We start from the raw sequence: 115,343 nt of genomic DNA on the forward strand, positions 1-115,343 counted from the left end.
GTCGCCCGAGCACTTCGCGTCCTACTTCGTCGAGCACTACGGGCCGACGCTGAAAGCGGCGCAGCGGCTGACCGAGGACGGCAGGCGCACCTTCCACGACGACCTGGCGGCCGTCGCCGAGGCGTCCGGGCGCACGGACGGCGGCGCGCTCGTTTCGGACTGGGAGTACCTGATCGCCGTCGCCACTCGGGCCTGAGCCGACCCGGCTCCAACGCAGGGGTGCCTCCGCCGATCCGCTCGGCGGAGGCACCCCGGGGCGGAGGTCACGCGTCCGTGGCGCCGACCAGCCAGGCGACCTTGCGCGCTGTCAGCTCCAGGCTGTGGCTGCTGCCGAGATGGACGCCGAACGACGCGATGAACGCGTGGTCGTGGGTCCGGGGCTCGCAGAACACGTCCTCGACGGCGTAGGCGGACTCGGGGTTGCTCACCCGCAGGTACGGCGGCGCCGCGTCGTCGATGACGCGCGCCCACACGCCGTAGCGCGTCACCGCCGTGGCCAGCTCACTGAGCTGGGCGCGTCCTGCCGAATGGGTCAGGTTCGCGGGAGCGGGCGGGGAGTGGCGGGTGGAAGGGCTGTCGACCACGGCGGCCTCCTTAGCTCATGCGGCACTCGTCCGACCATTGTCGCTCTCCGCATCGAATTGATCGCGTATCGTTACACCGACACGCCGGGCCCACCGATCACGGGCACCGCCGTGCGCCGTGCACCGGTATCCGGCTACGTCCTGTTCAAGAAGCCGGACACCACAGCGGCTGCGGCAACGGGACTGTGATGCGCGAAGCGCACCCATGGCCGCGACCCCGATGCCGACATCCCCAGGCGGTACCCGGTGGGTTCCCGGGAAGCGGCGCCCCCGCCGTTCTTGAACAGGACCTAGCCGCTGCGCCGCGAACCGTCGGCGAGTGCCCGCTTCTCGCGGGCCGGCGTGCCCGCCCCGGATCCGACGCCGGCGCCGACCCGCGGGGCCGTCCGCACGGGAGGCGCCTCCACGGTCCGTTCCGCCGCGGTGCTCGGGACCGGCGCGCCGGACGATGCGGCGGCTGTGGCGGCCGCGGGCTCGGGAGCGCTCCGCCCCCGGCCCGCTGTGCGCAGCGCCTGCTTGACTCCCACGTAGGCGCGGCGCACCGGCCGGGGCATCCGGCGGGCCGTGCGCCGGGCCTTTCTGACACACGCGCGGGCGCAGCGCCGCGCCAGCGGACCCTCGGGGCGGCCGATGCGCCAGCCCAGCGGGGTGCGGTACAGGTCCAGCCCCAGCCGCGTGTGCGCGTCGCCCTCTCCCACCCCGATATGCAGCACACCACCGTGTCCCGAAGGCATCGGCAGGGTGGCGCTGAGCACCGCGGTGGGCAGCGCCGTGCCGTCGGGGCGGCGCGGTGCGGCGTAGACCCGGGCGGAGGCGCTCAGCGGTTCCCGGCCCTCGCCGGTGCACACCAGCATGAGCGTTCCCGGGGCCGCGGCATGCACCGCCAGCGGGATCTCCACGCGCAGTCCCGCGGCGGTGCGCGAGACGGTCGGCGCCAGCCCCGTGCGCACGGCACGGCGCAGCGGGCGCCAACTGCCCACCGTGGACAGGGTGAGCAGGCCGTCGGCGTTCCAGTAGGGGTTGGCGAACCGCGGCGCGTCCGCGGTCCCGACGAAGGCGGGCGTGCGGGTGCGTTCGGCCTCCCGAGTGCGGTCGGGGCCGAGCATGGTGTTGTGGCCGATACCGCCGATGACCACCCGGGTGCTGAACCACCAGGTTCCGGTGAGGGGGTGCCCGTGGTCGCCGCCGTCGGCGTCGACGCGCATCCGGCCCGACAGCCGCAGCCGGAACCGGCCGGGGGTCTCGGCGGGCTCCTGGTGCGCCTCGACGTCCAGGGGGAGCCTGACCACCGCCGGGTCCCCCGAGCGGGAGGCGAAGGCGCGGCAGACGACCTTGTCCACCTCGCCGCTGATCTCGGCGGCCTCCTTGATCGCGGGCACCGCCAGCAGTTCGTCGGGCAGGTCCCAGTAGACGGAGTCTCCCTCGCGCCGGAACTCCAGGGGCGCGCCCGTCGAGGCGTGCTCCAGCGTGGTCTCGGTGTCCACGACGAGCGCGGCGCCCTCCCAGGAGAAACCGGTGATGCGGGTGCGGTGCGCGATGTCCTCCTCGAACTCGGCGACCGGACGCAGCAGCCGGGGATCGTCGGCGGTGAGCGCCGCCGCGCGCAGCCGGGAGAACGCGTTCAGCCGCGCCACGGCCTGCTCGGGGACGCGCCGCCGCACGAGGTCGCCCGCCAGTTCGTGCATCATCGCCGTCCGCTCGTGGTCCTGGCGCAGGAACTTGCCGCCTTGGAACAGGCCCAGCAGCTTGGAGCGCAGCCAGTGGGCGATCAGCCGGTCGCGGAAGGCGCCGGGCTCGACGTGCTCGTCGATGATGTCGAAGATCTGCTCGATGCTGCCGAGGAACTCGGCGGGCTCCTTGCGGCTGTAGGAGATGTTGCCGAAGCCCTTGTTGCGCACCCAGTAGTAGCAGGTGTAGTCGTGCACGACCGACACGCGGTCGGTGGCCAGATAGGCGCGCAGCATGAACATGTGGTCCTCGAGGCGCACCTTGCCGTCGGGGAAGGAGATGCCGTTTTCGAGCAGGAACGCCCGGCGGAACAGCTTCTGCACCGTCAGGGTGCTCAGCAGCACCGGGCGGGTGCGCAGCGAGCCGTTCGACATGGGCCGCTGGAAGACCTCCCGGGGGGCGTTGCGGCCCACGCCGGCCATGCGGCCGATGACGATGTCGGCCTCGTCCTGCACCGCCTTGGCGTAGAGGCGTTCGAGCGCCTCGGGGCCGAGGCGGTCGTCGTCGTCCATGAAGAACACGTACTGTCCGCGCGCCCGCTCGACGCCGATGTTGCGCGGGCGGCCCGGCCAGCCGGAGTTCTCGATGTGCACCACGGAGAAGTTCGGTTCCCCGGCGAGCTCGGAATCCAGCAGTTCGCCGGTGCCGTCGGTGGAACCGTCGTCGACGTAGATCACCTCGAAGCGCTCGCGGGGCATCGTCTGGCGGCGGAGCGAGTCCAGGCCGCGCAGGATCCCCCGTGATGTGTTGTAGGCCGGTACGACCACCGACACGGCGATCTCCATCGAATCTCCCCCTAGGTGCATGACGGCAGGCTGCGTGCTGGGACGCGCTACCCGCCGGACGGTGCAGTACCACATGGCTATCGCCGTCGGCCTGGCGCCGCAGGCGAACACACCGGAACGCCGCCACCTGGTGGCCAGGTGCCCCGAGGCGGTTCCGGGGGCGCAGCCTAGGTCACGCACCGAAGGGGTGTGCGCAGATCCGGGCGGGGAAGGTGCGCGGATCCGCGGTGAACGGGCCGTCGCCGGACCGGAGCCTCGTCCCGCCCCGGCCGGCGGCGCCGGCGGCTCAGGGGCGGGTGACCCATTCGCCGTGGTGCATGACGGCGGCCACGGAAAGGTCGTCGTCCAGCAGCAGCAGGTCGGCCCTGCCGCCCGCGGTCAGCGACCCCACGCCCGCCAGCCCCAGGGCACGCGCCGGAACGGCCGTGGCGGCGTGCACCGCGGTCTCCAGCGGGACCCCCATCGTGTGCACGGCGCGCCGGACCGCGTCGGGGAGCACGATCGTGCTGCTGGCGATCTGCCCGGTCTCGGCGATCCGGGCCCGTCCGCCCTCCACACGCACCCGCAGCTTGCCCAGCGTGTACTCGCCGTCGCCCAGGCCGGTGGCCGACATCGCGTCGGTGATCAGCGCGACCCGGTCGCCGCCGGCGTTGTCGAACACCAGCCGGGCCGCGCCGGGGTGGACGTGCACGCCGTCGTTGATCAGTTCGACGGTGACGCGCTCGTCGTTCAGGGCGGCGGCGATCGGCCCGGGCTCGCGGTGGTGCAGCGGCCGCATCTGGTTGTAGACGTGGGTGGCCACCGTCGCGCCGGCGTCGAACGCGGCGCGCGCTTGGTCGTAGGTGGCGTCGGTGTGGCCGACGGCGGCGATCACGCCCTCGGAGACGGCCGCGCGGATCAGCTCCAGGGAGCCCGGCAGCTCGGGCGCGACGGTGATCATCCGCACGTGGCCGCGTCCCGCCTTGAGCATGCGGGCGAACTCGGCGAGGTCGGGGGCGCGCAGCAGGGCGGGATCGTGCGCTCCGCACTTGCTCTCGGCGATGTAGGGGCCCTCCAGGTAGACGCCGGCGATCCCGTCGGCGTCGGCGACCTCGGCCAGTGCCGCGATCTGGTCCAGGGTGTCCTCAGGCGCGGCGGTGACCAGCCCGCCGACGAGCGTCGTGACCCCCTGGGAGCGGTTGAACTCCACGATGCGCATGGCGCGCTCGGGGTCGGCGTCGCTGAACGCCGCGCCCGCACCGCCGTGGACGTGGATGTCGACGGCACCCGGCAGCACCCACCGGCCGCCGGCGTCGACCGCCTCGGTCTCGCTCTGCGGAGCCTCGCCCGTGCCCAGAGCCGTGATGCGCTGGTTCTCCGCCCGCAGCCAGCCGGCCCGGATCCCGTGGGGGGTGAGCAGCCGTGCGTTCGTCAGCGTCGTCCCGGTCGGCCCCTGGCCCATGCGGCGTCCTCCTGTGCCCGATAACACACTGTTCGTCCTTTGTCTGCGGGCACACGCCAGCGCCCCCGCATCACCCCCGGTACCCGGGAGCGGCGGCGCGGACCGGTGCCGGCTCCGGCTGGGCGGAGGGCGGGCGGTCGCATCCGCCACGCATTGACGATAGCCGGGACCCCGATCATGATGGTGGACATGTCCGGTGAGCTGCTCGTCCAGCGCCTGCACGTCGATCTGCGCCGGCAGGCCAGCGCGCTCTGTCGCCGATAGCGCCGCCGGGGAGCGCCTCCCCGTCCGCTTCCGGCAGCCGAGGCCGGCACGGCGCCTCCCGCGTGCGCCCGCACCGGGACCGCCCGCACCGCGGTCGCGGCGCCGCCGCCCGGTGATCCGATGCCCTGACGCACCCGCCCGCAGCGAACAAGTCAGCCGACGTCCCCGCCCGGCCCGCGGCGTGCTCCGCCCGCGTCCGCCCGGCCCCCGGCGCCGCCGCCGAGGTCCCCCCCCCCCCCCCGCGCCGGGCCGGTCCGACCAGCCGCACTCACCAGGAGTTCCACCATGACCCGTTCGACCGTTCTCGTCGCCGACCCCGAGCCGCGATCGGCCATCCGAGCCGCGGCCCAGCACGCCTCCGGTGCGCTGGCCGGACTCGTCGGACCACTGGGGCCCGGCGGCGCCCGGAGTGCCGGAGGCCGCGGCGGCACCGGCCCCGCCGACGTCGTCGACCTCGCCGAACTCGGCCCCGCGCTGCTGGCCGCGCGGCCCGGCCGCGACGTGGTCGACGCGGTCGAGACCGTGCGCCGCAGCGATGTGCTGCTGGTGGCGTCGCCGCAGGCCCACGGCAGCTACACCGGCCTGCTCAAGGTCTTCTTGGACCGGCTGCCGGAGCTGGGCCTGGGCCACGGAGTGGCCGTTCCGATGGCCGTCGTCGACGACCTGCGCAACGGGCGCACCATCGAGGACGATCTGCGGGTGCTCCTGGCCGACCTCGGCGCCTGGGTCGTCGAGCCGGGCCTGCTGCTGGGCCGCAGCGAGCTCGCCGACCCGCGCGGAGTCGTCGGTGCCTGGGCCGAGGTCGCGGCGCCGGCACTGGGTCGGGCCCTGGCGGTGCGCGTCTGACCCGTTCCGGGCACGGCGGCCGGACCGGGCGGCGTCCCGCGCTCGGTGCTGCGGCCGCGGGCCCTCACCGGCCCGTACTCCCGGCGATCTCGCCGCAACCGCCGCGGCCGCCGGCGACAGGTTGGCGCGTTCGGGGAAGGCACGGAGCCCCGAAAGGCCGCCGGCCGGGTCGCTAGGCCCGCGGCCCAGCGCCGGGCTGCCGGGATGCACCCTCGCGGGCGGCTCGGGTGCGTGCGGTGTCGGCCTCGGCGCGGGCCACGTTGCCGCGGATCAGCACCACGACGGCCAGGGTCAGCCCGAAACCGGCGACGCGCAGCGCGAGGCGCAGGGGGTCGCCGGGCAGGTCCTCGGCGAAGACGGCGGTGCCCGCCACCACCATGAAGACGTTGCCCGTCACGTTGGCCACGGGCGCCGTGACGGCGGCGCGGGAGCGCTGCATCGACGTCTGGAACAGCACGATGCCCACCGCCCAACCGGCGGCGTAGAGGTAGGGATAGGGGGAAGCGAGGACGGCGGGAACCGCCGCGACCAGCCCCTCCTCGACGAGCAACCCACCCACGGCCTTGCCCTGCAGCCCCGCGGCGCCCTGGGCCAGCCCGGCGGCCGCCCCCATCGCCGCCGCCGAAACGTAGCGCCCGGCCCGCCCGGCGGCGGCCATGGCCAGCGTGCACCCCACGACCGTCGCCGCGCTGACGCCGAGCAGCAGCGGCAGGTGCGGGGTGGTCCCGGTCCGACCGCCCGACCCCAGCGAGAGGCTGAGCAGCAGCAGCGCCACCGGCATCAGCCCCAGGGCCAGGCGCTCCCCGCGCGTGATCGGCTCGCCGAGGACCACCGCCACGATCAGCAGCATGGTCGAGATCCCGCCGGCGAAGGCCGGCTGCACCACCGACACCGGCGCCAGCCCCAGCGAGATGATCAGCCCGACGCTACCCAGGGCCGCCAGCACGCATCCGCCCACCCAGCGGGGATTGCCCAGCAGGACGCGGGCCAGGTGCAGCGGGCGGTGCACGCTGACAGCGGGGGAGCGGTGCAGCGCCCGCTGCTCGACGGTCAGGCCAAGCGAGTAGACCGCGGCGGAGACCAGCGCGGCGATCAGACCTGTCACGGGCGCCGCCTTTCCGGACGGGGCCGCGCCGCGGCCGGACGGACCGGGGGCCGGGACGGGGGTCCGGCCGGGCCGCGGCACTGGCGCGGACGTTAGCGGAGTGGGGAACGACGGGAGCGGAGCGGGGAACGACGGGAGCGGACTGGGGGAGAAGGTATCGGACGAGGCGACGGGCCGGCGGGGGAGGTGCGAGGGCGGCACGCGGCGCCCGCGGCCATGAGGTGCGGTCCGATCCTAAGCCCGAGGTCGTTCGGATTACCCCGGGTGGGGCGGGCAAGTGCGGCTCGTTGTGAGAAGCGGGTGGCGGGTCGCCCGGCGGGGTCGGTGAGGACGGCGGAGGGTTGGGCCCGCGGGGATCGGTTCGGGTGCCCGCCGGTTGGGCGTGCGACGAGGGGCGGCGAGGGCGGTGGATGGCTGGGCCGGGCGGTCACCGGTTGCTGGCGGCGGATGGCGGGTCGCTCGACGGGGCGGCGAGGTGGGCGGAGGGCTAAGCCCGCGCGGGTCGGTTCAGGTGCCTGCTGGTTGGGCGTGCGACGAGGGGCGGCGAGGTGGGCGGAGGGCTGAGCCCGCGCGGGTCGGTTCGGGTGCCCGCCGGTTGCGGTGGGAGACGGGGGCGGCGAGGGCGGCGGAGGGCTGAGCCCACGTGGATCGGTTCGGGTGCCCGCCGGTTGCGGTGGGAGACGGGGGCGGCGAGGGCGGCGGAGGGCTGAGCCCGCGCGGGTCGGTTCGGGTGCCCGCCGGTCGCGCACCCGAGGAAGGCGGCGATGGCCGGCTGGGGCGGGCTGGGCGATCACCGGTTGCGGAAGGTGGGTGGTGGGCCGCCCGACGGGGCGGCGGTGGGGGCGCCTACGTCGTGTTCAAGGAGTCGGTCACCACAGGAGGTTGCGGCAATGGGGCTGTGATGCGCGAAGCGCTGTGCGCCAGCTTGCCGCCGAGCGCGCGCTGCACCTGTCAGACGGAGCCGTACCACCGATGGCGGGCCTCCGGCGCAACGGTGCAGCGTGCGCTCGGCGGCAAGCTGTGATCGCGCTTCGCGAGGCGCACCCATTGCCGCAACCCCGATGGTGACCGCCCCGGGTGGTGCCCGGTGGGTTCCTGGAAAGCGGCGCCCCCGCCGTTCTGAGACACGGCCTGGGCGGGCTGTTCCGGGCATATCGCCTCGCGTTGGGTCGACGATGCCCGCCGATGGCGCGCGGTGGGGCTGCGCGGCGCACCGGAACCCCAGGGTTTCCGGGATGCGGAAGGAAACCGGGGTGGTTTGCCCGCAATGCCCGGCTGTGGCGGGAGGTGGCGGCGGCCGGGCGCCACGAGGTGCGCGTTTGGATCGCTTCGGGTGCGGATCCCCGGTCCAAACGCCATGATCATCGCCGATCCCGGCCGCGCGGGCCGTCCCGGCGCCCCCGCATACCGGACATCGCGGGAGGATTCGACGCCGCGGGCGGCCCTCCGCGCGGCCCGAGCCCGCCCGGGCGGGCTCGGGCCGCGCCTCGTCGCCCCGCCGCCGCCCCAAAGGTGCCGAATGTCCGGCTTCTGCGTCCGGGGTCCGCGTCGAGGGTGTCGCCAGGGTCACTTTCGGCGCCGAGCGTGGCCCCACCGACACCCTCGACGCGACCGGGGCCGGAGCGAGTTAAATTAAATCGGGCATTGGGGGTTCCGGTCCGGCTGCGCGAATGGACGAGGCGCCCCGGAACGCGCCCCGGGCGCGCCGTCCCCGACGCCCACCGGAACCGATCCACGCGGGTCCGGCCCTCCGTCGCCGTCGCCGCCGCGTCGGGTGATCGGCCATCCGCTTGCACCAGCCGGTGGTCGCTGTCCCGTACCCCCGCCGCCCTCGCTGCCTCGTCGCCCACCGGTACCGGCGAGCACCGGGCCCGATCCGCGCGGGCCGAGCCCTCCGCCGACCTCGCCGCCCCGTCGAGCGACCCGCCACCCGCCCCGGCAACCGGTGACCGCCCGGCCCAGCCATCCACCGCCCTCGCCGCCCCCGTCGCCCACCGCAACCGGCGGGCACCGGACCCGATCCGCGCGGGCTTAACCCCGCACCGCCCTCGCCGTCTCGTCGCTGACCGCAACCGGCGGGCACCGGACCCGATCCGCGCGGGCGTAACCCCGCGCCGCCCTCGCCACCTCTCGTCGGGCGCCCAACCGGCGGGCACCGGACGCGATTCGTGCGGGCCGCACTCTCCGCTGCCGTCGCCGCCTCGTCGGGTGGTCGGCCGCGCGCCGACCTCAGCCGGTGGTCGCCGGCCCGTCCCCACATCGGCCTCGCCGCTCCGTCGCAGGGGCCACCGGCGCCCGTCCTCACCGATCCGGGCCGGCGGAACCCCGCGCCGTCCTCGTCGACCTCCTCGCCGTCGCGTGAGCCACCGGCGGACACCGGGACCGGCGGCCGCCCGGCCGAACCCCGCGCCGTCCTCGCCGCTCTCGCTGCTCACCAGTACCGATCAAATGCGTGGACCGCGCAGGTCAACCGGGATCGGCGCAGTGGGCGCGGCCGCCGGAGCGCGCGGTGGACGGCGTCGGCGCCGCCTGGCGAGCGTCGGTAGTACATGTTCTACTGGCCTGCGGGGCCGCACCCGTTCCTGCGGCCTTCGAGGCGACCGGGCGGATTTCCACAGGCCCCCGGCCCGGGATGCGGACGCCGGACTCCGTGGAGTTCAATCGGAGAGTGCGGCGCCGGATCCACCCCTTCCGCAGCCCGGCGCCGCCGAAGATCCCCGCACGCCATCCCAGCCAGCCACGGAGGTCGTTCCCAGTGCCACCCCACACCCGGATCGCGCCACCGGCCGGTTCGGCGCCGGCGAGGCCCGCGACCCGCACACGCGGGGGGTGATCCCAGAGTGGCCAGCGAGCACGATCCCCCCGGCCGCATCCGCACACGGCTGCTCCGCCTCGCCCGCCGACTCATGCCCGGCGCATCGCCCGCGGGCCGCGATCGCGGCGGCGACGGCGCCGCCGAATCAGGCGGCACCGCCCGCGGGCCCGCCGACCCCCCGCTCGGGGACGGCGACCACGGCGACCACGGCGACCCCGCCGGTTCCGCAGCCCGCGCGGGCGCATCCGAGGCCGCTTCCGCCGACCCCGTCCGCGTCGGCGACGGGACCGCGGCGGCCGCCGACACCGGCGCCGAGGACGGCGCCGAGGACGGCGCCGACTCCGCCTCCCAGAACGGCGCCGGCGCCGCTGAGCCCCGGAACGGCGCGGGCGAGGCGGAGCACGCAGGGCGGGCAGGGCGCCTGTGGCGGCGGCTGGTGCGCAGCGGGTCCGCCGACACCCCGGCACGCCTGCGGCCCACACCGCTCGGCCTGTTCGGGATCACCGTGGCCGCCATGTTCATCACGCTGCTGCTGATCCAGAGCGCCATGGGCACCTTCCGCACCGACGGGCCCGGCGACCCGGGCGGTCCCGGGACGGCGCCGTCCGTTTCCGCCCCGCCGCCCGCGGGCACCGCCCGCATCATGATCGCGGGCGACTCCCTGGCCCAGGGCAGCAGCGGCGACTTCACCTGGCGCTACCGTCTCTGGCGGCACCTGAGCGCGCGGTCCGGCCTCGACGTCGACTTCGTCGGCCCCTACGACACCATGCTCGACGTCGTCTCCGGAGGGCAGGGCGCCACCAGCTACGCCGCCCCCGACTTCGACACCGACCACGCCGGCCGGTGGGGAGCCACCGCGGCCGACCTCGCCCACGACGTCGGCGAGCAGGTCGCCGAACACGACCCCCACTACCTGCTGTTCATGGCCGGCGTGAACGACTTCGCCCACGGCGCGTCGGTGGACGACACGCTGTCGGCGGTGCGCGACGCCGTCACCACCGCCAGGGTCGCCCACGGCGGCATCCGGGTGGTGCTGGGGGAGGTCACGCCGGTGTGGGGGAACGACTCCAGCCAAGCCCTGAACACCCGCATCGCCCGGTTCAACGCGGCGCTGCCCGATCTGGCCCGGGAGCTGACCGGCGGACGCTCACCGGTGGTCGTCGCCCGCACCACCGCCGGATTCGCGCCGGCCGAGGACACCTGGGACGGCACCCACCCCAACGCCCGCGGCGAACTGAAGGTCGCCGCGGCGTTCGCCGACGCCCTCGCCGCCGACCTCGGTCTGGGCGAGCCCTACCCGCGCCCGCTGCCCGATGTGCGCGTCGGACCGCGCACCGCCCCCGAGGTCACAGCCGCCGAGACCGACCGCGGCGTGCGGCTGAGCTGGGACCGGGTACCCGGCGCCACCCGCTACCAGGTGCTGCAGCAGCGGCTGCGGCCCGACCCCGACGACCGCGTCCGGCTGCCCGTGGAGGTATCGGCCTCCGAGGGCCGCGAACCGTCGGTGGTCGTCGACCGGCTGCTGGCCGGCGCCACCTACGAGTTCGCCGTGCAGCCGTTCAAGGGCGACGACGGGGGAGCAATGTCCGACCCGGTGAAGATCGTCCCGTCAGACGACCCGCCCGCGGCGCCCGAATGGGTCCGCGCGGAGTCGGACGGCACCATCCTCACCTGGGCCGAGGTCTCCTCGGCCACCCACTACGAAGTGTGGCGTCGCCCGCTGCGCTGCACCGCGCCGACACCGCCGTCCCCCTCGCCGCCTGCGGGAGGGGGCACGCCATCGCCCGCACCGTCGGCCCCGCAGGACCCGCCGGACGCCGGCGAGGAGCCCTCGCCCGGCGCCGCTGCCCCCGCCTGCGAACCGCGCGACGGCCGCGGCCCCGGACGCGGCGAGGGCTGGCGCAGCGTCGCGGTCGTCAACGGCGCGACCCGCTGGTCGATCGGCGACTCCGGCGCGGCGGGCTGGGAGTTCGCCGTCCGGTCGCACCGCGACTACGTGCGCGGCGGCTACTCCGCACCGGTGACCGTCCGGGCGCCGGAATGAGCGGTGCCGGCCGCACCCGGCCGCCCGACCGTCCCGCGGACCCGGGCGCCGCCGGCGCCGCACCGCGCACCCGGACTGCCGCCCGGATCGCGCGCCTGCTGCCCTGGGCGGTGGGGGCCGCCACCGGGGCGCTGGCCCTGGGTCCGGCCCTGGGCCCCGGTTTCGTGCTGCGCTACGACATGGTGGCCGTGCCGACCCCTCCGCTGTCGGCGGTGACTCTGGGCGGCGGTGGCGGATTCCCGCGGGCCGTGCCCAGCGACGCCGTGCTCGGCGCGCTGGGTCTGCTGCTGCCGGGCGACGCCGCCCAAGCCCTGCTGCTGATGGCGGTGTTCGTCCTCGGGGGCGCGGGCGCGGGACGGCTCGTTCCCGCCGGCCGCGCCGGAGCGGCCGGCGAGGCCGCGGCGCGCGCCGCGGCGGCCGTGTTCTACGTGTGGAACCCCTTCGTCGCCGAACGGCTGCTGCTGGGGCAGTGGGCGATGCTCCTGGGCTACGCGGGACTGCCCTGGGTGGCGGCCGCGGCCGCCCGGCTGGCCGCGGCGCACCGCCCGGCGGGGCCGCGGGACGTGGCGCGGCTGGTGCCGGCGCTGCTGCCGGCGGCCATCGGCGGGTTCTCCGGGATGGTGCTGTCGGCCTTGGTGGGTCTGCCCGCGGCCGTACTGGGCGGACGGAGCGCCGCTCGTGCGCTGCGCGCCGGCGGGGCCGTCGCCGCGGCCGTCCTCCTGCTGTCCCTGCCCTGGCTGGTGCCGGCGCTGGGCAGCGGAGCGCGCACGGACCCCGCGGCCGTCGGCCTGTTCGCCGCGCGCGCCGATACCCCCTTCGGCGCGGCCGGTTCGCTGCTGTCGCTGGGCGGGATCTGGAACGCCCACGCGGTGCCGGCCTGGTACGGCCTGCCGGTTCCGGCCGCCTGCCGGCTGACCCTGTCGGCGGCCGCGGTGGTCGGCTGGGTGTGGCTGGTGCGTCGCGGCGGGGCCGCGGGGTACGGAGCGGGCGTCTCGGTTGCGGCCGCCGCCGGCCTGGCCGTCGCACTGGCGGGCACGACCGGGCCCGGCCAGCACGCGCTGTCGGCGCTGATCGGCCTCTGGCCGGGGTTCGGACCGCTGCGCGACGGCCAGCTCTACGTGGCCCCGCTGGCGCTGCTGCAGGCGGCGGGCATCGGGGGAGCGGTGCTGTGGGCCTGCGGAGCGGCACCGGGTGCGCGACGACGCGCCGGGGGAGGAGGGCACGGCGAACGGGAGGCTCCGGGGGAACCCCTTATCTCAAGTCAAGCCGACTCCGCCCCGCCGGCGCCACACGGATTCACCCGCCTGTGGACGACCGCGGTGCCGACCCTCCGACGCCGTCTCCGGCTCCCGGAGGCCGGCGGGACGGGTGGCCCGGGCGGCGCAGAGCGGCCCCACGCCGCCGGCGCCGCCGCCACCGCCCCGGCCCGCCGGGCTCCCGGCGCGTGCGCACCTTTCGCCGCGGGCGGCCGCGGCGCCTCCGAGCGCGCCGGCGCCCTGCTGGGCGCCGCGCTGGCACTGGCCCCCCTGGCGCTGCTCCCCGGGCTGCTGTGGGGGGCGGCCGGCCGGCTCGAACCCGTCGGCTATCCCCCCGAGTGGCACCGCGTCCAGAGCCTGGTCGACGGCGATCCCCGCCCCGGCCGTGTCCTCGTGCTGCCCTGGAGCGCCTACCGCGGCCTTGACTGGCGCGCGGACGGACGTAGGGTCGTCGTACTCGACCCCGCCACCAAGCTCTTCGACCGCCGCACCGTCTGGAACGACGACCTGCGGGTCGGCGACGGCGGCCGGGTGCGCGTCGCCGAGGGGGAGGATCCGCTCGCGCGGCGCGTCGAGCGGCTGCACGCCGCACAGCCCGGAATCCGCCGCTACACCCGGGCCCTGGGTGCGATGGGCGTCCGCTACATCCTGGTGGAGCGCCGGGCCGCCGGGGGGCCGGCGGGCACCGGCTCCGAGGCCGCCCTCGGCCCGCTCGGCGGCGAGAACAGGTTCTCGCCCGGCGCCGCCGGGCCGGTCGCCGTGCACGACGGCGCGCGGCTGCTCCTCCTCGAAGTGCCGGATCGGCATGTAGATCCGCCCGAGGACGGTCTGACGGGCTTGGAAGCCTCGGCATGGTTCGTTACAGTTGGGGCAATTATCTGGTCACTCGGTGAATCAGGTTCTAGTCTCGTTTCCAGGCGTGCCGGACCGTCCCCCGGTGCGGTATCGCGGAAGGAGAACCCCACGTGATCAAAATCCTCGCCGCCTGTGTCATCGGCGCGGCCCTCGCCGGCGGGCTGGCCTTCGTCGGCACCACCGTCGCCACCGAGGCCTCGTCGTCGGCGGAGCCGGTGAACCGCTCGCTGTACAACTACGGCGACCGCTGACCCGGCCGCACCCACCCCCCGGCCGGATCCCGCCGGCCGACCGGACCGCCCGCCCCAGGCGGCCACGGCTCCTGCGCGGCGGGCGCCGGCCTCGCGCAAGGACGCCCGCGCATCCCCCCAGCGCGGTCCACACCGACCCCCCGGCTGTGCGCCGCTTTCGGTTCCATCATCCGGGCGCCGCACCCGGTGGGCACCCGCTCGCCGGGTGACCCGGCCGAATGGGCGGAACAGGAGAGCATGTGGCGTTCCAGCAGATACCCCTTTTCCCCGACCCCGGCTACCGGCGACTGCACGCGGCCCCGCCCGACGCCGAGCCGGAGTGCCCGCCCGAGGCGCAGGCCCCCGCCGCTCCGCCCGCAGCCCGCGACCGGCAGGCCGGCGCCTGGCCGCCCGCTCAGCCGGGCGGCGACGGCGAGGACCCCGGCCGCCCGCGGCTCGACGGCCTGCGCACCGTCATGATCAACTGGCGCGACCCCTGGCAGGAGGCCGCCGGCGGCGCCGAGGAGTACGCCTGGCGCATCAGCCGCCACCTGGCCGCCCGCGGCGCCGTGGTCACCTTCCTCACCAGCCGCGAACCCGGCCAGGCCCGCGTCGAGACCCGCGAGGGCATCGTCATCCGCCGCATGGGCGGCAAGTTCACCGTCTACCCGCTGGTCATGCTGTGGCTGCTGCTGTGGCGGCGCGAGTTCCACGCCGCGCTGGACTGTATGAACGGCGTCCCCTTCTTCTCCCGCCTGGTGCTCCCGCGCCGCACCCGGGTCGTCAGCGTCGTGCACCACGTCCACGACCTGCAGTTCGACGCCTACTTCAGCCGCCCCCTCGCCTGGTTGGGCCGGTTCATCGAGAGCGCCGTGGCCAGCCGCGTCTACCGCAACTGTCCCACCGTCACGGTCTCGGAGTCCTCCCGCCGGGCCATGCGCGAGAAGCTGCGCTGGCGCGCCCCCATCACCGTGATCCACAACGGCAGCCCGCCCCGCCAGCCCGTCGCCCCCGACCGCTTCCTCAGCGAGGCCGAGACCGGATCGCCCGCGATCGTCAGCCTCGGCCGGCTCGTGGTGCAAAAGCGCGTCTCCCGCATCGTCGACATCGCCCGCGACCTGCGCGGCACCTACCCGCAGTTGCGGGTGCACGTCGTCGGCCGCGGCCCCGAGAGCGCCACCCTCGCCGAGCAGATCGAACGCGGCGGCCTGCACGACCACGTCCGCCTGCACGGGTTCCTCCCCGAAGCGCAGAAGAACGCGGTGCTGGCCGGTTCGCTGCTGCACGTCACCGCCTCGGAGTTCGAGGGGTGGGGCCTGACCGTGATCGAGGCGGCGGGCCTGGGGGTCCCCACGGTCGCCTACGATGTCGACGGCCTCCGCGACTCGGTGCGCCATGGCGAAACCGGCTGGCTGGTACGTGAGGGAGAGGAACTGAGCGACGTCGTCGCCGCGGCCCTGCGGGAGCTCAGCGATCCCGTCCGCGCCGCCCGCATCCGCCGCGCCTGCCGCGAATGGGCCGCCGGCTTCACCTGGGACCGCAGCGGCACGGCGATGGCGCGGCTGATCACCGGCGAACCCCCCGAGCCCGCGGCGCCCGGCACCCCCGGCCCGGCGGGGCCGAACGGCCGCGGCGAGCGGTCGGACACCGCCCGCGCGACCCGGATCCGCCTGCGCGGCGCCGCCCCCGCCGGCGGCGGCCCCCCGACCCGCCCCGCGAAGGCGGCCCGGTGACCGACCCCCGATCCGGGGCGCAGGGCCGCGACGCACCGCCGGGCCGCACCGGCGCGGCCGGACCCGTGCCCGCCCACGACCCCGACCGCAGCCGGCCCGGCACGCCCGACACCGGCGCCGACTCCGGCAGCGGCGCCGCGCCGCCCCCCGAGGACGCCGCGCTGCTGCGCCGCCTCAAACTGCTCGGCGTCTGCCTGCTGCTGTGCGGGCTCGCGCTGAGCCTCGACCCGGCCAAGATCGTCGGCGACACCAAGATCGACCTGACGATCAACCCCCTGGGCTTCCTGGAGCGCGCCCTCCACCTGTGGGACCCCGCCTACTTCGGCCAGCTGCAGAACCAGGCCTACGGCTACTTCTTCCCCAACGGCCCCTTCCACGCACTGCTGATCGCCCTGGACATGCCCGAATGGCTCGTCCAGCGCGTGTGGATGTCGGTGCTGCTGTGCGCGGCCTTCCTCGGCGTCGTCAAGGTCGCCGAGGCGCTGGGCATCGGGACCCTGCACACCCGCATCCTGGCGGGCGCCGCCTACGCCCTGGCACCCCGGGTCCTCACCCTGCTGTCCTACAACTCCGCCGAACTGCAGCCGATGATGCTGCTCCCGTGGATCCTGCTGCCCCTGATCCACGGCACCCGCCGCGGGCGCCCGCCGGTGCGCACGGCGATGCTGTCGGCGCTGGCCTTCCTGTTCTGCGGCGGCACCAACGCGGCCTCCGAGCTGGCCGTCCTCGTGCTCCCGCTGATCTACCTGCTCACCCGCGCCCCCGGCCCGCGCAAGCGGCGGCTGCTGGCGTGGTGGCTGACGGCGCTGTTCCTGGTGTCGTTCTGGTGGATGCTCCCGCTGCTGCTCATGGGCCGCTACGTGTTCTCGTTCATGCCCTACACCGAGGACGCGGCCACCACCACCGGCGTCACCACGCTGACCAACACCCTGCGCGGCGCCTCCAACTGGATGGGCTATGTGCCCGTGCCCGGTCAGCCCGCGCTGCCGGCCGGCGCGGAGCTGTCCACCGACCCGTGGATGGTCGCGGTGACGGCGCTGGTCGCCGGCCTGGGCCTGGCCGGGCTGCTCAACCGGGGCACACCCGAGCGGCTGTTTTTGATCACATCGCTGCTCACCGGCACGGCGATCGTCGTCGCCGGCTACACCGGCACGCTGACCGGCCCCTTCGCCGAGCCGATGCGCGAGCTGCTCAACGGTGCGCTCAGCCCCTTCCGCAACATCCACAAGTTCGACGCGCTCATCCGGCTGCCGGTCGTGCTGGGCCTGGCCCAGCTGCCCGTCGTCCTCGCCCGCGACACCGCCGACCGCAACCGAGCGCGGGCCGCCGCGCAAGAGCGGCCCGCACCCGAGCACGCCGCCGCGAACGGCCGCCTCGGCGCCGCCCCCGGCGCGGTCTACCGCGCCTCGTCGGCGGTCTGCGCGCTCGCCCTGGCCGCCACGCTCACCCCGGTGGCCACCGTCGGAGTCGCCACCCCCGGCGGGTTCGAGCGCATCCCCGGTTACTGGCACGAAGCCACCCGCTGGCTGGACTCCCACGGCCGCATGACCATGGCCGTCCCCGGATCGGCGCGCGGCGAGTACATCTGGGGGCGCCCGATGGACGAGCCGATGCAGCCGCTGATGGAGACGGCCTGGACCAACCACCAGATCATCCCGTGGGGCTCGGCCGGGGTCTCCCGGCTCAACCACGAGATCGACCAGCGGATCTCGTCGGGGCGCGGCTCCGCCGGGCTCACCGCCGCCCTGGCCCGCATGGGGGTGACCCACCTGCTGGTGCGCAACGACCTGGAGCGCGAGGGGCTCAACGGCGGCTGGCCGGCCCGGGTGCACCAGGCGCTGGCGGACTCGCCCGGCATCTCCCGCGCGGCCTCCTTCGGTCCCGTCGTCGGCTCCACCGGCGTCCAGCAGGCGTCCCAGTGGTACGACCAGCCCTACCGGGCGCTGGACGTCTACACCGTCGAGGGCGCCGCGCCGCGCGTGGGCACCGTGCCCGCCGACGGCGCGCTGCGGGTGACCGGCGGCCCCGAAGCCCTGCTCGACCTCGCCGAGCAGGGCGTGCTGCCCGGCGACCGGCCGGTGATCATCGGCGACGACCCCGGCGCCGAGCGGATCGCCCCCGAGAACACGGTGGTCACCGACACCGCCCGCCGCCGCGAGATCGTCTACTCCGACGTCCGCCGCAACGTCAGCAACACCCTGACCGCGGCCCACGACCGGCGCGACGCCCCCGCCCCCGACGTCTTCGACCCGGCCTGGGACCCCTACACCACGGTCGCGCGCTACGAGGGCATCGCCTCGGTGACGGCCTCCTCCTCCGAGGCCGGCGCGGACGCTCTGCCCGACGCGCGCGATCCCGGCCGCATGCCGTTCGCCGCCCTCGACGACGCCCTCGACACCTCCTGGCGCTCCAGCGCGTTCGCCGGAGCGGTGGGCGAGTGGCTGGAGATCGAGTTCGAGGAGCCCCGCGAGGTCGGCGAACTCGCCATCGCGTTCGAGCAGATCCCCGGCGAACCGCCGCCCTCCCGCATCAGCCTGATCACCGACGACGACCGCACCACCGTCCCGGTCGCCGCCACCGGCGACCCCCAGCGGGTCACCGCACCCTCCGGGGCCACCTCCAGCCTGCGCATCCGCATCGACGAGCTGGCCTGGGAACCGGAGTACAGGTTCGGCACCCGGGTGGGGATCACCGGCATCACCCTGCCGGGCATGGAGGCCGAGCGCACGCTGCGCGTGCCCGGCGTCGAGGGCGCCGGCACGTTCCTGTTCACCGGCTCCACCGGCACCGTGCCCGGCTGCATGGAAGGATCGCGGGTGTGGGTGTGCAACCCCGATCTCGCCGTCCAGGGCGAGGACGTCTACACCTTCGACCGCACCTTCGAGGTGACGGGCCGGGCCGCCGACGGCGAGCACACCGTCACCGGCCAGGCGGTCGTCACCGACCCCCATGACGTGGAGAACGCCGCCAACCGCGCCGGCGGCTACCCCAAGGTGTCCTCCTCCTCGACCTCCGTGGACCACCCCGCCGCCATGGGCCGCGGCGCCTTCGACGGCGACGACGCCACCGTGTGGTACCCCGACCCCGAGGAGGACCAGCCCTGGCTCGACGTCGAGCTGGGCGAACGCACCGAGATCGGCGGGCTGCGCGTGGACTTCCCGCGCCCCGACTCCCTCTCCCGCCCGGTCGAGGTCACCGTCGAGGCCGGCGGCACCGTCCGCAGCGGGTGGCTGGACGGCAGCGGCCGGCTGGGCTTCGAGCCGGTCACCACCGACCGGCTGCGCATCACCTTCGACCCGCCCGAGGCCCAGCCACTGGAGGTGCGGCGCATCGCGCTTCCCGACGTGGAGCCGCTCCCGCCGGTCGAGGGCGGCAGTGCGGCGACCCCCTGCGGTCTGGGGCCCGTGCTGCGGGTCAACGGCGAGCGGGTGGAGACCCGCATCGTCTCGGGCACCCTGAAGGACCAGGTCGGCGGGGAGCCGCTGCGCTACGAGAGCTGCTCGCAGGTGCCGGTGCACCAGGGCGCCAACCGCCTCGTGGTCGAGCCGGGAAACCAGTACCAGGTGCGCTCGGCCGTGTTGAGCGGCGCCGACTCGGCGCTGTCCGGCGCCGTCGCGCAGGCCGAGGGTTCCCAGGACGGCGACAAGGGCGGCGGGGCGCCGGCCGGCGGCGTCGAGATGGCGGGGGTCTCGGCGATGTCGGGGTGGAGCAGCAGCGAGCGGCGCTTCACCGTCGACGTCGCCGAGGACAGCTACCTCGTCGTCAACGAGAACTTCAACGAGGGCTGGGAGGCCGCCGTCGAGGGGCGCGCGGCGCCGCTGGAGCCGGTGCGCCTGGACGGCTGGAAGCAGGCCTGGCGGCTGCCCGCCGGCACCTCCGGGCAGGTCACCCTCCGCTACACCCCCGACAGCGCCTACCACGCCGCTCTCGCCCTGGGCGCCGCGTTCGCCCTGGTGGTGGCGGTGCTGGCCGTCCGGCGCCCCGCACACGACAGGACGCCCCGACGCGTCCGCCGGCGCACGGCCGCACGCGGCGCGGCCCCGGCGCCGACCGCGAAGCGGTCCCTCCTCGACCGCGGGGCCGCTCTGCCGGGCGCGGGCCCGGGGCGGCTGCCGCGCACGGTGCTGATCCCCCTCGGCCCCCTGTACGGGCTGTGGGTGGGCGGTGCCGCCGGAGTTGGCGCCTTCTGCGCGGCCCTGCTGCTGCTGTGGTGGCTGAGCCGGTCGCCGTCGCGCAACCTGCGCCACGCCAAACCCGAGCGCCCCGCCCTGGGAGGGCGGCTGCTGCGCGTGCTGGCCGGCCCCTGGCCGGTCGTGGGCTGCCTGACCGCGGCCGGCGTGGCGCTGGGAGCCGGCACCTATCTGGCGCACCACATGCCCTTCCACGACATCAGCGCGCTGCTCAGCGAACCGCTGCGCGAATGGGTGCCGCAGGCGCTGTGCCTGCCGGCGCTGGTGCGGCTGGTCGTCGCCCTCGGCGAGATCCTCGGGCCCGCCGACCCGCTCGTCGACGCCGAACCGCCCTCCGACGCGGCGGCCGCCGCGCACGGCCCGGCCGGCGACGGCTCCGGCACCCGGGCGCGGCCGCCCGAGGCCGCCGGCGCCCGCGCCGCCGGCGGGCAGGCGGGCACGGCCGAGGAGGTGCGCACATGAACGGCCGCGCCGCCGCCGAGGTGCCCGCCGCGGGCGGCACCGCAGGCCCGGCCCGGGCACCGGAGCCGGGTCCGCGCCGCCGGCAGCGCGTCTACGCGGTCCTGGCCCGCAACGCGCGCCTGATCGCCCTGGCCGCCGCGGCGTTCCTGCTCACCTCCGCGCTGCTGCTGCGCTTCTACGTCGCCGGCGAACTGGCCGAGATCCCCGCCCGCACCGAGCGGACCCTGCGGCTGACCGACGACTCCGCCTCCTACCTGGACACCGGTACCTGGAAGACGGTGCGCGACGTCCCGGTGGTGCGGGCCACCGAGGTGCAGGGCGGGCTCGCCCCGGGCAACCCCGACTGGGCCACCTGGCACCTGTCGACGTCGGTCACCAGCCGCGGTGCGACGCTGGCCTACAGCGACCGCCGCGTGATCGTGGACCGCACCACCGGCATGGCGGTCAACTGCTGCGGCGAGCACGTCGACGGCGACCGCGCCGTCCGCCAGGCCGGCCTGGTGCTGCCGTGGCCGGCCGGCGGCACCTGGCAGGAGTACCCCTTCTACGACGCCGGCATCCGCGCGGCGCCGCCCATGGTCTTCGACGGCTACGGCGAGGTCGCCGGGCTGCGGGTGCGCCGCTACGTGCAGCGCATCGACACCACCCAGATCCCCGACTCCGCCCGGCCGGTTCCGGCGCGCGCCCTGGGCGCGGACGCATCGGGCACCGTCACGGCCAACCGCTGGCTGGATCTGGAGCGCACCTACTGGGTCGAGCCGGTCACCGGGCACGTGGTCGACGTCCGGGAGGTGCGCCGCGAGACGCTGCGGCCCGAGACCGGAGACGGCCGGCGCACGCTGCTGGAGGCCGACCTGCGCCTGGCCGACGAGCTGGTCGCGGCCGAGGCCCGCGAGGCCGAGCGGCAGCGCATGCTGCTGCGGGCGGCCCGCGCCTGGCTGCCGGCCGGCCTGGGCGCGGCGGGCGTCCTGCTGCTCCTGCTCACCGCCGCCCGCGCCGCCGTGCACACCCGCCGCGACGGCGCGGCGGCGGACGGCGCCGCCGGTTGATCTCAACCTCGGTTGAGGATCTAGATTCGGGCGTGTCCGTTCCCGCGGCAGCGGGATCCGTGCGAACCCCGAGGAGGCCCACCATGCCCTCGACCGGCACGCCCTTCACCGACCGCGAGCGCGCCTACCTGGACTCCCAGCACATCGGCCGGCTCTCGACCACCGGCCCCCGCGGTCCGCAGACACGCCCGGTCGGGTTCGTGCTCAACGCCGACGGCACCGTCGACATCGGCGGAATCGCGCTGTCCACCACCCGCAAGTACCGCAACATCCGCGAGCGCCCCGACACCGAGGTGTCCTTCCTCGTCGACGACCTGGAGCCCGAGGGTCCCGGTGCCATCGCGCCCGGGTGGGGGCGGGGCGTGGAGATCCGGGGCCGCGCCGAGACCCTGACCGACGTCGACCCGCCCATCGCCCCCGGCGCGTTCAGCCGCGAGGCGATCCGCATCCACCCGCGCCGCATCATCGCCTGGCACCTCGACCCCGACGCCCCCGACCTGCAGGGGCGCGACGTCTGAGGGCGCCCACCGCCGCCGGGCGGTCCCTGGGCGGCGCGCCTACCCGGGGGCCGGGGTGCCGGGCCGCTTGCGCAGGACCAGCAGCAGGTTCCAGGTCACGAACTCGCGCACCAGCGGGACGTGCACGACGGGGCGCATCCACGCCGGCAGATAGCGCGGCAGGACGTCGACCACCTCGACGTCGGAGCGGGTGCGTGCCCAGCGGATCATCCGCGCCGCCGAGACCGCGAACATCGTGCGCCCGAAGTCGTTCTTGGGCCGGCGCCCGGTGCGGCGGGCGAACCGCTCGGCGGCGTAGCGCCCCCCGAGGTAGTGCCACGGCGAGGTCTCGTGGCCGCCCCACGGCGACAGCCACAGGGTGTAGGAGAGGTAGACCAGCCCGCCGGGGCGCGTCGCGCGCACCATCTCCGCGGCCATGCCGGGCGGGTCGCCGACGTGCTCCAGCACGTTGGAGGAGAAGCACACGTCCACCGACCCCGTGCGCACCGGCAGGCTCAGGGCGCTGCCCATGACCGCGGTCTCGGGCAGCCGGCCGTCGCGCAGCCGCAGCTCCCCGGGGTCGGGGTCGACGCACACGCAGCGGGCGCCCGCCGCGCGCAGTTCGTCGGCGAAGTAGCCGGGGCCTCCGCCGACGTCCACCACGACCGCGCCCCGCAGACCGGTGTAGGAGCGCAGTTGGGCGACGGTGTCGCGGGCCAGGGTGCCGTAGAAGTGGTCGGGGTCGGTCTGCTCCTTGCGGAAAGCCGAGAACAGCGCCGCCGAGCGCGCCAGGGTGGCCCGGAACCGCGGGGGAGCCGGGTCGGCGCTTCGCCCCCGGTCCGGCTCGCCCGGCCCGGCGTGCGGGCGGTGGGCGCCGGGGCCCGCGCCGGCGTTCACCGGCCCTCCCCGTCGGGCAGCCACGCGTAGTGCCGCAGATGGAGCCAGTGGTCGCCGCCCCAGTACTCCTGCGAATCGGCGATGCGGGCGCCGCCCGCGGCGAGAACGGCGGCCAGCCGGGCGCGCGGCAGGGGGTGCATGCGCATCGGTGCCGGGTAGCCCAGCAGCCGGCGCTGCGCCAGCCGGATCAGCGGCCACGGCGCGAAGCGGAAGACCAGCCCCTTGAAGGTCGCCCGCTCGCGGTCGGGGACGCCGATCACCATCGCCCCGCCCGGCCGCAGAACGCGCACGAACTCGCGCAGGTAGCCCTCCGCCAGCTTGGGCGGCAGGTGCTGCAGCACCAGGTCGGTGTAGACCAGGTCGAAGGAGTCGTCGGCGAACGCCGCCAGGTCCGGGCGGTCGTTGAGCCGGAAGTCGACGCGCCCGCCGCTGCGGTCCAGGCGGCGCGCCTCGTCGAGCATCGTGGGGGCGATGTCCACGCCCACGACCCGGGCGAAGTGGGCCGCCAATGCATTGGAGAGCCGTCCGGCGCCGCATCCGAAGTCCAGCGCGCGCCGCCGACCGGGCCGCAGCCCCAGCTCGGCCAGCCGGCCCAGAGCCGCATCGATCTCCGCGGCGCCCGAAGCGAGGAACTCGTCGTCGTCCCACCCGCCGCCGCGCTTGGCGGGATCGACGCACACCGCCCACAGCGGCTCGGCCGACCCCAGGCGGGTCCAGTCCGCGCGTACCTCGTCGAGTCCCACGGTGCCACTCCTCGGGGCTGCCCGAGAACCTTGAGTGAACCCAGTTCTCGTGTCGTTTCCGCTGCTCTGCCGGGCCTTCGGCGGCCACCGCGGACCTGGCTGGAACGTGTTGTATTCTGGCACCCCCGCAGCGGGGGGCGTCAACCGGCCGGACACGTCTGCGAAATGGAGCGGCATGAACGACGCCGAGGGCCCCGCCGCGCCCGCGCCCACTCCGCCCGCCGAGCGCGAGCCCGCACCCGAGGCGGCCGCAGCCGAGGGCGCCGGCGCCGCGCAGGCGCAGGAGCGGCCGGACACCCGCGCGGCGGCGCTGGCCGCCCTGGTCAACCGCGGGCTGCGCGATCCCGTCGTGCTGGTGGCCATCGGGCTCATCACCGCCTCCCTGGCGCTGAAGGTCCACGTGCTGCAGGCGGCCTACTTCATCGAGGACGACTTCCTCTTCTTCGGCAACGCCGCCGCCACCGACCTCACCCTCGACTACCTCACCGACCTGCACAAGGGCCACCTGATGCCGGGCGCCCTGCTGCTGACCTACATCCAGGCCGCCGCCGCGCCCTACGACTGGGGGGTCGCCTCGGGCCTCATGCTCGCCGCCCAGGCCGGCGCCTACGCCGCGGTGTTCGCGCTGCTGTGGGAGGTCTTCGGGCGCCGGTGGGCCATCCTCGTGCCGCTGGCGGTCTATGTCGTGGCCCCGCTGACCGTTCCGGTGCTGGCATGGTGGTCGGCCGCGCTCAACGCGGTCCCCTTCCAGCTGGCGACCGCCCTGGCCCTGCTGTGGCTGGTGCGCTACCTGCGCACCGGCGAGGGGCGCTACGGCTGGATGACGGCCGGTGCGGTCCTGCTGGGCATGGCCTTCTCGGTCAAGGCGGTGTTCCTGCCGGTGCTGCTGTTCGCCGTCGCGGCGGCCTTCCTGGTGCCGGGCCGGATGCCCCGGGTGCTCTGGCGCACGGCAGACCGCGACCTGCCCTTCTGGGCGGGGATGGCGCTGCTGTCGGCGGGCTACGGCCTGCTCTACCTGGCCCGGCAGGACACGGCCGAAGGGGAGGGCGCCGGCGTGCCCGACCCCGGCGTCGCCGCGGGGCTGCTGCGGCGCATGCTGGGCGAGACCTTCCCGGTGGGCGTGATGGGCGGCCCGGGCGAGTGGGGGCCGGTCACCCCCAGCGGCGGACTGCTGGATCCCGCGGCCGCCGCGGTGGCCGCCGCGTGGATCGGCCTGCTGCTGCTCGTGCTGGTCAGCCTGCTGGTGCGGCGCCGGGCCTGGCGGGCGTGGGCGGTGCTGGCCGGCTACGTGCTGCTGGTCGACGCCCTTCCCACGGTCATCGCCCGCGGCCGCTACGTGCCCATTGTGGGCTACGACCCCCGGTACGTCGCCGACGCCGCTCTGGTGTTCGCGGTCTGCCTGGCGTTCGCCTACCTGCCCGCGCGCAACGAGGAGGACGCCGCCGGCCGCTGGCGGCCGCCGCGGCGCACGGCGCGGGCCGCGGCGGCAGCGGCCACCGCCCTGATGACGGCGGCGGGTGCTTTCTCCACCTACACCTTCACCGACACCCTCAGCGGCGACCGGGTGCGCTGGTACCTCGACACGGTGCGCAGATCGGTGAGCGAGGTGCCCGCCCGCGCGGGAATCTACCCCACGCCCGTGCCCGAGGACATCGTGCTGCCGTGGAACGGCCCGCGGCGGCTGAGCTCCCACCTGCTCAGCCCGCTGGCCGGGCCGCAGGTGGCCGAGCGCATCCGCAACCCCGAACCGGCGGGCTCGGCCCTGGTGTTCAACGACGCCGGGTACCTGGTGCCGGCCGGACCGGCCGAGGGCAGCGCGTTCTTCGGCCCGCCCGAGGACGAGAAGTGCGTGGCGACGTTCGGCGGCCAGGTGCGCTGGCAGGTGGAGTCGCTGGGCGGGCCGGAACTCGTGCTGACCGTCTCCTATGAGTCCGAGGAGGAGACCGAGCTGGGCGCCGTCCTCGGCGGGGCCTGGGTGACGACCCGGCTGCCCGCCGCTCCCGACGGCGGGACGTGGTACGTGCCGCTGAACGGCGCCGGAACCGAACTCACCCTGCACACCAGCGAGGAGGAGCTGTGCATGCGGTGGGTGACCTTCGGCCGGCTGGACCCGGTCACCGACGGCGACCCGTTCTCCTCGGGCTCCCAGGAGGACGCGGGCGCCGCGGACTCCCAGGACGACCAGCAGGACGGCGGCGGCCGCGGAGACGGCGAGGACGGCGGGAACACCGGCGGTGGCGGGGAAGACTAGCGGCGCCGCCGTCCGGCCCCGGCTCTCCGGCGCCGATCTTGTACCCATGGTCACTTGTGATCGCTCACAATGACCACGGGTACAAGATCGCCGCAGCCTTCAGTTCAGTTGACCGGGGTGCGGCGGCGCGTCTGGCGCCGGGTGCGGCCCTGGGCGCCGACGGCGCCGTACCAGCGGCGGCTGGGCCGTTCGACGAAGCGGTACGTGGCGTCGGCCAGCAGCAGCGTCCCCAGCGTGACCGGGACCAGGTCCAGCCAGAACGACCCGGAGAAGATGTCCTCGCCGGTGAACTCCCGCCACAGGTAGAGCACGACGAACTGCCACAGGAAGATCCCGTAGGAGATGCGGCCGAGGTAGCGCATCACCGGGTGGGCCAGGAAGACCTCCAGCCATGCTCCGCCGCCGGACCGCAGCGGGGGCGGGCCGCCGGGGCGCTCGGGGCGCAGGGCCACCGGGGCGATGACGAAGAACGCGAACCCCATCGCCGCCGCCATGGCGACCAGAGAGATCCACAAGCCGCTGGAGCCGACGAACCGGGGGCCCGCGGCCGGGGTGGCGGCGAGGAGATAGCAGACGCCGGCGAGCGCCCAGCACAGCGTCGCGTTGCGCGGCAGCGTGCGGCACAGCCGGCGCACGGGCCCGTCCGCGCCCGCGCTTTCGCGCCACGCCCACTCGCTGACGACCGCCAGCGCCATCCCCACCGCGAACATGCCCAGGCAGCGGGGCAGCCAGGAGTACATGTAGGGCCGCGGTTCGGGATAGTACTGCGGCAGCAGCGACAGCACGGCCACGGCGGTCAGCCCGGCCAGGCAGAGCAGCAGCCGGCGCGCGCGGGCGTCGGCGCCGGCGCCCGCGCGGCCGGCCGCGCGGGCGCTGAGCACGCCGATCACCGGCAGCAGCGCGTAGAAGCACACCTCCACCGACAGGCTCCACATCTGCCCGAGTCCGTAGGGGCCGGTGCCCACCCACCACGGGTCGGTGTCGAACACGAAGGTCAGGGTGAGGACCCCGACCCAGGGCCAGACGGCGTCGATGTGGTCGCCCGACCACAGCAGCAGCGCGACCGCGGCGACGATCCAGTACGGGGGCAGCACCCGCAGCGCGCGCCGCCACAGGTAGGACGCGACCGGGGGCGCCGGCGCCTGGTCGAGCGCGGAGCGCGCCCAGGGCCGGTAGAGCAGCAGACCGGAGAGCGCGAAGAACAGGGGGACGCCCATCTCGCCGGTGGCGAGCAGGGCGCCGACGACGCCGGGAGCCAGCGCCTCGCCGGTCTCGATGCCGACGTGGAAGACCAGCACCATCAGCGCGGCGATGGCGCGGATGCCGTCGAGCCCTTCGATGTGCCCGCGCACCTGCGGCAGGCCCCACGCGGGGTCGCAGGCGCCCGCCCCGACGGCGGGGGCCGCGGACCGGGGGGAGTCGGGGACCGCATCGCCTGCGCCGGCAGCGTGTCCGGACGCGCCGGCACCGGGGTCCGGCGGCGCGGCGGGCGCGGACGGGTCCTCGGACGGGGCGCTCACAGGCCGGCCCTCCCGTCTGTGTGCTCGGGTTCGGCGGCGGGCGGGGGCGGCGGGGACGCGCCCGGCGGACCGGCGGTCGCAGGGGCTCGGGGGGTTTCGGGGGGATCGGGGCGACGTGCGGCAACAGGGGTCGGTACGGCGCTTTCCGCCCTCGGCACCCGACTAGAACCGGTTATAAATATTCAGCCACGCCGTGGTGACGTTGTCCGCTGTGGAGCAGTACTCTACCCGAAAATGAACCGAGTTCCAGCTTGGTCGTCCCTGCCCCCTGTATCCGCCCCGCCCGCTTCGTCCCGTCACGCCCAGGAGGGCTCATGCGTCGTACTGTCGCGGTCGTCTGCATCGCGTTGGGAGTCTGCCTCCTGGCACTGGCCCCCATGCTGCGGTACTGGACGGCCGACAGCTTGATGAAGGCCCCCCTGGACTACTACAACAAGGCCACCAACCGCGGTGAGGACGTCACCTACTTCAGCGCCGAGGAGCTGGAGCTCATCGAGGGCGCCACAGTCGAGGCCACCACGACGGTGCGCGGCGACGTCGCCGCCAGCGACGAGGACACCGCGGTCTGGGACCAGTTCACCTGGGTCAAGGACATCGACCGCGACTTCGCGATCTCCTCCACCTACCGCCGTGCCGGCCACGACCGCTTCACCGGCAGGGGCGTGGACTGCTGCGACTCCCAGGTCAACGACGACGAGGTCGAGCAGAACGGCCAGATCTTCAAGTTCCCGTTCCTCACCGAGCAGAAGGACTACCGGTTCTTCGACACCACCACCAAGGAGACCCACCCCATCACCTTCGAGGGGGTGGAGGACTACCACGGTGTCGAGACCTACAAGTTCGTGCAGACCATCGAATCGGCCAAGATCGGCGAGCGCACCCTGCCGGCCGACCTGCTGGGCATGGAGGGCGACGGCGACGTCACCGGCGACGAGATGTTCGACCTCACCCGCACCTACTGGATCGAGCCGACGACGGGCGTGCCGATCGGCCTCAGCGAGGAGCAGCACCGCGGCGTGGTCGTCGACGGCGAGGAGCGCCTCGTGCTCTTCGACGGAACCATGGTCTGGGACGACAAGACCGTCGAAGGCCAGATCCAAAGTGCCGAGCAGGGCATGGTCGTACTGCCGCTGCTGCGCACCGTCATCCCCGTCGCCTGCCTGGTCGCCGGCGCGCTGCTGCTCATCGGCGGCGGAGTGCTGATGATCGCGGGCCGCGCCCGGGGGTAGCCGGCCGTGGCGGCGGCCCGATGAGCGGCACCAAGCCCACCGCCCCGCACGGAGCGGGACCCGCCCCGGCCGGGGGCGGCGCCCAAGACGCCGCGCCCGGCCGCTCCAGAGCGCCCGGACGGCGCCGCAGCGCCCGGTCCACCGCCGGCGCGCTGCTGCGTGCCACCCGCCCCAAGCAGTGGCTGAAGAACCTGCTCGTCTTCGCCGCACCGGGCACCGCCGGCCTGCTCACCGAGCCGCGGGCGCTGGCCTGGAGCGCCGCGGCCTTCGTGCTCTTCTGCGCGGCCTCCAGCGGCACCTACCTGCTCAACGACGTCCGCGACGCCGCGCGCGACCGGCTGCACGAGCGCAAGCGCCACCGCCCCGTCGCGGCCGGGCGGCTTTCCCCGGCCGTCGCCGCCGGCGCGGGGGCGGTGCTCCTGCTGGCCGCCGCGGCCTCCGGCGCCGCCACGGGCAACTGGCCGCTGCTGGCCGTCCTCGCCGGCTACCTGGTGCTCACCACCGCCTACACCCTCGTGCTGAAGAACGTCGTCGTGCTGGACCTGGTGGCGGTGGCCGGCTGCCACGTGCTGCGCGCCGTGGCCGGGGGCGCCGCCATCGGCGTCCCGCTGACCCGCTGGTTTCTGATCGTGGTCTGCCTGGGGGCGCTGCTGGTGGTCACCGGCAAGCGCGAGGCCGAGCTGCGCACCCCCGGAGCCGCGCGCACCCGCGACGCGCTGGGCCGCTACAGTCTGAGCTACCTCGCGCAGGTGCGCACCATGGCCTCGGCGGCGATGATCGTCACCTACTGCCTGTGGGCGCTGGACGGCCCGGCCGCTACCACCGCCGCGGTCGTCCACGGCATGAGCATCGTGCCCTTCATCCTCGTCGTGCTGCGATACCACCTGCTCGTCGACCGGGGGGTGGGCGAGGAGCCCGAGGAGATCGCGCTGGGCGACCGCCCGCTGCAGCTGAGCGGGGCCGCGCTGCTGGCGCTCATCGGGCTCGGCGTCTACCTGGAGTGACGCGCGCCCAACGCTCGCGGGGCGGGGCAGCGGCGCCCGCGCCGCCCGGTGTGCCGAGCCGAGCCGCGGGGCAGGACGGAGCCGGACCGGAACACGGGGGAGGACACCGATGGCGGCCATGGCCCGGCGCCGGGCGCTGCTGACCGGCTGGGGACGCACGTCGCCCACCGCCGCCACCGTCTGGCGCCCGCGCACCGCCGAAGAGGCGGCGTCGCTGCTGCGCGCCGCCGCCCGCGAGCCCGCCGCCGCCCGGCGCGGCGCGATCGCCCGCGGACTCGGGCGCTCCTACGGCGACGCGGCCCAGTGCGCGGGCGGTGCGGTGCTCGACTGCGCCGACCTGGCCCCCGGATACCGGCTCGACCCCGGCCGGGCACTGGTCACCGCCTCCGCCGGCACCAGCCTGGCCGAGCTGATGGCCCACCTGCTGCCCCGCGGCTTCTTCCTGCCGGTCGTGCCCGGCACCCGCCACGTCACCGTGGGCGGTGCGATCGGCGCCGACATCCACGGCAAGAACCACCACGCGGACTCCTCCTTCGGCGCCCACGTGCGCGCGCTGCGCATCCTCACCCCTGACGGCGCCCACCGCGAAGCCTCCCCCGGGACCGACCCGGAGCTGTTCTGGGCCACAGTCGGCGGTATGGGCCTGACCGGGGTCGTCACCGAGGCGACGTTCTCGGTCGTGCCCGTGGAGACCTCGGCCATGCGCGTGGACATCGACAGGGTGCCCGACCTCGACGCCGCGCTGGCGCTGATGAGCGCCCACGACGCCGACTACCCCTACTCGGTCTGCTGGGTCGACCTGCTGGCCCGCGGCCCGGCGCTGGGCCGCGGCGTGCTCACCCGCGCCCGGCACGCCCGCGCCGGCGAGCTTGCCCCCGCCGCCCGGCGCGACCCGCTGGCCTATGCGCCGCGCGCGGTGGCGGCCGCGCCGCCGCATGTGCCGCCGCGGCTGCTGGACACCTGGAGCGTGCGGGCCTTCAACGCCGCCTACTACGCGCGGGCGCCCCGCCGCGGGCGGGGCCGCATCCAGCAGCTCTCGTCGTTCTTCCACCCGCTGGACGCCGTGCGCGGCTGGAACCGCCTCTACGGCCCGCGCGGCCTGGTGCAGTACCAGTTCGCCCTACCCTTCGGCGCCGAGGAGGAGCTGCGCCGCGTCGTCGCCGCCCTCGCGGCGGCCCGCGCGCCGTCGTTCCTCACCGTGCTCAAGCGGCTGGGGCCGGGCACCCCCGCCCCCCTGTCGTTCCCGATCCCCGGCTGGACCCTGGCCCTGGACCTCCCCGCCGAACTGCCCGGGCTGGCAGCGCTGCTGCACCGGCTGGACGAGCGGGTGCTGGCGGCGGGCGGCCGCATCTACCTGGCCAAGGACAGCAGGGCCCGAGCCGCCGCCGTGCACGCGATGTACCCCCGGCTGGAGGAGTGGCGCGCCCTGCGCTCCCGCGTGGACCCCGACGGCGTCCTCGTCTCGGACCTGGCGCGCCGCCTGGAGCTGTGAGCGGCGCCCGCCCGGCGTCCGCGTGCGGGCGGAGCCGCCGCGGCGCCGGACGCGCCGGATAGGATCCGACCATGGACCAGCCCCCGCCCCCCGGTCCGCGCACGCGCGTCTCCGACGCCGAGCGCGAACAGGTCTCCCAGCACCTCGGAGAGGCGTACGCCGAAGGACGCCTCGACCTGGAGGAGTTCGACCGCCGCAACTCGGCCGCCCACGAGGCCGTCTTCGACGACGAACTGCGCGACCTGGTGGCCGACCTGCCCGCGCCGGGCGAGGGCGCTGCGACGCACGGCGTTCTCCCGGCGGCCGAGCCGGGCGAGGCCGTGGAGCTGTCCACCGACTCCGCCGTGCTGCGCCGCCGCGGCGATTGGGCGGTGCCCCGCCGGCTGCGCGTCTCCTCGCGCTACGGCGGCGTCCGGCTGGACATGAGCCAGGCGACCATCCCGCACCCGGTCGTGGAGATCGAACTGGCGGTCCACGGCGCCGGCACCGTCCTCACCCTTCCGGAGGGGGCCACCGCCGACGTGGACGCCCTGCGGACCCGCTACGCCGGCGTGCGCTCGAAGGTCCCGGCCGCGCGGCGGCCCGGCGCCGTGCACTTCGTGGTGCGCGGCGAGACCTACGCCGGCAGCGTGCACATCCGCTACGGGCGCGGTCGCAGGCGTTAGGGCGTCGTTGGAGCCGGGCGCGGCCCGGCTCGCGGAAGCGGAGTGGAGGAGTCATGCGCAACGCCGTGGGCGCTGTGGACTCGGTGCTGGTCCTGGGCGGGCGCAGCGAGATCGGCGCCGCCGTAGCCGAGCGGCTCGTGCGCGACGGCGCCCGGCGGGTGGCGCTGGCCGCGCGCGGCGCCGCGGACTCCGCCGGGATCGCGGAGGTCGCCGCGCGGCTGCGCGCCGCCGGGGCGAGCGAGGTGCACCCGCTGGAGTTCGACGCGGCCCGCCCCGAGACCCATGCCGCGGTGGTCGAGGCCGCCGCCGAGCTGGTCGGCGACCTGGACGCGGTGGTCGACGCGTTCGGCGTCCTCGGGGACCAGGCGGCCTTCGAGGCCGACCCGGCCGCCGCCGCGGCCGCGGCCACCGCCACCTACACCGGCCACGTCTCCGCGGGGCTGGCGGTAGCGCGCCGACTGCGCGAGCAGGGCCACGGCACCCTGGTGGTGCTGTCCTCGGTGGCGGGCGTGCGGGTGCGCCGCGCCAACTTCGTCTACGGCTCGGCCAAGGCCGGCCTGGACGGCTTCGCCCAGGGCCTGGGCGACGCCCTGCACGGCAGCGGGGCCCGGGTACTGCTGGTGCGGCCCGGCTACGTGCGCACCCGCATGTCGGCCCACGTCTCGGCGGCGCCCTTTCCCGCCACGCCCGGCCAGGTGGCCGACGCCGTGGCCGAGGGCCTGCGCACCGGCGCCGAGACCGTGTGGGTCCCGCGCCGGCTGCGCCTGGTCTTCGCGGGGATGCGGGCCCTGCCCCGCCCCCTCTGGCGGCGCCTGCCGCGCTGACGGCGCCCCGTGCGCCGCGGCTACACGGGCGCGGCCAGTGCGGTGGCGACGTGGCGGACGAGGCTCTCCAGCACCTCCTTGGCCGAGGCGCGGCTGCGCGCGTCGCACAGCAGCACCGGCACCCGCTCGTCGAGCGTGAGCGCCTCGGTGACCTCCTGCTCGGTGTAGCGGTAGGCGCCGTCGAAGCAGTTCACCGCCACCACGAACGGGACGCCCTGGCGCTCGAAGAAGTCCACCGCGGGAAAGCAGGTGTCCAGCCGCCGGGTGTCGGCGAGCACCACCGCGCCCAGGGCGCCCTGGGCCAGCTCCTCCCACATGAACCAGAAGCGCTGCTGGCCGGGCGTGCCGAAGAGGTAGAGCACGAGCTGGTCGCTGATGGTGATGCGGCCGAAGTCCAGCGCGACGGTCGTGGTCTCCTTCTGCTCGACCCCGGCGAGGTCGTCCACGCCCACACTGGCCTCGGTCATCACCTCCTCGGTGCTCAGCGGGGCGATCTCGCTCACCGCGCCCACGAGGGTGGTCTTGCCGGCGCCGAAGCCCCCCGCGACGAGGATCTTGATCGCCGAGGGGATCGGGCCGCCGGGCCGCTCAGAGTCGTTGGATTCCATCGAGTACCGCCTGGAGTATCTCCCGGTTGACCGGGCTCTGCTGGGTGTAGGGGGCGCGGGCCAGGACGTAGCCCCGGCTGATGAGGTCGCCGAGCAGGACCTTGACCACGGCGACGGGCATGTCCAGGTGGGCCGAGACCTCGGCCACCGACTGGGGGCGCCGGCACAGGTCGAGGATGCGCAGCTGCTCCGGTTCCAGCGCCATCTCGTCCACGTCGGCGCGTGCCGCGATGACCACGCTGATCATGTCCAGGCGGACGGCGTCGGAGTGCTCCCGTCCCTGGGTGATGACATAGGGGCGGACGAGCGGGTCGGCTCCCTCTGCGTCGTAGCCCGGTTCCCGGTGCTCTGCCATGGCCGTCGCTCCTATCCGGCCGAGGTGCCTGGAGTGGTGTCGCCGGGTGCGGCGGCCGTCTCCGCGTGGCGGGGCGCGGCGTCGAGGAACCGGCCGACCTGCTCCACGAGCACGTTCATTTCGTAGGCGATGAGGCCGACGTCGGAGCTCTCCTCGGCGATGACCGCCAGGCAGGCGCCGCTGCCCGATCCGGTGACGAACAGGTAGCCGTGCTCCATCTCCACGACCGTCTGCAGCACCTTGCCGCCGTTGAAGTGGCGGCCGGTGCCCCGCGCCAGGCTCTGGAAGGCGGAGGCGACGGCGGAGAGGTGCTCGGCGTCGTCGGCGCCCAGGGTGTTGCAGCGGCCCATGAGCAGGCCGTCGGCGGAGAGGACGATGGCGTACCTGGCGCCGACGGCTCTCTCGACGAGCTCGTCCAGCAGCCAGTTCAGGTCCTTGGCGGCGTTGTTCGTCACGGTCACGAATCCTTCTCCGTAGTGTTCTGGCGCCGGCCCTCGCTGCGGCCGCGGTGGGTGCCCTGCTGGAACGCCGCCATGTTGCGGCGCAGCCGCGCCGAGCGGTCCTCGCCGTCCTCCGCAGGCCGACCGGTGCCGGATTCCGGGCTCGCGGGGTTGTCGTACAGCTGCGGGGCCAGGTTCGCCTGGGGTGTGCGCTTGGGCAGCGGCGCGTGGGAGCCGCTCTCGGGGGCGGCCTCCTCCGGCGGGGCGGGGGTGCCGGCAGCGGTCCCCGGGGCCGACCGGGCGTCGGAGCGGGCCGTGGGAGAAGCCGGAGGCGCGGGCGCCGGGGCCGGCGCCGGCGCGTTCGCCCTGTCCGCCCCCTCGGCGCCCGCGGACGCGCGGGGGGATCCGCGGCGGGGCAGGCCCGCGGGGGTGAACTCGGGCTCGGCGGCGCCGCCGGCCTCCGCCTCGGCCGGCTCGGGCGCGGGGCTTCCGCCGGCGAGGACGTCCCCGGCAGGGGGCGTGTCCGCACCGTCGGAGCCGGCGCCGCCGGTCGCGGGTGCGGTTTCGCGGGCGGGGCCGGCCGGCCGGGGCGGTTCGCCGGTGGTCTCGGGCACGGCCGTGTCGCTGATCAGCACCGAGGGCAGCAGCACGATCGCCTGGACGCCGCCGTAGGGCGAGGGCCGCAGCTTCACGCCGATCTCGTGCCGGTGCGCCAGCCGCGAGACGACGAACAGGCCCAGGCGCATCTTGTCGTTGAGCCGCATCACGTCGAACTCGGGCGGGTTGGCCAGCATTTCGTTGGCCGCCTCCATCTCGTCCTCCGGCATGCCCAGGCCGCGGTCCTCGATCTCCACGACCACGCCGTTGGGCACCTGCTCGCTGCTCAGCCGGACCGGGGTCTGGGGCGGGGAGAACGTGGTGGCGTTGTCGACCAGCTCGGCGACGAGGTGGATGACGTCGGCCACCGCCGGGCCCTTCAGCGCCACGCGCGGGACCTGCTGCCGGTCGACGCGGGTGTAGTCGCCCGACTCGGAGATGGCGCCGCGCAGCACGTCCACCAGCGGCATGGGCTTGTGGAAGGTGCGCCCGGGCGACTCGCCGCCGAGGATGAGCAGGTTCTCGGCGTTGCGCCGCGAGCGCGTGGCCAGGTGGTCCAGCTTGAACAGCTCGGTGAGCTGGGCCGGGTCCTCCTGCTCGCGTTCCATGCGGTCCAGCAGCCGCAGCTGGCGGTGGATGAGGGTCTGGCTGCGGTGCGCGATGTTCAAGAACACCCGGTTGATGCCGTGTGCCAGCTCGGACTGGCGCACGGCGGCGTCGACGGCCAGGCGCTGGGCCTTGTCGAAGGACGAGGCGACCTCGCCGATCTCGTCCTGGCGGGTGGTCAGCCGGGGAAGCGCGGCGGCGGTGTCCACGGACTCGTTCTGGCGCAGCCGGTGAATCAGGTCGGGCAGCAGCACGTTGGCGCGGTGGTCGGTCTCGTCGCGCAGCCGGCCCAGCCGCCGCACGATGCTGTTGGTGGTGCTCACCGCCGAGGAGATGGCCAGGAAGCCGATCAGCGCCACGCCCAGCGAGCCGACCGCCGCGATCGTCAGCGCCTGCGCCGCCCGGTCCGACTGCACGCCGGCGGCGTAGCGGGCCTCGTCCGCACCGATCTCGGTCAGGGTCCGCTTGACGGGGACGTAGGCCGACTCCCACTCCTGCTGGGTCATGGGCACGGTCGTCTCGTGGCTGTGCGCGCCGGTGACCGGGTCCATGACGACCTGGGGCTCGTGGTCGACGATGCGGCTCTCCATCTCCACCAGGCGCTGGTACTCCTCCCCGGCCATCAGCCGCTCCAGCCTGCGGTTCTGCTCCGGGCTCAGGAAGCCGCTCACGTTCTCCAGGAGCGTGTGGTAGGAGCTGGTGAGCCGGGTGAACCGCTGCTGGTCGTCGTGGGTGAGCTCGCCGCCGGCGAAGCTGCGGGTGAGCTGGGCGTCGGCGCGGGCCAGGTGGTCGACGACGCGGAAGGTGTTCGTCGCGCTGAGGCCGGCGCTGATGGACTCGGCCTCGGAGCCGATGCGCGACTGGGCGTCGAAGAGGTCGGCGGCGGCGGTCATGACCCGGTTGTAGTCCTCCATGACCTCCGCGCGCGAGGCGTTGCCCGCGTCGACCTTCTCGCGGATCTCGTCGATGCCGCGGTACTGCTTCTCGAACTCGGCCATCCGCTGCTGGATGTCCTCGGTGGCGTAGTCGCGGTAGGGGGCGAAGCGGTCGAACACCTTGCGGATCCGCTTGTCGGACAGCTGCCGCGCCTGGGCCAGCTGGTCGCGGGTCTCGTCGGGCCGCTCCAGGTAGGCCACCGTCTGGGAGCGCTCGTCCATCACCGCCGCCAGCGAGACCGCCGCGGGGGTGGAGAGCTCGTTGGACGCCTCAGCGGTCGCCGACGCCAAGAACGCGTCCCATCCGAGGTAGCCGCTGATGGCGAGCCACAGCGCGATGAAGGCGGCGCTCGGCAGCAGCACCGCCCTGCGCGAACGGCGCCGAATGCTGGCCGTACGCTTACTCTTCGCTGACTGCACGGTACTCCTAGTGGCGAATCAGGGGGTGGGGCGGCGGCGCGAGCCGCGGGGCCGGCGGTGCACCCGGAGGGGGCGGGGCCGCGGGATCCGCCGCCCATCGCTGGTCGGCGCCGGGGAGAGATGCGCGAATCCGAGCGCGCAGCCGGGCTGCTGCGGCGGCGTCGCGTGCTCAGGCAGGGTTCACGGTCTACTTCCCCGTTAAGACGCAGACGTGATCACAGTACTGCTTTGCGCACAGGCAAGCGCTTAGTGGTAATTGCCCGAACACGATAGCGTGTCGCCCCTTTACTCGGCGATCCGCCTCCTGCGGTTTTGCTGGGGCGCCAGTCCATGTTCGTCCTTTTTGTTATTGAATGTCGGTTTTTCGATCGTCTGGGAGTGGATCGGACGCGCCGCGACCGATGTCCCCAAGGCGAACGCCCGCCCCCGACGGAGCCGCCGCGAATCCTCCGGTTCTCCTGCGGCGCGGGCCGCCGCGTCGTTAACCTCTCGGAGTCATGGGAGGGCTACTCGCGGTCGACGCCGCGGCGCACGGCGCCGCCTGCGCCGCCGCACTCACCGCGGCCGCCATGGCGTTCCTGCGCCGCCAGCACCGCCGGTTCGGACGCCTGGCCGGCTGGCCCGGCCGGGTCACGGCGGCGGTGATGGCCGCCGCGGGCGGGCTGGCGGTGTTCGCTGTGTACCCGCTGCCGTCCGGCACCGCCGCCTGCGCGGGCGGGGGCGCCGCGCCCGAGCCCGCGCCGCTGGCGCTCCTGGGCGACCTCGGCTGGCCGCCGGGAGGAGCCGGCGCGGCGCACGCCGCTGCGGCCGCGGCCGCCCTGGTCCCGGTCGGGCTGCTGCTGTCCTACCGCTACCGGCGCGGCGTGCTGCCCACCGTCGGGCTGTGCGCGGCGCTGGCCACAGGCGTCGAGGTGCTCCACCTCACCGGCCTGCTGGGCGCCTATGCCTGCCCCTACCGGGTGGCCGCCGCCGACGACGTCCTGCTCGGGGCGTGCGGCGGCCTGGCCGGCTGGCTGCTCGGACGTGCGGCCAGGCGCGTGCTGCCGCGCGCCTGGCCGGGGGCCGTGGCCGACCTGATGCCCCCGGGCGGTGTCCGGCGCCTGCTGGCCCGGACGCTCGATACGGCCGTGTGCTGGTTCGGCGCGTGCACGCTGGCCGCCGCCGCGGCGCCGTGGGCCGAGCGGTATGCGGCGGCCGCCTCCGAGGAGCGGCTGCGCGCCGCGGCGCTGATCGCGCTCGCGCTGGTGTTCGGCGCGCTCGTGCCCATGCTGCGGCGGGACCGCGCCACACCGGGGCAGGCCGCCTGCTACCTCGCGCTCGCCACCACCGGACGCCGGGAAAGCGCGGCGCGCCCGCGGGCGCTGCTGCGCCAGGCACTGGTCGCCGTGCCGGTCACCGCGCTGCTGGCGGCGGGCCTGGGCTGGTGGGTCCCGGCTGCGGCCGTGCTGCACGGCTCCTGCGCGCTGGTGCGCCGCGACCGGGCGGGTCTGTTCGACCTCATCGCCCGCACGCGGGTCCGCACCCGCAGCGCGGTCACGGGCGGGCTGCCCGACGAGCTCGTGCGCTACACCGCGCCGCCGCCCGTACCGGCGGGCGCGGTCCCCGCCCAGCGGTGAGGGGGAGCCGCGCTCATCCCGCCCCGAGCGCCGGCGCCACCCAGGCCAGGTAGCCCAGCACCAGGCCGATCCCCAGCAGGAGGAAGCCCAGCCAGCCGATCATGATCAGCACCCAGTTGCTCAGCCAGGGCGCCGCGACGATCCGTGCCCGCTCGGGGTCGGCGGGGTCGTAGGACACGGTGACGATGTCGCCGCTGCGCGAGGCGGTCCATCCGGTGTTCTCGTGCTCGGCGTGGATCTCCCGCCCGTCGGGCGTGGTGAAGCGGACGACCATCGACGCCGACGTGGCGGTCTCGCGGTAGCCGACGACCTCGCCCTCCGTGCGGGCGCCGTAGACCGCCAGGAACGCCGAGAAGCGCAGATGGCGCCCGAGGAACCAGAGCATCACCAGCCCGGCCCCGATCGGCAGCAGAGGGTAGACGTATGCCACGGTCTCCTTCGACTCCCTGTCTCGGCCGGATCCCAACCGCCGCCGGACCGCGGCGCCGATGCGCGGACGAAGGCCGTCCCCGGCGGCGATGGCGACACGCTATCCGACCCGCCCCACCCCTGCACGAAGGGCGGCGGCGCGCCCCGCCCGCCTGCTCCGCGGTGGGCTGCGCAGCCGGGCGCAGGCCCCTACGACCAGAGGAGGACACCGCCACCCTCTTATGGGGGAGCGGCGAATACCTCCGCCGACCGATGACGCCGTCCGGGCGCGCGCCTAGTCTCTGGGACACGGTCGGACCGGCATAGTACGGGGATGCGGATCCGGCCTGACAGTGAGAACGGGGGGCTGGGCTGGGCGCGCTCCAGCCCCCCGCCTCTCACCGGGCGGCACCGCCGCTACCAGCTGGTCGGCACCGGCCGGCCCTCGTTGTAGCCGGCCGCGCTCTGCACCCCTACCGTCGCCCGCTCGTGGAACTCCTCCAGGGTCGTGGCGCCCGCGTAGGTCATCGAACTGCGCACCCCGGCCACGATCTCGTCGACGAGGTCCTCCACACCGGGCCGGTCCTCGTCCAGGTACATCCGAGCGGTGGAGATCCCCTCCTCGAACAGGGCCTTGCGCGCCCGGTCGAACGGGGAGTCCTCGGAGGTGCGCAGCCGCACCGCCCGCGCCGAGGCCATGCCGAAGCTCTCCTTGTACATCCGCCCCTGGGCGTCGCGCAGCACGTCGCCCGGCGACTCGTAGGTGCCGGCGAACCAGGAGCCGATCATCACGTTGGAGGCGCCCGCGGCCAGCGCCAGCGCCACGTCGCGCGGGTGGCGGACACCGCCGTCGGCCCACACCGACGCGCCCAGCTCGCGCGCGGCGGCGGCGCACTCCAGGACGGCGGAGAACTGCGGGCGGCCCACCGCGGTCATCATCCGGGTCGTGCACATGGCGCCGGGCCCCACGCCGACCTTCACGATGTCGGCCCCCGCCTCGATCAGGTCCCGCGTGCCCTCGGGGGAGACGACGTTGCCCGCCACCAGCGGGACTCCGGGATCCAGTGCGCGCACCTTGCGCAGCGCGGCGAGCATCTTGTCCTGGTGGCCGTGGGCGGTGTCGACGACCAGCACGTCGACGCCGGCCGCCAGCAGGTCGGCGGCCTTGGCGGCCACGTCGCCGTTGACGCCCACCGCGGCGCCCACGCGCAGCCGCCCGCGGGCGTCGGTCGCCGGGTCGTACAGGGTGGCGCGCAGCGCTCCGGTGCGGGTGAGAACTCCCACCAGGGAGCCCTGGGCGTCGACGACCGGCGCCAGCCGGTGCCGGAAGTCGTGCAGCGACCCGAAGGCCTCCTTGGGGTCGGTGCCGGCCGGGATGGTCAGCAGGTCGCGCGACATCACCTCGTGCACCTGGGTGAAGCGGTCCACGCCGGAGCAGTCGGCGTCGGTGACCACGCCGACGGGCCGCCGATCGCCGTCGATGACGATCACCGCGTCGTGGGAGCGCTTGGGCAGCAGGTTCAGCGCCTCGCCGACCGTGCTCTCCGGCGTCAGCGTGATCGCGGTGTCGTAGAGCAGATCGCGGCGCTTGACCCACGAGACCACCTCGGCGACGACGTCGAACGGGATGTCCTGGGGAAGCACGGCCAGCCCGCCGCGCCGCGCGATGGTCTCGGCCATCCGGCGTCCGGCGACGGCGGTCATGTTCGCGACTACGATGGGAATCGTCGTCCCGGATCCGTCGCCGGTCCGCAGGTCGACGTCCAGCCGCGACCCCACGGCCGAGTGCTGCGGGACCATGAACACGTCGCTGTAGGTCAGATCGTGGCCGGGAACCTGGTCGTTGAGAAAACGCACGCCTCTACCTCGGTCGGAGCCGTTGCGGGGGCCGCGCGCGGCCGCGGCCCGATCGACCGGGCCGACCGCAACCCCCCTTACTCGACAATTATCACCGCCACCACCGCGCCGATTGGTCCGGGAGGCGCCCCGTCTGCCATTATTCTGCGGCTGACCGACCCTCCCTTCCCGCGCCGACCGTGCGAGGACACCGCGCGGCGCCGCGCCGCGCCGCGCCCTCCGGCTGCGGCCGCACCCGACCCGGCGGGAAACCGCAGGAGATGAGATGACGAGCTTCACCCTCGCGGACGTCCGCGAGCGCACCTACAAGTCCCGCGACGCCTGGTGGACGGTCTTCCTCGTCGACCCGCTGGCGGCGCGGCTGGTGGTGGGTGTCGCCAACCGCACCTCCATCACCCCCAACCAGATCACCTTCGGTGCCGGGGTGCTGGGCGCGGGCTCGGCGGTGTGCTTCGCCCTGGGCGGGTGGCCCTGGCTCGTCGCCGGAGCGCTGCTGTTCCACCTCAGCTTCGTGCTCGACTGCATGGACGGCAAGATCGCGCGGTTGAAGGGCAACGGGTCGGTCTTCGGCGCGTGGGTGGACTTCATCTTCGACCGTATCCGCTTCTTCGGCTGCATGCTGGCGCTGCTGATCGGCCAGTGGGCGCTCACCGGCGAGGTGCTCTACCTGCTGCTGGCGCCGGTGGTGACCTTCCTGGACCTGCTGCGCTATCTCAACGGCTCCCAGGTGGGCAAGACCCGGCAGAGCATGCGCACGCAGCTGCGCGCGGCGGCCGAGGGCACCGAGTCCGCCGCCATGGAGGACCCCGAGAGCACCGAGACCCAGGGCGGTCCCGAGGCGGCCGCGCCCGGCGCCGCGGGGGCCGAGGAGGGCGGGGCGCCCGTCGTGTTCGTCGAGGAGGTGCTGCGCGAGAACCCCGGGCTCGGCCACGACGAGGTGCACGCGCGCTCCGCCGAGTCCGGCGCCCGCGTCATCGACGTGCACCAGGGGTTCACCCGCAGGTTCGGCTGGTACGGGCGGCTGCGGTCGGCGCTGCTGCGCAGCCGGGTGCGGCCGCACCTGTTCAGCGGCATCGAGTTCGAGATGTTCGTGTGCGTCGTCGCGCCGCTGACGGCACTGGCCTCCGCCGCGGTGCCGGGCGCCGATCTCGTCGTGCCCGTCATCGTGTTCTCCTGCGCGGCCCTGGCCGCGTTCGAGGCCCTCATCGTCTACAAGCTGTGGCTGGCCACCCGCGACTTCGCCGTGGAGCTGGACCGGCTGCGCAAGGGCTGAGCCGGGGTGTCGGCGGCGCCGCGGCTGCGCAGCGCCCATTCCACGCTCGGTTCCACCGCCCAGCGGGTGGCCCTGCGCACCCAGGGCGTGCACAGCAGGTAGGTCAGCGCCACCGCCAGCGCCGTGGTGGCGCCCAGCGCGGCGTACCCGCCCAGCGCTCCCTCGGCGAACTCGTACCATCCCAGCGCCTCGGCGCCGCGCACGAACAGCCCGTGCAGCAGGTAGACGTACATGGTCAGCGCTCCCAGGCGGGTGACGTGGGTGGTGCGGCGCGGGGTGAGCGACAGCAGGGCCGCGGTCAGCGCGAACGCCAGCACCATGAACATCAGGCGGCCGGGGAGGCCCACCGGCAGGAGGTCCATGTCGCGGTCGACGAGGCTCTGGCGCCAGTAGACCCACTCGCGGCTCACCTCCTCGTGGTAGAGGAAGCACATCGCGGCCGTGGCGGCCATGACGCCGGCGCTCCACACCCGCACCCAGGTCTGCTTGAGCAGCTCCAGGTGGCGGGGCTGGAGCACGAGCCCGGCGACGAAGAACGGGAGCAGGCTGACGATGCGCGAGGCGTCGAGCATGTCGCCGGTGGTGGCCGCGCCGCCGACCAGTGAGATGCCCACCGACACCGCGAACGGCCAGCGCACGCGGTTCCACACCGGGACGGTCAGCCGCCACACGAACAGCGCCGCCAGGAACCAGGTGATCCACAGCGGCTCCATCGGGCTGTCGGGCAGGCCGCGGTCGGTGGCCGCCGACACCAGGGCGTAGACGCCCCAGAAGATCAGGTACGGCGCCGCCACGGTGGTGAGGAGCTTGTCGATGCGCCGTCCCGATCCGTCGAAGGACTTCGACAGGTAGCCGCTGATCAGGACGAACGCCGGCATGTGGAACAGGTAGATCCAGTAGTAGACGGCGTCGGCCAGGGGGGTGTCGCCGCTGAGGGGCGAGATGGCGTGGCCGACCACGACGAGGGCGATCAGCAGGAACTTGGCGTTGTCCAGCAGCGCGTCGCGCTGCTTGCCGGGGGCGCGGTCGGGGCGGACGTCGCGCGGACGTTCGATGGTCGTGGCCACGTGGTCTCCGAGTCACCGGTATCGGGGCTGCAGGGCGGGTCCGGGCCGTGCCGAGGGGCGTGCGGCGGCGGCCGTCCGGTGGCAGGCGGCGGGCACGGCCCTCGGGCGCCGCGCAAGGGCGCACCCGGGCAGATTTCTGGGAATTCGCTGAGAATTCTGGGAGGACTCTAGCCGCCGGGGGTGGCGAGGGCCACCTCGGGGGGTGGACATCCCATGCTGCTGTGTGACAATCGCTGGATGCGGCGGGGCCTCCCGGTCTCGAAACGGTAACACGCCACTCCGGTAAGCTGTGAATAAGCTGTGAATCCTGAGGGTGCCGCGCGGGTGCGGCCCCGACTCCGGCGCGCCGGGGTCGCACCCGGGCGGCACCCGCCCCCGGACGCGCCTGCCCGGCCGGGGGCACCGGGGGTGGCGGCCCTCCTCAGCGGCGCGGATAGGCTCGTGCTGCACCCCCGCCCCCGGGGGGAAGGTTTGAGATTCCTGTGAGCCAGCGGGACAATCGGCGCTGCGATCGCACGCCGGCGGCGGCGCCGCCCGCGAGATCGCACCCGGTCCTGTACCAGACGAAGGCGGTGGAAGCGGTGCCGCACGCGGTCGACCCCCAGCGTGTCGCTGAGCACGGAGGTGCGGTGATGCGGCTGGTCGACGAGATCTTCCCCCTTGTCGAGGGTTTCTACGTCGACCTGCACAAGAACCCCGAGCTCTCCCACCAGGAGCGCCGCACCGCGGGCGCCGTGGCCGAGTGGCTGACCCGCTCGGGCTTCGAGGTCGAGACCGGCGTCGGCGGCACCGGAGTCGTGGGCGTGCTGCGCAACGGCGAGGGCCCCACGGTCCTGCTGCGCGGCGACATGGACGCGCTGCCGGTCCAGGAGCGGACCGGGCTGCCCTACGCCAGCATCGCCCGCGGCCGCGACGACGAGGGCCGGGACGTGCCGATCATGCACGCCTGCGGCCACGACGCCCACACCGCCTGCCTGGTCGGCACGGCCGACCTGCTCGCCGAGGCCCGCCAGGAGTGGCGCGGCACCCTCATGGTGGCAGCCCAGCCCGGCGAGGAGACCCTCGACGGCGCCACGGCCATGCTGCGCGACGGCCTCTACACCCGGTTCGGCCGCCCCGACATCGTGCTGGCCCAGCACCTGGGCCCGCAGCCGGCGGGCATGGTGGCCCACCGGGCCGGCACCATCATGGCGGCCACCACCAACCTGCGGGTGCGGGTGTTCGGGTCCGGTGGGCACGCGTCCCGTCCGGAGACCACCGTCGATCCGGTACTGATCGCCGCCAACATCGTCAACCGCCTGCAGACCATCGTCGCGCGCGAGATCAGCCCCAGCGAGATGGCGGTGGTGACGGTGGGGGTGCTGCGCGCCGGCACCAAGGTCAACGTCATCCCCGACGAGGCCTCCCTGGAGATCGACACCCGCGCCCTCAACCCGGCCGTGGCCGACCGCCTGCACAGCGCCATCGACCGCATCGTCCGCGCCGAGGCCGCCGCCTCCGGGGCCCAGCGCGACCCCGAGATCTCGGTCGTGCGCGAAACCGGGGTGACGGCCAACGCCCCCGAGGCGACGGCCGAGGTGATCGCGGCGCACCGCGCCTACTTCGGCGACGACCGCGTCGTGGAGCTGCCCGAACCCATCACCGGCAGCGAGGACTTCGCGGCCCTCGGCCTGCCCGGCGACGCCGCGCCGGTGCCCTACGTCTACTGGTTCCTCGGCTCCACGCCCCACGACGTGTGGGAGGCCGCGCCCGGCGCGACCCCCTACGAGAAGCTCATGGGCGTGCCCGCCACCCACTCGCCGTTCTTCGCCCCCGACCGCGAACCCACGCTGCGCGCCGGACTCGCCGCGCTGTCGCTGGGCGCCCTGACCTACCTGGGCACGCCGCAGTCGCCGGCCGAGGCCGGTGCGGCCACCGGCGGGCAGGCGCCGATGAGCGCGCACGCCGGTCCCGGCGAGCCGTTGGGCGCCGCTCAGCCGGCCGAGGCGCCGCCGGCGCCCGCGGCGGCATCCGCGCCGCCGGTCCCGTCCGAGGGCGACGACCGCGCCGCGGCCCCCGCCGCACCGCTCGACGACATCGCGCCGCCTCCGCCCTACCCCGGCGGCCCCGCGCCGGCGCCCTATCCGAGCGCGCCGGCTCCCTACCCGGCCGAGCCCGCGGAGGCGCCGGCCGCCGGGGCGCAGGAGGACCAGGACGGCGGGGGCGAGTCCACCGCCCGCACCGACATGGACCGCTACCTCGGCGACGAGGAGAACGGCGCCCCCGACTACGGGCCGCCCCCGGCGGGTCCGCCGGTGCCGCCGCCCGTGGCCCCGCCGCCCCAGGGCCCGCCCATCTCCTCCGCGCCCCCGCCGCAGGGGCCGCCCGTCTCCGCCCCGCCGCCCCCTCCGGGCGCCGTGCCCTACACGACCGAGCACGACCCCGAATCCGGCGGCTACCCGCCCGGCGGCGGCCCGTCGAACGGCCACCCATCCGGCGGCTACCCCTCGGGCGGCTACCCGGCCGAACCCTACGATCCGCAGTACTACGACCCGCAGCAGCACGGCCGGCCGGGGCAGCACGGCCCGGCCGACGAATCCGGCGAGCCGGAATCCGAGCCGCCGCAGGACCCGCCCTACCGCCTGTAACGTAAACCCCGGACACAGGGGGCGTCGGCGGCTGGGCGGTGGGTTGCCACATGGGTCTGTCACCACAGAAGCGGACGATGTGGCCGCAGGACCGGCGCATGCTGCTGGTGCGCTGGGGCGACCCGCGGCGCACCCGGGCGTTGCGCCACCCGCGGGAGAACGCCGCGCTGCTGGTGTGCCTGGCGGTCACCGCGCTGGCGGTCACCGGCGCCGTCAATCGCGCCCTGGACGGCGAGACGGGCCAGCCGCTGCTGGTGCTGGCCATCCCGGCGCTGGTGTTCTTCGTGCGCGGGCAGCTGTATGCGCGCCAGCGCGTCAACGGCGTGCGGATCTCCCCGACCCAGTTCCCCGAGGCGCACCGGATGGTCGTCGAGGCGGCGCGGGCCTTCGAGCTGCCCCAGGTGCCCGACGCCTACGTGGTGCTGGGAAACGGCCACATCAACGCCTTCGCCTCCGGACACGGGTCGCGCCGCTTCGTGGCGGTGCACAGCGACCTGTTCGAGGTCGGCGGGCGGCTGGCGGACCCCGACGCGCTGCGGTTCGTGATCGGCCACGAGGTCGGCCACATCGCCGCCGGGCACGTCTCCTACTGGCGGCAGTTCGGGGTGTCGGTGGCCGAGATCATCCCCGGCATCGGCGCCACGCTCAACCGCGCGCAGGAGTACACCGCCGACAACCACGCCTACGAGTTCTGCCCGCAGGGCAAGGAGGGCCTGCGGGTGCTGGCCGCCGGCAAGTACCTCTACCCCGACGTGGACTTCGCCGACATCGCCGACCGCGCCCACACCGACCAAGGGCTGTTCGTGATGCTGGTCAACCTGCTCTCCAGCCATCCCATCAACACCTGGCGGTTCCACGCCCTCACCGACCGCTCGCGGCCCGGCCGGCTGCTGTGAGCGGATCCGTGCGGCATCCGCCGCCGGTGCGAGGCGGTGACCAGGGCGAACCAGGTGAACACCGTGTTTCGCGCGGGGTCGGCGCCGCCGGCGGCCACCCGCCGCCTCTAGCATGCGCTCATGCCGATCGACAGCCTTAGCCTGGAGCGAATCGAAGCGGCCTCCCGCGAGGTCGACCCGGTGTTTTGCAACACGCCCCAGATATTCGACGACTCCTTATCCCGCGAGCTGGGACGCGAGACCCTGCTCAAGGTCGAGACCCTCAACCCCATCCGCTCGTTCAAGGGCCGCGGCGCCGACTACCTCCTGCACGCCACGGCCGAGCGGCGCGCCCTGGTGTGCGCGTCGGCGGGCAACTTCGGGCAGGCCCTCGCCTACGCCGGGCGCGGGCGCGGACTGCCCGTCCACGTCTTCGCCGCCGAGACGGCCAACCCGCTCAAGATCGCCCGGATGCGCGAGCTGGGGGCGCGGGTGGTGATCGGCGGCGCCGACTTCGACGAGGCCAAGCAGGCCGCGGCCGACTACGCCCGGGGGCGCGAGGACTGCGTATACGTCGAGGACGGACGCCAGCCGCAGATCGCCGAGGGCGCGGGCACCATCGGCGTGGAGATCGCCCCGCTGGAGCTGGACGCCGTGGTGCTGCCCGTCGGCAACGGGGCCCTGATCTCGGGGGTGGGCCGCTGGCTCAAGGAGCGCTCCTCGCGCACGCGGGTGATCGGGGTGTGCCCGGCGGGCGCGCCCGCGATGGCCCACAGCTGGCGCTCGGGCATGCCCGTCTCCACCGAGCGCGTTGAGACGGCCGCCGACGGCCTGGCGGTGCGGGTGCCGGTGCCGGAGGCCGTCGAGTGGATGCGGGCCGTGGTCGACGACGTGGTGCTCGTCGACGACAAGGAGCTCTTCGCGGCCCTGCGGCTGCTGCGCGACACCGTGGGGCTCGTCGTCGAGCCGTCGGCGGCCGCGGGCGTGGCGGCCATCGCCTCCCGCGACATCCCCGGCGCCCGCGCGGGCACCGTGCTCACCGGCAGCAACTTCGCGCCCGACCTGGCCGCATCCCTGTGACCGCCGGCTGACCGCCCCCCCGGTGCCGGGAGGCGGAAGCGGTCCGGGCCGGCCCCTCCCCGGTCGGCCCGGACCGTCCGCGCCGCCCGCCGGCTCAGGCCGAGCCGGCCAGCTCCTTGGTGTACTTCTGGGCCAACTGGTTCGGCAGCGGCTCGTGGCGCAGGTAAGACCGGGTGAAGGTGCCCGTTCCGTGGGAGAGCGAGCGCAGGTCGATGGCGTAGCGCGTGATCTCCAGTTGCGGGACCTCGGCGCGGATCAGGGTGCGCCCGCCGGCCATCGGCTCCTGGCCGACCACCCGGCCGCGCCGCGCCGACAAGTCGCTCATCACCGCGCCCATGTACTCGTCGGCGACCAGCACCGCCACCTCGTCGATCGGTTCCAGCATCGACAGGCGGCACTTCTCCGCGGCGTCCTTCAGCGCCAGCCGCCCGGCCTTCTGGAAGGCCATGTCGGAGGAGTCCACCGAGTGCGCCTTGCCGTCGTAGAGCGTGACGCGGATGTCCACCAGCGGGTATCCCGACTGCACCCCGCTCTCCATCTGGGCGCGGACGCCCTTCTCCACCGACGGGATGAACTGGCGGGGCACGACGCCGCCGACGATCTTGTCGACGAACTCCAGTCCCGAGCCCGAAGGCAGCGGCTCCACCTGGATGCGGCAGATCCCGTACTCCCCGTGCCCGCCGCTCTGCTTGACGTTGCGGCCCATGCCCTCGGCGGGAGCGGCGAAGGTCTCCCGCAGCGGCACCCGGATCTCGTCGGTCTCGACGGCCACCCCGTAGCGCGAGGACAGCCGGTCCAGCGCGAGGTCGAGATGGGCCTCGCCCATGCACCACAGCACGAGCTGGTGGGTCTCGGGATTGACCTCCACCCGCAGGGTGACGTCCTCGGAGGCCAGGCGGCCCAGCGCCTGGGCGAGCTTGTCCTCGTCGGACTTGGCGGCCGCGCTCAGCGCCACCGGCAGCAGCGGATCCGGGAACGTCCACGGCGGCATGCGCAGGGGGCGCTCCTTGGCCGAGAGCGTGTCGCCGGTCTCGGCGCGGGTGAGCTTGGCGACGGCGCAGACGTCGCCGGCCACCACCTCGCCCACCGGTTCGCTGTGCTTGCCCACCGGCGCCAGCAGCGCGCCGATGCGCTCGTCGACGTCGTGGTCCTCGTGGCCGCGGTCGGCCAGGCCCTGCCCGCACACGTGCACGACCGTGTCGGGGCGCAGGGTGCCGCTGAACACCCGCACCAGGCTGACGCGCCCGACATAGGGGTCGCTGATGGTCTTGACCACCTCGGCCAGCAGCGGACCGTCGGGGTCGCAGGAGAGCGCGTCGACGGGTCCGCCCGATGCGGCGGCGACCTCGGGCAGCGGGCGCTCGGTGGGCGCGGGCGTGGCCCGGGGCAGCTCCTCCAGCAGCTCGGGCACACCCGGGCCGCGCAGCGCGGAGACCATCAGCACCGGGTAGAAGCCCGCCCGCGCGACGGCGGCCTCCAGGTCGGCGACCAGCATGTCGGTGTCGAGCTCCTCGCCGGCCATGTAGCGGTCCATGAGGGTCTCGTCCTCGCTCTCCTGGATCACCCCCTCGATCAGCTCGTCGCGCATCGGCGCGGCCCGCTCGGCCAGGCCCTGGGGCGGCTCGGCCGCGACGCGGGCGCCGCTGGAGTAGTCGTGGTAGCGCCCGGAGATGAGGCCCATCAGCCCCTGGACCGCCCGGTCGTCCCCGTCCCCGGAGAACACGGGCACGTAGGCGGGCAGCACGTTCTCGCCGAAGGCCTCGCGGCACTGCTCGACGACTCCGTCGACGTCGGCGCGGTGATGGTCGATCTTGGTGACCGCCACCGCGCGCGGAATCCCGATCGCGGCGCACTCCTCCCACAGCAGCCGGGTGCGCCCGTCGATGCCGTCGACCGCCGAGACCACGAACAGCGCGGCGTCGGCGGCGCGCAGGCCGGCGCGCAGGTCGCCGACGAAATCGGCGTAGCCGGGCGTGTCCAGCAGGTTCACCTTGACCCCGGCGGAGACGACCGGGGCCACGGTCAGGTTGACCGACCGCTTCTGCCGCACCTCGACGTCGTCGTAGTCGCTGACGGTCGTGCCTTCCTCGACGCGGCCCATGCGCGCCGTGGCGCCGGATGCGTGCAGGAGGGCCTCGACGAGTGTGGTCTTTCCGGCTCCGGACGGGCCGACCAGCACGACGTTGCGTATCTGCGCCGGGTGGTCGGCCCTGGGAGCCCTACCGGTGGTCGCTGGACCGGATTTGTCCGCCATGCTCTGCCACCTTCCTTCCTCGGCCGGGCCGAGATGCCCATCGGCCCGGGCCGCGCGGCGGTTGCGGTGCGGTGCCGGTGCCCGAGCGGGCGGCCGCGCGGATGGACGCCGATTCCGCGCCCGGTGTGACGCGGGACACTCTCTACCGTCACCCGTTGCGGCCGATATCACAAGGGGCCTTTCCGCTTGCGACCCGGGGCCGGAAACGGGCGCGCGGCGCTCTCGGGGAATCGGAAACCACCACGGCAGCAGGGATGTGCGCGGTCGGCGGCCCGAGTGGGGGAGTGCGGGGACGGTCCGGAATGTGGTGGAAGGGCCGCCCTGATCTCTTAGGGTGTGCCCGTGCTTTGGACCGAAAGCGTTCCCCAGTTCGGCCTGGTCGCCGGCGCGCTGGCGTTCGCGCTGGTCGGGTACGCGGCGGTGGGCGAGCCGCTGCTGGGGTGGCGCGCCTTTGCGCGGCTGCGGCGCCGGCGCGACAGCGACCCCCGCGCGCTGGTCCGCTTCTACCGGCTGGCGATAGGCATCCACCTGGGCTGGGCCGCGGCCGTCGCCCTCATCGTGCTGCTCGCCCCCGGCGTCACGGCCGCGCACGTGGGACTGCGCGCGCCCGTGGCGTGGACTCCGCTGCTGGCCGCGGTCCTCGGGTTCGGCCTGGCCCTGCTCATCTTCTGGCTGATCACCCGCAACCGGCCCAAGTCCGGGGGGACCGGGGCGGGTACCGGCACCGCGCCGCTGCCGCCGATCCCCGACCCCGGTCAGGCGCTCACCGTCCTCGCGCCGCGCAACTCCCGCGAGCGCCGGGCGGCCGCCGCGCTGGCGGTGACGGCCGGGGTGGGCGAGGAGCTGCTCTACCGCGGGCTGCTGGTGGCCTTCGGCGCGTCCCTGGGGCTGCCGGTGTGGGCGGCCGCCGCGGGCGCCTGCGTGCTGTTCGCGCTGGCCCACGTCTACCAGGGCTGGTGGGGCCTGGTCGGGCCGGGCCTGCTGGGGGCGCTGTTCATGGTGGTCTATCTGGGCACGGGCAGCCTGCTGGTCCCCATCGCCGCGCACGTGGCGCTGGAGCTGCGCTCCCTGCTGCTCACCGGCAGCGGCCGCCGCCACCGCGCCCGCGCGCTGTGACGAGGCGCCGCCGGGGGCCGCGGGAAGACCGGGGTGGTGTCTGCACCCCCCGGCGTGTTGGGGCCTGCCGCCCTGCTGCGGTCGGAGGCGATCGGGCACGATTGTGGGGTGACTGATGCGCTGTACCGCTCCGACCCGCTGCCCGCGCCCCGACGGCGGCGGCTCACCACGTCCGACGGAGTCCTCCTCGACTCGGCGCTGATCCGCGGCGGTGCCGACCGCACCACCGCCGTGGTGCTGGCCAACGGCTTCACCGGCACCTGGCGCAGCCCCGGAACGCGGATGATCGCCGAGCGCCTGCTGCCCATCGGCGACGTGATGACCTTCGACTTCCGGGGCCACCACGAGTCGAGCGGGCTGTGCACGGTCGGCAACCTGGAGGTGCACGACCTGGAGGCCGTCTGCGCGCACCTGCGCGGCCTGGGATACACCGCCATCGCCTCGATCGGCTTCTCCATGGGCGCGGCCGTGGCCGTCAGGCACGCGGCCATGTTCGGCGGTGTCGGCGCGGTCGTCGCGGTCAGCGGACCGAGCATGTGGTACTACCGCGGCAGCCGGCGGATGCGGCTGCTGCACTTCGGCGTCGAGCGGCCGGCGGGCAGGTGGTTCCTGCGCGTGGCCCGCCGGGTGCGCGTCATCGACAGCCAGTGGGATCCCGTCCCGCCCGACCCGACCCAGACGGCGCCGGACCTCGCCGCCCCGCTGCTGGTGGTGCACGGCGACGCCGACACCTACTTTCCCGTCGAGCACGCCGAGCGCCTGTATGCGGCGGCTCCCGAACCCAAGGAGCTGTGGATCGAGCCGGGCATGGGCCACGCCGAGCGCGCGATGACCCCCGAGCGGGTCGAGCGGGTCGCGCGGTGGCTGAGCCGCAGCATGACCGCCGACGAGGGCGGCGCCTGAGGGCCCGTTCCCCGGCGGTCGGGCTGCGGCAGGCGGACGGGTCCGGCGGCACCTGCGGTACAAAGAAGCGGTGGATACCTCGGATGTCCGGATGAATCAGGCCGCAGGCGGGCGGCATCTCGGATTGCACGGGTGGGCGTTTCGGCTGCTGGTCCTGGCGACCGCACTGACGTTCGCCGGCTTCGTGCTGCTGCTGCCCATCGTCCCGCTGTGGGCGGCGCGCGGCGGAGCGGGCGAGGTGGGCGCCGGGGCCACCACGTCGGTCTTCATGCTCACGACGGTGCTCACTCAGCTTGCCATGCCCTGGCTGCTGGACCGCGGCGGCTACCGGTGGACCTTCCCGGTGGGCGCCCTGCTGCTGGGCGCTCCGGCTCCGCTGCTGCTGGTCACCACCGACATCGTGTGGCTGCTGGCGGTCTCGGCGCTGCGCGGGATCGGGTTCGGCATGGCCACCGTGGCCGGATCGGCGCTGGCGGCCCGGCTCGTGCCGCCCGAGCAGCTGGGCCGGGCGACCGGCTATTACGGCCTGGCGGTCGGGCTGCCCAACGTGGTCTTCCTGTCGACGGGCGTATGGGCGGCGCTCAACCTCGGCTTCGCGGCGGTGTTCTGGATCGCCGCCGCCGGCCCGCTCGTGGGGGCGGCGGCCGCCGCGGGCATCTGGATACTCGCCGGGGACGGTACGGCCGGGGCCGCGGCCGGCAGCGGGGAGGCCGGCGCGGAGCGGGAGGCGGACGCGCCCCGGGGTCCGCGCCTCTACCGGCGGCTGGGCATCCCGCTGCTGGCGATGCTGATGCCGGCCGTGGCGTCCAGTTCCGTGGTGACCTTCCTGGCCATCCCGCTGTCCGAGGCCTCCACCGTGGCCTTCACCGCCCTGCTGGCCTTCGGCGTGCTCTCGGTCTGCGGCCGCTGGGCGGCGGGCACCCTCAGCGACCGCCGGCGGCGCCCAGTGCTGCTCACCTGGGGAAGCGTCGCCGCGGTCGCCGGCATGGCCCTGTCCGCGGCGGCGCTGTGGCCGGCCGAGCAGGGCTGGCCGGGCCCCGGCGCCCTGGGGGCGGTCGCCGCCGTCGCCGGAGCCGGCCTGTTCGGCGCCGGGTTCGGGGCGGTGCAGAACGACACCATCGTCATCATGTTCCGCCGCGCGGGCGCCCGCGCCTACGGCACGGCCAGCGCGGTGTGGAACATCGGCTACGACGCCGGCACCGGCATCGGCTCGCTGGTGCTGGGACTGGCCATCCAGGCGGCCGGCTACGGCCCGGCCTTCGCCGCCACGGGCGCGGTGCTGGCCGCCTGCCTCCCGGCCGCTGCGGCGCTGGCCCGCCGGCCCCGCTGAGGCGCCGGCGGGGCGCCGGGGCCGGCCGACCCGAGCCGCGCTCAGTACGACGAGATGTGCACGTGGTCGTAGTGGTTGGCGGTGACGCTGCCGCGGTCGTTCATCATCTCCCAGCCGGCGCCGGGGTTGGCGGAGTGCCAGATGCGCTGCTCCCAGATGATGTACATGACCCCCAGCCGGTCGGCGTTGGCCTGGGCGTAGTCGGCGATCTGCTGGCCGAGCCGCTGGTTGGCGGCTGAAGGCATGGCGCCGCCCGAGCTCATCATGAAGTCGCAGGCGCGGCCGGAGCCGTGCTCGCCGGGGTCGCCGGGGCGCAGGCAGCCCACGGGGTAGGGCGCGCCGAACCTGCTGACGATCTCGTCGCGGATCGCGGCCATGCGCGGAGTGGCCCCGTCCCAGCCCGGACCCACCGCGCCGGCGGGCACCTCGCCGGTTCCGGGGGTCTCGGGGACCTGCTCCTCCTCGTACTTCTCGATCTTGGCCAGGACCTCGTCGCGCTGGGCCTCCAGGTCCTCGACGAGCTTCTCGGCGTCCTCCAGCTTGGCGTCGGCGTCCTCGACGGCGTCCTTGCGCTTCTCGCGCAGCTTCTCCAGGTCGGCGACCCGCTCGGCGTGGTTGGCCGAGACCTGGCTGGCCATGGCCGCGTTGTCGAGCATGTCCTGGGGGTCGCTGCTCATGACCACCTCGATGGTGGGGTCGAGACCGCTGCCCATGTACTGGGCGGCCGCCAGCCCCGCGACGTTCTCGCGGTACTCGGCGAGCTCGTCCTCGACCTTCTTGAGCCGCTTCTGCGACTTCTCGACGTCCTCCTTGGCGTCGCGGTACTGCAGGAGCTCGGTGTCGTACTCCTCTTCGAGGGAGTCGGCGCGCTCGTTGAGCTCCTCCAGGCTGGGCTCGTCGTCCTGAGGGTCGGCGAAGGAGGACGTGGCGGGAAGCAGCAGGACCGCTGCGGCGGCGAGGCCGGGCAGCAGGAGCGCGCGGCGTTTTCGAGGGCGTTGTGGTCTGTGCATGGAAGTCACCTGTGTCGGTCGCGGACCGGCCGGAAGGGGCACACGGGGGCGCATGGGACGCGCGGGCAGAAAGGGGGGCGAGGTCCGCATGATGTCCAAGCAGACAATACGAGACCATGTCGTTATATGGCTAGCAGTTGCCTGACACTACCCGCCTAGGCGACAGACAGCGCTCGCAGTCCCGCCGGGACCCGCGCGCAGCCGGTTCAGCGCGGACCGCCCAGGCCGCTCGGCAGCGTCTGCGAGGCCGGTTGGGGCTCCTGCTGGGCGTCCAGGAACCACGGCGCCCGCCGCACCGCGCGCATGGCCTCGCGCCGGGTGTCGCGATCCAGGCGGTCGATGTAGAGCCTGCCGTCGAGGTGATCGGTCTCATGCTGCAGGCAGCGCGCCATCAGGCCCTCGCCCTCGACGGTGATCGGCTCGTTGCGCAGGTCCACGCCGGTGACGACCGCCCGCATCGCCCGCCGGGTCGGAAACGACAGCTCCGGGATGGACAGGCAGCCTTCCTCGCCCTCCTGGACCTCCTCGGAGAGCTCGGCGATCTCCGGGTTGATCACATAGCCGATCCGCCCGTCGACGTTGTAGCTGAACACGCGCAGCCCCGACCCGATCTGCGTGGCGGCGACGCCGGCGTGCCCGGGCTCGTCGACCGTGTCGAGCAGGTCGCGGACCAGTGCCTCGGTGTGCCGGCCGAAGGAGGTGACGGGAGAGGTGGGGGTCACGAGGACGGGGTCGCCGAACAGGACGATGGGGCGCTTGCTCATGGCCTCCAGATTAGCCGGGCGCGCGGGTCCGGCGGCGCGCGGATGCCGCGCAGGCCGCCGCAGCGTCCCCGTCCGGCTCGGCAGCGGGGCCGGGGAGCTCGCGGGGGCGGAAGCTCCTCCGGGGCCCTGCGAGCGCCCTCGCCGCCCGGGCGGCGCCCGGGCCGGATCAGACCGCCGGCTGCGGGCGCAGGGCGTCGTCGAGCACCATCTCGATGTAGTCCAGCGCAGCCCTCCGACGGGTCAGTGCGCTCTGGTACAGCGACGGAAGGCGGCTGTCGCGCCGTACGCGCAGGCACTCGTTGACGATGCGCTGCCAGCGCTCGGGGAAGGCGTGCAGGGCGTACATGCCCGCCGCCGACTTCGAGGTGATCTCGCCGGTCCGCAGCGTGAAGTGCAGCCGGCTGACGCTGAGCACGCTCCAGGACGGCGCCAGCGACCCCAGGGCCGCCAGGCCGCGGGGGGTGACCAGGCGCCCGGCCTTGGCCCGCCAGCGCCGCCAGTGCTCGTCGAGGTTGCCCAGCGACCAGGCGCTCAGGCTGGCCGGGTTGTCCCACACGTCCAGCTCCACCGGAAGCGGACCGCGCACGGTCACGCCGCGCTCGGCGAGCACGTGCCAGGTGACGGGGTTGACGTCGGCGCTGGCGCGGGGCTTGAAGCGCCCGCCCAGCACTGAGGCGACGGCACCGCACCAGGCGGGGTCGTCTGCGAGGTCCTCCCAGGTGACGTGGATGCCGTTGAACTGCGGGCGGGGCATCTCGGCGCGGGTGCGCGCGTGGGCCCGGCGCAGCGCCTCGTTGTCGGCGTCGGTGGCGCGGCGGGCGGTGACCACCACGAAGTCGACGTCGCTGGCATGCGGCCGGAAGTCGCCCAATGCCACCGATCCCGTCAGATACAGCCCTTGGACCAGTCCCGGCGCCTCGTCGTCCACGTTGCGCAGAAACGCCTGAGCCAGGGTCTGCACTCGCGGGTGGATCGCCATGTGGTCTCCAGTCGTGGTCGTACTCGGTCATCGGCGGCGCCGCCTGCCGCGGGCGGAGAACCGGGGCGGGCCCGACGGCCGCCGGTGACCGGTTCCGGCCGCCGCTGCGGGATCGGCGGCGGGGCGCTCCTGGTCCGGGCGAATCCGAATGACCAGGTCGCGTCCCCGATCCCACAGTGTGTGAGGCGCGCGCGCCGCTGGCAAGTGATCGCCTGCGATCCGCACCCAGCCTCCCGCCGCCCGGTGGTGCCAGGGGTAGAGCCGACTGGGGTGCTTTCCCCCTTGTCTACCCACACACGCCGTGGTATTCGCGCGAGGCTTCCGGTCAGGCCGTCCGAGTCTCGCGGAGCGCCCGCCGGCGCCGCCGCCGGCCGCCCCGAGCGGGCGTCGGCACACCTCCGCAGAGGCGGCGCGGATTCCAGCGGCACGTGGCCGATTGTTTGCATTTGCATTTGCATGGCCGCGGAATCTTAATGCCCGAGCCAATAGCCGTGCGCGTCCGTGTCTCACGTTTCCTCAGTCGCGGAGGCGACATTCGCCGGGGCGGGACTTCTGCAGAGAAGTCCGGCGCGAGCCGGTGCGCATACCCGTGTGCAGGTCCGGTCGCGCCCGCGGTCTTCGCCCCTGCGGTAGCGCCGGGGGAAAGTGACGCGCGCGACGCGCGGCCCTATGGAAAAGCCGTTCCCGAACAGTTAACATCTCGTGTTGTGCAAGCGTACAAGCGGTCAGTATCGGTGGACCCGGCTGCGGCGAAACCTGCCGAAGACGTGCCCTGCTTCCGAACTGAACCCCCTATTCGCCTCATCTCACCCGCCTGTTCGTGCTTGCTTGTGCCAAGTTTTCGCTCGCGTAACACGAGGTCATTCGGGCGAAACCGCCGATTCCTAGGCTGTTGACCCGAGAACGGCGTTCTCGGCGATTTCAAGGGAGATGGATATGGTGCCGACCATGGTGCTCGTTGCGGACGATTCGCAGGACACCGACCGCAAGGAGGCTCTGCGGGGCCTGGCCGACGCCGTCGCTCAGCGGGGGGAGGCCCCCGTCGTTCCGGCCTTCGGATCCGGCGGCGAGGTCAGCCGGGCGGTCCACGGCGTCGAGGGGCCGATGGTGCTGGTGCCGGCCTTCGTCGCGGGCGGCGACCTCGCCAGCTCCCGGGTGTTCTCCGGACTCGACCTCGAAGGCCGCCTCGACGCCTGCCCGACCGCTCCGCTGGGCGCGGTGCCCTCGATCGTGGCCGACCTCGCGGGCCGCCTGACCGACTCCGGCTGGGTCTCCGGGGACGGCGTGGTGCTCGCCGCCGACGGCAGCACCGACCAGGAGGAGCGCCAGGTCGTCACCGACGTCGCGCGCATGCTCAGCCGCCGCCTCGGCTCGGCGGTGCAGGTCGGTTACCTGAACTCCTGGGCGCCCTCGGTCGGCGACGCCGTCGAGCGGCTCCAGCGCAACGGCAGCGACCGGGTCGCCGTCGCCGCCTGGCGCCTCGTCGAGGGGCGCGACTACGAGCGCCTGCACGAAACGGGCGCGGCCTCGGTCACGGCGCCGCTGTGGCCCTCCGACATCGTCGTCGACAGCCTGCTGGCCCAGCACCGAGCGGCGAAGGCCCGCCTGGCGGCCTGAGCCGGCCCGGCGGTCGCATACGGAAGGCGGCGGGCGGGCGCGGGGCCGGTCGGAGACCGGCGGCCCCGCGCCCGCCCGCGCCGTTTCGGCGGGACCGCGGAATCCGCGATGCGGTAGCGTGATCGCTCCGATGCCGAGCGTGACCGTTCGGCTGCGCAGCGCTCCCCGCCCGGCGGACGAGCGGTTCCCCGGCGGTGACCAGGCCGTGTGGGTGCCGCCGCGATCCGCCGGTGTGCCTAGGTCGCACGGTGTCCCGCCGCCCCGAGCGCGGCGATCGGCCGCTCCACCGGGAAAGGGGAGGAGCGCCGCCGCAGTGGGTACGTCGCCAGTGCGTCCGCAGCTCCAGCCGCGCACCGGGGACTCGGGGTGGTCGCAGTCCGGCAACGCAGAATCCAGGGTCAGGCCGACGCACGAGTAGGTGGGCTCATGAACGACGTCACACAGCAGCTTGTCGACGAGAAGCAGAAGCAGCGGCTGATCCGCCGGTTCGGCACCGGCGCCGTCGACTGGCTCGCGGGCCTGCCCGCACTGGTCGCCGAACTGGCGGAGAGGTGGAACCTCGCCGTCGAGGGGCCGGCGCCGCACGGCCGCACATCGGTGGTGCTGTTCTGCCGCAGGGCCGACGGCACCCCCGCCATCCTCAAGGTCTCGCCCGACGCCGGCCTGGGCACGTCCGAGGCCCGCGTCCTGCGGCTGTGGCAGGACACCCGCCGGGTGCCCGCCGTGTGGGAGGTCGACGCCGAGCGCGGGGCCGTGCTGCTGGAGGCCATCGGCACCGGGCGCACCGTCGCGCTGCTGGGCGAGGTCCCCGACATGGCCGACATCGCGGCGCTGATCGCCGATCTGCACGGCGTGGACGCCTCCCGCGGCGAGCTCGGCGAGCTGCACCCCCTGAACAGCCGGATGAGCTTCATCTTCGACATGTGGGAGCACGAGCGCCAGCAGGGCCCGGCCGCCGACGTGATCCCGCCCTCGATGATGCACCGGGGCCACGCACGCGCACGCGACCTGTCCTACGCCGAGGACGAGGACGGGGCCGTGCCGCTGCACGGCGACCTGCACCCCGGAAACGTCCTCTACGGCGGCGCCGACCGCGGACTGGTCGCCGTCGACCCCCGTGCCTGCCTCGGCGACGGTGCCGCCGACGCGGTCGACTGGGCCGTGTGGCGCGCCGACAGCCTTGAGGAGGTCGAGCGGCGCGTGGCCGTGCTGTCCTCGGGCATCGGCGTGCCCGGCGATCGGCTGCTGGCCTGGTGCCAGGCCTGCGCGCCGCTGTTCGCCGTGGCCGCGGCCAACCGCGGACGGGCCGGAACCGCCCACTTCGCGATGCTGATGGACCTGGCCAAGGGGTAGGGGCGGCGCCGTCCGCTCCCGGCGCGGCGGACGGAGCCCGGAACCGGGCGTAGAGGACTTATGCGGCGCCGGCCGGGTCGGGGCGGGGATCACCGTTCGGCCGCCGGTGGCGCGGTGTTCAACGCGGCACAATACCGGGGACGCATGAACAGGCCAGGGTTCTGGTCCTCTGGTGTTCGCGGATGTCGAAGGAGTCCCCCCGATGCCACGCACTGCGCCACGGCGCCTCGCCCTCACCGCCCCTCTCCTCGTCCTCGTCCTGCTCGCCGGCGCGGCCCCGGCCGCCGCCGAGCCGGAGGCCGCGGGCGCGGGGCACGGGCACGGCGGTCCGCAGTCCCTCGTCGAGACGCCGTGGGTCATCGCCCACCGCGGCGCCTCGGCCTACCGCCCCGAGCACACGCTGCAGGCCTACCGCATGGCGATCCGCCAGCGCGCCGACGTCATCGAGCCCGATCTGGTGCCCACCAAGGACGGCCACCTGATCGCCCGCCACGAGAACGAGCTCAGCGGCACCACCGACGTCGCCGACCGCCCCGAGTTCGCCGACCGCAAGACCACCAAGACCATCGACGGCAACCGGGTCACCGGCTGGTTCAGCGAAGACTTCACCCTGGCCGAGATCAAGACGCTGCGCACGAAGGAGCGCATCCCCGAGATCCGCCCGCGCAACGCCCGCTTCGACGGCGCCTTCCGGATCCCCACCTTCGAGGAGGTCCTGGACGTCTTCGAGCGCGGCCGCCGGCGCAACCCCGATCTGCAGCTGATCCCCGAGCTCAAGCACGGGGGCCACTTCGACTCCATCGGCCTGGACACCGAGCGGCTGCTCGCCGAGGCCCTGCGCGAGCGCGGGCTCGACGGGGCGGACGCGCCGGTGATCGTGCAGTCCTTCGAGCCCCAGAGCGCCCGCGAGGTCGACGAGCTGGTCGACGCCCGTGTCGTGCAGCTGATCAGCGGCTCCCGCGGCGACCTGACCACGCCCGCCGCCCTCGACGAGATCGCCGAGTACGCCGACGCCATCGGCCCCTCCCTCGTCTGGGTCCTGCCCATCGGGGCGGACGGCCGCGCCGGGGAGCCCACCGACCTGGTCGCCGAGGCCCACGAGCGCGGACTACTCGTCACCCCGTACACGCTGCGCAGCGAGAACGCGTTCCTGCCCGACGGCTACGACATCGGCGAGGACCCGACCGCCTACGGCGACTACCTCGCCTACTACACGGCGGTCTACCGGACCGGTGTCGACGGCGTCTTCAGCGACAACCCCGACCACCTCTACCAGGCCCGGGAGCGCTTCCTGCGCAGCCAGCGCATGGGCTGAGCGTCCCCGCATCGCGCCCCCGGCGCGGCCCCTGCGGCGCGCCGGGGGCGCCGCGTCTCAGCCCTTCTCGAACCGGTAGCCCATGCCCGCCTCGGTGATGAGGTAGAGGGGGTGCGCAGGGTCGGGTTCGAGCTTGCGGCGCAGCTGGGCCATGTAGACCCGCAGGTAGTTGGTCTCGCTCTGGTAGCTGGGGCCCCACACCTCGTGCAGCAGTTGGCGCTGGCTGACCAGCCGCCCGGCGTTGCGCGCCAGCACCTCCAGGATGTGCCACTCGGTGGGGGTCAGCCGCACCTCCTCGTCGCCGCGGGTGACGCGCTTGGCGCCCAGGTCGACGGTGAACGCCTCGGTGGTGACCACGGGCGCCTCCTCCACGTGCATGGAGCGGCGCTGGGCCGCGCGGATGCGGGCCATGAGCTCGTCCATGCCGAAGGGCTTGGTGACGTAGTCGTCGGCGCCGGCGTCCAGCGAGCGGACCTTCTCGCTGGAGGAGTGGCGCGCCGAGAGCACGATGATCGGGACCGAGGTCCACCCGCGCAGCCCTTCGATGACCTCGCCGCCCTCCATGTCGGGCAGCCCCAGATCCAGCAGCACCACGTCGGGCGGGTGCTTGGCGGCGGCCTGCAGCGCCGTTGCGCCGTCGAAGGCGGTGTCGACCTCGTAGCCGCGCGCCCGCAGATTGATCCGCATGGCGCGGATGATCTGCGCGTCGTCGTCGACGACCAGGATCCGCATGGTCACACCTCACGTCTCGGGGTGGAGGAGCCGCCCGGCGCGCCGGAGGAGTCGGCGGCCGAGCCCGGGTCGGCGGACAGGCCCGCGGGTGCCGCCGCCGATCCGCTGCGTGCGGGTTCGGCAGCGGTGCTGTGCAGGGTGAACACCATCGTCAGGCCGCCGCCCGGGGTGTCCTCGGCGGTCAGCGTACCGTCCATCGCCTCGGTGAATCCGCGGGCCACGGCCAGGCCCAGCCCGATCCCGGTGCCGCGCGGCGCGTCGCCCAGGCGCTGGAAGGCCTCGAAGATGCGGTCCTTGTGCTCGTCGGCCACGCCGGGCCCGTGGTCGGCCACCCGCAACTCGACGGTGTCGCCCAGGGCGCTGGCCGAGAGCCGGATGGGCGGCCGGCCGGGCGGGTTGTGCCGCGCCGCGTTCTGCACCACGTTGGCCACGGCGCGCTCCAGCAGGCCGGCGTCGGCGCGCACCCGGGGCAGGTTGTCGGGCACGTCCACGTGGACGGTGTGCGCGGGGATGCCGATCAGGGTGGCCGGGACGACCTCCTCCAGGCCCACGGCGCGGATCTTGGGCTGGACGGTGTCGGTCTGCAGGCGGCTCATGTCCAGCAGGTTGTCGACCAGGCTGTTGAGCCTGTCGGTGGACTCCTCGATGTTCTCCAGCAGTTCGGCGCGGTCCTCCTCGGCGAGTTCGATGTCGACCGCACGCAGGCTGGAAACGCTCGCCTTGATCGAGGTCAGCGGGGTGCGCAGGTCGTGGGAGACGGCGGCCAGCAGCGCCGTGCGGATCTTGTTGCGGGCGGCCTGGCGCTTGGCCTCGGCCGCGTCGTGGGCCAGGCGCTGGCGTTCCAGCGCGATGCCGATGTGGGTGGCGAAGGCGCCGAGGATGCGCCGGTCGGCGGCCGGCAGCACGTGGCCGCGCAGCGCCAGGGCGAGGGAGTCGCTGACCGAGACCAGGGCGTCGGCCTGGTCGGGGGATTCGCAGGGTGCCTCGCCGACGCACTCCAGGCGGGTCCACTCGCCGCTGTCCTCCTGGCGCAGCAGCGCGACGGAGCGCTGCCCGAAGGTCTCGCGGATGCGCCGCAGCAGTGCCGGCAGCGGCTCCTGGCCGTCGATGACGCTGCTGGCCAGCAGGCTCAGCGTGCTCGCCTCGGCCTTGGAGCGGTTGGCCTGCAGGGAGCGGCGCTTGGCCACGTCGACGACGAACGCCACCAGCACCCCGACCAGGACGAACACCGCCAGGGCCAGGCCGTTGTCGGGCCGGTCGATGGCCAACCCGTACAGCGGCGGCGTGAACAGCAGGTCCAGCAGCAGCGTGCTCCACACCGCGCAGAGCAGGGCGGGCCACAGCCCGCCGGCCATGGCCGCCGCGATCGTGGCGACGAGGAACAGCAGCATGTGCGTGGTCAGCCCCACGCTCTGGGTGACCGGCAGCTGCAGCGCGCCGGCCAGCAGCGCGGGCCCGAGCATGCCGATGGTCCAGCCCCACGCCTGGCGGGCCCGCCCCAGGGTCCCGGCCAGTGGCGGCAGCAGGTTGCGCCCGCGCCCGACCTCCTCGTGGGTGACGATGTGCACGTCGATGTCGCCGGACTCGCGCGCCACGGTGGCGCCCACGCCGGGCCCGAACATGTACTGCCACACGCGCCGCCGCGAGGACCCCAGCACGATCTGGGTGGCGTTCACGCCGCGGGCGAACTCCAGCAGTGCGGTGGGGATGTCGTCGCCGATGACCTGGTGGTAGGTGCCGCCCAGCTCGGCCAGGAGCCGGCGCTGCTCGGCGATGACGTCGGGCAGCGGGTGGGCCGGGGCGTCGCTGGCGACCACGTGTACGGCCATGAGGTGGCTGGGCTGGGGGCGGCCGCCGCGCGAGCGGGCGGCCACCCGGGCGGCGCGGCGGATCAGGGTCTCGCCCTCGGGACCGCCGGTCAGCGCCACCACCACCCGCTCGCGGGCCTCCCAGGTCTGGCGGATCTTGTGCTCGCCGCGGTAGAGGGCCAGCCCTTCGTCGACGCGGTCGGCGACCCACAGCAGCGCCAGCTCGCGCAGAGCGGTCAGGTTGCCCTCGCGGAAGTAGCTGGACAGGGCGGCGTCGATCTTCTCGGCGGGGTAGATGTTGCCGTGGGACATCCGCCGGCGCAGCGCGTGGGGGGACATGTCGCACAGCTCGATCTGGTCGGCGCGCCGCACGATCTCGTCGGGGATGGTCTCGTGCTGGCGAACGCCGGTGATCTGCTGCACGACGTCGTTGAGCGACTCCACGTGCTGGATGTTCAGCGTGGTGATGACGTCGGTTCCGGCGTTGAGGAGTTCGTCGACGTCCTGCCAGCGCTTGGCGTTGCGGGTGCCGGGCGCGTTGGTGTGGGCGAGGTCGTCGACGACCGCCACACGCGGGGCGCGCCGCAGCAGGGCGTCGAGGTCGAGCTCGCCCGGGCCGCCTCCGGGCCGCGGCAGGCGCGGCATCACCTCCAGCCCGTCCAGGAGTTCGGCGGTGCGCGGGCGGTCGCGGGTCTCGACCAGGCCCGCGACGACGTCGGTGCCGCGTTCGCGGCGCCGGTGGGCCTCGCTCAGCGCGGCGAAGGTCTTGCCCACGCCGGGAGCGGCGCCCAGGTAGATGCGCAGTTTGCCACGTGCCACACCTCTATTGTGCGGCGCATTCGCCGGACGGGCGAAAACCCGTCGGCGGCCTGTGGACGGCGGTTAACGGGTCCGCCGCCGGCGGCGGGGAAGGAAGGAGGAGAGGGCGCCGCCCCACCCCTCGGGTCGGCGCCCGGTCCCCTCAGCGCCAGGAGGCCCGCCATGGCCGCGCAGCCGCCGCATCCCCCCTCCGACGACCGCGGCCCCCGCGGCCACGGGCCGCCCGGAGGCGACTGCTTCCCCGGACCGCCCGGCGGCCCGCTGCCGCCGAGGCCGGGCGGCGCGGGGGCTCCCGGCCCGTGGAGCGGCCTGCCGCCCGGCGGTCCGGGAGCCGGCTCGGAGCGCGCCGGGCGCCTGCGCCGGCGGCTGATCGGCGGTGCCGCCGCCGGGGTGCTGGCCATCGGCGTCGTCGCGGGCTTCGTGTGGGCCGCGCTGGACGAGGGCCCGCCCTATGCTGACCTGGCGGGATGCGAGGAGCTGCTGCCCGCGGGCGTCATCGACTCCGCGCCCGAGATCGCCGGCCCGCTCATCGGCGACGCCGAGCTGACCGGGGGCGAGACCTTCGACTCCCGGATCATCGAGCAGGCCGAGTGCTGGACCCCGGCCGAGGGCGGGTCCTCCGGCATGATGGCCGTCAGCATCCGCCGCTACGCCCCCGGAACCGAGGAGGCCGACTACGCGCCGGTGCGGCGCGCGCTGGAGCGCGAGCGCGGCGACCTCGCCGGCGGAGTGGAGACGGGGGCCTCGGCACGGCGGGTCGAGGCCTACTACGGATCGGTGGTCGCCGACGTGGAGGTGCGGCCGCTGCCCGTGGGCGAGCACGGGTTCGCGATCTCCTACGCCGATGCCGACCCCGAGGACGCGCTCGGCGTCTGGGGCGGGGTCAGCAGCTGGGCGGTGGCCCAGTTCCACGAGCGCAACGTGATCGTGCAGGTCGTCTACCACGGCACGGCGGCGATGACCCCGGAGGAGAAGTTGGAGGCGGCCGCCGAATTGGCCCGCCTGATCGAACGCCGGGTTGCCGAGACCGCGCGGACCGTTTAGCTCGGCGGAGCCGAACCCTCCGCGCGCCGAGTCGCGGAGGGTTCCGGCTCCGAGGCGTGCCCTAGCGAGTGGGGTCCAGGGTCAGTTTGCCCCGGGTGGCGCGTGCGCGCAGGTCCTCGTGCGCCTGGCGGGCCTGCTCCAGCGGGTAGTCGCCGCCGAGGACGGCGCGCAGCCGGCCGGCCTGCACCAGCTCGAACATCTCGGCCATCGCCTGCCCCACCACGTCGCCGGGGAGTTGGAAGGCGTGCGGCAGCCACATGCCGCTGACCGCGGTCGAGTGGCGCATCAGGTTGGGCAGCTGCACGGGCTTGGGGGCTTCGCGCGAGGCCATTCCGTAGAAGGCGAGCCGGCCGAAGGGCGCGAGCGCGCGCAGGCTCTCGTCGGTGACGCGGCCCCCGGTCATGTCCAGCACCGCGTCGACACGGCGGCCCTCGTTGGCCTCGACGAGGGCCGCGGTCATGTCCGCGGCGCGGGAGTCCGCCGCCGCGTCGGCACCCAGTTCCAGGGCCAGTTCGCGCTTCTCGGGGCTGCCGGCGGTGGCGATCACCCGCCCGGCGCCCAGCGCCTTGGCCAGTTGCACGGCCAGCGAGCCCACCCCGCCCGCGCCGGCGTGCACCACCACCGACTCGCCCTCGGCCAGGTGCACGTTGCGCCGCAGCAGCACCCACGCCGTGGAGCCCTGGACGAGGAGGGCCAAAGCGGTGGCCGTGTCCACGTCCTCGGGGATCTCGAAGGCCATGGAGCGGTGGGCCACGGCGCGTTCGGCGTAGCCTCCGCTGTCGACCAGGGCGACCACGCGGCGCCCGTCCCGGGTGTGTCCGGCGACCTCGCTGCCGGGGATCAGCGGCAGGCCCGAGCTTGAGAGGTAGGTGTCCTCGACGCGATGGGTGTCGGCGTAGTTGACGCCGGCGCGCTCGACGTCGATGAGCAGTTCATCGGATCCGGGCACCGGTTCGGGTACATCGGCGAGGTGCAGGACCTCGGGGCCGCCGAACTCGGTGATCTGGATGGCTCGCATAGGGTGCTGTCTCCCAACGTCGTCCTCGGGCGGGTCGGCAGCGCCGCAGACCGACCGGATGGTATGTCGCCAGCGTAGTGGTGCGGCGGTGGCATACGGGTCCCGGGGGGACTCGGCGGCGTGTCCGATCCTCCGCTGCGCGCTCGTCCGACCGGGCGGATCCGGGGGCCGGACTTTCGGGCGGCGCGGCGGCGCGGCGGCGTCACGCCTCCGGTTCCAGATCGGGGAACCTCGGCGGGCGCTTCTCCAGGTAGCTGCCGATCCCCTCGGCGAAGTCGGCCGATGCGAAGGCGTCGGCCATCAGACCGGCCGCCTCGTCGGCCGCGGTGCCGAAGTCCTGCTGCTGGGCGCCCAGCACCTGTCGCTTGATCGTCGCCATCGAGCGGGGCGAGCACTCGGCGGCCAGCGTCCGGGCGTAGGACAGGGCCTCGGCGAGCACGTCCTCGCGCGGCACGGCGAAGTCGACCAGTCCCATGCGCTGCGCCTCCGCGCCGACTACGACCCGGGACGACAGCAGCAGGTCCATCGCCCGGCCCTGGCCGACCAGTCGCGGCAGCTGCCAGGCGATCCCGTACTCGGCGACCAGGCCGCGCCGGCTGAAGGAGGTGGTCAGCTTGGCGTCGTCGGCGGCGAAGCGCACGTCGCAGAAGAGCGCGAGGACCAACCCGACGCCGGCCGCCGGGCCGTTGACCGCGGCGACGACCGGCGTGCGCAGTGCGGCCGGAGCGGCCATCGACCGCCCGTCGACCTCCAGCCGCGCGCCGCCGATCCCGCTGAGCGCCTCCATGTCGGCGCCGGCGCAGAAGGCCCGCCCGGCGCCGGTGACCACGATCGCGCGCACCTGCGGATCCTCGTCGGCCTCGTGCAGCAGCGCGAACAGCCGGTCGGCCATGGCCGGGGTCCAGGCGTTGAGGCGGTCGGGGCGGTTCAGGGTCAGTCGCAGGACCGCTCCGTCGCGCTCGCGGAGCACGGGCTCCGCGGCTGCGTCGGACGCCTCGGCCGGGGGCTGGTGCGCGGCGCTTTCGGTCATCGGGTCTCCGATCGTTCCCGTCGTGGAATGGGCCGGCCGCTGTGCCGGACCCCAGGCGGCCCGGTGAGCCGCCGGTCGGGCCAGATCCTATGGGGAATCCGGCGAAGGTCCCTTACTCCCGCATCACGGACAAGTCCGGTACATTCCCGTTGGGATTACCGGCCGCGTGGTCGACGCACACGGTGAGGGAGCCGTCCCGTGGCAGTAGCGCGCATGCAGGTCTACACCGACGACACGCGCCTGTTCTGGCAGCAGCTGGGCAAGGTGGGGGTCGGGGGCGCCGCTCTTTTCGCCGGCTGCGCTCTGTGGGGCGTACACGACGCGGTGCAGTGGGCGAGTGTCGCCGTGGCCGTCGCCAGCCTGGCCGCGATGATCCTGCTCGCGTGGCGCACCCGCGTCTCCTACGGCCGTGTGCGGTTCGTGCTGGACGGCTCGACGCTGTACTACCGGCGGCGCCGCGGCGGGCGTACGGAGACCCGCGCCTACGACCTCGCCGACCTCGCCAGCGTGCAGCTGCGGATGCATGTGGGCAGCGCGCAGTCGCTGGAGTTCGGCTTCGACAGCCACGGCCTGCCCGAGCTGCGGATCGAGACGCGCAGCGGGCAGGCGGACAGCTACCAGGTCGTGGCGCTCGACCTCGAAGGCTGCGAGGAGTTCCGCAACTTCGTCACCGAGGTGTGCCGCAGCGCCGGCATGGAGAAGCGCAAAGCGGGGGCGAACGGGCCCGTCACCGTCGTCGACCGCTGGGACAGCCCCGCGCGGCTGCGCGCGGCGGTCTCCTGAACGGGCGCCCGCGGCGCTTCAGCGCGGCGGCCGGGCCGCGGCCGGCCCGAACACGCCCACCGCCGCGGTCGCGTCGTCGTGCAGCTTGCCCCCCGGCACGCCGTGGTCCCGCTCTTCGGCCCGCACCCAGGAGACCAGGGACTCCGGGCCCTCCGCTTCCAGGCGGCGCCAGATCCCCCGCCAGGAGTGGCCGTAATAGGCGGCCAGCCGGGCGCAGCCGTCGGTCATCAGCGCGAACGGCGCTCCCGCGCGGCGCGAAACCCCGGTCACGGCGCGGTAAGCCGCCTCGGGCACCGCGCCGGCCACCCAGAACCCGCCCTCGGCGTTGCGGTTGGCGCGGACCAGCTCGGCGCTGTAGGGGCGGCCGCCGGGCAGGTGGTCCACGCGGTCGTCGGTGACGGCGGTCGGCTCCGCGCCGTCCTCGGCCAGCAGCACCGTGCAGTCGGCGAGCACCAGGTACTCCACCCGGCGGGCGGCGCCCCGGGCTGCGCCGCCGGAGGGCTCGGGACGGGCGAGGGCGACAGCGGCCGAAGGGCTGTCGGGGTTCTCCAGGTCGCATTCCCCGCCGTGGGCGCGGCCGACCGCCGCGATGGCCGCGGCCAGGCAGTCGGCCAGCGGCGCGGGCCGCTCGGCGGAGAGTTCGGCGGCGAGTGCGCCGCAGAGCCGGTCCACCATCCAGGAGACGCCGTGCCGGCAGCCGGAGTCGACCCCGGGCACCGCGGTGGCGCCGTCGATCACCAGCGCCCAGTCGCCCCCAGCACACACCCGGTCCTCGTTGGCCCGGCCCTGCCCCTGCTCACTCGCGAAGCTGATGCGCACCCGGGCAGCTTAAAGGGTCAGATCCGGGGCATCGGCGCGCGCCCGGTGGTTGGGCGCGGGGTGGGGTGGGAGTGGGGAGAGTGGGCGGCGGCGAGAACGGTGGGCGGTCCGGGCCTGCGGGGATCGGTCCCCGTGCCTGCCGGCTGGGCAGGCGACGCGGGCGGCGAGGACGGCGGGTGGCTCAGCCCGCGGGCATCGGTTCGGGTGCCCGCCGGTGCGGGATGCGACGAGGGCGGCGAGGGTGGCGACGGCCGGCGGGGGTTGGGGCGGGCGGTCACCGGTTGCCGGCGGCGGACGGCGGGCCGCCCGACGGGGGCGGCGAGGACGGGCGCATGGCTGCGGTCGGTGATCACCGGTTCGGGCGCGCGGTGGTTGCCCGCGCGACGAGGGCGGCGACGGCGGCGCGGGGTTGGGCCTGCGCCCACCGGTTCGGGTACCCGCCGGTGCGGCAAGCGACGAGGGCAGCGAGGACGGCGGGAGTTCGGCTCGGCGATCGTCAGTTCGGGTGCGCGGTGGTTGTACACGCGACGAGGGCGGCGAGGGCGGCGGGTGGCTCAGCCCGCGGGCATCGGTTCGGGTGCCCGCCGGTCCGGGATGCGCCGAGGGCGGCGAGGACGCCGAGAGTTCGGGCCGGCGATCATTGCATCCGGGGCCCGCCGGTGCGGCAAGCGGCGAGGGTGGCGACGGCCGACGACGGCTGGGCCGAGCGATCACCGGTTGCCGGCGGCGGACGGCGGGCCGCCCGACGGGGGCGGCGAGGGCGGTGGTGGGAGCCGCCTACGTTCAAGGAGTCGGTCACCACAGGAGGTTGCGGCAATGGGGCTGTGATGCGCGAAGCGCGGTGCGCCAGCTTGCCGCCGAGCGGCGGTGCACCTTTGCGTCGGAGGCCCGCCACCGGTGGTACGGCACCGTCTGACAGGTGCAGCGTGCGCTCGGCGGCAAGCTGTGACCGCGCTTCGCGAGGCGCACCCATTGCCGCAGCCTCGGTGGTGGCCGCCGCGGGTGGTGCCCGGTGGGTTCCTGCAAGGCGGCCCCCGCCGTTGTTAGACACGGCTCGGGCGGGCTGTTTCGGGTGTTTCGCCTCGCGTTGGGTCGACGATGCCCGCCGATGGTGCGCGGTGGGGCTGCTCGGCGCACCCGGACACCGGAGTTTCCGGGATGCGGAAGGAATCCGGGATCTTTTGTCCGGAATGCCCGGCTGTGGCGGGGGGTGGAGGCGGCCGGGCTGCCACGAGGTGCGCGTTTGGATCGCTTCGGGTGCGGATCCCCGGTCCAAATGCCATGATCATCGCCGATCCGGGTCGTGCGGGCCGCCCCGGCGCCCCCGTATACCGGACATCGCGGGAGGATTCGACGCCGCGGACGACCCTCCGCGCGGCCGGAGTTCGCCCCGGCGGTCGCGCGGCGCGCCTCGTCGCCCCGCCGCCGCCTCGAAGGTTCCGAATGTCGGGTTTCTGTGTCCGGGTTCCGCGTCGAGGGTGTCGCCAGGGTCACTTTCGGCGCCGAGCGTGGCCCCACAACCACCCTCAACGCGACCGGGGCCGGAGCGGGTCGAACCAAACCGGGTCTTCGGGGTTTCTGGCAGGCTGTTCCGGCGGACTGGACACACCAGAAGGCCACCCGCGCGCCCCCGTCGCTTGCCGCACCGGCGGGCACCCGAACCGATGGGCACGGGCCGAGCCCCCCGCCGACCTCGCCGCCTCGCCGCCTGCCCACCACCGCGCACCGGACGCGATGACCGCCGACCCGAACTTCCGGCGTGCTCGCTGCTCTCGTTGCGCGGGTCACCCGGCGGCGGTCGGGGCGGGGGCTACCTCCTGTCGCGGGTGCCCGGCAGGATCCCCTCCGCGTTCAGGGTCGCGACGAAGGGCGCCGTCAGTTCGGCGAGGCGCTCGCAGCCGTCGCGGCCGATGGCCGCATAAGGCTCGGCCGACAGGACGTCGGTGCGCGTCTCCAGGTCGCTGCGCAGGGTGCGTCCGGCGTCGGTCAGTGAGGGCACGCCCTCGGCGTCGACGGTCACGAGCCCGCGCTCGACCGCCCCGCGCACGCCCGCGTCCCACTGCTCCCGGCTCCACCCGCGGCTCTTGAGCAGGAAGGAGATCTTGAAGGCGCCGGTGGCCGCGTGCGTCACCAGGGCGTCCAGCGGTGCGACCCCGGCGTCGACGAGCGCGGCGATGTGCCCGTCCCCGCGGAACTCGCGCAGCAGAGTGGCCGCGTGCCAGAGCACCATGTGCGGTTCCGCCGGCCACTCCAGTCCGGCGTGTCCGGCGAAGAGCGGCCGCCCGTGCCCCAGGTCGGCGGCCGACAGGGCGGCCGTGCGGGCGAGCTCGGCGGCCTCCTTGAGCTGCCGGGAGCCGATCGCGTCCTCGCCGAGGATGCGGCGCAGCGCCTGGTCGGCGATGTCGTGGCGGGCCTGCAGCACCGTCTCGGGCGAGGCGTGCGCCCAGGCCTGCGGGATGACCGTGCGGATCACCTCGGGGTTGAAGTTGTAGAAGGCGGCCGCCACAGTGCCCGGGCCGACCGCCCCCATCGCCGCCGAGCGGGAGGCGAAGTAGGCCATCGCGGCGCCGTCCAGCCCGATGGCGGAGTAGCGCTCCCGGCGCTCCGGTGCGAAGTAGACCAGGATGTGGATCGGCTCCAGTGCCGACCACGCGCTGCGGGCGTGGTCGGGCGTCGGCGCGTTGTGGGGCATGGCGGACTCCTCCGGGGCGATGCGTGCGGACGGGCGGCCGCTCCCGTGGGCGCGGCCGCCGCGTGCGGAACTCGGGGACCTCGGGTCCGGGCGGGTGTGCACTCGTCGGGGTCGGTCGCTCTCCGGCCGCCGCCCGGGGGCGGCCGCCTTGCACCGCAAGGCTAGACAAGGCGCGTCCCGCGGGCCACGGCCGCCCCCGGATCGCCCATTGCTCCGCGGGACGCGCCTTGACACCGACCGGTCGGTTTGCGTAGGAACGACTACGGCGGTGCGCCGGATCGGCGGCCCACCGGACCGGCGACCGCAATGGGGAGCGCACATGCAGGCCCTGGCCACGATCACGTCCGGACGTCTCAGCGGTGCCGTCGAGGGCGGTGTGAGCGTCTTCCGCGGCATCCCCTACGCCGCCCCGCCGGTGGGAGAGGCGCGCTTGGCCGCGCCCCGCCCGCCCGAGCCGTGGACCGGCGTGCGCGAGGCGGTGGAGTACGGTCCGACCGCTCCCCACCCGCCCTACGAGGAGGGCATGGCAGACACGCTGCCCGAGCGCGTCATCCCCGGCGACGAGTACCTCAACCTGAACGTGTGGACGCCGGGCACCGGCGAGCGCGGACTTCCGGTCATGGTGTGGATCCACGGCGGCGCCTTCACCAACGGCTCCGGGGCAGAACCCGGCTACGAGGCGAGCGCCTTCGCCCGCAGCGGCGCCGTCGCCGTCACCCTCAACTACCGCCTGGGCGCCGAGGGGTTCGCACTCGTCGACGGTGCACCGGCCAACCGCGGCCTGCTCGACCAGATCGCGGCGCTGGAGTGGGTGCGCGACAACATCGCCGCGTTCGGCGGCGACCCCGGTCGAGTCACCGTCTTCGGCGAATCCGCCGGGGCGATGAGCGTGGTCACGCTGATGGCGATCCCGCGCGCCCGCGCCCTGTTCCGCCGCGCCATCGCCCAGTCCGGCGCCGGGCACACCACCCTGCGCGCCGAGGACGCCCGGACCGTGGCGCGGGTGCTCGCCGAGCGCCTGGGGGTCGCGCCGACGGGAGCCGGCCTCGGCGCCGTCCCGGCCAAGCGGCTGCAGGAGGAGCAGAGCCGCATCGTCGCCGAGCTGCGCGGCCGGGCCGACAAGGAGCTGTGGGGCGAGCGGCTCACCGCCCTGGGCGCTCTGCCGTTCTCCCCGGCCGTCGACGGCGAGCTGCTGGCCCGGCGCCCGATCGACGCGCTGCGCGCGGGCGAAGCCGCGGACAAGGACCTGCTGATCGGCACCACCACCGAGGAGTACCGGCTCTTCCTGGCCGCCCCCGGCCTGATCGACCACATCCGCGAGGAGCACGTCGCCGCCCAGGCCGCAGGCACCGGACTCGCGCCCGAGGCCGCCGGCGTCTACCTGGACCGCAACGCGAGTCCCGGAGACGCCCTCGCCGAGCTGGGCACCGACGCCGTCTTCCGCATCCCCGCCCACCGCGTGCTGGAGGCGCGGGCGGCCGCCGGCGGCAGCGGAGGCACCTTCGGCTACGAGTTCGCCTGGCGCTCCCCGCGCTTCGGCGGCCGCCTGGGCGCCTGCCACGCCCTGGAGATCCCGTTCGTGTTCGACAACCTGGGCGACGGCCGCAACCTGGCGGGACCGCGGGCGCCGCAGCCGCTCGCCGACGCGATGCACACGGCCTGGCTCCGCTTCGCCGCCGCCGGCGACCCCGGCTGGCCGCAGTGGGACCCGGGCCGGCGCCCGTTCATGCGCTTCGACGACCCGGAATCGGCCCTGGTGGAGGACCCGCACGCCCGGACCCGGCGGCTGTGGGAGGGGCTGCTCGACTGACAGGCGGCCGGCGGTTCGGCCGGATCGCGTGTCCGGCTCCCGACCGGGGCGCCAAGAGCCGAGCTCAACCTACAGCGGCGGCGTCTGCGCCGGTGCGGGGGCCGCCGCGGGGCCGGAGTCCGCCTTCTCGCGCGCCCGCTGCTGGGCCTCCAGCACCGTCTCCTCGGCCGAGGCGCGATCCTGCCAACCGCGCACCTCCGAGCTCTTGCCGGGCTCCAGCCGCTTGTAGATGTCGAAGAAGTGCGTGATCTCCTGGAGCTGGAACTCGGGCATGTTGCGCAGGTCGCGGATGTGGTCCAGGCGGGGGTCGCCCACCGGCATGCACAGGACCTTGGCGTCGGGGCCGCGCTCGTCCTGCATCCAGAAGACCGCGACGGGGCGCACCCGCACCACGCAGCCGGGGAAGGAGCGCTTCTCCAGCGGCACCATGGCGTCCAGCGGCTCGCCGTCCTCCGCCAGGGTCTCGGGGATGTAGCCGTAGTCCGCGGGGTACTGCGTCGAGGTGAACAGGGTCCGGTCCAGCCGGATGCGGCCGACCCGGTGGTCCATCTCGTACTTGTTCTGCGACCCCTGCGGGATCTCGACGACCATGTCGAGTTCCATGCGTACCCCTCCTCGCGGTGGTTCGGTGGCGGCGCCGCGCCGGCGGGCACGGCGGTCGCCGCCTTCGCCTCTCCCCGTGGCGCTCCGACGCGGCCGTTGCAGCGGCGGCGGTTCCGCTCCGCGCCGCGGCACCCGGTGCCTGCGTGCGCCGGTCGCCACGCCGCACGCTACCTGCGGACCGGCCCCGCTGCGCAGGCGGCCCCTGCCCAGCGGTCCCGGGCCGGGCGCGCTGGACGCCCCCTACCCCCGATTCCGCCGGGCGTGCACCCGCGAACGCGCCGGTGCGGTGACACATGCGACACCGCCCAGCCCCCGGTCCGCCGGAGGTGTCCGCCGGCGGGGCGCCGCGTCAGGGCGCGGGCGCGATCTCGGGGTACTCGCCCGTCTCCGCCAGGCGCTGGGCGAGGCGCTCGCGCAGCGGCCCCAGCACCTCGGCCGCTTCGGGCGCTGATACCAGGTTGCGAAGCTCGTGCGGGTCGTTGTCCAAGTCGTAGAGGTAGGCGTCGACGTAGCGGTCGGCCGCGGGCGTGTCCCAGGCGTCGGCGCCGGGCGCCACCACCCCGTACTTCCACCGCGGGGTGCGCAGCGCCCGGCCCAGCTCCGACTCGCTGATCTGCACCAGAACGTCGTCGGGCCGGTCGTCGGGGGCGCCGCGCACCAGTGGCAGCAGCGAGCGCCCGGCCATGTCCGCTGGCACGGCGAGCCCGGCCGCGTCCAGCAGCGTCGGCGGCAGATCGATGTGGCTCACCAGCCGCGTGATCGGCCGGCCGGTGTCCAGCCCGGGTCCGCGCAGGGCGGTGGGCACGCGGATGGAGGCGTCGTGGCAGCTGCGCTTGTACTCGTCGTTGCGGGTCTTGAAGTGGCACCCGTGGTCGGAGGTGAACAGCACGACGGTGTCCTCGGCCAGGCCGTGCTCCTCCAGCGCCGCGAGCACCCTGCCCAGGCACTCGTCGAGCCGCTTGACCATGCCCAGGTAGCCGCCGAGGTGCTCGGCGGAGTTGCCGCCCAGAGCCGCGAGGTCGCCCGGCGCCCACGCGCCCTGGTAGCGGTCGCTGTAGCCCTCGGGGGCGGGGTAGTCGTCGCGCTGGTTCTGGTGATGGGGCTCCAGGAAAGACAGGAACAGGAAGAAGGGCGCGTCGCGCTCGCGGGTGATGAAGTCGACGGCCGCGCCGGTCAGCGCGTCGGCGCGGTAGCCGGACAGCTCGCGGGCCAGGCCGTCGCCGTCGTAGAGCGTGGTCTCGTAGGCGTCGGAGGTGAACTCCAGGAGGTTGGCCGCCAGCCAGTACCGGTACCCGCCGCGCTGTTCGGGCCGCACCGGTCCGGCGGTGTCGGTGTCGCCCAGGTGCCACTTGCCGATGTAGCCGGTGTCGTAGCCGGCCTCGTTGAAGTGGTCGGCGAGGGTGGGGGTGTCCTCGGGCAGCGGGATGTTGTTGCGGAAGCAGCCGAGCTGGGCGGGGTAGCGCCCGGTCTGCAGCGAGGCTCGGGAGGGCGCGCACACCGGCTGGCAGGTGAAGGAGCTCTCCACGTGCACCCCCTCCTCGGCCATCCGGTCGAAGTTGGGGGTCAGCCCCAGCGGGTTGCCGTGCACCCCCGCGGTGTCCCACCGCTGCTGGTCGGTGAAGAACACGATGACGTTGTTGCGGCCGGTTGTGCTGCTCACTGCGGTTTCCTCGTCTTCACGCCGTGGCGCGGCGCGCCCCCGGCGCCGCGCCTGCCTGCGGTCTGGGCCCGGTCCCCGCCGCGGCGGGGACCGGGATCGCCTGTGCGGGACGGGGCCCGCGGGCTCGGGTCAGTCGGGCACCTTGCCGACCGCGGCCGTCTCCTGCTCGCGCTCGGCGGTGTCCACGTGCCGGGTCTCGTGCATGAACAGGGTTGAGACGACCGAGATCGCGCCGAGGCCGACGACCAGCAGCGCCACCGGCCAGACCGCCTCGTTGCTCGCGATCAGCAGCGAGGTGGCGATGGCGGGGACGAATCCGGCGCACATCGCCGAGGACTGGTAGGCGAAGGACATGCCGGAGTAGCGCACCTTCACGCTGAACATCTCGGTGAACAGGGTGGCCTGCAGGCTGGACATGCACACCGCGCCGCCGATCGCGGCCATGCCCATGGCCGTCCACGCCCACCACGTGCTGCCCATCTCCAGCAGCCAGAAGTAGGGGAAGGCGGTCAGCGCCACCAGCACCCCGCCGGCCAGGTACATCGGGCGGCGCCCGACCCGGTCGGAGATCGCCCCGGCCACCGGCATCAGCGCCAGGCCGACGATGTTGTAGACGACGATCCCGGTCAGCGCCACGCCCTGGGCGAAGCCGAGCGACGTGGTCAGGAAGCTGATGGCGAAGGGCTGGTAGATCTGGGAGGTCCCGGCCTCGCCCAGGCGGGCGCCGAACCCGACGATGATGCTGCGCGGGTGGCGCTTCAGCGCGGTCCACAGCGGGACGCGGGCCACGGCGTCGGCCTTCTTGACGCGCTCGAAGGCCGGCGTCTCCGCGATCTTCAGCCGCACCATCAGCCCGACCACCAGCAGCACGGCGCTGAGCAGGAAGGGGATGCGCCAACCCCAGGCCAGGAAGGCGTCGTCGGGCAGCAGCGCGAACAGGCTGACCACCGAGACCGCGATGAGGTACCCGATGGGGCCGCCCAGCTGCGGCAGGCTCCCCCAGAACCCGCGCCGGCTGCGCGGCGCGTGCTCCACGGTCAGCAGCGACGCGCCGCCGAACTCGCCGCCCAGCCCGAGGCCCTGCACCAGGCGCAGCGTGACGAGCAGGATCGGCGCCCAGACGCCGATGGTGTTGAAGTCGGGCAGCAGCCCGATGAGGAAGGTGGCGCCGCCGATGATCAGCATCGTGGCGACCAGGATCTGCTTGCGCCCGACCCGGTCGCCGAGGTGGCCGAACAGCAGGGCGCCGATGGGCCGCGAGACGAACCCGACGCCGAAGGTCGCCAGGGAGGCGAGGGTGCCCACGAGGGGGTCGGCGTTGGGGAAGAACAGCTCGTTGAAGACCAGTGCGGCCGAAAGCCCGTAGAGGTTGAAGTCGTACCACTCCAGCAGCGCGCCGGAGAGGCTGGCCGCGACGACCTTGGACATGGGTTGGCGGGTGGATTCGCTTCGGCTTGTCATGTCAGCCCTTTTCTTCGGCGATGGCGCGGGCGGCCGCCGGCCGAGGCGGGATGCGGCGGGATGCGGGCGATGGGGCGGGCGGCCGGGCGGAGATCGGGCGGACCGACCGGCGCGCCGGAGGCCGCGGCGAGTACGGCGCGGCGTGTGTTATTCGATTAACATGACGCACGTTACAACGCTCCCGCCCGGCTCGTCCAGCGACCAGCCGCGTGGCCGCCGGAGGTCCGGGCCCCGCTGCTCCGCTCCCGCCCGGCCGCGCCGGGCGGCGGCGGGCTAGTCTGCAGGTGTGGCAGTGACCGAGCCTCCCGAACGCCCCACTCAGCGCGACATCGCACGCCGCGCAGGCGTCTCGACCGCCACGGTCTCCTACGTGCTCAGCGGTCGGCGCGGGCGCGCCAAGCCGCCGCCGGAGGAGACCCGGCAGCGGGTGCTGCGCGCGGTCGCCGAGGTGGGCTACCAGGTCGACCACGCCGGGCGCAGCCTGCGCCGCCGGCGCACCGACCTCGTCGCGCTGATGTACCCGGCGCCCTCCAGCCCGTGGTCGGACCGGCTGGCCGAGCAGATGCAGGAGGCGGCGGGCGAGCGGGGGCTGGGCGTGGTGGCGCTGCCGATGAGCGGGGCCTCGGCCGGAGACGCGCTGCTGCGCGTACTGCGTGAGCGCTACGTCGACGGCGCGATCCTGCTGCCGGACTGCCCGGTCGACCCGGCCGAGCTGGCCGTGCTGGCGCGGCAGGGGCTGTCCCTCGTGGTCTTCGACGACGACCTGGAACCCGACGGCTTCGACGTCGTGCGCCAGGACCGCGCCCGCGCCTGCCGCGACGCGGTGGAGCACCTGGTCGCCGCCGGGCACCGCAGGATCGCCTACCTCGGCCACCCGGGCGAGGACCGCTGGCGCACCGCCCGGTCGGTGAAGCTGCGCAGTTATCGGCGGGTCCTCCAGGAGAACGGCATCGGACTGGCGCCCGACCTCGTGCTGCCCGTCGCCGACTCGCGCCCCGAGGCCTATGCGGCGGTGCGCGCGCTGCTGAGCCGCCCCGACCCGCCCACCGCGGTCGTCTCGGCCACCGACCGGGCCGCGATCGACGCGGTGTGGGCCGCCCGCGACCACGGCACCGCCGTGCCGGGCGGGCTGGCGGTCACCGGAATCGGAAACATCCCCGAGGGCCTGGTGATCACCCCGGCGCTGACGACCGTCGGCGCGCGCGAGTTCGACTTCTCCGCCCAGGTGTCACGCCTCCTCGACCGCCTCGACGCCGCCGCTCCGCTACCGGGCGAGGAGATGAGCGCCCGCTGGGAGCTCATCGTCCGCGACTCGGCGTGACCGCGCCCGGGTGGCGCCGATCTGCACCCGGAGTAACTTGTGATCGTTCACAGTGACGCTGGGTGCAAGATGGTTTCCGAGAGGGGTTTAGCCTCGGAGGGCACGCAGCCAGGTCTGTCTCAGACCTCTGTCCCCGACGCCCGCAGGGAGGCGCACCGTGACCGCTTCGACACCTCCGACCGCTCCGGCCGAGCCCGTCGTCGTGCTGCGGCGGGCGGGGGCGGCCCTGGTCGTCGATCTCGCGCCCAAGGCCGGCGGAGGGCTGCCGGAGGTGCTGCACTGGGGCGCCGACCCGGGGCCGCTCGACGCCGGCCTCGCCGAGCACCTGCGCACCACATCGGTGCCCGCGGTGCCCAACAGCGCTCCCGACACCCCGCGCGGGTTCACCGTGCTGCCCACCCAGGCCGACGCCTGGGCCGGCACCCCCGGTCTCAGCGGCCACCGCGCGGGCACGGCCACCGAGCCGCGGCTGCGGCTGCGCGGCCATGCCGCCGACTCCGACGACACCGCCGACACCCTGGTGCTGGACCTGCACGATCCTGCGCTCGGCATCGCCGTGGAGCTGCGCTACCGGCTCGACGCCTGGGGCGTCCTGCGCGCCCGCGCGGCCGCCGCGGTCGAGTCCGCACCCGCCGGCGGCCCCGCACCCGCCGAGCCCTACGACCTCGCCGCCCTGCGCGTGCTGCTTCCGCTGCCGCCGCGCGCCGCCGAGATCGTCGATCTGACCGGCCGGTGGGTGCGCGAGCGTAGCCCGCAGCGCCGCGCCATGGCCGACGGCACAGTGCTGCGGCGCGCGCTGCGCGGCCGCCCCGGGCACGACAGCCCGCTGCTGGCGGCCGCCGGCACCAGCGGGTTCGGCTTCCGTTCGGGCGAGGTCTGGGCGGCCCACGTCGCCTGGAGCGGCGACCAGGAGTACCTCGTCGAGCGGCTGCCCGAGGGCGCGGGGGCGCACTCGGCGGTGCTGGGCGGCGCCGAAGCGCTGCGCCCCGGCGAGATCCGGCTGGCGGCGGGGGAGTCCTACCGGGGACCCGAGATCGTCTTCGTCCACTCGGACACCGGGCTCGACGGCGTCTCCGAGCGCCTGCACGCCAGTCTGCGCGCCCGGCCCGAGCACCCCGCTGGCCCGCGCCCGATCGTGCTCAACACCTGGGAGGCCGTCTACTTCGACCACGACCTCGACCGGCTGCGCGCGCTTGCCGACCGCGCCGCCGCCGTGGGCGTCGAGCGCTTCGTGCTCGACGACGGGTGGTTCCTGGGGCGCCGCAACGACCGGGCCGGGCTGGGCGACTGGACGGTCGACCCCGATACCTGGCCGCAGGGCCTCGACCCGGTCATCGAGCACGTGCAGGCCCTGGGCATGGACTTCGGCCTGTGGGTGGAGCCGGAGATGGTCAACCTCGACTCCGACCTCGCCCGCACCGACCCCGGCCGACTGCTGCATCCGGAGGGCGGCCCCGGCCGCTCCTGGCGCCACCAGTACGCGCTGGACCTCGCCCGCCCCGACACCTGGCGCCACATCCGCGACCGGCTGGACGCGCTGCTGCGGCGCTATCCGATCCGCTTCGTGAAGTGGGACCACAATCGCGACCTGTACGAGGCGGCGCACCTGCCCGACGCCGGCGGCGAGGCGGGCGCCGCGCGGGTGCCCGGGGTCCACCGCCAGACCCGCGCTCTGTACGCACTGCTGGACTCGCTGCGCGAGCGCCACCCCGGCGTCGAGTTCGAGTCCTGCTCCAGCGGCGGGGCGCGTGTGGACCTGGGCATCCTCGCCCGCACCGAACGGGTGTGGGCCTCCGACTGCAACGACCCGGTCGAGCGCCAGGCCATCCAGCGCTGGACCGGTCTGCTGCTGCCGCCCGAGCTCGTCGGCTCGCACGTGGGGCCGCCGGTCGCCCACACCACCCATCGCCGCACCGAGACCGCCTTCCGGCTGGCCACCGCCCTGTTCGGGCACTCGGGCATCGAGTGGGACCTCACCGCCTGCGGGGAGCGCGACCTGGCCGCCCTGACCGCCTGGACCGCGCTGGTGCGCGAGTTCCGCCCCCTACTGCACACCGGACGCACGGTGCGCAGCGACGATACCGACCCCGGCGCACTGCTGCACGGGGTCGTGTCGCCGTCGGGAGACCGGGCGCTGTACTGCTTCGCCCGCCTGGAAACCGCACCGGCCGAGCAGCCCGGCCGCACACCGCTGCCCGGGCTCGACCCGCGGCGGCGCTACACCCTGCACCACCGCACGGAGCTGGGCGACCCCACCCGCGGCGCCGCGAGCGCACCGGAGTGGATGCACGCCGACACGCCCGCTCCGGTGCTGACCGGCGCCGCGCTGGAGCACCTGGGACTGCCCATGCCGCGGCTGTTCCCGGCTCAGGCGGTGCTGATCGAGGCCGTCGCCGCACCCTAGCGCCGCGCCGGCACCCGCGGGGAGGCTGACCGAGGGCAGAGCCGGCCCGCCCGGCGGCGTCCCAGCTGCCGCCGGGCCGGCAATCGCTGGCCGAATGCGGACAGTGCCCATCACTGTGCGTCTCTCGTGTACGGAGGGTGATAAGGAGGCCGGCAGGGAAAGTATCGGCGCAGGTCACCCGCTCGACCGCCGCTCCGCGCTCCCTGGGGCGGCCCGCCGCCGGGTCCGGCCGTGACTGATTCGCGACATCTGCTCCCCTGATCACACCAATCACCGGTGTTAGCATCTTCGCCTACCTACGCGGACATCGGGCCGCGCCCTGCACCATGCGCCTGGCCCGGAGATTCGAACGCGCCCCATGGGATAACGGCCCGTAGCCGGTGACTGTGCGTGTCTGGAGTCCGCCCAGCACGGCAGCGTCTCTGTGCCGGCGCAGGTGGCGGCCGTAACCGTTCCCTCGGTCCGACACACCGTTACCCCCCGACTGACAGGAAGATGCCATGACCGTCAATCCGCAGGCCGCCTCGCGCGCCTCCCAGGCGCCCACGGGCTACCAGATGAAGCGGCGCAGCCCCGCCGCCGCCTGGATCGGACTGCCGCTCATCACGCTGGGGATCTACTACTTCGTCTGGTACGCCAAGATCCACCGCGAGCTCGGCGAGTTCGACCCCCGCTACTCCGGCAGCTCTCCGGCCGGCGCGGTGTGCTCGCAGCTCTTCGGCGGTTTCACGCTGGGGATCTGGACGCTCATCAACATCGCCGGCACGGCCGGCCGGATCGCCAACGCCCAGCGCGCGGCCGGGCTCACGCCCTCCTGCGGCGGCGGGGTCGCCATCCTGCTCTGCTTCCTGTTCGGCACCCACGTGATCTACTTCCAGAGCAACCTGAACAAGATCACCGACGCCTACCGCGAGGTGCCCGAAGGCGAGCCGGTGCAGCTGCGCGCCTGATCCCGCGGGGCCAAGCGCCGAAGGGCCGCTGCCCGCCGCCATCCCTTCCTCGGCGGCGGGCAGCGGCCCTGATGCGTGTGCGCAGGGGACCGGCCGGGCCTCCTATCCCGCCTTGGAGAGCGGGTTCTTCAGCCCCGGCGACCAGGCGGCGGCGGTGGCCGCCGCGCTGCCGGCCGCCTCGGCGACGTCTCCCGTGGTGGGCTCACGCGGTTCGGCCTCGGCCGAGTACCGCAGCTCGTCGACGTCGCCGACGACGCGGACCCCCGACTCGCGCAGGTCGTCGATGTCGGCTCTGCTCCAGGCGTCCACGGTCTCGCGGAGCTCGGCGGGGATGCCCAGCCGCGGACCGCGATCGGACCGCTGGGCGAAGCCCTCTATGATCTTCGAGCGCAGCCGCCGGGCGTCGTCGCGCGGCCACTGGGCCGCCGCCAGACTGGAGTTGACCGCCCGCAGCACGTCGGCCTCGGGCGCCGTGACCCCGCTGTGCACAGTGGTGGACTCGTCCGGCGCGGAGATGCCCGAGGTGTCGCCGAGGTCGACGGCCTCCAGGAACCGGTGCCACAGCCGGTCGGCGGGCGATCCGGGGTTGCTGACGAGGGTCACCTTGTCGGTCCCGACGATCGCGGCCCACCGCCGCGCGAGCCGGCCCAGCGCGAACGCCCGCCACAGGTGGTTCTCGTGGTCCTCCTCAACCGATTCCCAGCCCTCCTCGCGCTGCCGGGCGAGCTTGCGCAGGTAGGAGTGGAAACCGGTGGACTTGCCGTTGCGGATGTGCTGCTGCCACACCGACGGCAGCAGCTTTCCCAGTCCGCGCGCGGTGATGAAGACGCGGGTGTCGGGGGAGCCCAGCGCCTCGACGGTCTTGCGCGCGGCGTCGGCGCGCACCACCGACAGCGCCTCGGCCGAGACCACCGCCGTCCCCTCCCAGGACCGCACCTGCTTTTGCAGGTACTCCCACCAGGCGCGCTCCTTGGCCGCGCGCTCCTCGGTCACCCACGAGTACTCCCCGCCCAGCAGTGCATACGAGGCGGTCTCGTGGTAGTTCACCCGGGTCGCGCCCGCACGCCGCCGCTGCGGGACCGGGTAGAGGACGCCGATCGCGGCGAGCTCCTGTGTGCGGTCCTGCATCATCTGCTGCAGATAGGTCGTCCCGGATTTCTGCACACCGATGTGCAGGACAAGCCGCTCAGCCACCGATTACTCCACTCCCTAGGCACTGCGCGCCGAAGCTACCCGCGGCGAGCGAGCAGCGGGCGAACTCTGGGCGAATACCGGAACTCGATCGCGTGCCGCCGCGCCGCACCGCCGGCCGGGTCGCCACCCGAGCCCGCCGCGCGGCGGCGGACCGGTTGGAGGAACGGTACCCGGAAACCGGGGCGCAGTCCCGGTGCGGCGCAAGGCGCGCCCCGGGGGAGCGGAAATGTCCGAGCCCGCCCCTACATTCGGGAATGCCTCCGCAAACGCGGAGGTGAGGCGAGCGGACGCCAGACACGGGGACCGGTCCGGGTGGGAACCGGGCCGGCCCCCGCTCGCCGGGCCCTGCCGGCGGCCGCGCCGGTGCCGGCAGGGCGCCGTGCCGCCGTTCGGCACGGCGTCCGGCGGGCCCCGCGCGGCCCCGGTGCCGAGCGGCGGATCGTCCTGTCGCGCTCAGCCGCCCGATCCCACCTCGGCCACCGCCTGGTCGATCCGCTCGGCCAGGTCGATGTCGGCCGTGGTGACAGCGCCCACCGACGCCGTCCGTACAGTGAACTCGATCCCGTCGGCGGTGCGCCGGTGGTGGGCGCGGTGCTCGGCCTCGTCGCCGAGCCGGTCGATGCGCGCCAGCAGCGGCGGGATCCGGTCGGCCGGTAGCTGCACGGTGCGCGTCAGGGCGCGGGTGTCGCCCTCCCAGCCCGGCAGCCGCTGCAGCGCCGCGTTCAGCGTCTGCTCGTCGAGCCGGCTGGGTCCGCCGGTGGCTCCGACATCGGCGCGCCCCTGGGCGCCCGCCGGATCCGAGACCCACGACGCCAGCTCGTCGGGCAGGGCGGCGGCGAGGTCTCCGGAGAGCCCCGGCTCCGCAGTGGCGATCTCGGCGAGGACGACCCGCGCCAGATGCAGGCCCTCCTCCGGCGCGCAGCCCATCTCCCTGCCGACCTGCTGGGCGATGCCGCTCGTCCCGACGGCTCGCTCCACCCGCTCGATCTGCGGATCCTTGGCGTGCGGCGGCTCGCTCCACAGGGACTCGGGGATGCTCTCGTGGAGCTCCTGCCGCGTCTCATCGTCCAGGCGGCGCGCGACCGAGGGGACGACCGCGCGGATCGCCCGCCGCGCCTGGTCGGTGTCACCCACCTCGCTGTGCGCAGCGACCCGTTCCACGAGCTCCTGATGCGCGACCATGGGCCCACCTCTCGATTCGGCTGCACATGACCGGTGCGGCCGCCGCCCGGCCCCGCCGCCGGAGCGCGCCTGCCGGGCACTGCCGGGGCGGCGGTCCGATCGGCGCCGCATCCTCGGCTGGTTGGGCCGACTAACCCGTCCGGGAGCGGTGAAACCGGTGTGTGCTCGCCGAACCCCCAGGTGGCGGGCTGCGCGGGGACCGCGGGAGCGTGCGGCTCCTGCCGGGGCCGCACGCCTGCGCTGACCTTGGGACGGGCGCATACCAGGCGCGCCTGGTGGTAGCGGGCCTGTGCAAGACCGTCCGGTGACCGCGCAACTGCCGGTCGGTACCGCTTCCACGACAGACTGGAGGGGGACATGAAGCACGACGCGTTCATCGGTCAGGTGCAGGACCGGGCCCGGCTGGACAGCCGCGGCAACGCCGAGGCGTTCACCCGGGCGACGCTGGAGACCATCGCCGAGCGGATCAACCCCGACCTCGCCGACGATCTCGCCGCCCAGCTCCCGCAGGAGATCGGGGAGAACGTCCGGCGGGTCACCGATCAGTGGGTCCCCACCCAGCGGTTCGGCCAGGACGAGTTCGTCCGCCGCGTGGCCGAGCGCGCCCATTCCGACGAGCCGCAGGCGGCCTACGCCGCTCGGGTGGTATTCGAGATCCTCGACGAGGCGACCACCGGAAACGTCATGGGCAAGGTCCGCGAGGGGATGCCCGAGGACCTGCGCGAATTCTCGCTCGCCGGCAGCAGCGGCAACGCCTAGCCGGGCCGCGCCACCGGTCGGACCGGGGCGCCCGTCCGGCGGGGATACGGTGAGCGCGGCGCCGGCCCGGCGGGCCGGCGCCGGGCGGCGCGGGCGCGCGGTGACCGGCCCGGGCCCGGTCGGCGCCGCGGCATCCCCGCCCGCCGGTGAAGCACGTCGGAGAAAGGCATAAGGCATGACTGCTGCAACGATGCGCGCCGTGTCCCAGGACGTCCACGGCGGCCCCGAGGTTCTGCACGAGGTGGAGCTGGAGGTGCCCGAACCCGGCCCCTCCCAGGTGCTGGTCCGGGTGCGCGCGGCCGGGATCAACCCGACCGACTGGAAGCACCGCGCCACCGGCCTGTTCCTCGGCGACCCGCCCTACGTCCTGGGCTGGGACGTGTCGGGGGTGGTCGAGGCCGTGGGGATCGGCGTCACGATCTTCGAGCCGGGCGACGAGGTCTTCGGCATGCTGCCCTATCCCTACGGCGCGGGCTCCTTCGCCGAGTACGTGACGGCGCCCGCGCGCTCGTTCGCCCGCAAGCCCCGGGCGCTCACCCACGTGGAGGCCGGCGCCGTGCCGCTCGCCGCGCTGACCGCCTGGCAGGCGCTGGTGGACACCGCCCGGCTGCGATCGGGTCAGCGGGTGCTGGTCCATGCGGCCGCGGGCGGGGTGGGCCACTTCGCCGTGCAGATCGCCAAGGCCCGCGGGGCCTACGTGTACGGCACCGCGAGCGCCGGCAAGCACGAGTTCCTGCGCGGGATCGGCGTCGACGAGCCCATCGACTACCGCGAGACCGACTTCGCCGAGGCGGTCGCCGACGCCGACGTCGTCCTGGACACCATCGGCGGCGACACCGCCCTGCGCTCACTGCGCGTCCTGGCCGCGGGCGGCACCCTGGTCACGATCCTGCCGGTCCCGCCGGAAGGACTGCTGGAGGAGGCCCGGCAGCGCGGCGTGCACGCCAAGCCCATGCTGGTCGAGGCCGACCACGCCGGAATGGCGGCCGTCGCCGAGCTGGCCGAGTCGGGCGCGCTGCGTCCCCACGTCAGCGAGGTCTTCCCGCTCAAGCGGATCGCCGACGCCCACCGCGCCGGAGAGACGGGCCGCACCACGGGCAAGCTCGTCGTCGAGGCCGCCGGCTCTTGAGCCGCCCGAGCCGCCCCCGCGCCGCGCACGGCGCGGGGGGCGCGGCGCCCGGGCCCCTGCGCCCTACTGGCGGGACACCGCCGAGGCGCCCTTGCGCAGGACGTACTTCTGGATCTTGCCGGTGGCCGTCTTGGGCAGCTGGTCCACGAACTCCACCTGCGTAGGCGCCTTGAAGTGGGCCAGGTTGTCGCGGCAGAAGGCGATCAGCTCCTCCTCGGTGGCCGAGGCGCCCTCGCGCAGCACGACCGCGGCCTTGGGGGTCTCGCCCCAGCGCTCGTGCGGCACCCCGACGATCGCCGCCTCCTGCACGGCCGGGTGGCGCAGCAGGACCCCCTCGACCTCGATGGAGGAGATGTTCTCCCCGCCGGAGATGATGACGTCCTTGATGCGGTCCTGGATCTCGACGAAGCCGTCGGGATGGGTGACCGCGGCGTCGCCGGTGCGGAACCAGCCGTCGCCCATGACCGCCTCGGTGGCCTCGGGGTCGTTGTAGTAGCCGGCCATCACGACGTTGCCGCGTACCGCGATCTCGCCGACCGTCGCACCGTCCCAGGGGACCTCTTCGCCCTTGGAGTCGAGCACCTTCAGCTCGCCGGAGGTGATCAGCTCGACGCCCTGGCGCGCCTTGACCGCGGCGCGTTCGGCTCCGACCAGGCCGCCGTGCTCGGGCCAAGGCTCGCACACGGTGATGAAGGGGGTGGTCTCGGTCAGCCCGTAGACGTGGGTGACCGACCAGCCGAAGGTGCCCTCCAGCCGCTCGATGGTGTCGGCGGCGGGGGAGGCGCCGGCGGTGACGACGTGCACGCCGGGCGCCACCTCGCCGCGGACGTCCTCGGGGGTGTTGGCCAGGGTGATCAGCACCGTGGGGGCCGCGCACAGCCACGTGACGTGCTCTTCGCGGATCAGCTCGAACACGCGGGCCGGGTCGACCGCCCGCAGGCACACGTGGGTGGCCGCCGCCGCGGTGACCGTCCAGGTGTAGGTCCACCCGTTGGCGTGGAACATGGGCAGCGTCCACAGATAGCGCTCGCCGACGCCGATGCGCAGGTGCAGCAGGGTGCCCACCACGTTCATGTAGGCGTTGCGGTGGGTGATCATCACGCCCTTGGGGCGGGCCGTGGTGCCGCTGGTGTAGTTGATGGTCAGCAGGTCGGTCTCGGCGATGTCGGGCCGGGTGAACTCGGCATCCGACGAGGCGACCAGGGACTCGTAGTCCTCCCAGCCCTCGCCCGAGCCCTCCAGCGCGATGAACCGCTCGACTCCGGGCATTTGGTCGCGCACTCCGTCGACCACCGCGAGCTGGTCGGAGTGCGCGCACAGCACCTTCGCGCCGGAGTGGTTGACGATGTAGACGAAGTCGTCGGCGGAGAGCCGGTAGTTGATGGGCACCAGTACCGCGCCGAGCTGGGGCACGGCGTAGAAGGACTCCAACTGGGCGTGGGTGTTGGGCGCGATGTAGGCCACGCGGTCGCCCTTGGCCACGCCCATCCGCTGCAGCGCGGCCGACCACCGGTCGCAGCGGTCGAAGAACTCCTCGTAGGTCAGCCGCATGTCCTGGTCGACGACCGCTTCGCGCCGGGGGTGCAGGCGGCGCGTGCGCCGGGCGAACTCCAGTGGCGTGAGGGCTGTTTCCATGGCGCCTTCTTTCCTGATGCGGCGGCAAGCGGGCCCGTGAGCGGCCCCGACGGGCGGGTGCACCGAAAATACGGCTCGGCGGGCGCTCGGGACAAGACCGCGCGCCGCGCCCGCCGCCGCCCCCGGGGCGGCACGGCCCCCTCAAGGTCTACGGGAACCGCATGCGGATATTCGTTCCAGCACAGAGGGCCGCGGCGCGGGAAGGAGGCGGTGTGATGCACTGTCCTCGATAGGCGGCCCGCCGGCTGTCCGACTTCGACTCCTCGGTCGCGGCCCTGCGGGCGGTGAGCCGGTGCCCGGAGGGGCGGGACTTCCCGGCGCTGGGGTGGATCCGGGCTCGGCGCGGCCGGCCGATCCGGCCTCCGGGCTGCCCGCGGCGGTGCGGCGCCGCGCGTTCGTCGCGGGCGGCATCGTCCAGGGGACGCCCGCGGAGAAGGCCACCGCTCTCACGGGCTGGCGGAACGGGCGGGCCGGGGCGGGAGCCCGAGCCGCCGGGACCGCGCCCCGGCCGCCTGCGGGGCCGGGCGGGCCCGGCCTCAGGCGTGGACCGCCTCGGCTCCCGCGAAGTCGCCGAGGCCGCGCGCGCAGGCGGTGAGGGCGCGGCGCAGGACCGCCGCCTCGTGGGGCGGGACGTCGCGGAGCATGTGCTCTTCGAGCAGATCGGCGCCGCGGTCGCAGGCCTCCAGCGCCGCGCGGCCCGCCTCGGTGAGGTGGGCGCGCAGCACTCGCCGGTTGCCGGGGGCGGGCTCGCGGCTGATCATGCCCTTGGCTTCCAGCGCGCCGACCATCTCACTCATGGCCTGCGCGCTTACGAAGGAGCGCCGCGCCAGCTGCGCGGCCGACAGCCCGGGCTGGGCGCGCAGCACGCTCAGCGCCGTGTACTGCAGGGTGGTCAGCCCGTGCTCGCGGGTGATGGCGTCCAGGTGTGAGCGGGCGATGAGCTCGATCCGCTTGACCAGGTAGATGATGCGCGGCGGCGCGGGGTCTTCGGGGGTCTCCTGCGCGCGGGCGGGGTCGGTCATGGTTGACACGTTATCAAGGTCCTTGTTACACCTTCACCAAGGTCCCTTATATCAAGGAGTTTGACATGGAGTCTGAGGGCGGCGCCGCGCGCAGCGGCTCGTCCCCGCCCTGGGGGGACACCGTCCTCGTCGAGTTCGACGAGGGCATCGCCTGGGTGACGCTCAACCGGCCCGACAAGCGCAACGCCATGAACCCGCGGCTCAACGAGGAGATGGTCGCCACCCTGGATGCGCTGGAGGGCGACGACCGCTGCCGCGTTGTGGTCCTCACCGGCGCCGGCGAGGCGTGGAGCGCCGGCATGGACCTCCAGGAGTACTTCCGCGACGTGGACGCCGCGGGCGACCCGGCGCTGCAGGACCGGGTGCGCCGCACCGCGGCGGAATGGCAGTGGCGGCGGCTGTCCACCTACCCCAAGCCCACCGTGGCCATGGTCAACGGCTGGTGCTTCGGCGGCGCCTTCACGCCCCTGGTCGCCTGCGACCTGGCCGTGGCCGCCGAGGACGCCCGGTTCGGGCTGTCGGAGATCAACTGGGGCATTCCGCCGGGCGGGGTGGTCAGCCGGGCGCTCGCCGCGGTCGTCCCCCAGCGCGACGCGCTGTACCACATCATGACCGGCGAGGCCTTCGACGGCCGGGCCGCAGCGCGGATGCGCCTGGTCAACGAGGCCGTCCCGGCCGAGAGGCTGCACGACCGCACCCGCGAGCTCGCCCTCCGGCTCGCCGGCATGAATCCCGTGGTGCTGCGGGCGGCCAAGACCGGCTACAAGGTCGCCGCCGAGATGCCCTGGGACCGAGCAGAGGACTATCTCTACGCCAAGCTGGAGCAGTCGCAGTTCCTCGACCCCGAGCAGGGGCGCAGCCGCGGCCTGGAGCAGTTCCTCGACGCCAAGAGCTACCGGCCCGGTCTCGGCCACTACGCACGCGGCTGAGCCCCGCGGGGGGCGGGGCGGGCCCCGGCCCCGCCCCCCGCGACGGCCCTGCACAGGGGCGCATCCCCCCTCTGGAACGGAGAACCACCGTGACCGGATCCCCGCGCCCGCCGACCGCGTCTTCGCACCGCGAGGCCCGCAAGATCGCCGTCGCGAGCTTCGTCGGCACCAGCATCGAGTGGTACGACTTCTTCCTCTACGGAGCCGCGGCCGCACTCGTCTTCGGCCCCCAGTTCTTCCCCTCCGACAACGCGCTCGCCAGCCAGCTGGCCGCGCTCTCCACGTTCACGGTCGGGTTCATCGCCCGCCCGCTGGGCGGGATCATCGCCGGCCACCTGGGCGACCGGGTCCTCGGCCGCAAGCAGATGCTCGTGGTGTCCCTGCTCGTCATGGGCGGCGCCACCGTGCTGGTCGGCCTGCTGCCCAACTACGCCCAGATCGGCATCGCCGCGCCGGTCCTGCTGGTGCTGCTGCGGCTGGCCCAAGGGCTGGGTGTGGGCGCCGAATGGGGCGGCGCGGCGCTCATGGCGGTCGAGCACGCACCCGAAGGCCGGCGCGGGCTGTACGGCGCGGCGCCGCAGCTCGGGGTGCCCGCCGGGGCCATCGCCGCGAACCTGGTCATGCTGGGCGCGTCCACCATGACCGCCGAGGCCTTCGCGCAGTGGGGATGGCGCCTGGGCTTCCTCGCGAGCGTCGTGCTCATCGGAGTGGGCTACGTGATCCGCCGGCGGGTGAGCGAAAGCCCGCTGTTCGAGGAGGAGCGGCGCAAGCCCGAGCAGCGCGAGGGCGCGGCACCCGTGCGGTCCGTGCCGCTGGTCGAGGTCCTGCGGCACCACCCGCTGGGCGTCGTGCGCGCGATGTTCGCCACCGCCGCCTCGACCGGCCTGGGCTACATCGTCCTCGTCTACACGCTGTCCTATGGCACCACCGAGCTGTCCTACTCCCGCGACGCGCTGCTGACCGTGGTCACCCTCGCCAGCGGCGTCCAGCTCGCCGCCATCCTGGGCTGGTCCGCCCTGAGCGACAGGCTGGGGCGGCGCCGCGTCTTCATCGGCGGCGGGCTGGCCCAGATCGTGCTCGCCCTGCTGTTCTTCCCCATGTTCGACACCGAGTCGCTGGCCTGGGCGATGGCGGCCTGCACCCTCGCCGTCATCGTCGTTTCGGCCCAGTACGGCCCGCTGTCGGCGCTGCTGTCGGAGCTGTTCCCCACCCGGGTGCGCTACAGCGGCATCTCCACCGGGTACCAGCTGGGCAACGTGATCGGCGGCGGGCTGGCGCCCATCGTCGCCACCGCCCTGTTCGCGGCCCAGGGCGGCTCGTTCGCAGTCGGCCTCTACCTCGCCGGCATGGCGCTGCTGGCCACGCTGGCCGTACTGCTCACGCCCGAGACATCCGCCCGCGACCTCCGGCGCGTCTGAGCCCGGATCGTACGAAACCCCGGAGACCGCCATGCGCAACCACGGCATCGGATCATGGCCCGCCCGGCGGAGCCGCGCGGCGGGCGGGCGCACGGCCGTCGTGCACAACGGACGCTCCGCCACCTACTGCGAACTGTCCGAGCGCTCCACCCGGCTGGCCCACGCGCTGGAGGAGCGCGGCGTCGAGCGCGGCGACCGCGTCGCCTACCTGGGCGCCAACCGGCCCGAGTTCCTGGAGGCGATGTTCGCGGCCGCCCTGCTCGGGGCGGTGTTCACCCCGTTCAACACCCGCCTGGCCCGCGCCGAGCTGGAGGCGCTGGCCGCCGACAGCTCCCCGGCCGTCCTCATCGCCGACGCCGACCGCCGCGCCGACGCCGAAGCGCTCTACGGCTCCGGGCTGGCCGGGGCCCTGCTCACCGTCGGCGGCGAGGAGGACGGCCTGGAGCGGGCGGCGGCGACCGCCCCGGCCCGCCCGATCGACCGCCCCGTCGGGCACGACGACCCGTTCCTGCTGCTCTACACCTCCGGCTCCACCGGCCGCCCCAAAGGAGTGGTGCTCACCCACGGCAACGTCACCTGGAACTGCCTGAACTCCGTCGTCGACACCGACCTGGTCGGCACCGACACCGCCCTCGTCAGCGCGCCCATGTTCCACACCGCGGCGCTGAACATGCTGTGCCTGCCGGTCCTGCTCAAAGGCGGCCGCCTGCTGCTGGAAGAGCGGTTCGGTCCCGAGCGCACCCTGGACCTGGTCGAGCGCGAGGGGGTGACGGTGATGTTCGGCGTGCCGACCATGTACGAGCGCATCGCCCGCTCACCCCGCTGGGAGGAGGCCGACCTCTCGGGCCTGCGGCTGCTGCTGTGCGGGGGAGCGCCGGTGCCGCCGCCGCTCATCGAGCGCTACATGCGCCGCGGGCTGGCCTTCGTGCAGGGCTACGGCCTCACCGAGGCGGCACCGGGCGCGCTGCTGCTGCCCGTGGCCGATTGCGAGCGGAAGGCGGGCAGCGCCGGCGTGCCCGCGTTCTTCACCGACGTGCGCACCGCGGAACCCGGTCCCGGGCCCTCCGAGGTGCTGGTCGAGGGCCCCAACGTCACCCCGGGCTACTGGCACCGCCCGGCGGAGACGGCCGCGGCGCTGCGCGAGGGGTGGCTGCACACCGGTGACGCCGCCGAGGTCGACGACGAGGGCTACTTCCGCATCGTGGACCGGGTGAAGGACATGTACGTCTCCGGCGGGGAGAACGTCTATCCCGCGGAGGTCGAGGCCGCGCTCGCCGAACACCCGGACGTGCGCGAGTGCGCCGTGGTCGGCGTCCCCCATCCCGACTGGGGCGAGTCGGGCGCCGCGCTGGTCGTGCCCGTGCCGGGGCGGTGCCCGGGGTCCCGCGAGCTGCGCGACTTCCTCAGCGGGCGGCTGGCCCGCTACAAGGTTCCCGGGGTCGTCGACTTCGCCGAGGAGATCCCGCGCAGCGGAGTCGGCAAGATCGACAAGCACGCCGTGCGCTCCCGCCTGGCGGGCGGGGCGGAACGGTCGGACACCGAACCCGGCACGGGACCGCCCGCGCCCTGAAAGCCCGCCGGCCGCGCCCGCAGGTCGGCGCGGCGCGACGCGCGCCCGCGAGTGAGAACGGCGGCGGGCCCGGTGCGGCGGTCGGTTTCCGCCGCATCGGGCCCGCCGTGGTGCCGTCGGTGCGGGCACGCTCCTCAGCGGCCGGCCGCGGCCGAGCGGTCGGCCTCAGCCAGGCCGCGGTCCCCGCGGTCCTCCCCTCCGGGCGGCTCGGGCGCCGGCAGCACCGTGGCCAGGGCCCGGCCCAGTCCGGCGATGGTGGGGGAGTGCTCGACGTCCAAGGCGCCCGGCCGCGCCAACTCGGGGTCCAGGCCGGCCAGCCGCGCGCGCAGGGCCAGCCGGGCGTGGGAGGTCAAGCCCAGGTCGCCCAGATCGGTGTCATGGTCCTCGGGGCCCACCGGGCCGGGCGCCAGGTCGGCGACCAGGGTGCGGGCCAGCCGCTCCAGGCGGTCCCGGCGCTCGGCGGCGCCGAGTCCGGCCAGCTGTGCGCGCAGCGACGGCGCCGCCTCGGCGGTGGCGCGGTGCCAGCGCAGCGGCGGCAGGGGGGCGTGCGGATGGCCGCGGTCGGGCCAGTCCGGTATACGGCCGTGGGTGTAGCAGTCGGCCACGGCGTGCAGCAGGGCGGTGTGCTCATCGGTCTCCAGCGCGCCGGGGGCGCTGACGGCCGCGGGCAGGGCGTGTTGGGTGATGGTCTGGGTGATCGGCGTGGCCAGCGTCGCGTTCGGCGAGATCTCCACGATCAGGCACCGGCCCGCGTGCGCGGTGCGGGCCAGAGCCGCGTGCAGGTCGACGGGATCGCGGAGCTGAGCGGCCCAGTAGCCCGCGTCCATGACGGGCGCCGGCGCCCCGCGCAGGGCGGTCGAGGCGAGCGCGGTCGTCGGCGCCCCCGCCTCCATGCCCTCCAGCGCGGCGCCGAGCCGCTTCGCGCCGTCGGCCACCAGCCGGGAGTGCGCCGGGGGAGCGTCGGGCAGCAGGCGGTGCCACACCTCCTGGGCCTGCAGTTCGCGGGCCAGCCGCTGCAGAGCGCCGGTCGGTCCGGAGACCACAGTGGCGCGGGGCCCGTTGTGCACGGCCAGGTCCAGCTCGGGATGGTCGGCCAGGCGCATCCGCGCCTCCGACGCGCTCAGGCCGGTGGCCAGCATCGCGCCGTCGTCGACGACCTCCTCCAGCATCCGCGAGCGGGTGACGACCACCCGGGCGGCCGCCTCCAGCGTCAGGGCGCCGGCGATGTGGGCGGCGGCCACCTCGCCCAGGCTGTGGCCCACGACCGCGTCGGGGATCAGCCCCCAGGAGCCCAGCGTGCGCGCGGCCGCCACCTGGAAGGCGAAGACCGCCTGCTGGGTGGCGGCGTAGCCGGCGGGCTCGCCCGCGAGGGGGTTCCACGACGGGTCGGCCCCCCAGGCGTCCAGGCATGCGCCCACTTCCTCCAGCGCCGCGGCGAACGCCGGCGAGCGCTGCGCGAGCACCCGCCCCATCGCCGACCGCTGGGCTCCGTGCCCGCCGAAGGCGAACACCAGCCGCAGCGGTTCGCGCGGCGGCACCTGCCGCGGCCCGGCCAGTGCCGGATGGGCCTGGCCGGAGGCCAGCGCCCGCAGTGCCCGGCCCGCCTCCGCGGGCGTGGCGGCGACGACCGCGGCGCGGTGGCTGTGGTGGTCGCGGCGGTGGCCCGCGGTGGCCGCGACCGCCCGCAGGCCGGCGGGCGCGCTCTCCACCGCGTCGGCCCAGTCGGCGGCCGTCGCGGCCAGTGACTCGGGCGTGTGCGCCGAGATCGGGACAACCTGGGTGGCCGGCGCCCGCTGGGCCGCGGCCGGTTCGGCGGCCGAGCCGGGCCCGGGCTCCGGCGGCTGGGTGAGGATGGCGTGGGCGTTGCTTCCGCCGAAGCCGAACGAGGACACCCCCGCGACCCTCCCGGCCCCCCGCTCGGGCCAGGCCGTCGTCTCGGTGGGTACCCGGATCGCCATGCGCTGCAGCGCAGGTCGCAGGTTGGCGTGCCCGGCGGTGGAGGGGATCCGGCCGTGGTGGACCGCCAGAGCGGCCGCGGCCAGGCCCACGACGCCGGCACCGCCCTCCTGGTGGCCGAGGGCGCCCTTACTGGATCCCACCACCAGCGGATCCTCCGGCGAGCGCGCGAAGACCCGGTGCAGTGCCTGGGCCTCGATGCGGTCGCCGGCCCGGGTGCCCGTCCCGTGGGCGTGCACATAGCCCACGACCGCCGGATCGACGCCCGCGCGCGCGTAGCAGTCGGCCAGCAGCCGGGCCTGGGCCTCGGCGCTGGGCGCGCCCAGGCCCTGGGGCGAGCGCCCGTCGCTGTTGACGGCGCTGCCCGCGACGACGGCGTAGACCCGGTCCCCGCGGGAGCGGGCGTCGTCCAGGCGGCGCAGCACGACCACCACCGCCCCCTCGCCGCGCACGTACCCGTCGGCCTTGGCGTCGAAGGGCCGGCACTCGTCGGCGATGACACCGCCGTCGGCGAACGCGCGCGTGGGCACGGGGGAGGTCACCGAGTTCACGCCGGCGACGATCGCGATGTCGATGTCGCCGGCCTCCAGGTCGCGCCGCGCGTAGTGGATGGCGGTGAGGCTGGAGGAGCAGGCGGTGTCGATGGTGGTCACCGGCCCGCGCGCGTCGAGGAAGCGGGCGAGCTGGGTGGCCAGCATGCCCGCGCCGGTGCCGCCTACCGTCAGCAGCCCGGGCCGCCGGCCGGGCGCGAACCCGTCGACGGCGGAGTCGACGGCGGCCGAACCGGTGTAGATGCCGGTGCGGTCGGCCGCTTCGGCGGCGGTGATGCCGGCGTCCTGCAACGCCTCGACGCCGGTCTCGGCCACCCAGCGGTGCAGCGGGTGCATCGCCTCCGCGGTCGCGGGGTCGATGCCGAAGAACCCGTTGTCGAAGGCCGACACCTCGTCGGCGCCGAGCGCCGCGGCCGGCCAGGCCCGGCCGGGCCGGTCCTCCTCGTGCAGCAGCTCGGCCATGGCCGACCACCGGTCCTCGGGGACGGGACCGATGGTGCTGCGGCCGCTGGTCAGCAGCTCCCACAGCGCGGCGGGGCTGTTCACAACGCCGGGCAGGCGGCAGCCGATGCCCACGACGGCGGCGCGGTCGCCGATCGGCGTTCGGGCCGCTCTGGGGGCTTGGTCGCCGGGGGCGGTCACGCGCACCTCCCCGTGTGGCGCTGGGGATCCGGGACGCGGCGGAGCGCCCACGGGCGCCTCCGCGGCTCGCGGCCGCCCGGCAGGACGGCCTGCGGGGAGAGGGGAGGGAGTAGGGACGGCGCGGGTTCAGCGGACGGAGACATGAACCACTCCTTGTTGCTGTGCATGTACGCACGGGACATGTGGGAGATCAGGGAGCAGCCGTGCGGATCGGCCCTGAGGGGCGGGGCCGGGCAAGGGGGGCAGTGCGGTCGGTCGGCGCGGTGCGGTCGGGAACGCGGACAGCGGTGCGGGGCCGAGGAGGCCCGTCGCCTCAGGCGATCAGCGTTGTGCGCATACCTCCTCCCGCTGCCGTCTCAACCGGTGGTCACCGGCGCGGCGGGAATGCGGCCGATCCGCCCAGCGGCGCACGAATGCGACGCTACCCGCTCGCGTGATCGGGTCCGCGCCGCCGGAGAACCCGCATCCCCGGCACCGCGGGGGTTTCCCGTCCCCCGAGGACGGGGGCGGGGACTCCCGCCGGGCAGGCGCTCCGGGGGTGCGGGCGGCGCCCCGGCGGTGCCGGACGCGCTCTGATGTGCCCCGGAGGCGGTGCGTGTTCGCCAGGCGGCGCAGGTGGCGTGGTGGAAACGGTAAGAGGGGGAGGACATGGTCGTGCGCAGGAGGATGATGATCAATCTGCACAAAGGTGATCTTTCCCGTGCGCGATCACCCGGTGAACGTGATCTTCGTCACCAATATGCGTTCTGTCGGCGGCGTTCTGTGCGCCTATGCGGTATTCGCTCGCGCTGGTAAGAAGCGCGTTCCAGGTCACTGCCCTATTCGCCGCGGTGGGCAATGGTACGGCTGTGTGCTATGCGCGTCGTGCATAGGGGGTCAGAGGCGTGGATCCCCCGGGGCGCGGTAGGTTTGCGGTCGGCTCGGCTGTCCGAAATGCCTCGCACTAAATGTCTGATTCGAGGTGTATTGAGAGCGCCGACTGTACTCCCGGAGTTTTCCCGAGGTGCGTCTGTCTCGGGCATATCTCACCGGATCGCGTTTCCTGTGCTAGCGTAACCGCCGATTCGTCGGATTCCAGGCGCTAGCAGCAATGGGTTCGTGTCCGGTCGGAAATTCCGGAGCGATCCGCTGCGGAGGATGCGCTTGGCTCTGCCCGCGGCGCGGACCCGGGTGACCGCTCGGAGCTGTGCCTTTCGCCGCTCCGGTCCGCGGAACTCGGCGAACCGGCCGCCGCTCACCCGTTCCCGCATACGAGGAGGTGTGCCGTGGCGCAGGCGTCGTCATCGGCCGGCCAGGGGAACCCTCCCCCGGCACAGCCGCCGGTCACGCACCAGAACCCCCCGCCGCCCATGTGGCCGGCCCCGAAACCCGAAGGCCGGTGGCGGCGTCTGCTCAGACGCCTCGGCATGGGCAGGCGCGAGCCCGCACAGGGGATGACGGCCAACGAGCTGTTCGCAGCACAGCAGCAGGCGCTGGCCCAGCAGTTCAACGCCCAGCCCGCCGGGGTGGGAGCCGCCGCCTGGCCGCAGTCGGGCCCGGTCCACCACCCCCAGCAGCAGGCGGCCTGGCCGCAGTACCCGCCCGCGCCCATGCCCGCCGGACCGCCGCAGCCCGTCGGGCACCCCCTGCCGCAGCCCGCCGAGCAGGCTCCGCCCCCGCCCGCCCCCGCCGCCGAGCAGCCCAGCGAGGAGCAGGCCCCGGAGGCCGACAGCGGAGCCTCGGTCAAGCTGGTCACCAGCACGCTGGCCGGGCTGGCGATGCGCGACCTCGCCCTCGTGGACTCCCTCATCGAGGTCGTCGAGGACCTGGAGGACAACAGCGAGGACCCCGAGCTCCTCGACAGCCTGTTCAAGATCGACAACCTGGCCACCCGGATGCGCCGCAACAGCGAGAACCTGCTGGTGCTCGCCGACCAGGACACCGGTGACCCCTCCGCCGAGCCCGTGCCGCTGCTGGACGTGGCCCGCGCGGCGATCTCGGAGATCAAGGACTACCAGCGGGTGCAGGTCGGGCGCCTGCCCCAGGTGTTCGTGTCCGGCTCGGCGGCCGACGACCTCAGCCACCTGCTGGCCGAGCTCATGGACAACGCGACGGGCAAGTCGCCCGAGCACGCCCAGGTCGTCATCAGCGGCCAGTACATGGCCGACGGCGAGCGCCTGCTGCTGACCGTCCAGGACGAGGGCATCGGCATCCCCGACGACCAGCTCGCCGACCTGAACAAGCGCCTGCGCGGCGAGCCCGTGCTCGACGAGCAGGTCATCCGGCACATGGGCCTCTACGTGGTCAGCAACATCGCCCACCGCCACGGCATGGAGGTCCAGCTGGAGGCGCGCGCGTTCCGGGGCATCAGCGCCCACGTGATGGTCGGCTCCGATCTCCTTTCCACCACCGGTCCCCTTCCCCCCTCACCCGAGCCCGCGCCGCGGCCCGTGGCGCCACCGGTCCAGCGCCGTCCGGCCCCCCAACCCGGGCGGGCACCGTCGGCTCCTGTCCCGAATGCGCAGGAGGAGCGCAGCGCCATGGATTCCTCGTCGTCGGTCACCGCCGCCGGCCTGCCGCGCCGCAGCGCACACCGCACCACCTCGCCGATGCCTGTCGCCGAGACGTGGGAGGCGGAGCCCGACGCGCCGGCGGACGACGCCGACGAGGCGCCGCCCGCGGACAGAGCCGAGCGCATCCGCGACGACCTCGCGGGCTTCGTCGAGGGCGAGCAGGCCGCCGCCCGCGGCGACGACGAGGACAGCTGACAGAAGGACCGCCGTGATCGGCTCAGGACCTTTACCCGAACCATTGAAGAAGCTGGACTGAAATGGACAACCGCTTGAGTGAGAGTGCTGACGCGGAGAGCTTCACCTGGCTGATCTCCAACTTCGTCGACGACGTCCCCGGAGTTGAGCACGCCATCGTGGTGTCCTCCGACGGGCTCCTGCTGACCTCCTCGCGCGACTTCCCCGAGCAGTACGCCGAGCAGCTCGCCGCCATCGCAAGCGGCATGCACAGCCTGGCGCTGGGCGGGGCCAAGATGTTCGGCAAGGGCGAGTGCGAGCAGCTCATCGTGCGCATGCAGCGCGGCCACCTGTTCGTGATGTCGATCAGCGACGGCTCGTGCCTGGCTGTGCTGAGCGCGCCCAACGCCGACATGAAGGTCGTCGCCTACCAGATGACCAAGCTCGTCGAGAGCGCCGGGCACGCGCTCACCCCGCAGCTCCGCTCACAGCTCCGCGGGGTCGTGTCACCGTGAGGGAACCATTGCCAGTCAACGAATACCCGCGCACATCGCCGGGGGCGAAGAGGGTGGCAGCCACATGAGGAACCGCAGGAGTCGGCGCGGGCGCATCCGCCCCTACACCTTCACCGGCGGTCGCACCCGCTCCCGCCATCCGCTGCTGGTGCAGACGCTCGTCTCCGCCGCCGACGCCAACACCGAGGCGCCCTCGACCCTGCCGCCCGAGGCGCAGCGCATCCACGAGATGTGCCGCGAGACGCGTTCGGTGGCCGAGATCTCAGCGGCGCTGAAGATCCCGCTGGGTGTGACGCAGGTCCTGCTCAGCGATCTGGCCGACCAGGGACTCGTCTACATCCACCCCACCATCACCGGCCACAGCCCGTCGGAAAACCAAGTTCTTGAAAGGGCGCTACGTGGACTCGAACGCCTCTTCCAGTAGCTCCAGCGCATCGGGTCGGTCGCTCGTATCCGCCAAGGTCGTCGTCGCCGGCGGATTCGGTGCGGGCAAGACCACGCTGGTCGGCTCGGTCTCGGAGATCCCCCCGGTTTCCACCGAAGCGGTGATGACCGAGGCCAGCGAGCAGCACGACGACCTCTCCTCCACACCGGAGAAGGTCACCACCACGGTCGCCATGGACTTCGGCCGGCTCACCCTGGAACAAGAGCTGATCATGTACATGTTCGGCACACCGGGGCAGGCGCGGTTCTGGTTCATGTGGAACGACATCGTCCGAGGCGCGGTCGGCGCGGTCATCGTCGTCGACTCCCGCCGGCTGGCGGACTGCTTCGACGCGATCGACTACTTCGAAACCAGCCAGAGCGTGCCCTACATCGTCGCGCTCAACCGGTTCGACGGAGAGCTCCCCTACACCGTCGACCAGATCCGGGAGGCGCTGGAGATCTCCCCGGAGGTCCCCATCGTCGACTTCGACGCCCGCGACCGCAACTCCGCGGGCAACGTGCTCAAGACGCTGCTGCGCTACGCGCTCTCGCGCCCGCGCCAGCCCGATCCCGTGGGTTGAGCCGCGGCCTGTGCACGGATCGGCCCGCCGCACCCCGCCGGGTGCGGCGGGCCGAGCCATGAGTCCGGCCGCCCCGGCCGGGCGGGATCGCGCGGACGCACGCCGGTTCCAACCGCCCGAATAGCGGTAACAGGGATCATCCGAAACCAAGGGCGGCACGCCTCGCGGATCCGGGCACCGCCGCCCTCCGGCGCGCCTGCGCGCCCGCGCGCGAGCACCGCCGCCACGCTGTCGGCGGTGCGGCGGGAGAAAGGAAAAACCAGCGGCCGCATACGCGTTTCCGCTGGTCTAAAGGTCATAACCGGTGCCCCCTGGAGGATTCGAACCTCCGCACACGGCTCCGGAGGCCGTTGCTCTATCCCCTGAGCTAAGGGGGCGCTTCGCGGAATCAAGACTAGCAGCTACCGCGGGGTGGATCGCGCAATATCCGCGGGCTTGGCCGATCGCCAGCGGAGGCGGGGGCCGGAGCGTTAGTCTCGCGCCCGTGGGTGATGCTCTGGCACGCGTACTGGTGGTCGACGACAACGAGGTGATCAGGCAGCTGATCGCCGTCAACCTGCAACTCGAAGGCTTCGAGGTGCACACCGCTGTTGACGGCGAGGACTGCCTCGCCCGCGTGGGCGAGGTCCAGCCGGACGTGATCACCCTCGACATCATGATGCCCAGGCTCGACGGATGGGTGACCGCCTCGCGGCTGCGCGAGGACGAGGCCACCCGCGGGATGCGCGTGCTGCTGATCACCGCCCGCGCCCAGGAGGACGACGTGCGGCGCGGGCGCGAGATCGGCGTCGACGCCTATCTGACCAAGCCCTTCGACCCCACCGAGCTCATCCGGCTGGTGCGCGAGCTCGCCGCCCGTAACCGCGCCGAACAGGCCGGCTGAGCCGGTGGCCGACGCAGACGCCGGCCGGCCGTGGTGGGGGCCCGAGGGCGCCACCCCCCGGCGCGTGGACGCCCTGCTGCGCAGCGCCGTGGCCGAGGCCGCGGGCCGCCCGCCGGAGACCCTTCCCGCGGCCGAACCGCGGCGGGCGGGGGCGCCCGGTAGCGCCCGCTACACCACGGCGCTGCCGCTGCGCCTGGCCCGCGAACTCGGGATGCCCGCTTCCCGGCTGGCCGAGGGCGCCGTCGCGCGGCTGCTCGACCGCCCCCAGGTCGCCGGGGCCCGGGTCGAGCGCGGCGGGTTCGTCGGCATCGAGGTGGCCCCCCGGGCCCGCGCCGCCATGGTGCGCACCGCCGCGGCCGACGGGGCCGGATTCCTCTACGCCCGCCTCGGTCCGCCGGAGGAGGCGCCGGTCCCCGGGTCGCCCGCCCGCACGCAGGACCCGTGGGCGCTGACCCCGCTGCACGACGCCGGCACCGTGGCAGAGGCCCGCACCCGGGCGCGCGGCGACGCCCGCCGCAGGATGCTCGCCGCCGAAGCCCTCTCCGGCAGCGGGACCGCGGACGGCGACACCTCCTGGCGCGACCCCCATCTCGATCGCGGCGGCGGCGACACCCCCGCCGCCCGGCTGCTCGCCGTGGTCGGTGAGGCGAGCGCGCGGACCGCCTTCTGCCGGTCGCCGGCCGAGCAGCCGCGCCCCGGCGAGGAGACCGGCCCCGGCCTGCCCGCCGTGCCCACGGCCGAGCACCCCGGCGCCTGGGCACTGGGCACGGCGGCCAACCCCGCCTTCGCGATCCGCTACGCCCACGCCCACGCCGTATCGACGCTGCGCTGGGCCGATCAGGTGCGGGAGGCGCAGGTGGACGGCTCCGTCCCCTCCGGCCCCGCAGCGCACGGCCCCGGACCCGGCGCCGATCCCGGCGACGCCCTGCTCGCCGCGGCGTTGGAGGCCGCCCCGGCCGCCGCGCTCGCCGGCGCCCTGTTCGACGGCCCCCTGGTCCTGCGCGCCGCGCAGCGGCGTAGCGAACCCCATATGCTGGTCAGATACCTCGAAGGTCTCGCGGCTGCCTACCATGAGTGGCGGAATTCCGGCGGCGGACTCACCGTTGAGGCGATCGGCGAACCCGCGGGCGGAGAGTCCGCGTCGAGCCGACTGCGGCTGTGCGCCGCGGCGGCAGGCGTCCTGCGCGCCGGATCGGCACTGCTCGGCGTGTCCGCGCCCACAAGGCTTTGAGCACGCGGTCGAACGGTCCGGCGGCCACCGCCGCAGCCGGCCGGCCCCGGCCGCCGCACCCTGAGCGGCCCGCCGCCGCGCCCGCACGAACCGGCCGGCGCCCCGGTCCGCACGCGCAGCCCGCGACCCAGCATGCGAAGCACCCCGAACGTCGAGAGCGAGCCATGAGCCGTTACGCCCACCCCGCCGGTCCCCGCCACGCGGAGGTCCTGCCCGAGGAGAACCCCCCGTCCCCTCCGCGCGACCTGATGCACCTGGATCCGCGGGTCTGGCCCGCCACCGCCCGCCGCGACGACGCCGGCGGGGAGCTGGCCGTGGGGGGAGTGGGCGTGCGCCGCCTCGCCGCCGAGTACGGCACTCCGCTGTTCGTACTGGACGAGGACGACTTCCGCGCACGGGCCCGCAGCTACCGCAACGCCTTCAGCGAGGCCGAGGCCGACGTCTACTACGCCGGCAAGGCGCTGCTGACCAAGGCCGTCGCCCGCTGGGTGCACGAGGAGGGGCTCAAGCTCGACGTGTGCAGCGGTGGCGAACTGACGGTGGCGCTGGCCGCCGGCATGCCGCCCGAGCGCATCGGCATGCACGGAAACAACAAGTCCGAGGCCGAGCTGGCCCGCGCCGTTGAGGCCGGGGTGGGCCGCATCGTCGTCGACTCCTTCGACGAGATCGAGCGCCTGGAGCGCATCGCCGCCGAGCGCGGCCGCGTGCCCAAGGTGCTGGTGCGCGTCACCACCGGAGTCGAGGCCCACACCCACGAGTTCGTCGCCACCGCCCACGACGACCAGAAGTTCGGCCTGGCGCTGAGCACCGGAGCCGCCGCCGAGGCCGTCCGCCGCGTCCTGGCCTGCGAGCACATCGAACTGGTCGGCCTGCACTCCCACATCGGCTCGCAGATCTTCGACACCGCCGGGTTCGAGGTGGCCGCCCGCCGCGTCACCGAGTTCCTCACCCGCGTCCACCGCGAGACCGGCGCCGAGCTCTCTGAACTGAACCTGGGCGGCGGCCTGGGCATCGCCTACGTTCCCGCCGACACCCCGCTGGACCCCGAGGCCATCGCCAAGAGCCTGCTGACCATCGTGCAGCGCGAATGCGACGCCCACGGCCTGTCGATGCCGCGCATCGCGGTCGAGCCCGGCCGCGCCCTGTCCGGGCCCGCCGGTATCACCCTCTACGAGGTCGGCACCGTCAAGGACGTCGAGGGCATCCGCACCTACGTCAGCGTCGACGGCGGCATGAGCGACAACATCCGCACCGCCCTCTACGGCGCCGAGTACACCTGCGCGCTCGTCTCGCGCACCAGCGGCGCCCAACCGGTGCTCTCCCGCCTGGTCGGCAAGCACTGCGAGAGCGGCGACATCATCGTGCACGACCTCTACCTGCCCGCCGACGTGCGCCCCGGCGACCTGGTCGCCGTCGCCGCGACCGGGGCCTACTGCTTCTCCATGGCCAGCAACTACAACCGCCTTCCGCGCCCGGCGCTGGTGGGGGTGCGCGACGGCGTCCCCCGGACGCTGGTGCGCCGGGAGACCGAAGAGGACCTCCTCCGCTTGGACGTAGGCTGACTGGGCCGGGCGCCCGGCGCCCGCGGTCCGGCGGCGGACGAAGTGGACGGCACGACGTGACAGAACTGGGAGTCACCCCTCTATGGCGATGAAGGTGGCGCTGCTGGGATGCGGCGTTGTGGGTGCGGAAGTGGTGCGGCTGGTCGGCCGGCAGGCGTCCGAACTCGCCGCTCGGGTGGGAACACCCCTGGAGATCGGCGGCATCGCGGTGCGGCGCCCGGGGCGCGAGCGCGGCACCGGGGTCGATCCCGAGCTGTTCACCACCGACGCCACGGAGCTGGTGACGCGGCCTGACATCGACGTCGTCGTCGAGGTCATCGGCGGCATCGAGCCCGCCCGCTCGCTCATCCTGGAGGCGGTCAAGGCCGGCAAGTCCGTCGTCACCGCCAACAAGGCGCTGCTGGCCGAGGACGGCGGAACGCTGCTGGCGGCCGCGCGGGAGGCCGGCGTCGACATCTACTACGAGGCCGCCGTCGCCGGCGCCATCCCGCTGCTGCGCCCGCTGCGCGACTCGCTGGCCGGCGACCGGGTCCACCGGGTGCTGGGGATCGTCAACGGCACCACCAACTTCATCCTGGACCGGATGGACACCCAGGGGGCGGGGTTCGCCGAGTCGCTGGAGGAGGCGCAGACTCTCGGCTACGCCGAAGCCGACCCCACCGCCGACGTCGAGGGCTTCGACGCCGCGGCCAAGGCCGCGATCCTGGCCCGGCTCGCCTTCCACACCCAGAACGTGACCGCCGCCGACGTGCACCGCGAGGGGATCACCGACGTCACGGCGGGCGACATCGCCAGTGCCAAGGCGATGGGCTGCGTGGTCAAACTGCTGGCCATCTGCCAGCGCGCCGAGGACGGCGCGTCGGTGGGCGTGCGCGTCCACCCGGTGATGCTGCCCCGCGAACACCCGCTGGCCGCGGTCACCGAGGCCTACAACGCGGTGTTCGTCGAGGCCGAGTCCGCGGGGCGGCTGATGTTCTACGGCCCCGGCGCGGGGGGCGCGCCCACGGCCAGCGCCGTGCTCGGCGACCTGGTCGCCGTCGCCCGCAACCGGCTGGCCGGAACCTCGATGGGCGAGGGCGCCCACGACAGCGGCCTGGCCGTGCACGCCATGGGCAAGACCGTCACCCGGTACCACATCTCCCTGGACGTCGCCGACCGCCCCGGCGTGCTGGCCCGCGTCGCCGAGGTGTTCGCCGAGCAGGGCGTGTCCATCAAGAACGTGCGCCAGGAGGGCTCCGGCGAGGACGCGCAGCTGGTGCTGGTGAGCCACACCGCGCCCGATTCCGCCCTGGCCGCGACGGTCGAGCGCCTGCGCGGCCTGGACATGGTGCGGTCGGTGGCCAGCGTGATGCGGGTCGAGGCCTTCTCCGAGGACGTCTAGGTAGGCCGTGTTCGAGAACGGCGGGGGCGCGGCCTTCCAGGAACCCGCCGGGTACCGCCTGGGGCGCACCGACTTCGTAAACACGACGTGGCCCGCCCCGCCCCGAAAACGCCGTCCCAACTGCTGAGACGAGGTTCCGCCGGATGCACGCGCCGGCTGCCGCCGGCCCTAGACTCGGGGGCGATGGCAAGGCCGCGCGGCGGGGTCGCAGGGCATCCGCCGCCGCTGCCGCGCACACCCGCAGGGGCGCTCCGGGCGCTTGGGCGTGCTCGCATCCGCCGAACCTCAAACGCATGTCCACCCATTCTGGCGAAAGGGCCCTGTCGTGAGCATGGCACGGGCGTGGCGGGGAGTCGTCGAGGAGTACCGCGACCGTCTTCCCGTCACAGCGAACACCTCGGTCGTCACCCTGCTTGAGGGCGGAACCCCGCTGGTTCCCGCCACCCGCGTCTCCGAACTGACGGGGTGCGAGGTGTTCCTCAAGGTCGAAGGGCTCAACCCCACCGGGTCCTTCAAGGACCGCGGCATGACGATGGCCATCACCAAGGCCGCCGAGGACGGCGCCAAAGCCGTCATCTGCGCCTCCACCGGCAACACCAGCGCCAGCGCGGCCGCCTACGCCGTGCGGGCGGGCATGACCTGCGCGGTGCTGGTGCCCCAGGGCAAGATCGCCATGGGCAAGCTCGCCCAGGCGCTGGTGCACGGCGCCAAGCTGCTGCAGGTCGACGGCAACTTCGACGACTGCCTCGAACTCGCCCGCAAGCTGTCGGTGGACTACCCGGTCGCGCTGGTGAACTCGGTCAACCCCTACCGGCTGCAGGGCCAGAAGACCGCGGCCTTCGAGGTCGTCGACGCGCTGGGTGACGCCCCCGCCGTGCACTGCCTGCCGGTGGGCAACGCCGGCAACATCAGCGCCTACTGGATGGGCTACCGCGAGTACGCCGACGCCGGTGTCTGCACCGCCGCGCCGCGCATGTTCGGCTTCCAGGCCAGCGGCTCGGCGCCGATCGTCACCGGTGCTCCGGTCGAGCAGCCGCGCACCATCGCCACCGCCATCCGCATCGGCAACCCCGCGTCGTGGGTCTACGCCGAGCAGGCGCGCGACGAGTCCGGCGGCCGCATCGACGCGGTCACCGACCGCAGGATCCTGGCGGCCTACCGCATGCTCGCCGCCGAGGAGGGCGTCTTCGTCGAGCTCGCCTCGGCCGCGAGCGTCGCCGGGCTGATGCAGGCGGTCGAGGCCGGCCACATCGAGCGCGGCACCCGCGTCGTGTGCACGGTGACCGGAAACGGCCTCAAGGATCCCGACTGGGCGCTGGCCGGCGCCTCGACGGCCACCACGGTGCCCGTCGACGCCCACGCGGCGGCCTCGGCACTCGGCCTCGCCTGAGCCGCGGCCCGCGCGGCCCGTCCGGCTGCGCGCCGCAGGGCCCCGACCGCACCGCTTCCCCCGACCCCGTGAAAGAGCCTCCGCATGCCCCAGCCGCGCCCCGCGGGGGTGCACGTGCGCACCCCCGCCACCAGCGCCAACCTCGGTCCCGGATTCGACGCGCTCGGGTTGGCCCTGGGCCTCTACGACGAGGCCGACGTCCGGATCACCGGTGACGGCAGGGTGGTCGTCGACATCGAGGGAGAGGGCGCCGGCGAGGTGCCGCTCGACGCGAGCCACCTGGTGGTGCGGGCGATGCGGGCGACGTTCGAGGCGGCCGGCGAGCCGCTGCCGGGACTGCACCTGCGCTGCACCAACCGCATTCCGCACGGGCGCGGACTGGGGTCCTCGGCCGCGGCCATCGTCACCGGCGTCATCGCCGCCACCGCGCTGCTGAGCGGCGGCGGCCCGGCGGCGGGCCGGCTGGACCGCGACCGGGTGTTCCGCCTGGCCGCGGACATCGAGGGCCACCCCGACAACGTGGCGCCCTGCGTCTACGGCGGCTTCACCGTCGCATGGCGGGGCGCTGGGGGCTGGCGCGCCACCGGGGTGGCGCCGTCCCCGCGGTTGCGGCCGGTCGTGTGCATACCGCGCGAGCGGCTGTCCACAGAACAGGCGCGCGGACTGCTGCCGCCGACCGTGCCCCACGCCGACGCGGCGTTCACGGCCGGACGCGCCGCGCTGCTGGTCGCGGCCGTTTCCGGCCACCCTGAGTTGCTGTTGGAGGCCACCGAGGACCGGCTGCATGAGGACTACCGCCGGCCCGCCATGCCCGAAAGCCTGCGCATCGCCCGTGAGCTGCGCGAACACGAAGGGCTGGCCGCCGTGGTCTCCGGCGCCGGTCCCACCGTGCTCGTGCTGGCCGACGCGGGGGCGCGGGGACGGGCGCAAAACCCGCCGGATGCGGGGGATGACGCCCAAATCAGTGCCGACCTGGTTGATTCAATTCGAGAGCGGACGGGTAAGGATTGGCACATACGCCCCCTAGCCATCGATCCGGCTGGAGCGTGGATCGAAACATAGACCTGTGTCAAGGAATAGCTGTGGGCTCCGGTGATGTTAGGCTGGGTGAAGCACCAGATGCCCCCGATGCGGGGCGTGTGCTCATCCGCCACAGTGTTTACCGCGTCCAAGGTGTACGTGGTCTTGGCCATGCGATCACTGCGCACGGTTATCACTGTGTGAGTTCGCGGCGCTCCCGTGAATCCGTCCACCCCGACTGTGCCGCCGGCTCGCCCGACGAGAGCGGCAGAATGGTTCACGGGCGGCCCTACCGGACTCATCGCCCTCACGCCTGGCTGTACCCAGAGCCCGCCGCGACCGGGTAGGGGATCGACGGTTCCCGACACATCCGCGTGGGGCATGCCCGACCCGGCCCCCGCCGGTTCGCACCACCGGGCCGGCCGTTGAAGACACGATGACGGCCTGAGCCCGCTCCTTGGGAAGGACCCTTAGTGAGCGACACCACCGAACTCCACACGGACGCGGCGGTCAGCAAGCAGCACGAGACGACCGCGTCCGCTGCGGACGCCGGCGACGCCGCGACCTCGTCCAGAAAGAGCACGTCGTCCCGGTCCCGGAGCCGTACCGGCGGCACCGGTCTGTCGGCGCTGAAGCTGACCGAACTGCAGCGGCTGGCGTCGAGTCTCGGTATCACGGGGACGGGGCGGATGCGCAAGAACGACATCATCGCCGCCATCGAGGCCAAGCAGGGCGGTCCCGTGTCGGCACCGCAGTCCGAGGGCGCGGCCAAGCCGGCTGCGGACCGCTCCGAGCGGGACTCCGGCCAGAGCGCTCCCGCGGCCGAGGCGCCGGCGGCGGCCCAGGCCGGGGCGGGCGGGCGCGAGTCCGAGCCCGCGCAGGCCGACCGGTCCGAGAAGCCGGCGCGCAGCCGCCGGTCCCCGCGCAAGCGCGGTGAGGACTCCGCAGACCAGAACCGGACCTCGGACGGCACCGATCCCTCTACCCCCGCGAGCAGCGTGACGAAGACATCCAATTCCCAGAAGACCGACTCCCAGGGCGGCCAAGGCGGCCAGAGTGGCCAGGGCGGAGGCCGCGAGCGCCAGCGCAACCGGCGCAACCGCGGCAACCGCGACGACTCCGGCGGCGACAACCAGCAGCAGAGCCAGGACGGCGGCCAGCAGCAGGGCGGCGGCAACCGCGGCGGAGGCGGCGGAGGCGGCGACGACGACTTCGGCGGCGGGCGCCGCCGGGGACGTCGGCGCGACCGCCGCGACCGGCGCCGCGACCGCCAGGACTCCGAGCCCGTCATCAGCGACGACGATGTGCTCCTGCCGGTCGCCGGCATACTGGACATCCTCGACAACTACGCGTTCGTCCGCACCACCGGCTACCTCCCCGGCGCCAACGACGTCTACGTGTCGCTGGCCCAGGTGCGCAAGAACGGCCTGCGCAAGGGCGACGCCATCACCGGCGCCGTGCGCCAGCCGCGCGAGGGCGAGCGCCGCGAGAAGTTCAACGCGCTGGTGCGGCTGGACACCATCAACGGGATGACCCCGGAGCAGGCGCGCAACCGCCCGGAGTTCTCCAAGCTGGTGCCGCTGTATCCCCAGGACCGCCTGCGGCTGGAGACCGAGCCGGGCATCCTGACCACGCGGATCATCGACCTGGTCGCACCCATCGGCAAGGGCCAGCGCGGGCTCATCGTCTCGCCGCCCAAGGCCGGCAAGACCATGGTGCTGCAGTCGATCGCCAACGCGATCACCGAGAACAACCCGGAGACTCACCTGATGGTCGTGCTCGTCGACGAGCGGCCGGAAGAGGTCACCGACATGCAGCGCACGGTCAAGGGCGAGGTCATCCACTCGACCTTCGACCGCCCGGCCGAGGACCACACCACCGTCGCCGAGCTCGCCATCGACCGCGCCAAGCGGCTGGTCGAGATGGGTCTGGACGTGGTGGTGCTGCTCGACTCCATCACCCGCCTCGGGCGCGCCTACAACCTCGCCGCCCCGGCGAGCGGACGCATCCTCTCCGGCGGTGTCGACTCCACGGCGCTCTACCCGCCCAAGCGGTTCTTCGGCGCGGCCCGCAACATCGAGAACGGCGGCTCGCTGACGATCCTGGCCACCGCGCTGGTCGACACCGGCTCGCGGATGGACGAGGTCATCTTCGAGGAGTTCAAGGGCACCGGCAACATGGAGCTGAAGCTCAACCGGTCCCTGGCCGACAAGCGGATCTTCCCCGCGGTCGACGTCGTCTCCTCCAGCACCCGCAAGGAGGAGATCCTGATGTCGGGCGAGGAGCTCAACATCATCTGGAAGCTCCGCCGCGTGCTGCAGGCCCTCGACATCCAGCAGGCGCTGGAGCTGCTGCTGGAGCGGATGAAGGACACCAAGAGCAACACCGAGTTCCTGCTGCAGGTGCAGAAGACCACGGTGGGCGGACCCAACGACTGACGCCCGTGCGGCCGCCCGCCGGCGGCCGCGCACGGGCGCGCGGCAGCGCGCGGGGACCCGCCCGGGCGCGTGCGTGCGCAACCGGCGGTGTGGACAGCGCCGCCTCCCGACCCGGTGCCGGGAGGCGGCGCTTCGTCGTTTCCGAGGCCCGTGCACCAGCCTTCCCTGAGCCGCCGTGCCGGTGGTCCGGGCGGCTCCGCGGACGGGGGCGCCGCCTTGCGGGTGCGGTGCCGCTGGGAATTCGTGTGACGACCTGATCTGCGGGTATGTGGTCTGTGCCACACTTTGCTCTTTACCGGGTGGGATGACGTGATCTAGGGTTCACGGCGTACTGCATACCGTGTACTCCGTCCCCCCGGGAGTGAAGCGGATGGACAGCCTTCCCCTGCTCAGCCTGTTCGCCCTCGCGCCGATCCTGGTGGTCGGCGTCCTGCTCGTCGGGTTCCGCTGGCCGGCCAAGTACGCCATGCCCGCGGGCTACGCCGTGGTCGTCCTCATCGCCGTGACCGTGTGGCAGACCGAATGGGCCGCCGTGGCCGCGTCCACGGTGCAAGGGCTCATCCTCGCCATCGGCCTGCTCTACATCATCTTCGGCGCACTCCTGCTGCTGGCGACCCTCACCAAGAGCGGGGCCATCCACACCATCCGCGCCACCTTCACCGGTATCAGCGCCGACCGCCGGGTCCAGGCGATCATCATCGGCTGGCTGTTCGGCAGTTTCATCGAGGGCGCCTCCGGCTTCGGCACTCCGGCGGCGATCGTCGCCCCGCTGCTGCTCGCGCTGGGCTTCCCGGCGATGGCCGCGGTCATGGTCGGACTGGTCATCCAGAGCACCCCCGTCAGCTTCGGCGCCGTGGGCACCCCCATCCTCGTCGGCGTCGACGGCGGGCTCGCCGGCTCGGAGGCGGTGCAGCAGCGGGCCCAGGAGCTGGGGATGGGCGTCCCCCAGCTCGTGGAGTGGATCGGACTGCAGACCGCGATCGTGCACGGCGTCACCGGAACGCTCATCCCGCTGTTCCTCAGCTGCCTGCTGTGCGGCTTCTACGGCGAGCGCCGCCGCTTCGCCGACGGTCTGCAGGTCTGGCCCTTCGCCCTGTTCGCGGCACTGTCGATGACCATCCCCTCGGTGCTGTACAACGCCTTCCTCGGGGTGGAGTTCACCTCGCTGCTGGGCGGCCTGACCGGACTGCTGATCGTCGTCACCGCCGCCCGCCGCGGCTTCCTGCTGCCCAAGACCACCTGGGACTTCGGCCCCCGCGAGACCTGGCCCGCGCGCTGGACCGGTCGGCTCAACCCCGGCGACGGCGACGGCCCCTCTGCGGGCGGCGCGGACGGAGGGCACTCGATCGGGCTGCTGCGGGCCTGGTCGCCCTACCTGCTGGTGGCCGCGGTGCTGGTGGCCACCCGCATCCTGCCCGGGGTGCCCGAGTGGCTGCAGCGCGTCGAGATCGGGGCGAGCGAGCTGTTCGGCACCTCCATCGGCGACGCCGTCCAGCCGCTGTACTCGCCCGGCGCGGTCTTCATCCTGGCCTGCCTGGTCACCTACGCGCTGCACCGCATGAGCGGCCGGCAGATCGCCGACTCCTGGCGCATGGCCGGCGGCCAGCTCGCCGGGGCGGCGGTGGCGCTGCTGTTCGCCGTGCCGCTGGTGCGGGTCTTCATCAACTCCGGCGCGGAGTTCAACACCGGTGACCTGGAGAGCATGCCGCTCACCCTGGCCCAGGGCGCGGCGACGCTGGCCGGCGGCGCCTGGCCGATGTTCGCCCCCTGGATCGGGGCGCTGGGCGCGTTCGTCGCCGGCAGCAACACCGTCTCCAACCTGATGTTCTCCCTGTTCCAGTTCTCCACCGGCGAGCAGATCGGGGTCGCGCCCGAGACGGTCGTGGCCGGGCAGGCGGTCGGCGGCGCCGCCGGGAACATGATCACCGTGCACAACGTCGTCGCGGCCTCGGCGGTCGTGGGCCTGGTCGGGCGCGAGGGCGACCTGATCCGCCAGACGGTCATCCCGCTGACCTACTACCTGCTGACGGCCGGAGCGCTGACCTACCTGCTGGCCTACGGCTTGGGCCTCAACGCGGGACTCCTCATGCTCGCGCTGATCGCGGGGGCGCTGGCGGCCCTGGTGGTGCTGATGCGCCGCAGGGCGCGCGGGGGCGACCCGGGCCGGGAGCCCACCGACGTCCGCTGACGGGCCGGGCGGGCGCCTCAGCCATGGGAGGTCGGGCGCCCGCCCACAGATCCCCGGTAAACGGCTTCGGCGCGCCCACAACCGCGATACCGACCCACCCGGATCCGCGGCCGGCGACCGGCGGGAAGCGGGGGCCCGAGTCGCCAATCGGCGGATTCCGTGTTTCCATCGCCTCAATGGACACCAGGAAGAAGTGGGCGCTGGCGGCCGGAGCCGCGGCCGCGGCCGTGGTCATCGCGGCGACGCAGGCCGCGGTCCTCGACAGCGCCGGCCCCGGCGCGGACGCCGCGCAGCCCCGCCCCGGAAGCGGAGAGACCGCGGGGATCGGCGCCGACGAGCAGATCGCCCTCCAGCAGGCGCTGAACCGGGTGATCGAGCAGGGCTCCAGCGGAGCCGTCGCCGAACTCGTCCAGGTCGGGCCCAAGGGCACGGACACCTGGAACGGCGTAGCGGGGGTGGCCGACCGCGCGACCCGGAAACCCGTGGACCCCCTCACCCACTTCCGCATCGCGAGCCTGTCCAAGCCCTTCGTGGCCGCGACGCTGCTGGACGTCGCCGACGAGCAGGATGTCGCGCTCGACTCCACCCTCGGCGAGCTGCTGCCGGGCGCGATCCGCGGCGGCGGCGAGATCACCCTGCGCATGCTGCTCAGCCACACCAGCGGGTTGTACAGCTACAACCGCGACATGCCCGGCGTCCGCAGCGACCCCGACCGCACCTGGCGGCCCGAGGAGCTGGTGGCGGTCGCCGAGAAGAACGGGCCGGTGTTCGAGCCGGGCACCGGCGTCGCCTACTCCAACACCAACTACGTCCTCGCCGCGATGGTCGTCGAGAAGCTCACCGGCCGCCCCTATGAGAAGGCGGTCGCCGAGCGCGTGCTGCGCCCCCTCGGCCTCGACGAGACCTCGATCCCCGACGACAGCCGCGTGCCGCGCCCGTTCCTGCACGCCTACCTCCAGGTGCGGCGGGCGCCCGGCGCCGAGCCCCGCCCCTGGGACGTCAGCGAGTTCAACCCCACCCGCTGGTACGGCACCGCCCAGGTCGTCTCCACGGTCGGCGACGTCAACCGGTTCTGGCAGGCGCTGCTGGGCGGCGACGTGCTCTCCGCGGCCATGCTGGAGAAGATGCTGGAGGTCCAGGCGACCAACGGCGGAGGGTACGGCTACGCGCTGGGCCCCCGCAGGTACACGCTCACCTGCGGGCTCGAGGTGTGGATGCACTCGGGCAACATCCCGGGCTACCGCACCTGGACCGTGCACGGCGGCGGCCGGCACTTCACCCTCTTCCAGGCGCGCTACACGGCCGATCCCGACCCGCCGGCCTGGGCGATGATCGAGACGGCGATGTGCCCGACACCGGGCGACGACCCCGCTCCCACGCCCACCGGCCACCCCACCGAGGACGTCGGCGACACCGGCCGCGGCCAGGACGGGTGAGCCGCGGCCGGCCCGCCGCCGGGGCGCGGGTGCGAGGAATAGCCGCTGGTCGGTTCTTGTTTGAAGGTCTGGCAAACTGGTATATCGACCGCCGCGGTACCGGTTCACGCCGTCAGATCGGCAGCCTGTCGCGGCACGCAGTCCCTGCGCGCCGATGCCGAGTGCGCCCGGCGACCGCCACTAGCGAGGAGATCCACGTGAAAGCCGACATCCACCCCGAGTACGTCGTGACCCAGGTCACCTGCACCTGCGGCAACACCTTCACCACCCGCAGCACCGCCGCGTCGGGCGAGATCCGGGCCGACATCTGCTCCGCCTGCCACCCGTTCTACACCGGCAAGCAGAAGATCATGGACACCGGCGGCCGGGTCGCCCGCTTCGAGAAGCGCTTCGGCAAGCGCTCCAAGTAGCTCCGCAGGCGGCGCCGGGGCGCGCGGCCTCCGATGCCCGGAGGCCCGCGTCCGGCGCCGCTGCTCGTAGGCAGGCCCTTCGAGCCCTGCGTGCGCGTCCCCGGCTCGGCCGCCGCCCCGGGCGCGCACCCGCGACCACGCCCCCGACGGCCACCGACGAAGAGCTGGGATAGACCAACGTGAAGCTGGACGACCTTCTAGGCGAGTACTACGAGCTGGAGCAGCAGCTCGCTGACCCCGCAGTGCACGCCGACCAGTCGCGGGCGCGGACCCTGAGCAAGCGCTACTCCCAGCTCACCCCCGTCATCTCCGCCTACCGCGAGCTCATGCAGGTCGAGTCCGACCTGGAGACGGCCAAGGAGCTGGCCGCCGAGGACTCCGCCTTCGCCGAGGAGGCCCGCCAGCTCGACAAGAGCCGCGAAGAGCTCACCGAGCGCCTGCACTACCTGCTCATCCCGCGCGACCCCGCCGACGAGAAGAACCTCATCATGGAGGTCAAGGCCGGCGAGGGCGGCGAGGAGTCCGCGCTGTTCGCGGGCGACCTGGTGCGGATGTACCTGCGCTACGCCGAGCGGCAGGGCTGGAAGACCGAGGTCATCGACTCCACGCCCTCCGAGCTCGGCGGCTACAAGGACATCACCATCGCCTTCAAGAACAAGGGCACCCCCGAGCCCGGCCAGGGCGTGTGGCCCCAGCTGAAGTTCGAGGGCGGCGTGCACCGCGTCCAGCGGGTGCCCGTCACCGAGTCGCAGGGGCGCATCCACACCTCGGCCGCCGGCGTCCTCGTCGTGCCTGAGGCCGAGGAGGTCGAGGTCGAGATCAACGACAACGACCTGCGCATCGACGTCTTCCGCTCCTCGGGCCCCGGCGGGCAGAGCGTCAACACCACCGACTCCGCCGTGCGCATCACCCACCTGCCCAGCGGCATCGTGGTCTCCTGCCAGAACGAGAAGAGCCAGCTGCAGAACAAGGAGCAGGCGCTGCGCATCCTGCGCTCCCGGCTGCTGGCCGAGGCCCAGGCCAGCGTCGACGCCGAGGCCGCCGCCGAGCGCAAGAGCCAGGTGCGCACCGTCGACCGCTCCGAGCGCGTCCGCACCTACAATTTCCCGGAGAACCGCATCTCCGATCACCGTGTCGGCTACAAGGCCTACAACCTCGACCAGGTCCTCGACGGCGACCTGGGCGGTGTCCTGCAGGCGCTCATCGACGCCGACACCAAGGAAAGGCTGGAGCAGGCCTCGTCATGAACTTCCTGCTCGACGAGGTCGCCCGGGCCACGCTGCGGCTGGCCGAAGCGGGCGTCCCCTCGCCCCGCACCGACGCCGAGGAGCTGGCGGCGTTCGTGCACGGCGTTCGTCGAGGAGAGCTGCACGAGGTCGCCGACTCCGACTTCGACGCCCTCTACTGGGAGTGCGTCGCACGCCGCGCCGCCCGCGAGCCGCTGCAGCACATCACCGGCCGCGCCTACTTCCGCTACCTCGAACTGCAGGTGGGCCCCGGCGTGTTCGTGCCCCGCCCCGAGACCGAGATCATGGTCGGCTGGGCGATCGACACCCTGCGCGCCATGGACGTCGCCGACCCGCTGGTCGCCGACCTGGGCACCGGGTCGGGTGCCATCGCGATCTCCATCGCCCAGGAGGTCCCGCGCTCGCGGGTGCACGCCGTCGAACTCGACGCCGAGGCGCTGAACTGGGCCAAGCGCAACATCGACGCCAGCGGCCACGCCGACCGGATCACCGCACACCAGGCCGACATGCGCTCGGCCCTGGCCGAGTTCGACGGGCGGCTGGACCTGGTCATCTGCAACCCGCCCTATGTCCCCACCGCCGAGGCCGGCCAGATCCCTCCCGAGGTCGTCCAGCACGACCCCGCTCCGGCGCTGTGGGCGGGCGCCGACGGCCTGGACGCGATCCGCGACCTGGAGGCGGTGGGGCGCCGCCTGCTGCGCCCGGGCGGCGCCATGGCGATCGAGCACGGCGACGGTCAGGGCATCGACATTCCCCGCCTGTTCCCCGAGGAGCGCGGCTGGCGCGATGTGCGCAACCGCAAGGACCTCGCCCACCGCGACCGGTTCGTCGTCATGCGCAGGGCCGAGGACTGATGGCGGCCCGGGCGCGCCCGCGGGGCCGCGGCCGGCCGGGCCGATCCGCTGTGACAACGACCAGGGCCGGGCGGCGGGTGTGCCCGGCGCGTTCACGAGAGAAGAGGTGACCTCAGGTGAGCCGCAGCTATGACTGCGCCGACGCGCAGGGGCGAAAGGACGGCATCGCCGACGCGGCGTCGAGCGTCCGCCGCGGCGAG

87 protein-coding genes and 1 tRNA gene (2 of these 88 running past the window's edge) are annotated in these 115,343 nt (G+C 74.3%); 55 read left to right on the forward strand and 33 right to left on the reverse strand.

Features of this window, described 5'->3' with window-relative positions:
* A protein-coding gene (locus FZ103_RS02160) for a class I SAM-dependent methyltransferase (protein ID WP_155998283.1) crosses the window boundary here: on the forward strand, positions 1 to 196 show its 3' end. It extends 617 nt beyond the left edge of the window; only the last 196 of its 813 coding nucleotides appear in the window; its start codon lies beyond the left edge, outside the window; its stop codon occupies positions 194 to 196.
* 67 nt (positions 197 to 263) lie between these two features.
* Here the strand turns inward: FZ103_RS02160 and FZ103_RS02165 are convergent, their stop codons facing one another.
* The 3 genes from FZ103_RS02165 to nagA form a co-directional block, all read right to left on the reverse strand.
* Entirely contained in the window at positions 264 to 536 is a 273-nt protein-coding gene (locus FZ103_RS02165; RefSeq protein ID WP_155998662.1) for a hypothetical protein, read from the reverse strand.
* 338 nt (positions 537 to 874) lie between these two features.
* Positions 875 to 3,097, reverse strand: a complete 2,223-nt coding sequence (locus FZ103_RS02170) for a glycosyltransferase family 2 protein (protein ID WP_155998285.1) — start codon at positions 3,095 to 3,097, stop codon at positions 875 to 877.
* 286 nt (positions 3,098 to 3,383) lie between these two features.
* A complete protein-coding gene (gene nagA, locus FZ103_RS02175; RefSeq protein WP_155998287.1) occupies positions 3,384 to 4,538 on the reverse strand; it encodes an N-acetylglucosamine-6-phosphate deacetylase in 1,155 nt (384 codons plus the stop codon).
* A 189-nt stretch (positions 4,539 to 4,727) separates the two neighbouring features.
* On the opposite strand from nagA, the gene FZ103_RS25925 reads away from it, so the two are divergent.
* Entirely contained in the window at positions 4,728 to 4,802 is a 75-nt protein-coding gene (locus FZ103_RS25925; RefSeq protein WP_343233346.1) for a putative leader peptide, read from the forward strand.
* A gap of 285 nt (positions 4,803 to 5,087) precedes the next feature.
* Positions 5,088 to 5,648 carry an NADPH-dependent FMN reductase gene (locus FZ103_RS02185; RefSeq protein WP_155998289.1) on the forward strand — a complete coding sequence of 187 codons (561 nt, stop codon included), beginning with the start codon at positions 5,088 to 5,090 and terminating at the stop codon, positions 5,646 to 5,648.
* A gap of 172 nt (positions 5,649 to 5,820) precedes the next feature.
* Here FZ103_RS02185 and FZ103_RS02190 read toward each other — a convergent pair whose 3' ends face one another.
* Complete coding sequence (locus tag FZ103_RS02190; RefSeq protein WP_186355681.1) at positions 5,821 to 6,753, reverse strand: hypothetical protein; 933 nt, start codon at positions 6,751 to 6,753, stop codon at positions 5,821 to 5,823.
* 2,840 nt (positions 6,754 to 9,593) lie between these two features.
* Between FZ103_RS02190 and FZ103_RS02195 the strand changes: the two genes are divergently transcribed.
* From FZ103_RS02195 to FZ103_RS02220, 7 genes are all read left to right on the forward strand, one after another.
* Positions 9,594 to 11,612, forward strand: coding sequence for a GDSL-type esterase/lipase family protein (locus FZ103_RS02195; RefSeq protein WP_343233333.1), 2,019 nt, complete (start codon positions 9,594 to 9,596; stop codon positions 11,610 to 11,612).
* On the forward strand, positions 11,609 to 13,837 hold the full coding sequence (locus tag FZ103_RS02200; protein ID WP_155998291.1) for a hypothetical protein: 2,229 nt from the start codon (positions 11,609 to 11,611) through the stop codon (positions 13,835 to 13,837). The genes FZ103_RS02195 and FZ103_RS02200 overlap by 4 nt, the downstream gene beginning before the upstream one ends.
* Entirely contained in the window at positions 13,834 to 13,974 is a 141-nt protein-coding gene (locus FZ103_RS24800) for a hypothetical protein (RefSeq protein WP_186355682.1), read from the forward strand. Before FZ103_RS02200 ends, FZ103_RS24800 begins: the two co-directional genes overlap by 4 nt.
* A 239-nt stretch (positions 13,975 to 14,213) precedes the next feature.
* Positions 14,214 to 15,686, forward strand: coding sequence for a glycosyltransferase family 4 protein (locus FZ103_RS02205; RefSeq protein WP_186355683.1), 1,473 nt, complete (start codon positions 14,214 to 14,216; stop codon positions 15,684 to 15,686).
* 65 nt (positions 15,687 to 15,751) lie between these two features.
* The gene (locus FZ103_RS02210) at positions 15,752 to 20,338 is read left to right on the forward strand and encodes an alpha-(1->3)-arabinofuranosyltransferase (RefSeq protein WP_186355728.1); all 4,587 of its coding nucleotides are present in this window, start codon (positions 15,752 to 15,754) and stop codon (positions 20,336 to 20,338) included.
* On the forward strand, positions 20,335 to 21,387 hold the full coding sequence (locus FZ103_RS02215; RefSeq protein ID WP_155998297.1) for a DUF3068 domain-containing protein: 1,053 nt from the start codon (positions 20,335 to 20,337) through the stop codon (positions 21,385 to 21,387). Before FZ103_RS02210 ends, FZ103_RS02215 begins: the two co-directional genes overlap by 4 nt.
* An 83-nt stretch (positions 21,388 to 21,470) precedes the next feature.
* Positions 21,471 to 21,905 (forward strand): PPOX class F420-dependent oxidoreductase, encoded by a 435-nt coding sequence (locus tag FZ103_RS02220; RefSeq protein ID WP_155998299.1) that lies wholly within the window; start codon positions 21,471 to 21,473, stop codon positions 21,903 to 21,905.
* 39 nt (positions 21,906 to 21,944) lie between these two features.
* Here the strand turns inward: FZ103_RS02220 and FZ103_RS02225 are convergent, their stop codons facing one another.
* Both FZ103_RS02225 and FZ103_RS02230 read right to left on the reverse strand, forming a co-directional pair.
* Entirely contained in the window at positions 21,945 to 22,676 is a 732-nt protein-coding gene (locus tag FZ103_RS02225) for a class I SAM-dependent methyltransferase (protein ID WP_155998666.1), read from the reverse strand.
* A 101-nt stretch (positions 22,677 to 22,777) separates the two neighbouring features.
* Complete coding sequence (locus FZ103_RS02230) at positions 22,778 to 23,524, reverse strand: class I SAM-dependent methyltransferase (RefSeq protein WP_343233334.1); 747 nt, start codon at positions 23,522 to 23,524, stop codon at positions 22,778 to 22,780.
* A 175-nt stretch (positions 23,525 to 23,699) separates the two neighbouring features.
* Here FZ103_RS02230 and FZ103_RS02235 point away from each other — a divergent pair, with 175 nt between their 5' ends.
* Positions 23,700 to 25,775 (forward strand): hypothetical protein, encoded by a 2,076-nt coding sequence (locus tag FZ103_RS02235; RefSeq protein ID WP_186355685.1) that lies wholly within the window; start codon positions 23,700 to 23,702, stop codon positions 25,773 to 25,775.
* A 104-nt stretch (positions 25,776 to 25,879) separates the two neighbouring features.
* Here FZ103_RS02235 and FZ103_RS02240 read toward each other — a convergent pair whose 3' ends face one another.
* Positions 25,880 to 27,295 carry an acyltransferase gene (locus tag FZ103_RS02240; RefSeq protein ID WP_186355686.1) on the reverse strand — a complete coding sequence of 472 codons (1,416 nt, stop codon included), beginning with the start codon at positions 27,293 to 27,295 and terminating at the stop codon, positions 25,880 to 25,882.
* A 314-nt stretch (positions 27,296 to 27,609) separates the two neighbouring features.
* On the opposite strand from FZ103_RS02240, the gene FZ103_RS02245 reads away from it, so the two are divergent.
* The 5 genes from FZ103_RS02245 (at position 27,610) to FZ103_RS02265 (ending at position 32,509) form a co-directional block, all read left to right on the forward strand.
* A complete protein-coding gene (locus tag FZ103_RS02245) occupies positions 27,610 to 28,524 on the forward strand; it encodes a DUF3068 domain-containing protein (protein ID WP_155998303.1) in 915 nt (304 codons plus the stop codon).
* Positions 28,525 to 28,544: 20 nt separating this feature from the next.
* Entirely contained in the window at positions 28,545 to 29,528 is a 984-nt protein-coding gene (locus FZ103_RS02250; protein ID WP_155998305.1) for a decaprenyl-phosphate phosphoribosyltransferase, read from the forward strand.
* 118 nt (positions 29,529 to 29,646) lie between these two features.
* A complete protein-coding gene (locus tag FZ103_RS02255) occupies positions 29,647 to 31,020 on the forward strand; it encodes an FAD-binding oxidoreductase (protein WP_155998668.1) in 1,374 nt (457 codons plus the stop codon).
* Between the two features lie 71 nt (positions 31,021 to 31,091).
* Entirely contained in the window at positions 31,092 to 31,685 is a 594-nt protein-coding gene (locus FZ103_RS02260) for a DUF1707 domain-containing protein (protein WP_155998306.1), read from the forward strand.
* Positions 31,686 to 31,738: 53 nt separating this feature from the next.
* The gene (locus FZ103_RS02265) at positions 31,739 to 32,509 is read left to right on the forward strand and encodes a decaprenylphospho-beta-D-erythro-pentofuranosid-2-ulose 2-reductase (RefSeq protein ID WP_155998308.1); all 771 of its coding nucleotides are present in this window, start codon (positions 31,739 to 31,741) and stop codon (positions 32,507 to 32,509) included.
* Between the two features lie 20 nt (positions 32,510 to 32,529).
* Here FZ103_RS02265 and FZ103_RS02270 read toward each other — a convergent pair whose 3' ends face one another.
* The 4 genes from FZ103_RS02270 to FZ103_RS02285 are packed head-to-tail and all read right to left on the reverse strand — an operon-like array spanning position 32,530 to position 36,470.
* Positions 32,530 to 33,117, reverse strand: coding sequence for an ATP/GTP-binding protein (locus FZ103_RS02270; RefSeq protein WP_155998310.1), 588 nt, complete (start codon positions 33,115 to 33,117; stop codon positions 32,530 to 32,532).
* Complete coding sequence (locus FZ103_RS02275) at positions 33,098 to 33,472, reverse strand: DUF742 domain-containing protein (RefSeq protein WP_155998312.1); 375 nt, start codon at positions 33,470 to 33,472, stop codon at positions 33,098 to 33,100. Before FZ103_RS02275 ends, FZ103_RS02270 begins: the two co-directional genes overlap by 20 nt.
* A gap of 11 nt (positions 33,473 to 33,483) precedes the next feature.
* Positions 33,484 to 33,903 carry a roadblock/LC7 domain-containing protein gene (locus FZ103_RS02280; RefSeq protein ID WP_155998669.1) on the reverse strand — a complete coding sequence of 140 codons (420 nt, stop codon included), beginning with the start codon at positions 33,901 to 33,903 and terminating at the stop codon, positions 33,484 to 33,486.
* A gap of 26 nt (positions 33,904 to 33,929) precedes the next feature.
* Positions 33,930 to 36,470 (reverse strand): nitrate- and nitrite sensing domain-containing protein, encoded by a 2,541-nt coding sequence (locus FZ103_RS02285; protein WP_186355687.1) that lies wholly within the window; start codon positions 36,468 to 36,470, stop codon positions 33,930 to 33,932.
* Between the two features lie 497 nt (positions 36,471 to 36,967).
* Between FZ103_RS02285 and FZ103_RS02290 the strand changes: the two genes are divergently transcribed.
* Positions 36,968 to 38,086: a VanZ family protein gene (locus FZ103_RS02290; RefSeq protein WP_155998314.1), complete on the forward strand. Its 1,119-nt coding sequence runs from the start codon at positions 36,968 to 36,970 to the stop codon at positions 38,084 to 38,086.
* 13 nt (positions 38,087 to 38,099) lie between these two features.
* On the opposite strand, the gene FZ103_RS02295 is transcribed toward FZ103_RS02290, so the two are convergent.
* Both FZ103_RS02295 and FZ103_RS02300 read right to left on the reverse strand, forming a co-directional pair.
* Complete coding sequence (locus tag FZ103_RS02295) at positions 38,100 to 38,516, reverse strand: DUF3592 domain-containing protein (protein WP_186355688.1); 417 nt, start codon at positions 38,514 to 38,516, stop codon at positions 38,100 to 38,102.
* Positions 38,517 to 38,911: 395 nt separating this feature from the next.
* The gene (locus tag FZ103_RS02300) at positions 38,912 to 40,351 is read right to left on the reverse strand and encodes a GuaB1 family IMP dehydrogenase-related protein (protein ID WP_186355689.1); all 1,440 of its coding nucleotides are present in this window, start codon (positions 40,349 to 40,351) and stop codon (positions 38,912 to 38,914) included.
* A gap of 265 nt (positions 40,352 to 40,616) precedes the next feature.
* Between FZ103_RS02300 and FZ103_RS02305 the strand changes: the two genes are divergently transcribed.
* Entirely contained in the window at positions 40,617 to 41,624 is a 1,008-nt protein-coding gene (locus tag FZ103_RS02305) for a CDP-alcohol phosphatidyltransferase family protein (protein WP_155998316.1), read from the forward strand.
* Here the strand turns inward: FZ103_RS02305 and FZ103_RS02310 are convergent.
* Positions 41,561 to 42,691, reverse strand: a complete 1,131-nt coding sequence (locus FZ103_RS02310) for an acyltransferase family protein (RefSeq protein WP_186355690.1) — start codon at positions 42,689 to 42,691, stop codon at positions 41,561 to 41,563. The genes FZ103_RS02305 and FZ103_RS02310 overlap by 64 nt on opposite strands.
* Positions 42,692 to 43,263: 572 nt before the next feature.
* Here FZ103_RS02310 and FZ103_RS02315 point away from each other — a divergent pair.
* From FZ103_RS02315 to FZ103_RS02325, 3 genes are all read left to right on the forward strand, one after another.
* On the forward strand, positions 43,264 to 45,318 hold the full coding sequence (locus FZ103_RS02315) for an amidohydrolase (protein ID WP_343233335.1): 2,055 nt from the start codon (positions 43,264 to 43,266) through the stop codon (positions 45,316 to 45,318).
* Positions 45,319 to 45,416: 98 nt separating this feature from the next.
* Positions 45,417 to 46,214, forward strand: a complete 798-nt coding sequence (locus tag FZ103_RS02320; RefSeq protein WP_155998674.1) for a M48 family metallopeptidase — start codon at positions 45,417 to 45,419, stop codon at positions 46,212 to 46,214.
* A 120-nt stretch (positions 46,215 to 46,334) separates the two neighbouring features.
* A complete protein-coding gene (locus tag FZ103_RS02325) occupies positions 46,335 to 47,273 on the forward strand; it encodes a threonine/serine dehydratase (protein WP_155998320.1) in 939 nt (312 codons plus the stop codon).
* 94 nt (positions 47,274 to 47,367) lie between these two features.
* Here the strand turns inward: FZ103_RS02325 and FZ103_RS02330 are convergent, their stop codons facing one another.
* Complete coding sequence (locus tag FZ103_RS02330; protein WP_155998322.1) at positions 47,368 to 49,527, reverse strand: elongation factor G-like protein EF-G2; 2,160 nt, start codon at positions 49,525 to 49,527, stop codon at positions 47,368 to 47,370.
* Positions 49,528 to 49,869: 342 nt separating this feature from the next.
* On the opposite strand from FZ103_RS02330, the gene FZ103_RS25930 reads away from it, so the two are divergent.
* From FZ103_RS25930 to FZ103_RS02345, 3 genes are all read left to right on the forward strand, one after another.
* Positions 49,870 to 50,643 carry a CPBP family intramembrane glutamic endopeptidase gene (locus FZ103_RS25930; RefSeq protein WP_343233336.1) on the forward strand — a complete coding sequence of 258 codons (774 nt, stop codon included), beginning with the start codon at positions 49,870 to 49,872 and terminating at the stop codon, positions 50,641 to 50,643.
* A 108-nt stretch (positions 50,644 to 50,751) separates the two neighbouring features.
* Entirely contained in the window at positions 50,752 to 51,546 is a 795-nt protein-coding gene (locus tag FZ103_RS02340) for an alpha/beta fold hydrolase (protein WP_186355691.1), read from the forward strand.
* Between the two features lie 70 nt (positions 51,547 to 51,616).
* Positions 51,617 to 52,876 carry an MFS transporter gene (locus FZ103_RS02345; protein ID WP_343233337.1) on the forward strand — a complete coding sequence of 420 codons (1,260 nt, stop codon included), beginning with the start codon at positions 51,617 to 51,619 and terminating at the stop codon, positions 52,874 to 52,876.
* A gap of 41 nt (positions 52,877 to 52,917) precedes the next feature.
* Here the strand turns inward: FZ103_RS02345 and FZ103_RS02350 are convergent, their stop codons facing one another.
* From FZ103_RS02350 to FZ103_RS02360, 3 genes are all read right to left on the reverse strand, one after another.
* Complete coding sequence (locus tag FZ103_RS02350) at positions 52,918 to 53,886, reverse strand: hypothetical protein (RefSeq protein ID WP_155998324.1); 969 nt, start codon at positions 53,884 to 53,886, stop codon at positions 52,918 to 52,920.
* A gap of 206 nt (positions 53,887 to 54,092) precedes the next feature.
* Positions 54,093 to 54,650, reverse strand: coding sequence for a peptide deformylase (gene def / locus FZ103_RS02355; protein ID WP_155998326.1), 558 nt, complete (start codon positions 54,648 to 54,650; stop codon positions 54,093 to 54,095).
* Between the two features lie 166 nt (positions 54,651 to 54,816).
* The gene (locus FZ103_RS02360; RefSeq protein WP_155998328.1) at positions 54,817 to 55,629 is read right to left on the reverse strand and encodes a nucleotidyltransferase domain-containing protein; all 813 of its coding nucleotides are present in this window, start codon (positions 55,627 to 55,629) and stop codon (positions 54,817 to 54,819) included.
* 936 nt (positions 55,630 to 56,565) lie between these two features.
* On the opposite strand from FZ103_RS02360, the gene FZ103_RS02365 reads away from it, so the two are divergent.
* From FZ103_RS02365 to FZ103_RS02375, 3 genes are all read left to right on the forward strand, one after another.
* Positions 56,566 to 57,246, forward strand: a complete 681-nt coding sequence (locus FZ103_RS02365) for a sirohydrochlorin chelatase (protein ID WP_155998330.1) — start codon at positions 56,566 to 56,568, stop codon at positions 57,244 to 57,246.
* A gap of 426 nt (positions 57,247 to 57,672) precedes the next feature.
* The gene (locus tag FZ103_RS02370) at positions 57,673 to 58,599 is read left to right on the forward strand and encodes an aminoglycoside phosphotransferase family protein (RefSeq protein ID WP_155998332.1); all 927 of its coding nucleotides are present in this window, start codon (positions 57,673 to 57,675) and stop codon (positions 58,597 to 58,599) included.
* A gap of 202 nt (positions 58,600 to 58,801) precedes the next feature.
* Positions 58,802 to 59,914 carry a glycerophosphodiester phosphodiesterase family protein gene (locus FZ103_RS02375; RefSeq protein ID WP_155998334.1) on the forward strand — a complete coding sequence of 371 codons (1,113 nt, stop codon included), beginning with the start codon at positions 58,802 to 58,804 and terminating at the stop codon, positions 59,912 to 59,914.
* 57 nt (positions 59,915 to 59,971) lie between these two features.
* Here FZ103_RS02375 and FZ103_RS02380 read toward each other — a convergent pair whose 3' ends face one another.
* Positions 59,972 to 60,646 carry a response regulator gene (locus tag FZ103_RS02380; RefSeq protein ID WP_155998336.1) on the reverse strand — a complete coding sequence of 225 codons (675 nt, stop codon included), beginning with the start codon at positions 60,644 to 60,646 and terminating at the stop codon, positions 59,972 to 59,974.
* Between the two features lie 2 nt (positions 60,647 to 60,648).
* On the reverse strand, positions 60,649 to 63,273 hold the full coding sequence (locus tag FZ103_RS02385) for an ATP-binding protein (protein ID WP_186355693.1): 2,625 nt from the start codon (positions 63,271 to 63,273) through the stop codon (positions 60,649 to 60,651).
* Positions 63,274 to 63,435: 162 nt separating this feature from the next.
* Here FZ103_RS02385 and FZ103_RS02390 point away from each other — a divergent pair, with 162 nt between their 5' ends.
* The gene (locus tag FZ103_RS02390; RefSeq protein ID WP_155998338.1) at positions 63,436 to 64,317 is read left to right on the forward strand and encodes a hypothetical protein; all 882 of its coding nucleotides are present in this window, start codon (positions 63,436 to 63,438) and stop codon (positions 64,315 to 64,317) included.
* Positions 64,318 to 64,378: 61 nt separating this feature from the next.
* On the opposite strand, the gene FZ103_RS02395 is transcribed toward FZ103_RS02390, so the two are convergent.
* Positions 64,379 to 65,335, reverse strand: coding sequence for a zinc-binding dehydrogenase (locus FZ103_RS02395; protein ID WP_155998340.1), 957 nt, complete (start codon positions 65,333 to 65,335; stop codon positions 64,379 to 64,381).
* Between the two features lie 202 nt (positions 65,336 to 65,537).
* The gene (locus tag FZ103_RS02400) at positions 65,538 to 66,365 is read right to left on the reverse strand and encodes an enoyl-CoA hydratase-related protein (RefSeq protein ID WP_155998342.1); all 828 of its coding nucleotides are present in this window, start codon (positions 66,363 to 66,365) and stop codon (positions 65,538 to 65,540) included.
* Positions 66,366 to 66,563: 198 nt separating this feature from the next.
* Between FZ103_RS02400 and FZ103_RS02405 the strand changes: the two genes are divergently transcribed.
* Positions 66,564 to 67,148: a hypothetical protein gene (locus FZ103_RS02405; protein ID WP_155998344.1), complete on the forward strand. Its 585-nt coding sequence runs from the start codon at positions 66,564 to 66,566 to the stop codon at positions 67,146 to 67,148.
* 18 nt (positions 67,149 to 67,166) lie between these two features.
* On the opposite strand, the gene FZ103_RS02410 is transcribed toward FZ103_RS02405, so the two are convergent.
* Both FZ103_RS02410 and FZ103_RS02415 read right to left on the reverse strand, forming a co-directional pair.
* Entirely contained in the window at positions 67,167 to 67,967 is an 801-nt protein-coding gene (locus FZ103_RS02410; RefSeq protein WP_186355694.1) for a protein phosphatase 2C domain-containing protein, read from the reverse strand.
* Positions 67,968 to 69,777: 1,810 nt separating this feature from the next.
* The gene (locus FZ103_RS02415; RefSeq protein ID WP_155998346.1) at positions 69,778 to 70,659 is read right to left on the reverse strand and encodes a hypothetical protein; all 882 of its coding nucleotides are present in this window, start codon (positions 70,657 to 70,659) and stop codon (positions 69,778 to 69,780) included.
* 319 nt (positions 70,660 to 70,978) lie between these two features.
* On the opposite strand from FZ103_RS02415, the gene FZ103_RS02420 reads away from it, so the two are divergent.
* Positions 70,979 to 72,469: a carboxylesterase/lipase family protein gene (locus tag FZ103_RS02420; RefSeq protein WP_155998348.1), complete on the forward strand. Its 1,491-nt coding sequence runs from the start codon at positions 70,979 to 70,981 to the stop codon at positions 72,467 to 72,469.
* Positions 72,470 to 72,538: 69 nt separating this feature from the next.
* Here FZ103_RS02420 and FZ103_RS02425 read toward each other — a convergent pair whose 3' ends face one another.
* The 3 genes from FZ103_RS02425 to FZ103_RS02435 all read right to left on the reverse strand — a co-directional run bounded on the left by FZ103_RS02425 (position 72,539) and on the right by FZ103_RS02435 (position 76,193).
* On the reverse strand, positions 72,539 to 73,072 hold the full coding sequence (locus FZ103_RS02425; protein ID WP_155998350.1) for an inorganic diphosphatase: 534 nt from the start codon (positions 73,070 to 73,072) through the stop codon (positions 72,539 to 72,541).
* A 349-nt stretch (positions 73,073 to 73,421) separates the two neighbouring features.
* Positions 73,422 to 74,732: a sulfatase-like hydrolase/transferase gene (locus FZ103_RS02430; protein WP_186355695.1), complete on the reverse strand. Its 1,311-nt coding sequence runs from the start codon at positions 74,730 to 74,732 to the stop codon at positions 73,422 to 73,424.
* 129 nt (positions 74,733 to 74,861) lie between these two features.
* Positions 74,862 to 76,193, reverse strand: a complete 1,332-nt coding sequence (locus FZ103_RS02435; protein ID WP_155998352.1) for an MFS transporter — start codon at positions 76,191 to 76,193, stop codon at positions 74,862 to 74,864.
* Positions 76,194 to 76,479: 286 nt separating this feature from the next.
* On the opposite strand from FZ103_RS02435, the gene FZ103_RS02440 reads away from it, so the two are divergent.
* From FZ103_RS02440 to FZ103_RS02450, 3 genes are all read left to right on the forward strand, one after another.
* Positions 76,480 to 77,514, forward strand: a complete 1,035-nt coding sequence (locus tag FZ103_RS02440; protein ID WP_155998354.1) for a LacI family DNA-binding transcriptional regulator — start codon at positions 76,480 to 76,482, stop codon at positions 77,512 to 77,514.
* A gap of 157 nt (positions 77,515 to 77,671) precedes the next feature.
* A complete protein-coding gene (locus FZ103_RS02445) occupies positions 77,672 to 79,918 on the forward strand; it encodes an alpha-galactosidase (protein ID WP_343233338.1) in 2,247 nt (748 codons plus the stop codon).
* Positions 79,919 to 80,418: 500 nt separating this feature from the next.
* On the forward strand, positions 80,419 to 80,868 hold the full coding sequence (locus tag FZ103_RS02450; RefSeq protein ID WP_155998358.1) for a DUF4234 domain-containing protein: 450 nt from the start codon (positions 80,419 to 80,421) through the stop codon (positions 80,866 to 80,868).
* A gap of 102 nt (positions 80,869 to 80,970) precedes the next feature.
* Here the strand turns inward: FZ103_RS02450 and FZ103_RS02455 are convergent, their stop codons facing one another.
* Positions 80,971 to 82,062, reverse strand: a complete 1,092-nt coding sequence (locus FZ103_RS02455) for a hypothetical protein (RefSeq protein ID WP_186355696.1) — start codon at positions 82,060 to 82,062, stop codon at positions 80,971 to 80,973.
* A 453-nt stretch (positions 82,063 to 82,515) separates the two neighbouring features.
* Entirely contained in the window at positions 82,516 to 83,244 is a 729-nt protein-coding gene (locus FZ103_RS02460; RefSeq protein WP_186355697.1) for a DUF2267 domain-containing protein, read from the reverse strand.
* Positions 83,245 to 83,601: 357 nt separating this feature from the next.
* Between FZ103_RS02460 and FZ103_RS02465 the strand changes: the two genes are divergently transcribed.
* Positions 83,602 to 84,003 carry a DUF2267 domain-containing protein gene (locus FZ103_RS02465; RefSeq protein WP_155998362.1) on the forward strand — a complete coding sequence of 134 codons (402 nt, stop codon included), beginning with the start codon at positions 83,602 to 83,604 and terminating at the stop codon, positions 84,001 to 84,003.
* Between the two features lie 175 nt (positions 84,004 to 84,178).
* A complete protein-coding gene (locus FZ103_RS02470; protein WP_222936426.1) occupies positions 84,179 to 85,132 on the forward strand; it encodes an NADP-dependent oxidoreductase in 954 nt (317 codons plus the stop codon).
* A gap of 63 nt (positions 85,133 to 85,195) precedes the next feature.
* On the opposite strand, the gene FZ103_RS02475 is transcribed toward FZ103_RS02470, so the two are convergent.
* Together FZ103_RS02475 and FZ103_RS02480 are read right to left on the reverse strand one after the other, a co-directional pair.
* Complete coding sequence (locus tag FZ103_RS02475) at positions 85,196 to 86,767, reverse strand: long-chain-fatty-acid--CoA ligase (RefSeq protein ID WP_155998364.1); 1,572 nt, start codon at positions 86,765 to 86,767, stop codon at positions 85,196 to 85,198.
* 536 nt (positions 86,768 to 87,303) lie between these two features.
* Positions 87,304 to 87,789 carry a MarR family winged helix-turn-helix transcriptional regulator gene (locus FZ103_RS02480; protein WP_155998366.1) on the reverse strand — a complete coding sequence of 162 codons (486 nt, stop codon included), beginning with the start codon at positions 87,787 to 87,789 and terminating at the stop codon, positions 87,304 to 87,306.
* Positions 87,790 to 87,854: 65 nt separating this feature from the next.
* On the opposite strand from FZ103_RS02480, the gene FZ103_RS02485 reads away from it, so the two are divergent.
* From FZ103_RS02485 to FZ103_RS02495, 3 genes are all read left to right on the forward strand, one after another.
* Positions 87,855 to 88,718, forward strand: a complete 864-nt coding sequence (locus FZ103_RS02485; protein WP_155998368.1) for a p-hydroxycinnamoyl CoA hydratase/lyase — start codon at positions 87,855 to 87,857, stop codon at positions 88,716 to 88,718.
* An 89-nt stretch (positions 88,719 to 88,807) separates the two neighbouring features.
* Complete coding sequence (locus FZ103_RS02490) at positions 88,808 to 90,136, forward strand: MFS transporter (RefSeq protein WP_186355698.1); 1,329 nt, start codon at positions 88,808 to 88,810, stop codon at positions 90,134 to 90,136.
* Positions 90,137 to 90,167: 31 nt separating this feature from the next.
* Entirely contained in the window at positions 90,168 to 91,706 is a 1,539-nt protein-coding gene (locus FZ103_RS02495; RefSeq protein WP_155998370.1) for a long-chain fatty acid--CoA ligase, read from the forward strand.
* 134 nt (positions 91,707 to 91,840) lie between these two features.
* Here the strand turns inward: FZ103_RS02495 and FZ103_RS25260 are convergent, their stop codons facing one another.
* Positions 91,841 to 94,855 carry a type I polyketide synthase gene (locus FZ103_RS25260; protein WP_155998371.1) on the reverse strand — a complete coding sequence of 1,005 codons (3,015 nt, stop codon included), beginning with the start codon at positions 94,853 to 94,855 and terminating at the stop codon, positions 91,841 to 91,843.
* Positions 94,856 to 96,261: 1,406 nt separating this feature from the next.
* Here FZ103_RS25260 and FZ103_RS02505 point away from each other — a divergent pair.
* From FZ103_RS02505 to FZ103_RS02520, 4 genes are all read left to right on the forward strand, one after another.
* On the forward strand, positions 96,262 to 97,602 hold the full coding sequence (locus FZ103_RS02505; RefSeq protein ID WP_186355699.1) for a sensor histidine kinase KdpD: 1,341 nt from the start codon (positions 96,262 to 96,264) through the stop codon (positions 97,600 to 97,602).
* Between the two features lie 62 nt (positions 97,603 to 97,664).
* Positions 97,665 to 98,096 carry a roadblock/LC7 domain-containing protein gene (locus FZ103_RS02510; RefSeq protein ID WP_155998375.1) on the forward strand — a complete coding sequence of 144 codons (432 nt, stop codon included), beginning with the start codon at positions 97,665 to 97,667 and terminating at the stop codon, positions 98,094 to 98,096.
* Between the two features lie 64 nt (positions 98,097 to 98,160).
* Entirely contained in the window at positions 98,161 to 98,520 is a 360-nt protein-coding gene (locus FZ103_RS02515) for a DUF742 domain-containing protein (RefSeq protein WP_155998377.1), read from the forward strand.
* Positions 98,495 to 99,103 (forward strand): ATP/GTP-binding protein, encoded by a 609-nt coding sequence (locus FZ103_RS02520; protein WP_186355700.1) that lies wholly within the window; start codon positions 98,495 to 98,497, stop codon positions 99,101 to 99,103. The genes FZ103_RS02515 and FZ103_RS02520 overlap by 26 nt, the downstream gene beginning before the upstream one ends.
* A gap of 305 nt (positions 99,104 to 99,408) precedes the next feature.
* Here the strand turns inward: FZ103_RS02520 and FZ103_RS02525 are convergent.
* Positions 99,409 to 99,480 (reverse strand) — tRNA-Arg (locus FZ103_RS02525).
* A gap of 107 nt (positions 99,481 to 99,587) precedes the next feature.
* Here FZ103_RS02525 and FZ103_RS02530 point away from each other — a divergent pair.
* The 13 genes from FZ103_RS02530 to FZ103_RS02590 all read left to right on the forward strand — a co-directional run.
* On the forward strand, positions 99,588 to 99,986 hold the full coding sequence (locus FZ103_RS02530; RefSeq protein ID WP_343233339.1) for a response regulator: 399 nt from the start codon (positions 99,588 to 99,590) through the stop codon (positions 99,984 to 99,986).
* Positions 99,987 to 99,990: 4 nt separating this feature from the next.
* The gene (locus FZ103_RS02535; protein WP_186355701.1) at positions 99,991 to 101,217 is read left to right on the forward strand and encodes a DALR anticodon-binding domain-containing protein; all 1,227 of its coding nucleotides are present in this window, start codon (positions 99,991 to 99,993) and stop codon (positions 101,215 to 101,217) included.
* Positions 101,218 to 101,381: 164 nt separating this feature from the next.
* A complete protein-coding gene (gene lysA, locus FZ103_RS02540) occupies positions 101,382 to 102,779 on the forward strand; it encodes a diaminopimelate decarboxylase (protein ID WP_155998381.1) in 1,398 nt (465 codons plus the stop codon).
* Positions 102,780 to 102,861: 82 nt separating this feature from the next.
* A complete protein-coding gene (locus tag FZ103_RS02545) occupies positions 102,862 to 104,160 on the forward strand; it encodes a homoserine dehydrogenase (protein WP_155998383.1) in 1,299 nt (432 codons plus the stop codon).
* Positions 104,161 to 104,491: 331 nt separating this feature from the next.
* Positions 104,492 to 105,550, forward strand: a complete 1,059-nt coding sequence (gene thrC, locus FZ103_RS02550; RefSeq protein ID WP_155998684.1) for a threonine synthase — start codon at positions 104,492 to 104,494, stop codon at positions 105,548 to 105,550.
* Positions 105,551 to 105,634: 84 nt separating this feature from the next.
* Positions 105,635 to 106,612 (forward strand): homoserine kinase, encoded by a 978-nt coding sequence (gene thrB, locus FZ103_RS02555; protein WP_155998385.1) that lies wholly within the window; start codon positions 105,635 to 105,637, stop codon positions 106,610 to 106,612.
* A 431-nt stretch (positions 106,613 to 107,043) separates the two neighbouring features.
* Positions 107,044 to 109,008, forward strand: coding sequence for a transcription termination factor Rho (rho, locus tag FZ103_RS02560; RefSeq protein ID WP_186355702.1), 1,965 nt, complete (start codon positions 107,044 to 107,046; stop codon positions 109,006 to 109,008).
* A gap of 370 nt (positions 109,009 to 109,378) precedes the next feature.
* Positions 109,379 to 111,196, forward strand: coding sequence for an L-lactate permease (locus FZ103_RS02565; RefSeq protein ID WP_155998387.1), 1,818 nt, complete (start codon positions 109,379 to 109,381; stop codon positions 111,194 to 111,196).
* A gap of 176 nt (positions 111,197 to 111,372) precedes the next feature.
* Positions 111,373 to 112,632: a serine hydrolase gene (locus FZ103_RS02570; protein ID WP_155998389.1), complete on the forward strand. Its 1,260-nt coding sequence runs from the start codon at positions 111,373 to 111,375 to the stop codon at positions 112,630 to 112,632.
* A 197-nt stretch (positions 112,633 to 112,829) separates the two neighbouring features.
* Positions 112,830 to 113,042, forward strand: a complete 213-nt coding sequence (gene rpmE, locus FZ103_RS02575; RefSeq protein ID WP_186355703.1) for a 50S ribosomal protein L31 — start codon at positions 112,830 to 112,832, stop codon at positions 113,040 to 113,042.
* A 179-nt stretch (positions 113,043 to 113,221) separates the two neighbouring features.
* Positions 113,222 to 114,289, forward strand: coding sequence for a peptide chain release factor 1 (gene prfA / locus FZ103_RS02580; RefSeq protein ID WP_186355704.1), 1,068 nt, complete (start codon positions 113,222 to 113,224; stop codon positions 114,287 to 114,289).
* Entirely contained in the window at positions 114,286 to 115,143 is an 858-nt protein-coding gene (prmC, locus tag FZ103_RS02585) for a peptide chain release factor N(5)-glutamine methyltransferase (RefSeq protein WP_155998391.1), read from the forward strand. The genes prfA and prmC overlap by 4 nt, the downstream gene beginning before the upstream one ends.
* Positions 115,144 to 115,259: 116 nt before the next feature.
* Positions 115,260 to 115,343 carry the 5' end (the start) of an L-threonylcarbamoyladenylate synthase gene (locus tag FZ103_RS02590; protein ID WP_186355705.1) on the forward strand. The gene runs 780 nt beyond the window's last position, so the window shows 84 of its 864 coding nt (coding positions 1-84); its start codon is at positions 115,260 to 115,262; the stop codon falls past the right edge of the window.

Source organism: Streptomonospora sp. PA3, assembly GCF_009728995.1.
Lineage (GTDB): Bacteria > Actinomycetota > Actinomycetes > Streptosporangiales > Streptosporangiaceae > Streptomonospora.

Bases quoted from the DNA above. Each gene is read 5' to 3' on its own strand.
- FZ103_RS02170 (WP_155998285.1), bottom strand. From the start codon at position 3,097: ATGGAGATCGCCGTGTCGGTGGTCGTACCGGCCTACAACACATCACGG.
- nagA (WP_155998287.1), bottom strand. From the start codon at position 4,538: ATGGGCCAGGGGCCGACCGGGACGACGCTGACGAACGCACGGCTGCTC.
- FZ103_RS02185 (WP_155998289.1), top strand. From the start codon at position 5,088: ATGACCCGTTCGACCGTTCTCGTCGCCGACCCCGAGCCGCGATCGGCC.
- FZ103_RS02200 (WP_155998291.1), top strand. From the start codon at position 11,609: ATGAGCGGTGCCGGCCGCACCCGGCCGCCCGACCGTCCCGCGGACCCG.
- FZ103_RS02215 (WP_155998297.1), top strand. From the start codon at position 20,335: ATGAACGGCCGCGCCGCCGCCGAGGTGCCCGCCGCGGGCGGCACCGCA.
- FZ103_RS02220 (WP_155998299.1), top strand. From the start codon at position 21,471: ATGCCCTCGACCGGCACGCCCTTCACCGACCGCGAGCGCGCCTACCTG.
- FZ103_RS02235 (WP_186355685.1), top strand. From the start codon at position 23,700: ATGAACGACGCCGAGGGCCCCGCCGCGCCCGCGCCCACTCCGCCCGCC.
- FZ103_RS02245 (WP_155998303.1), top strand. From the start codon at position 27,610: ATGCGTCGTACTGTCGCGGTCGTCTGCATCGCGTTGGGAGTCTGCCTC.
- FZ103_RS02250 (WP_155998305.1), top strand. From the start codon at position 28,545: ATGAGCGGCACCAAGCCCACCGCCCCGCACGGAGCGGGACCCGCCCCG.
- FZ103_RS02255 (WP_155998668.1), top strand. From the start codon at position 29,647: ATGGCCCGGCGCCGGGCGCTGCTGACCGGCTGGGGACGCACGTCGCCC.
- FZ103_RS02260 (WP_155998306.1), top strand. From the start codon at position 31,092: ATGGACCAGCCCCCGCCCCCCGGTCCGCGCACGCGCGTCTCCGACGCC.
- FZ103_RS02265 (WP_155998308.1), top strand. From the start codon at position 31,739: ATGCGCAACGCCGTGGGCGCTGTGGACTCGGTGCTGGTCCTGGGCGGG.
- FZ103_RS02270 (WP_155998310.1), bottom strand. From the start codon at position 33,117: ATGGAATCCAACGACTCTGAGCGGCCCGGCGGCCCGATCCCCTCGGCG.
- FZ103_RS02275 (WP_155998312.1), bottom strand. From the start codon at position 33,472: ATGGCAGAGCACCGGGAACCGGGCTACGACGCAGAGGGAGCCGACCCG.
- FZ103_RS02290 (WP_155998314.1), top strand. From the start codon at position 36,968: ATGGGAGGGCTACTCGCGGTCGACGCCGCGGCGCACGGCGCCGCCTGC.
- FZ103_RS02305 (WP_155998316.1), top strand. From the start codon at position 40,617: ATGACGAGCTTCACCCTCGCGGACGTCCGCGAGCGCACCTACAAGTCC.
- FZ103_RS02320 (WP_155998674.1), top strand. From the start codon at position 45,417: ATGCTGCTGGTGCGCTGGGGCGACCCGCGGCGCACCCGGGCGTTGCGC.
- FZ103_RS02325 (WP_155998320.1), top strand. From the start codon at position 46,335: ATGCCGATCGACAGCCTTAGCCTGGAGCGAATCGAAGCGGCCTCCCGC.
- FZ103_RS02330 (WP_155998322.1), bottom strand. From the start codon at position 49,527: ATGGCGGACAAATCCGGTCCAGCGACCACCGGTAGGGCTCCCAGGGCC.
- FZ103_RS02350 (WP_155998324.1), bottom strand. From the start codon at position 53,886: ATGCACAGACCACAACGCCCTCGAAAACGCCGCGCGCTCCTGCTGCCC.
- def (WP_155998326.1), bottom strand. From the start codon at position 54,650: ATGAGCAAGCGCCCCATCGTCCTGTTCGGCGACCCCGTCCTCGTGACC.
- FZ103_RS02360 (WP_155998328.1), bottom strand. From the start codon at position 55,629: ATGGCGATCCACCCGCGAGTGCAGACCCTGGCTCAGGCGTTTCTGCGC.
- FZ103_RS02365 (WP_155998330.1), top strand. From the start codon at position 56,566: ATGGTGCCGACCATGGTGCTCGTTGCGGACGATTCGCAGGACACCGAC.
- FZ103_RS02370 (WP_155998332.1), top strand. From the start codon at position 57,673: ATGAACGACGTCACACAGCAGCTTGTCGACGAGAAGCAGAAGCAGCGG.
- FZ103_RS02375 (WP_155998334.1), top strand. From the start codon at position 58,802: ATGCCACGCACTGCGCCACGGCGCCTCGCCCTCACCGCCCCTCTCCTC.
- FZ103_RS02380 (WP_155998336.1), bottom strand. From the start codon at position 60,646: ATGCGGATCCTGGTCGTCGACGACGACGCGCAGATCATCCGCGCCATG.
- FZ103_RS02390 (WP_155998338.1), top strand. From the start codon at position 63,436: ATGGCCGCGCAGCCGCCGCATCCCCCCTCCGACGACCGCGGCCCCCGC.
- FZ103_RS02395 (WP_155998340.1), bottom strand. From the start codon at position 65,335: ATGCGAGCCATCCAGATCACCGAGTTCGGCGGCCCCGAGGTCCTGCAC.
- FZ103_RS02400 (WP_155998342.1), bottom strand. From the start codon at position 66,365: ATGACCGAAAGCGCCGCGCACCAGCCCCCGGCCGAGGCGTCCGACGCA.
- FZ103_RS02415 (WP_155998346.1), bottom strand. From the start codon at position 70,659: ATGCCCCACAACGCGCCGACGCCCGACCACGCCCGCAGCGCGTGGTCG.
- FZ103_RS02420 (WP_155998348.1), top strand. From the start codon at position 70,979: ATGCAGGCCCTGGCCACGATCACGTCCGGACGTCTCAGCGGTGCCGTC.
- FZ103_RS02425 (WP_155998350.1), bottom strand. From the start codon at position 73,072: ATGGAACTCGACATGGTCGTCGAGATCCCGCAGGGGTCGCAGAACAAG.
- FZ103_RS02435 (WP_155998352.1), bottom strand. From the start codon at position 76,193: ATGACAAGCCGAAGCGAATCCACCCGCCAACCCATGTCCAAGGTCGTC.
- FZ103_RS02450 (WP_155998358.1), top strand. From the start codon at position 80,419: ATGACCGTCAATCCGCAGGCCGCCTCGCGCGCCTCCCAGGCGCCCACG.
- FZ103_RS02460 (WP_186355697.1), bottom strand. From the start codon at position 83,244: ATGGTCGCGCATCAGGAGCTCGTGGAACGGGTCGCTGCGCACAGCGAG.
- FZ103_RS02465 (WP_155998362.1), top strand. From the start codon at position 83,602: ATGAAGCACGACGCGTTCATCGGTCAGGTGCAGGACCGGGCCCGGCTG.
- FZ103_RS02470 (WP_222936426.1), top strand. From the start codon at position 84,179: ATGACTGCTGCAACGATGCGCGCCGTGTCCCAGGACGTCCACGGCGGC.
- FZ103_RS02475 (WP_155998364.1), bottom strand. From the start codon at position 86,767: ATGGAAACAGCCCTCACGCCACTGGAGTTCGCCCGGCGCACGCGCCGC.
- FZ103_RS02480 (WP_155998366.1), bottom strand. From the start codon at position 87,789: ATGACCGACCCCGCCCGCGCGCAGGAGACCCCCGAAGACCCCGCGCCG.
- FZ103_RS02485 (WP_155998368.1), top strand. From the start codon at position 87,855: ATGGAGTCTGAGGGCGGCGCCGCGCGCAGCGGCTCGTCCCCGCCCTGG.
- FZ103_RS02495 (WP_155998370.1), top strand. From the start codon at position 90,168: ATGCGCAACCACGGCATCGGATCATGGCCCGCCCGGCGGAGCCGCGCG.
- FZ103_RS02505 (WP_186355699.1), top strand. From the start codon at position 96,262: ATGGGCAGGCGCGAGCCCGCACAGGGGATGACGGCCAACGAGCTGTTC.
- FZ103_RS02510 (WP_155998375.1), top strand. From the start codon at position 97,665: ATGGACAACCGCTTGAGTGAGAGTGCTGACGCGGAGAGCTTCACCTGG.
- FZ103_RS02515 (WP_155998377.1), top strand. From the start codon at position 98,161: ATGAGGAACCGCAGGAGTCGGCGCGGGCGCATCCGCCCCTACACCTTC.
- lysA (WP_155998381.1), top strand. From the start codon at position 101,382: ATGAGCCGTTACGCCCACCCCGCCGGTCCCCGCCACGCGGAGGTCCTG.
- FZ103_RS02545 (WP_155998383.1), top strand. From the start codon at position 102,862: ATGGCGATGAAGGTGGCGCTGCTGGGATGCGGCGTTGTGGGTGCGGAA.
- thrC (WP_155998684.1), top strand. From the start codon at position 104,492: ATGGCACGGGCGTGGCGGGGAGTCGTCGAGGAGTACCGCGACCGTCTT.
- thrB (WP_155998385.1), top strand. From the start codon at position 105,635: ATGCCCCAGCCGCGCCCCGCGGGGGTGCACGTGCGCACCCCCGCCACC.
- FZ103_RS02565 (WP_155998387.1), top strand. From the start codon at position 109,379: ATGGACAGCCTTCCCCTGCTCAGCCTGTTCGCCCTCGCGCCGATCCTG.
- FZ103_RS02570 (WP_155998389.1), top strand. From the start codon at position 111,373: ATGGACACCAGGAAGAAGTGGGCGCTGGCGGCCGGAGCCGCGGCCGCG.
- prmC (WP_155998391.1), top strand. From the start codon at position 114,286: ATGAACTTCCTGCTCGACGAGGTCGCCCGGGCCACGCTGCGGCTGGCC.